Origin of the sequence: Bacillus sp. HNG (assembly GCF_003400205.1) — a bacterium.
GTDB lineage: Bacteria > Bacillota > Bacilli > Bacillales > Bacillaceae_L > Ferdinandcohnia.
In genome coordinates, this window is the sequence record NZ_QUQV01000008.1 from 111535 (window position 1) to 224126 (window position 112592).

Below are 112592 nucleotides of genomic sequence, written 5' to 3' on the forward strand. Positions count from 1 at the left end.
GGCTGGACACTGGTTCATGTTTGCGATAGCGATGCTTGTTGCGATCGTTATTCCATTTATCTTAACTGTGATCTTCGCAAAAGCGAATGTTGGTAAAATTTCATTTGGTAAAAAATAATACTGGTGGGAGGGGAAAATTCCCCTCCCCTTTTTTGCGTTAATGCGGTAAAATAGGTATAAATATATATACAGGATTGGAGATTCTTTATGAATAACAAGTATCTAACAATCTATAGCGATATAGTTGAAGAAATTAAAAACGGTAACATTAAGATGAATAGTCTTTTACCTTCTGAAAATGAGCTAAAAGACACGTACAATACCTCTCGCGAAACAATCAGAAAAGCGCTTAACCTTCTTTCGCAAAATGGGTATATTCAAAAGATGAAGGGCAAAGGTTCAATTGTCATTGATGTGAATAAGTTTGATTTTCCTGTTTCCGGGCTTGTGAGTTTTAAAGAGCTTGCAGAGAAGATGGGGGATAAGCCGAAGACAATTGTGCATGAGTTAACGGTTGGTAAGCCAGATACGTTCATTAAGCAGCAGCTTCAGCTTTCTAGTAAGGAACAAATATGGAAGGTCGTTCGCACAAGAGAAATGGGCGGAGAGAAAATTATTTTGGACAAGGATTTTATTTCACGTAAATACGTCCCAGAGCTCACCAAGGAGATTTGTGAGGATTCGATTTATGCCTATTTGGAAAACGAATTGGAGCTAACCATTAGCTTTGCAAAGAAAGAAATTACGGTTGTGGAGCCAACGGAAGAAGACCTAGAGCTTCTTGATTTGGATGGTTTTCATAATGTTGTAGTCATTAAAAACTATGTATATTTAGATAATGCTAGTTTGTTTCAATACACCGAGTCCCGCCACCGCCCGGACAAATTCCGGTTTGTCGATTTTGCGCGGCGAGCACATGTGTAGAAGGGATTGGGGATATTTATCTAGTTCTCGGATGGATATTTTTAGGGAATGTTAGACTAGTTAACGCGGTTTGCTGGTGCGCACTTGGATATTTTTAGGTGATTGCGGGCTAGATAACGCTGTTTCCGAGTTTGCACTTGGATATTCTTAGGTGATTACGGACTAGATAAGGCTTTTTGCGAGTTCGCAGTTGGATACTTCTAGGAGATCGCGAGCTAGATAACGCTGTTTACCGGTTCGTAATTGGATACTTCTAGGAGACTACGGACTAGATAAGGCTGTTTGCGGGTTCGCAGTTGGATACTTCTAGGAGATCGCGAGCTAGATAACGCTGTTTACCGGTTCGTAATTGGATACTTCTAGGAGACTACGAACCAGATAAACCATCTATTGGTACTCACTTGGATATTTCCAGGAGATTACGAACTAGGTAAACCATCTATCCAGTACTCACTTGTTTTAAAGTAATTTATAAGTTCACATAAAAACAGGATGGCCAATTAAAGGCTCATCCTGTTTATTTCGTTATTAGCGAACTGTTTTTAATGCTCCGCTCCAAGCTACTACTTGGTCTAACATTAAGTTTACGTTGTCTAAGTGTAGATCTTGAGGTTTGAACTCAGAACCGTTTTCGAAGTCAGTGAATAATGAAAGTGTTGGATGTGTACGAACGTCCGCGATCATTAATTCACCCATGATTCCACGTAGGTGTTCAGCAGCACGTGCACCACCAGTTGAACCGTAACTTACGATACCAGCAGCTTTGTTGTTCCAAGCTTCACGAGCTAGGTCTAACGCATTTTTCAATGCTCCAGTGATAGAGTGGTTATATTCTTGAACGATGAATACGAATCCATCAAGATTAGCTAGTTTTTCGTTCCAAGCAGCAATTCCAGGTGCATCTGCTTCACCTAAGAATGGTAATTTGAAGTCTGCGATGTCTACGATTTCGTAGTTAGCATCTCCACGCTTATCAGCGATTTCCTTTACCCATGCTCCTACTTGAGGACTTACGCGTCCTTCACGAGTACTACCTAAAATAATACCAATGTTTAATTTTTCGTTTGACATTACTTCTTCCTCCTTTTGTTGGTTACCAAAAAGTTTATCTAATAAACCCATGATGTCTCTCCTTTTTTATATTAAAGGATATTTTTTAAAAATACCTTTAATTATTTTATCTCAGAAGTATTTATCTTAACTTCAAGATAAATGTTATATTAAAAAAAGGATCTTGTCAACCAAAAGACCTAAAAAACATATAAATAAAAAACGCCTAGTTAAACTAAGCGTTATATTGTTATTCCTTATAGTTTTCTTCTAGTGGTATATTTTCAAATATTTTTTATAATAATGACCAAATCAAGGATGATTTGGTCTGAAATATGCCTTATTGAATTGGATTTCCAGCACGTATATTTTCTGGTATATGCCTTCTAATCGCAAACAGGAGTTCACCAAGAAAATAGAGTGCTACAGTTGGCCATATCCATGCCCAATAGCTTCCTACAACCTCATAAAAATCCTTAAGTGCTGGTTGAACATAGGCTAAGCACACGAACGATAGCGCAATCCAACAAACCGAATAGGAAAAACAAATATGCCCCTGCAGCTGCCACTTATGCCCTGAATAGTCCCACCATTTCCGGCCAAAAAACCACTCTAGAAGGAAGCCACTGCAGTACTCTACGATTGTTGGAATTAGAAAACATAGTAACAACACCACGGACCAATGCATATCTCTTCCTATTAAAAAGATGAGCAGAAGGGGTGCAAGTCCGTACATTGGCTTAAATGGCCCGAAGAAAAAGTTGTCCTTAAAAAACACTCGTTTCCTAGCATAGTTATAACAGTTCTCTAGGAGCCATCCCAAAAACGAATAGATGGTAAAGAAAAAAACGACAGCCATTGCACCATCCCAGGATAGAAGCACTGGCATCTCAAAATCAAAACCAGTCACTAAACTCTGAAACACCGACAAATCACCTCAAGCATAATATTCTTGATTAGGATTTGCCCATTTTTGGTTAATTATACCTTTTTGACTTCAATTTTTTGACCTACAGCTCGATAGTTTAATAGAATCTGAATGAATTATTCTGTAATCTTCTTTTCAATGGCTTTTACTACCGAATCCATATCTGCATAGCCATTATACCGAACAAAAATGACATTTTTTCCTTTGGAAGCGAAAACTTCTTTAAACTCCTGATCCTCATGAACAATTAACTGATCAAAGCTTGGATGCTTTGTTTCGACGTAATTTTCAACTGGATCGGTATATCTATACCATTCTATTAAATCCGCAACAAAATTATCTGCCATTGAAGGGATACTTAGTTGATAAAAACTTGATGTGATACTTGGTGAATATTCACCGCTTCCATCTTCCCACCTTTTTCCCGGAACTCTCCCATTTTCATCTGCTTCATATTGCACCGGTGCAAACGGACTCCAATTAATTGTATATCGGTTGGACCAATCAACATTGTCATTCATATATTCAGATTCCCCACGAACCAATGCAGGATTCTGTTCTACATCCGCCAATCTGACAATCGGTAAGCCTGTATTTCCCTCGGGCAATGTTTTTGTATCCATTTTCGCTAGTTGCATAAATGGAATGATGGCGCTCAATCCAACCACGATAGTAAAAATAAAGGCCATAATCGAATTTAATCGATGGCGCTTTTTCCAAGGGGCATGATGATTAATTGATTTTCCCTCAATCAGGTCTTTTTTCAAGGCACGAATCGCAAGAGCTGCTTGCAGGGAAGTATAGGCCAAATAAGCAATGAAGATGGATAAAATCGTTTGTTGAATGGCTACCCCGTCAATCATTACATAGATTGGCGTTCCATCAAGAAACCATATGGATGCCAACATACCAAGCATTAATAGGAATGCCACAACAACGATACCTGCATTTAAGGCTAATTTTTTGTCTAGTTCCGTTAGTGTAAAAGACTGCTCTGCAGGATCGGTATGGATCTCTGGTGCATCAAGCTCTTCAGGTGATGAATATACTTGAAAATATTGATAGCCTGTCACATAATCCCAGCCACTTTCCGTATACATCTCAATTTGCTCTGGTGAAATCTTCTTTTTCATCGATACATCTATTCTGTACCTCATTTTTTTAGGTTCGCCTTTATCAAAGTGTGCAAAAAATTTACCCATTTTTTTAAGATGTAGCCCTTGTGCGGCCATGTCTTGAAACCAGCTTTCATGTTCTCCGATTCGCCAATAATCACTAGGTCTGATTTTTCGAACAGTCTTATTCATTCCCCTCACCACCCTCTACTATATTCCCATCTTGGATCATGGATTTGAGTCGATCATACTCTACCCTTAATGCATGTTCTCCCTCAGGTGTAATTTCATAAGTCTTTCTTCTACCGTCATCTTCTGCTAATGAAATGAGACCGTCTTTTTGCATCCTTGAAAGCACCCCGTAGAGTGTCCCCGGACCCATTTTCACCCTACCTTTTGAGACATCTGTAATTGCATGCATAAGCTGATATCCATGGTTTGGGTGCATTAAGGCTAGTAGCACATAATACATCGCTTCCGTCATCGGTCCCCCATTGTACGCCATACTCATATCCCTTCTTTCATTGGGACAAGGAACCTGTCCCCGCGTCCCTTATTTATTATGTATCTCGTTATTACGCATCACGATATATCGCATAACATAATAATACTTTATGAGATATTGAAAGTAAATAAGAAATGAACATTACTATGATAAAAATTTAGCAAAATAAAAAGACTAGGATTAGATTTTCCACTAGTCTTTCTGCTGCGTTTTAAATATTGTATTTTCAACTAAACTACACGTTACTTATGTAAAAGTTTTCACATTAACGATACTATCAAATTTTTGGTACTAAACTTCAATCAACACCCACCATAGAACTTCTAACCTTTTCATATGCCTTTTCAATATTCACCAATAAATCTTTCCGGAATATATCACTACATATAAAAACATTCATAATTTCATTTTTTACCGATGAATAGGCAAATTCTAAACTATTACTAATAGTCAAATTCTGCAATTTTTCAGTAGACATTTGGTCAACTATTTCCTTTTCGAAATATTCAACAGTTCCAAATAACACGGTCATGATAAACATCCCCTTTTCAAATGAAAATTATAGCTTGAACAGCCAATATCTTGTTAAGTTAACTACCCAACTAATTTATATTTACAGACGTTAGATATGAATTTAAGATTACTCTTAAACATATTGTCTTGTTTGCTTCTCTTTATTTATTAATACTTCAAACGACTTTTTTCTATTGTATCTAGCCCTTCGACATTCTGAACAATTCATAAAGCGATTTCCTTTATCATAAAAGTCATTAACTGGTTTTGGTTCTTTACACTTAAAACAAACTTGTTCTTTAGTGATCGTCTTCATCTTAATTCAACCTTCTTTCGTTTTAATCAAGATCCTTTTAATAGCCATTTATAGAAGCTCATTTGTTTTAAAATAAAAAAATCCACCAAAAAGATGGTGGATAAATTTGATTACATGATTATTTTTATAACCGAAATATTTATTCACAAGCTTTTTGGCAACTCGGCTATCATAGTTATCAGAACCTTAGACCCGCAGCTTTGCGTCCTTACCTTTCGATAAGTTTGCCTTTTTCAATTTTTGTCAATAGTTTAAATAAACTATTTTTATCATAATACGAAAGTAGAGGTTTTTCAACAAATTTCAACAAAATACTATAAATTCACCCAGAATAATAGATAATTATGCCTATATTACAAGTTAGGTCTTTTGGTGAACCTGCCAAAAACTGCTTCAGAATAAACCTCCACTACACGTGTATTAAAATGAAGCGAACATTAGGTCACAAGACTTTGATTGTTAAAATTCAAAAAACTAACATAGTCCCAAGTTACTCAAGCTATTAAAATTAGAGAGTTAAGATTGCCTCAGATAATAAAAAAGCCCCGTCTACTAGGAGACGGAGCTTACTCGGGAAAATTCTTGCTTTAATATATTTGTCCTTACGTAAATAAGTGTATTTAATAATTCAATACTTAAGCAAGCTGTATATTCAAGCGTTTTCTTTAGTAAAAGTTGTCTAAGTCAACCGAACCTGTTCATTATTTTGATAATCTATACTTCACTTCTTATATTCCGCCATATCTTCTCTTTCGATTCCGATATTCTTCAAGTGCTTGAAGAAATTCCTTTTCGGTGAAATCTGGCCACAGTACATCAGAAAACCAAAACTCCGTATAGGCGAGTTGCCAAAGGAGAAAATTGCTCAGGCGTTTTTCGCCACCGGTGCGAATCAGCAGGTCTGGGTCTGGCAAACCGTCTGTATACAGATACCTTGAAAACTGCTGTTCATCCAATTCATCCAGCGACAATTTTTCATCGTTGATATCCAAGAACATTTTTTTCATGGCGTTCAAAATCTCAGTTCTGCCTCCATAGTTAAGCGCAAAATTTAGCTGAAGACCGTCATTGTCTCGGGTACGTTGGATTGCATATTGGATGGCTTCACGGGTATAGGACGGAAGATTGTCCATATCCCCAATTGCCTCAATTCGAACATTATTTGCTATAAGGTCAGGAAGATAAATATGTAGAAACTCCTTAGGAAGTCTCAATATCGTTTCAACCTCAGATTTTGGACGTTTCCAGTTTTCTGTAGAAAAAGTATAAAGTGTCAGTACCTTCACATTACATTTTGCCGCAGCCTTGACAATTTTAAAAACAGTAGATACCCCTTCTTTATGTCCTGCCACTCTGGGCAAGCCACGCTTCTTAGCCCAGCGTCCGTTTCCATCCATTACAATTGCCACATGATCCGGTGTATCATGGTCTGAATACTGTAGTGAAGTATTCAATTGTTTTTGATTAAAAAATGGAATTTTCATTGACATTGTTTTTCTCCTCCATTGTGACGAGTAGTGAGTCCTGAGTGTCCCATTATTCATCGTTTCGGTATTCTAGTAAATCCCCTGGTTGACAGTCTAAAGCTTTGCAGATGGCTTCTAATGTGGAGAGCCGAATCGCTTTTGCCTTTCCATTTTTCAATATAGAAAGGTTTGCCATTGTGATACCCACTCTTTCTGAGAGTTCTGTTACGCTCATTTTTCGTTTTGCCAACATCACATCAATATTGATTATAATTGCCAATGTTTTCACCTCAGACCGTTAAATCATTTTCTGTTTTTATACGAATAGCTTCCTGTAAAAGTTTTTTTAGAACCGCTGCAAAGACTGCAATCACCATTGAAGCCCCAACAACAACCATTCCGATTAAGACAAGACCTGGTGCGTCGTCCCATTCCGCGATGATAAAGACGAATGGTAAGGCAGCTAGATACAGACAACTGATAGTGATGGCACAGTTTCTAATTTTCTTAAGAGCATGTACAGATAAATCAGAGAAAGCTATGTTCTTGTCAATATAATTCAAAAGCTTAAACGCTTGAAACAATGCAATATAAAACGGTACCGCCGAAATATACATAAGTGTTAAAATGCCAAGTACCATATACCCTAATGTGGCACCATCTGTCGCTTCCCCAAATGCTACCTTCGCTATCTTAGGTAATAAAAATAGGCACAGAGCCAAAACGGGAATTCCCATTATAATAACAGCTAGTTTTAAAAAAAGTGTTGAACTTCTTTTCATAAAAAGCACCTCATTCATTTATTGTCAATTTAATTTATCATAGTTTTTATTGATTTACAATAAAATATTATTGTTTTTTGTTTTATTTTTATTGTAATTTTGGTTTTAAAACAATAAAAGTGCGTTAATTCTTCTCAGATTAACGCACAGTTCTAATTTTATTTATGATCATTCTCCTTCTTAGGTAAACATTCTTCTTCTGGATTTATGTGAACCTGAGTCCATAGTCCATTCTCTACTTTGCGAAATTGTGCAATTTCTACGTCGGTTCCATTTGTTAATGTAAAAAAAACGATACAATAATCCGCTCCATCATGACCATGAAAACAGATATTTTTTGTGTATCCATTTTTCATTGTGGGGTACTTATGTTGAATCATTTTGCACCATTCCCCAAATTTAATGTCTACTACCGATTCCCCATCATGGCTCCAGCCATGGTACGGCGCACATAGAAAGTCTTCTTTAACCTTACTCACTTCGGAAATTCGAAAGCCATCCTTTTCGTGTTCAAGCTGGATGAATCCATACGAATAGCCAAAGTACTCAACCATCAGATCTTCCCGCAATTCTATTGTTTCAATTTCATAAAAAAATTTAATTTCCCGCTCTCCAGCTGGTACTCGGCAAAGCTTTAGCAAACTCGTATGTCCGATTCCTGCAAACGAATCAACATATTTTTCAAAGCTTAGTTTTTCTTGGTATTGTTTGGACAAAAAATTATAGGCAATCGGAAATGGAAGATCGCCATGGCCTATGGAACCGCAAGCCCTCACGCCTAGAGTTGCGGCCTCCCGTAGTATACTGAAATAGTTGATTAGTGTATCCTCAGGTGTTTTCGTTAATTCGCGTGGTAGCTGGATTTGATCATACGTTTTATCATAATAAGGATCGTAAAATTTCCAATCATTAAATCTTACATTTAAAGCTTTCAAACAAGATGGACGAAAATATTTTTGATGATAGGCAGTAAATTCTTTTTGATTCTGTTTTCGCATAGTTAATCACCCTAGATTCAATTTATGGGTGTGCGAGGGAAAGGTGTGCGTCCTATTGAAAACAAAAAAAGCGCCCGTTTGAGCACTTCATTTTCACACATACATCTTTATATAGATTCCAACTGCAATCAAAGAGAGCAGTATGACAACTGCATAAATGACGGTTAGGTTGATGCTGTTTCTCTTCGTTTTTTCACGGTAGTTCGCATCGCCTTTCCCTGCTATTAGCATGGTTCCGATCAGTGCGATAATACCAATCACGATAACAAGTATAATGGCTATTTTCATTTATTTATTTTCACCTCGATTATAGAGTTGTCTCTTTTTCAACCAAAGACTTTTTCGGAAGCCTTTCACTCTTTTCTTGAACGATGATTACGGCGGCAATCACCATGATAATCCCAACATATTGCCACGCTTGCAATGTTTCCTGGAAGATAAAAAAACCGATAATGGCAGCAACGACAGGTTCAATGGTTGCAATGATGGAAGCCCTACTTGATTCAATATGTTGTAATCCTTTTGTATATAGAATAAATGCCAGCATCGTTGATAGAAAGCCAAGTCCTATGATATACATCCATGATTTAATATCTGCAAACAAGTTCAGCGAGGACCAGATTCCGCTAAACGGCGTCACGGCAACTGCTGCAAAAATAAACGTATATACCGTGACAGTAAGAGAATCATATTTTTCAAGAGCAAACTTGCCAAAAATGCTATATAGCGCGTAAAAGAAACCAGAACCGATTCCTACTATCAGTCCGAACAGGGAGATTGTACCTGTAAAGTTCGGAAAGACTCCAACTACAAACGCACAGCCTACTATGGTTACAGCAAGGGCCAACATTTTTCGAATGGTGAGTTTCTCTTTAAATAGGAATCTTGCAAAAATCGTGACAAATGCAGGTGCAGTATAAAGCAGTATGGCGGCAACGGATATCGATGTTTCCTCAATTGCCACAAACATGCACCAGTTAAACAGGACAATACTAATGATTCCAGTTCCAATAAAATATTTGCTGTCGGACATCTTGATTTTAAAGGCATGGGGGTTTTTTAATAATGCATATGTAATCAGAAAAATGGAAGCAGCAATTGCTCGTACTGCCACAACCTGTAATGGCGTAAAACCAATTGCGTACAGATTGCTTACAAATAAGCCGATAATCCCCCATAATGATGCACCTGCTGCAATTGAAAGCCCCGCCATTTTTTTGTTCATTAGCGCTTCCCCCGATTTACGTATTGCCAATATGTTACCAAATTTCGAAAGACTTGAAAAGAATAATCCTTTGCATACAAAAAAGCCAAGCAAACCATTTGCTCAGCTTTTCTTATTATCTTATAGGTATTTCAAACTCTTCTTCACCTAAGAGCACTTTCAGAATTAACGGTTTATCGGTTTCAGATACCGGTGTCGGAACTTGGAAATAAATATGTACATTCCCCTTCGTTAACGGATCTACACTAGCCCCACCAAATTTTGTACCATTCTCTTCCTCGGTTGCAGCTAAGCTTTCAAACTCATGTTTACCATCATATAGTAAAAAGAATTTTACCGGTGCCAGCTTGTGACCATAGTGAAATATATCTGTTGTATCATTGTTAATCGTTCCTGTTATATGAAAATAGATTTGGGAATCCGTATTTGTACTACGACTTGCCCAAGTATCATTCGGGTCTGCATTGGAAGTTGAAAATTCTTTGACAAAAGACGCATTCGTAAGAGTAATTTCGACAGAGTCATTATCATAATAAAATACCTTATCGGAATCAAATACATTTTCAGCTGGTTCTACTGATTTTTTCTCATCATCACTAGAAGATCTAAAAACCTCTGCATCTTTGTTTTTATCTTCTTTATTATTTTCTTCTGTTTCTTTCGCTTCTGAGTCCTTTTTCTGATCATCTGTCTCAGTTTCTGCTCCATTCGTAGTAGACGAATCAGACTGGTTGTCACTGTCCTTTGCTGCTTCATTTGAACTACCACAGGCTGCTAAAAACACAGCTAATACCAATGTTATAAGTATACTTCCCCATTTTTTCTCCATATTGATCCTCCCATCTTTTCTCCAAAATTCATTATAGTATCCAAATTTTGGGTAAACAACAGGAAAGAGAATAATTAAGGAAAAATAAGAAAAAACTCCCTTTTTCACAAAGAGAGACACAAGACTTTTTCACTATATTACAATTAAAAACCAGACTTTATACTCATTCGTAACTTTTACCTTTTATAAAAATGATACTGATTTTTTCCTTTTCGCTTCGCTTCAAACATGGCCATATCAGCATGTTTCATAAGAGCATTTACTGCGCCTCCGTGCTCCGGGAAAAAGGCAATTCCTATACTAGAGGTCACAAAAACGGAAAACTCCCCGATAATGACGGCCTTCTGAACCGATTGAATAATCGTTTCAGCTAATCGCTTTGTTTCCTCAACGTTTGTGTCGGGAAGGAAAATATTAAACTCATCCCCTGCCATCCTCGATAACACGGCCTTTTCTGGTACAATTTCTTTCAATCTTGTTGAAATATGCTGAATAAGAGTATCACCCACATCATGTCCATACGTATCATTAATCGCTTTGAATCCGTCTAAATCAAGGAATAATACCGAAAGTGGTTCTCCCTTATCAATTTCTTTTTCTAGTTCTTTGGCAAAGTACCTCCGATTCGGCAGACCTGATAATGCATCATAGAAGGCGAGCTGGTACATCATCCTTTCTGCTTCTTTACGTGCGGTGATATCCGCAAAAAACACTTGGACAAATGTCTCTCCATCCATTTCGTACGGAGAACCAGAAACCTCAGCATAAATCGGGTGCTTATCCAGCCGAATCATGACTTCTTCGATTGCCTCAACAGGTTTATCATTACGAATGGATTTCCAGCGACTTTTAATAATTTGATGATAGTCTGGGTGAATAAAGTCGAGAAAATGTTTTCCAATCATTTGCTTAACATCCGTTCCCCCTAAGATTTTGATACCTGTTGAATTGATAAAATGAACGACTCCAAACTTATGAATGATAATCCCAATTGGTGCTAGTTCGACCAATCGCTTATAATGCTCCTCGCTCACTAATAAACGAGTTTGCATTGTTTGATCCCTGCTTGCTTGAAAAAGGAGGAGAACAAACATGATAAGAAGGAAGATTGTAATTGTCGTCGCAATGGTAGACCCCGATAAAACATATCCCCCAAGACTCTCATTATGCTGATGGGAATCTAATTTTTCAAAGGTTGTCGCACTCATTCCAATGTAGTGCATACCTGCAATTCCACAACCTAAAGTGATAGAGCCGACTATTCCAAACCAAGTTGCATCACGATATTGAGAAAACAGCCAAAATGTCACCCATGATCCGATGATTGCTGCAAGTAACGACAGAAGCAGCAACAAAGTTGCATAGGTAAGATTGGCCTCCATCTGCATCGAACGCATGCTTAAATAATGCATGCTAAAAATACCAAATCCCATTAAAAAGCTACTTATCACTACCGTTTTACGATTTTGAGAATGTAAGATTAATGAAAAAGCAAGAATGGAAAAGAGTACAATCAAACATAAGGAAGCAAGGACGAGCCAAATATTATAGGTTACGGTAACCTTAATATGGACAGCTAGCATTCCGATGAAGTGAACGGCCCACACACCGCCACCCATCACGAGTGAGGCTGAAATCAACCAAAATTTATCATTTCTTGTGCTTGTTGCATCTCGATTGATTAAATGAAGCGCAACATACGAGGTAAAAATGCCAATTAAAATAGACAGCATAACCATCCCTATATGATACTCAGTCATATAGCTTTCTGGGTTAGAAAACAACATAAAAATAACACCTTTTCTGCGAATTTGCTTCGGTCCAATTACTTATCATTAGGATGGGTTATTTAGGAAAAACCATTCATTTTGATTAAAAAACCACGAAACGTTTGTCTCGTGGTTTGATTCATTATTTCTTAACCTTAGTCGCACTGCCTCGTACGATGAGCTTTGTGTGAATGGTTATTTTTTTACAGATTTCACGCTTGGTGGCGATACGCTCAAGCAGTAGGTCCACCGCAGCTTCACCCATAATCTCCGTGTACAATTTAACTGTGGTGAGTGGTGGCACCATGTATTGTGCAGAGGAAACGTCGTTAAAACCAACGATGCTGAGGTCCTCTGGAATTTTCACACCTAATTCATAGGCGGCCTTGTAGCAACCAACTGCAATTGTGTCGTTCGCTACAAATAAGGCCGTTGGCTTTTCTTTTTCACTTAGCATTTCCTTCAGAATCTGGTAACCGTCTTTTGGATTATATCCGCCAATTTTAACGAAATCCTCATTAAAAATTCCTTTTTCCATTAGATATGATTCAAAAACGTCCTGTCGCAAATCCTTGAAACGGTTGCCGTACATATCGGTTTCGACACCGCCGATAAACCCGATATTTTTATGACCTAATTCCACCAAATAATTGAGGGCTTTTTTTGTTGCAGAGTTAAAATCGATCACCACGGCATCGAAATGGTCCTCATCTGGGTTTGCATCGATAAAGACTGAGGGCTTATCAAAACTCTTGATCAATTCAATATCTGCTTTTTTAAAGGTTCCAAGACAGATGATACCATCCACTTTAGAAAGACTTCTTTTTGTGTCGTCTTTGGTTATTTTTATGATTTCCATGCCAAGGCTTTCAAGTTTCTTTTCTAGGGCCACCCGAATCGAAAGATAGTAGGTGTCGACTAATTCTTCTTCAAGCGAATAAGAATAATAGAGCCCCACGACCCCTTTCTTTTTCGTTTTTTTCTTTTTCGGGGTGATGACATAGTTAAGTTCCTCTGCTGCTTCGAAAATCCGCTTTTTTGTTTCAGGTGTTACATTTAACGTTTCATCATAGTTTAACACCCGAGAGACCGTTGCCATGGAAACCTGTGCTAAATCCGCTATATCTTTAATCGTCGCCATTTTTCATACCCATCCCTTTTTGAGAAAACTCGCTATATCGCTTCTTTGTAGCTCTTTTTCTTCAAAAACTTTAGTTTTGTTTCGGAAATGATGATTGCTGCAAGGATAATGATTGCTCCGATGATCATTCGTACGGTTAATACCTCACTTAGAATGATGATTGAGAATACCATACCCCATAATGCTTCTGTTGATAATATGATCGCTGCATTCGTTTCGGTTGTGAATTTCTGCGCGACGGTTTGTAATAGAAACGCAATCGTTGTTGAAAATACACCTAAGTATAGAACTGCCGATACGCCTTCAATGCTAGCAGCAAAATCCGTTTCACCTTTGAAAAGGACTACGATAAAGCCTAAAACAGTAGCCGCCGCCATTTGGATGACCGTTAGCAACACAGGATCTTCATCCTTCACAAATTGGGCCGTGTAAAAAATATGAAATGCAAATCCAACCGCACATAATAACGTCAGAAAATCACCAAAGTTCACGCCTCCAGAGAGTTGCAAAGACATCACACCCACACCGGTTATCGCAAACACTGCACCTAGGAGTTCAAATTTATTCATTTTTCGTTTAAAGACGAAAAACGCAATTATCGGCACAATCACCACATTCACCGCCGTTAAAAAGGCATTTTTCGATGGTGTGGTGTATACTAACCCAACTGTTTGCAAGGCAAATGCTAGGTATAGAAAGATTCCAATGATTGAACCTTTGATAATCGTACTTTTTTTAATATGTTTTAGTTTCTTAAAAAAGACAAGGCTTAACAAAATGACACCAATCAGGAAACGGATCGCAAGGATTTGATACGGTGTGAAATGGTCAAGCGACACCGCACTTGCGACAAACCCACTTCCCCAAATGATGGCAACAATCGTAAGACCTAGTTCCCCAATATATTTACGCATGAAAACCTCCGCCTATTTATTTTTAAGAAATTGAAGAAAAACACTTGATGTCCATGTGAAGGAGGTATCGACGAGTCCCTTTCCATTATGAGGATCGAAGTTTTCTGCCATACCGCCGACAAGTGTAAGTTTTAAATATTTCTCTTGAATTCTCTCTCCAATTTCACTGTAGCCAAAACTTTTTAATGAATCAACAAAAAGATAGGTGACAGGGGCCCATATTGGTCCAAGCCAGTAACCATTTTCTTTATAAAATGGGCTTGTTGGCATTTCGGTTGCAAATCCGTACTTCGTTTCAAAGTTTTCCACAAGGTCATCCACAAGCTGAGCCATTACCTTTTTATCGAGGCGGTATCCAATTAAAACAGGCAAACGTAAAATTAAGCTTGTGCGGATATCGATTTTTTCAGCATCCTTACCAACTCTACCAAAGAATCCATCCTTATCATGAAGTCGCTCCATTAGTAAAGCAAACATTGTATCCGCTTTTTCTGTGAATTGCTTTACTTCTGCTTCTTCCCCAAGAATTCCTGCAAATTTCGCTAAAATATCATAGGTTCGAATTAAAAAGCTAGCAAGATCTGGTGCTTCAACTGGCATCCCTCTGTGGAACAAGGATGCATTATCCCAGCCGGAATCATTGCCATGCTTATAATGTGGTAGTCTACCTTCATACGTTCGATATAAATCAAAATACTGTATGACTTTTTTGGTAGATTCATAAACCTCTCGTAGGCGGCTTTCTTCCTTAAAATAGTCATTCTCATCCATGAGTTTTTCATAAACATATGCAAAGATTGGTGGTTTAATACAGTTATAAGATATAAATTTATCGTTCACAAAATCCGGATAGGCCCCAGATTCATCCTGAGTTTCGATAAAGATTTTCAACTGGGAATAGGCAAGCTCTGGATACTTGGCGCCAAGGTTCAACGCGTTAAAACAATTGTCCCAAGACCAAATGTTATACATCCAGAGCTTTGACATATACATCGCATAGTCTGTTAGGAGACCATGTGGATGAACTACACTTGACCAGGTGATGTATGCCGCGCGGTCGATGGAAGGTTGGTAGACTTCATTTTTCTCAGTGAGATTCTCCACCCACTCTTGATAGAGTTTCTCCACTTTTTCTTTGCCCGCGTCAAAGCTTGCATTTTTCTTTGGCTTATACACAGTACGATAGCTTTCGATGACAAAGTGACCATTGCCCATGCGAATATCGATAAAATCATTACCGATCACATTCCATGGTGCTTCAACGGACATTTCACCAGAAAGCTTGCTAATCATCAACTTTAATTCCTTTGGATAGATGTGGTATTCGTACATCCCTTCCTCATATTCGTGTAGAGTGTCGTACTTCACTTTACTTGCCTGTAAGCGCACCTCAACACCGTTTGCGGCAATATGAAGCTCATCCTCTTCTGGAATGATGATTTCTGCATATTTCCCTAAATCCTCCACTAAATAGAATCGTAACGAACTTTGCGTTGCAAGGATGTCAAATTCTCTTTCAACTCCATTTAGCAATAAATCCATTTTAAAAAGCTTCGACGGTGCATCATCACCACCATGAACATCTCGTATATATATCTCTTTAGAATCCTTTTCCTGTGATACACAAAAATAAGAACCAAATCGTGAAAAAGGAATTTCTCGAATATCTAATTTCATCTATAATTCTCCTTTATGAAATAAGCAGGGTTGCCCCTGCTTATCCTTAAATCAAATACGCCTTGGCGTATTTGCGCCCGATTTTTAGGCCCACACGAGGTGGGTCACAAAGACGTTGCCACAGGATTTGGCGTTGTTAGTCTTTGATCTTATACTCGAATAAATTCATTTAAAAAATCGTAGCATCCGCCGAAGTCTGTTAACTTAATTCAGGGGGAACCCCGCCTGAATTAAGTTAACGTGCTGTAAAGAATTTACTTTCTTCTACTAGACGATCCTTATCAATCTTTCTTATTTCAAATTGAAGACGGAAGTCCTCGATGATTGTACGATATGGAGGTAGCTGCTCTTCACCACAGCTATTGCTTCCGACACCGCTTTGCTTGTAATCAATCGTCAACACATTGAATGGTGACTTTTTAATTTTACCACGGTGCTTTGCCTCTTCAAGAGCACTTGTTTCATAGTCATGAATCGTGAAGTCATGCTCTTCTTTAAAATTGATGAGATACGCGTTCTCACCTTTTGCTACTGCTAAGAAAGATGTGTCGCATCTAGATCCATTCTCCTGCGGGTACACGTAATCAGTATGCATTTCCTGAACAGTCTTGTTATATAGTCCAATCGGCTGACTACGTTTCGTATCTTGATAGGATTCGGAATCCCCACGTCCATACCAAGTGACATTGTTGTAATCTTGGTTAAGATGCATCGTTACCCCAATTCGTGGCAGCATTTCTGGAATTTCGATACCTCGTAAGACCTTTTCACCTTTTAGGTCAATGTTTAATGCACCATCTTTCGTGATGCGGTAATTGTACGTTAAGTGGAAGCCCCATGCTTGGTTAACAGTTGATAAATACTTCGTGATGACAACATCCACATAGTCATCAGTCACTTCATAAGAAACTTCGCCAAGCTGTTCCTTTGTATTTTTCAGGAAGTACTTGTTAATCCAGTCATCCTTTTTATACATATCATTATCGATAATCGCTCTCCAAAGGGTTACTTCCGGTCCTTTGTTAATGATTGCTTCCCCTTCGGATTCGAACGATTCTAGCGTTCCATAGACGTTTGAGAAAACAGCCTTGACCTTATCGTTTTCAATGATAAGCTGTGCTGCATCTTCTTCAATCATGAAATTTGAACCAGTTGATGTGACTACCTTCACTACTTTTTCAATCTTAGTCGATTCTAATAGGAAGCTTTCTTTTGTAATCTCATGACCTTTTTCGGTGTAAAGCGTATCTTCTGCTTCACGATAGCTTAAGTAGATGCGAACATCATCGTGTTGAGCAGCTTTTGCTAGATTGACTGGTAAAACAATTTCTGCTGCTTCATGTGCTTGGATGCTCGGTAATTTCATTTCGACTTCCTCAATAATGCTACCGAACGATTGAACTTCAATGTGAAGAACGATCCCGCTTAAATTTCTAAAATCGTATAGGTTCTTAACGCGAACTTTTCCTTCAGCAAGTTTTACTTCTTCTGTTACAATTGGCTCGATCACCTTTTTATATTCGATAAGACCTGGTGAAGGAGTTCGGTCTGGGAACACAAGACCATCGATACAGAAGTTTCCGTTAGTCGGGAAGTCTCCGTAATCGCCACCATATAAATAGTAGGTTTCACCATTGTCGTTCGTCACTTCAATTCCATGGTCACACCATTCCCAAATGAAGCCACCTTGCAATCGAGGATATTTTCGCATCACTTGTTGGTACTCAGTCAACCCACCAGGGCCGTTCCCCATTGCATGACCATACTCACAAAGAATATGTGGCTTCTTGCCTTCAGCATCTTTACCGATTTCTTCAAGTGGCTTTAAGCGAGTATACATCGTTGTATACACATCACTGTATGCAGCAACTCTGTCACCCTCGTAATGTACTAATCTTGTGGCATCAATTGCTTTAATTGCATTGTACATCGCCGTGAAGTTGCGTCCAGCACCTGACTCATTTCCTAGTGACCACATAATGACACTTGGGTGGTTGCGATCTCTCTTTACCATTCTTACAGCACGATCGACATATTGTTTTTCCCATAGCTCGTTGTCAGAAATCCAATTGTAGTTGCCAGTGTTTTCAAAGCCATGGCATTCAAGGTCTGCTTCATCAATGACGTAGAGTCCGTACTCATCACATAGGTCATAAAACACATCATTATTTGGATAGTGCGCTGTACGAACCGCGTTGATATTGTACTGCTTCATCATCTTAATGTCCTGAAGCATGTCTTCATAGGTTACCGTTCTACCTGTCTTCGGATGTGAATCGTGGCGGTTCACCCCGTTAAAGAAAACACGTTTACCGTTGACTCGAATTTCATTGTTTATCACTTCAATTGCACGGAACCCAATACGTAACGGAACGACTTCCTGATCACCATTCGGTAAGCAATATTCAAATAGAAGGTGATAAAGATTTGGTTCCTCTGCATTCCATAAAAGTGGATTTTCAACTAATCTACTTGTCTCGAATTCGCCATCAACTACTTCTATTTCAAATCTATCTACTTTTTCACCGCCGTGGTAAAGAGTAGCGAATAAGCCATTTACACGGTTTGTTAGAAATGCCCCAGCGATTTTCAACGTGAAATTTTCATAGTTCTCATCTGGAAGTGTTTCTACATATACATCCTGAAGTGTATTCTTGTTGATTTTAAAGAGCTCCACACTTCTAAAAATTCCAGATAGCCACCACATATCCTGGTCCTCAAGATATGTTCCATCTGAGAATTGATAAACTCGTACGGTTAAACGGTTGCTTCCTTGTTTCACATATTCTGTGATGTCAAATTCAGAAGGAACTCGTGACACCTTGCTATAGCCGACATGCTTTCCGTTCACATATAAATCAAATGCAGAGTCGACCCCATTAAATTTTAAAATGAGGGCTTCGTTGTCTGCTAGGTCGGTAACCTCTAACTCTCTAAAATAAATCCCGGTTGGATTTTCCTGTGGTACAAATGGTGGATTAATCGCAAATGGATACAATACATCTGTGTAATGCATGTTTCCATAGCCCTTGATTTGCCAGCTAGATGGAACCTCGATATCGTCTAACCCTTCAATCGCAAAGTTCTCAGATTCAAATCCCTTCGGTGAAAGTTCTGGTGCATCAACAAATAAGAACTTCCACACGCCATCAAGCAATGTATATCCAATACTTTTTTCTCTATTAAAAGTGATTGCATTCTCTTTCGTTTTATATCTATAAAAATCAGTATGAGCTGGGAGTCTGTTGATCCCAGTTAGATGAATGTTCTCCCATCTCTTCATTTCTCGTCGCATGTTATCTTCCTCCGCATAAATCTATGTTGATCTTACTTGATTGAACCACTGATTCCTTCGACAATATACTTCTGTGCAAATAGGAATACGAGTACTGGTGGAATAATCATGACTAAAGTGATTGACATAATCGGTAAAATTTGAAGGTCATGTATTCCTTTAAATGCTGCAAGTCCTAGTGCCAATGTATATTTTGATTGATCTTGAAGGTAAATTAATGGGCCGAGGTAGTCGTTCCAAACTAATAAAATATTTAAAACCGCGATTAAGATAAGTGGTGCTTTCATAATCGGTAGGAATATTTTAAAGAAAATCTGGAATTCGTTTGCTCCATCAATTCTCGCTGCATTTTCAAGATCCTTCGGGATATTCATTAAGAACTGTCTTAATAAAAAGATGTAGTAGGCTGATCCAAAAAACGCTGGGACAATTAATGGCTTTAATGTGTTAATCCAACCGAATAAATTGAATTCCATATATAACGGAATCATGGTTACGTCCCATGGAATCATCATTGTTGCAAGCAACAGGATGAACAATCCATTTTTATATTTGAAATCATATCTTGCAAATCCATATGCAACTAAGGAACACGAAATCAATTGACCTAGAGTTGTCATTACAGTAACGATTACTGAGTTTTTAAAATAAGTACCGAATGGCTGGCTGTTCCATGCATCCATAAAGTTTCCCCACTGAGGTACATCTGGAAAAATCTTTGGTGGGAAACTAAACACCTCAGCCTCTGTTTTTAACGCTGACAGGATTACCCACACGAAAGGCAATAAGAAATAAAGTGAAAATAATCCAAGAAGGCTGTACATGATGATTTTATATTTCTTTGACATTCTCATTTTTTCTTCTTCCCTTCTTTTTTCACTTCATTTTCGTAGAACACCCATGTCGATGATGATTTAAAAATTAACATCGTTAGAATTAAAATGATGATGAACATAAACCATGCATTCGCACTTGCATAACCTAATTCATGGTGTTTGAACGCATTGTTATACACATAGAGCCCGTAGAAATAGGTTGATTTTAACGGACCGCCACCAGTTAAGAGTAAGACGAGTGTTAATTGCTGCAATGCGGCGATTACTGATGTAATCACGTTGAATAAAATAGTTGGCGTAATACTCGGGATGGTAATGCTAAAAAACTGACGGAATGGTCCTGCGCCATCAATTGCTGCGGCTTCATATAATTCTGGTGGAATTCCTTTGATATCTGTATAAAAGATCAGCATCATAGTTCCGACACCCCAAGCACTTGCAATTACAATTGTAAGGATGGCCCACTTCGGATCCACAAGCCATCTCGGTCCTTCAATGCCAACAAGCGATAAAAGATAGTTGAAAATCCCATATTCAGAGTTAAATATCCAGCCCCAAATAATTGAAATCGCAACTCCGGAAACCACCGCAGGTAAATAGAAAATGGTACGGAAAATTTTCATTCCTTTTAATGGCTGAGTAATGAGGAGTGCAAGAATTAGGGCAGTAACTAAGTTTAACGGCACAAAAATCGCGGCAAATTTAAATGTAATGGCTAAAGATTTATAAAATTGCGGGTCAGCCGTAAACATAGTCTTATAGTTTTCGATTCCCACAAAGCTTGGTGCACTTGTTATCGGCCAATCAAAAAAGCTCATAATTAATGAGAAAGCAAGTGGCCCTAAGGTAAACACCAAAAACCCAATAATCCACGGTAGTATAAATAAATAGGGTACTTTCCTACTTACTAGCTGATAGCTATTCGCTTTCTTCGATTTATTTAACATAAGATGACCCCTTAAATCAGATTAGAAAATAGGGTAAAGCGCCTTGCGAACGCTTTACCACACTAGAAAAGCACAAGGAGCTTTGCTTTAGGCGACAAGCATAAGACGAGCGCTGACAGAAGGTGCATTTTACCTTCCGAAGCGATTGGCTTATAACTCGAGCCGATGGCTCCTGGAGCTAGACAGCAAAGAATTTTTTTACTCAGCAGCACTCTTTAATGCTTCTTTTGGATCCATTAGTGTGCTTGGGTTAAAGATAGATTCGAACACATAGTTTAGATTGTCAGATACTTGGCTCCAGTCCTCAACGATAAAGGAAGCAGGAGTATAGCCTTCACTCTTTTCTAACATGGAATAGAAAACACTCTTCATTTCGTCTTCCTCAAGCTTTTCGCTTTCAACTACAGATTTTAAAACAGGTAGTTCGAAATCAATTCTTGCTTTGTTTGCCTCTTCACCAGTCCAGAATTTAATGAACTCAAATGCTTCTTCTTTGTGCTTTGAATTTTTTGAAATGGAAATACCTGAAGAACTTAAAATACTTACACTTTGTCCATTTTTAAACTTCGGTAATTCAACTACACCGTAATCAATACCAGCCTCTTTTAACGGGTTAAGTCCCCATGCACCGTAGACGAACATTGCAACTTTACCAGATTTCATTTCAGTTGCACCTGAACCTTCAGTTGTGATGGCATAACCATCTTTCGCCATGTTCTGGAACATTTCAAATACCTCAACTGATTCTTTTGAATCTAGGTTTCCTTTTAAGTTACCTTCTTCATCAACATAAGATGCGTTGTTACCCCATAGGAACATTTCGAAATCATATGGGTCAGGCTTTCCTGAGAAAGCAAATCCTGATACTTTTGTTTCTTTGTTTGCTAGTTTTTTAGCTGTTGCTTGAAGATCTTCCCAAGTCCAGCCTGCTTGTGGATATTCAACACCCGCTTCATCAAATAAGGCTTTGTTGTAGTAAACAACATGTGTTGTGTATCCAACTGGCAACCCAAGAATTTGATCATCTGCTGAGTTATAATTCCAAAGAGTTTCATAAAAATTATCTTTATACTCAGCGCCTTCTTTTTCAATATAGGAATCAAGTGGTTCTAAAGCATCCTTGTATGTCGGGTAGTTCCACATATACATAATATCTGGAGCATCCTTTGCACCCATACCAGCTGTAATTTTTGTATCATATTCACTTCCATACGCCTCTAAAACAACTTCAATATTTTCGTGAGATTCATTGAACTTATCAATCATTCCTTGCTGCAGATCAACATCATCTCCAACATCCCAGGTAGCAAAGCGAAGTTTTACTTTACCATCCTTGGTAGTATCGGTACCGCTTTCATTTGATGACAAGCTACAACCTGCTAAAAGTAACATTGCTGCGATAAATAATAAGAAAATAGATTTCATTTTTACGAGCTTCATAGTATGCCCTCCTTTTTATATGACATCCTCATTATATTCTGAATTTTACTAAATGTAAACGGTTTTATTTATATTTTTACTAAAATATTTAATAGTTAAAAATTGGTTAATTGTTGTTTTGGTAGGGTTTTACAGCTTTTACAGAGGTTTAGTAAAACATAGTTTAATTATAGGGAAAGGTGTATTTTCGCTTGGGATTTTTAGTAAATTTTTTTTGAGTTCCCTGCAAGTGTGTCCAGGATGGTTCGTGGGGGGCCTGTTCGGTTGGGTTCGATGGAATGGGGATGGCTTATGAACGGGATTTCGAGTGTGAATTACGCTTCAAGTGCTCTTCATCTGGCTTATGAAGGACTTTTTGAGCGCGACTTTCGCTCGGAATGGTCTTCATCGACATTATGAAGGACTTTTTGAACGTGGCTTTCGCTCGAAATGGTCTTCATCGACCTTGTGAAGGACTTTTTGAACGCGGCTTTCGCTCGAAATGGTCTTCATCGACCTTATGAAGGACTTTTTGAACGTGGCTTCCACTCGGAATGGTCTTCATCGACCTTATGAAGGACTTTTTGAGCGCGACTTTCGCTCGGAATGGTCTTCATCAACCTTATGAAGGACTTTTTGAACGTGGCTTTCGCTCGAAATGGTCTTCATCGACCTTGTGAAGGACTTTTTGAACGTGGCTTCCACTCGGAATGGTCTTCATCGACCTTATGAAGGACTTTTTGAACGTGACTTTCGCTCGGAATGGTCTTCATCGACCTTATGAAGGACTTTTTGAGCGCGACTTTCGCTCGGAATGGTCTTCATCAACCTTATGAAGGACTTTTTGAACGTGGCTTTCGCTCGTAATGGTCTTCATCAACCTTATGAAGGACTTTTTGAACGTGGCTTCCACTCGGAATGGTCTTCATGCTTACAAAAACAACCACTAAACTCATTTAAAAAGCCGAACCCTTGTTAACAGGAATCGGCTCTTTCTTATAATACATGGCTCTATGTTCCAAATCCCTTAACCCTAAATCCTATTCGTTAAAAAAGCATCCAATTTTCTTATGACGGCACTGCTAATATGTGATTCTATTTTTTTAACTTCCTTTTCAATTTCCTCATCTTCGACTTTAATTAATTGAAAGAAACGGGAAAGGACTTCATGGTTTAAGGCTAATTCCTTAGCCAATTGATTTCCTCTTTCTGTGAGTGTAAGGATTCCATATCGCTGAAATTCAAGAAGGCCATCCTCCTTTAGCTTCTTTGCCATTTTTGATGCAGAGGGAACGGAAACATTCAATGACTTCGCTAATTGAGATACACGCGTAAAACCTTCTTCATTTAAATTTGCATATATCTCTAAAAGGTACGTTTCCCGCTTAGCGGAAATCACATTTCAACACCACCTTTAATCATTCATCTGATTCCAGAAATTCATTCGAGCAGCTACCCACGATTTGTTGAAAGTCGTCTCTGTCAATGATTCCTAAAGCCTTTAATATTATGGAGTATTTAATGATTTTGGAGTTGATCCTTGAACTTCTTTGCATGTTTCCACCATCCTTTCTACCATTCTAGTAAGGGGGCACAACAGGGACAGCTCCCTTACGAACGCGGTTAATCGGGACGAGGAACCTGTCCCTTTGTCCCAGGGCGTAACCAATTTGAAAGCATTCCATGTCGCGGCGAGAGGACAAAGCTTATTAAAAAGATAAGCCCTGTGGCAAAAGCCATGGAACCGGAGATAGACGAGTCAATCCAGAGTGCAAAATAATATCCCAGAACAGCTGACATAACCCCAAAGGCAGCACTTAGAAAGAGCATCACATGAAGTTTGTCGGTCCAAAGATAAGCAGCCGCTGCTGGAGCAATTAGCATTGCAACCACCATAATGGCACCAACTGCATCGAATGAAGCAACTGTTGTAATAGAAACGAGTGTCATAAATAAATAATGCAACCCAAGTACTGGGATTCCGATACTCGCTGCAAGTGCTGGATCAAAGGTGGTAAGTTTCCACTCCTTATAAAAGAGCCCGATAACCACAACGACGATGAATAAGACAATGATAAGCATGAGTGTAGCTAAAGGGATGCTTCCAAGCATAGGTACAGTAACCGTGTTCCAAGGAACAAATGAGATTTCCCCCATTAATGCATGTTGAACATCCAGATGGGCATTTCCTACTTTTGTCGCAATCAGTATCACCCCGATAGCAAAGAGTGTTGTAAATACCACTCCAATCGAAGCATCCTGCCCGACTCCTCTCGAATGAAACCATTGCACAAAATACGTTGTTAGAATACCGGCAACGGCAGCACCAATTACCATGTGTATTCCACTTAAGCTCTGGGTAAGCAGATAAGCTACGACAATACCAAGTAGGACTGTATGGCTAATGGCATCAGCCATCATCGCCATTTTGCGGAGGATTAAGAATACCCCCACAACTCCACAAGAAATTCCAACTAGGGACGCTGTTAGTAAAATCCACGCTGTGTAACTCATTGATTTCCCTCCTTTAAAACAGAATTGGAAATCGCTAAGTCTTGGACTTCCTTCTTTTTATCTCGCAGCATGATATATTCGACGACCAAGCCTTTTTTCATTCCAAAAAATAAGGATAATAGAAAAATAGAACCTGATGTGACGACAATGAATGGGCCTGTTGGTAAACTGACACCTAGCGCACTTATCGTCGTACCTACAGCACCCGAGATTCCTCCAAAAATTCCTGATAACCACATCATCGTCTTAAAGGAATGTGTCCAGTATCTCGCACTAACAGGCGGAATGATGAGTAGAGCGGACATTAGAATCACGCCAACAGCCTGTATGCCTATCACAACTGTTAGGACTAGTAACATTAAATAAATGAAATTCATTCCTTTTATTGATAGGTTTAGACCTTTCGCAAAGTCAGGGTCAAAGAGGAATAATTTCCATTCTTTAAAGCCGATGATAACAGTCAAAATGACGGCTACTGCAAGGATAGACATTGTCATAACATCTGACGAAACCATTGAGGCCGCCTGACCGAATATAAAATGATTCAACCCCGCTTGATTTCCTTCACTACTCTGATTGACAAGTGTAAGCAGGACAATTCCGCCGCCAAAAAATACCGCTAAAATCATTCCCATTGCTGTATCTTCTGTAATCCGAGTGTTTGATTTTATGAACATGATGCATACTGCTCCAACAAGAGCACTTAGAGCAGCTCCTATAATCAATACATGCAAATCCTTTACTTGGAAGATAAGAAACGCGATTACAACACCAGGAAGAGCTGCATGAGATAAAGCATCACTCATGAGACTTTGTTTTTTCCAATAAGCCAAGCAACCAACTAAACCAGAGGCAATTCCAAGAAGCAGTGTGCTAAATAATACCCATTGAAAGTTACTTGAAAGTAGGATGGACAATTTCGCTTCCCCCTTTTAACCAACGAACAGCTCCACCGTAAGCTTTTTCAATATTATTTATGGTGAAAGTTGAAGGGACATCCCCATGTGCAATAACGGTACGATTTAAAAATAAAACTTGATCAAAGTAATCTTCCACGGTCTGAAGGTCATGGTGGACAACGAGTACGGTTCTTCCCTCATTTTTTAATTCCTTTAAAATGGTCATAATGGCTCGCTCTGTAGCCGCATCGACACCTGCAAGTGGTTCATCCATAAAATACAAATCAGCTTCTTGAATCAGGGCTCTTGCTAAGAAGACCCGTTGCTGCTGCCCGCCTGATAATTCACTAATTTGGCGGTTGGCATAATCAGCCATCCCCACTTTATCCAATGCCTCAAGAGCCTTTTCTTTATGGCGCTTATTTGGCCACTTCACCCATCCTATTTGTCCGTACATTCCCATCATCACCACATCTAATGCGTCTGTAGGAAAGTCCCAATCCACAGATCCCCGTTGTGGTACGTATCCAACCTTTGCTTTTACCTTTTTTAAAGCTGTGCCGAAAAAGGAAGTTGCACCTGATAATCGGGGATGTAGGTCTAGCAATACTTTGATTAAGGTTGATTTTCCAGCACCATTTGGTCCAACGATACTTGTAAGTGAGCCTTGCTTGATTGCAAATGAAACATCATGAAGAACTGTATTTTTACGATAAGCTGCACTAAGCCCATCCACATGAAGAACATCCATTATTTAACACTCCTTGTAAGTCCATCGTATACCGTATTTACATTGTGACGATACATTCCTAAATAGGTACCTTCCTCAGTTCCAGCTTTGCCCATTGCATCTGAGAAAAGCTCACCACCCAACTTCACATCTAAGCCCTTTTTGGCCGCACCTTCAATGACTGCCTTGATTGAGTTTTGGTTGATGCTGCTCTCTACAAATACGGAAGGTACCTTTTTTTCAAATAACAAATCTACTGTCGATTGAATATCGGATAACCCAACCTCATCCTCTGTACTCAATCCTTGTAGGCCCACAACCTCGATGTCATACATGCGACCGAAGTAACCAAATGCGTCATGTGCTGTTACAAGGACACGTTGTTCTTTTGGAATACTCGACATTTTGCTTATCGCTTCTGCCTTCAATTCATCTATTTTTGTGAAATATGTTTGCTTGTTTTGTTCAAAATAGTCAGCATCCTCGGGTGAATACTGTTTTAATTCTTCGGTTGCACTTTCTAATGCATCCTTCCATAGGTCTAAGTCAAACCAAATATGCGGGTCAATTGCACCCCCTGCATCCTTCAATAAGCGGTCCTTATCAACTGACTCACCTATTGCAAGTATCCGTTTTGATTCTTTTAATTTCTCGAATATTTCTCCCATTCTTCCTTCAAGGTTTAGGCCACTGTATAAAATCATGTCTGCATTTTGAAGTTTCGAAATATCACCTTGTGTCGCTTGGTACAAATGTGGGTCGACTCCTGGTCCCATTAGGCTAATTACCTCCACTCGATCACCACCGATTATTTGCATTGGCTGACCAATCTGCGCGATTGTCGTGACGATTTGAATCGCTTCATTTGTTGACTCTTCATTCGTTTGAGTTTCTGAACTAGCACAACCCATTAAAGACACGATTATGGCTAATCCTAAGATAAATAGACTGAAACCTGTTTTTCGTTTTTTCATTTTTATAGTTCCTCCTTGCATTAATGAAGAAATGTTGCATTAAGGAAACTTTTTGATTAAAAAAATTTAGTATGTTTTTATGGGCGCTAAATTGTTTCCTTAAGGAAAGATTAATTCCTATAGGCAAGTCTTGTCAAGTACTTTTTGAAAAATACTACGTTTTCTTTATGGTGTTGGACTAGGGGGGATGATTGTGATTTTGTTGCAAATGTTTTTAGCTGGGTATGAAGGACTTTCGGACGCTACTTCCGCTCGCAATTGTCTTCATGTTTACAAAAACAAAAAACAAAAACGACCAAACACAAAAAGCCGATTTCCCACATAGAAGGAAATCGGCCAAATCTTACAACGCTTCTCTAATCAATTTTTTATAGTACATCACGGACAGAATTCCGAAGATAGAGTACAGCAATGTATAGAAGACCATGACGATAATCATCGGTGTCCATAGCTCGGTTCCGAAGAAGAACCAGCCTGATTTTACTGCGAAGTAGCTATGACATAGCCCAACGATTAATGGGATGCCAAAGTTGAACAATTGTTTCGCCTTGATTCCGTTTAATAAATCCGTTCTTGTAAACCCTAGTTTACGTAAAATCGTGTAGCTGCCTTTTTCCTCTTCACCTTCATCCATTTGCTTAAAGTACAGGATGCAACCCGATGTAATTAAGAAGGTTAATCCGAGAAATCCAACGATAAACATCATAAAGCCCATGTTTTGTTTTTGCATTGTTAAAATATCGAGCTGTGACTGATGTCCTGCCCATTGTCCTAATTCAAGGTCATTGAAAAGTTGATTAGCTTCTTGTAGCTCAGACCTTTTGTCAATATCAATTCCGACATACACAGGAAACTCATTAAACACTTCCGGATCAACATCTGCGGCTAATTGCTGGTATACCTTGTCATCGACAACAGCAACTGGGAATCCTCCGCCTGTTAATCGCAATGGAAGCAACCGTATATCCTCATACTTAAGATAATTCAACTCGAAGGTTTTGGTTTTTCCGGACATGGTAAAAGTTCCAGTCTTAAAGGTCATGAATGCTTGTATGGCTGAGTTGCTATTTACGAACACCGATTCATTTTCAGCAACATCAATATTCTCGACAAAACGATCCGATACAACTGTCATTGGAGCTGTGAGATCCAATAACTCTGTGTCTTCAATCTCTAGGACATTCGATAGATCCGTTTTTACATTCATCAAATCAATCTCAGTTTTTGTATAGCTAATGTGCGCATCATCCAAAATATCCGTAAATTGGTTCGCGCGCTCCTCATTCGGAATCGAAAAGTCATTCACGACAGACTCTCCCGCTGCTTTTTCAGCCGAATAATACGAAATGTAAGTGAGCGATAACAACCCGAGTGCCAATGCAGAAACGGTTGTTATCACGGTTAGCAATACCGAATTCGATCTCATCCGGAACATAATTGATGATAATGACAACACTTTATTAACCGAGAGATATCCGTTATCCTTTTTACGAATCAGATTAAAAATAAATCGAATCGAGCCCTTGTAAAAGAAATACGTTCCGATAATCACGGACCCAAGAATCACCAACATCACCATAAACATTTGCTCCATCATCTTAAACTGACCATCAAATAATTTAGTAGATAAATAATAGCCAAAGATGATAAGTGCAAGTCCGAGAATCCCCATAATAACTTCAAGGACAGAGACCTTTCGTTTTCGCTCTTCAGATGTTGATGTGCTATGGAACAATGATAAAATCTGTTGTCTTTTAATAAACAAAGCATTCAACAACATAATCACAATATAAATAGCTGCAAATACAATCACCGTTTGTACGAGGGCTTCTGTTGAAAATCGCAATTTTGCGACCTCATCAATCCCAATGATTTTTAAAAGAATCATCATCACGAGTTTCGATGAAACAAAACCGAGGAAAATTCCAATGATCATTGACCCGAAATACAGAATCATATTTTCAGCACTCAAGATCCAAAACGTCTTTCTTTTTGAAATTCCGACAAGCTGGAACAAGCCAATTTCCTTCCCACGACGCTTAATAAATAATGTATTGGCATAGACAAGAAAGACCGTGACGATGCCAATTAGCATGACGGACGCAGCTTTCATTGCGGCAGCCCCTTTAACCGACCCCTCTGTTACATCCATCGATGGGTCATACTGCAGTGTCACAAAGGCAAAATACAAAGCCACACTAAAGATTAGAGCAAACACATACAAGTAATAGTTTTTGATGTTCTTTACTAAATTTCGAAAGATGAGGCTTTTAAAGCTCATGCTCCCACCCCACCCAACACGGCTTGCGTCTTAATGATATCGTTGAAGAAGTCTTGCCTGCTCTCCTCGCCACGATTTAATTTCGTAAAGATTTGACCATCCCTGATAAAAATAACGCGGCTGCAATAGCTTGCTGCTTGAGGGTCATGAGTAACCATGACAATCGTCGCTTCTCGTTTTTCGTTTAAGTCACTTAATTTATTCAGTAAGTCTGAGGCAGATTTCGAATCAAGCGCACCCGTTGGTTCATCCGCAAAAATAATGCTAGGCTCGTGAACGAAAGCTCGTGCTGCTGAAGTCCGTTGCTTCTGCCCACCTGAAATTTCATTTGGATACTTATCCCTCACCTCAAAAATACCTAATTCCTTTGCTACATCTTCAAACATGATTTGTGCAGCCTTCGGAGAAATTTTGTTAACCGTCAATGGTAACATAATATTTTCTTTGACTGTTAATGTATCTAAAAGATGGTATTCCTGAAAAATAAACCCAAGATGACGTTTTCGAAACTCAGCTAGTTCTTTATCCTTCATACTCGTGAATTCCTTGCCTTCAACACGAATTGAACCAGAACTCACACGGTCAATCGATGAAAGCACGTTTAGCAAAGTCGTTTTACCAGAGCCTGATGGACCCATGATCCCAACAAACTCCCCCTTTTTTACCTCTATATCAATTCCTTTTAAAACCTCTTGGCGGTTCCACTTGTTTCCGTACGTTTTAATTATTTTATTTGCCTCTAAAATATTCAATCTTATCCACTCCTTATCTCTATCATAGACAGGATTCGGCACTTTTTCCTTCGAATCAGCGAACAAAACATGAAAGCATGTGACATTTTCGTCACATGCTTGTTAGCTTAAGAAAATCATTTTTCCTTGGAAAGGTTAACGTAAAAATCGTACCTTCTCCATATGTAGTCTGGACATTTATATGTATTTTTAACGGCTTGGCCGCATTTTTTGTAAGATAGAGACCCATGCCAGTTGCGGCATGATCCTGATGATCGGTTGTAGACGTGAAGCCTTTTTCAAAAATGCGTGACAGGTCTTTCTCTTTTATTCCACGGCCGTAATCCTGGATTTCCAGAATGACAGTTTCATTTTTTCGATAACTACGAATTTCTATTTCTGCGTTTTCACTGTATTTCACCGCATTTGTTAGGATTTGACGCAAAATAAATTGGAGCCATTTTCCGTCAGAGTACACCTCTGAAACCTCAAACGACATGTCAAACCCGATTCCCTTTTGGAAGCACCATGATTTTAATGATTGGATTTCTGGAATCAGTAGTTTCTCCAAATCAACCTTTTCGATAAAAAGGTCATTTTCCATGAATGGGATTCGGCGCTGATGCAGTTGTTGATCGAGCAACAAGTGAACCCGAAGCCATTCTGACATCAATTGCTCTTTTAACTTGTTATCTTCAACTCTTTCAATCATTAATTTCAAAGTTGTAAGTGGCGTCTTCACTTCATGAATCCAAGATAATAACTCATCTTTTTCCTGCTCAACACTTGTTGCATGATGGCTTATCTCACATAAATAAAAATGATGTTGCTGTTTGAGAGTGGATTCTACCATTTTTTCAAATGGAGTCTTTCCTTCTTGAAGACTATCAACACCGACAATCGGGTCCCAATCATGAAGGTTTTGATAAAAGGAAACTTCCCGGTTGTAACGAATGATAAGAAATAATGTAAAAATGACAAAAAAGACAAAGACAATATAGAGCATAGAACGAAATGACAGAGATGAGTCGAGGTAGCCAATCAATAGAATGAAGACCTGAAAAAGACAGAAAAATAGAATCCAACTGCGCCTTTCGATGAGAAACTTCTTGATCATTCCATGCCTACCTCTTCCCTTGCCAAATACCCTTGTCCAACTTTGGTTTCAATATGTTGACCAAGACCAATTTCTTCTAGTCGCTTTCTCAGACGGTTGACGTTTACAGTTAGCGTGTTGTCACTCACAAAACGTTCGTCATCCCATAAGCTTTTAATGAGTTCCTCACGACTGACAATTTGGTTCACGTTCTCGATTAGAATTTTTAATATAAACATTTCATTTTTCGTTAATTCAATTCCTCCGGCCTCATTTTGCACGGTGTTTTTTACGTAATCAATAGAAGCCCCGTTCCAGATTTTTAAATGGATTTGCTGTTCAAGGCTATAGTTGTAGACTCTTCTAAGAACGGCTTGAATTTTCGCAATCAGGACGTCGAAATGAAACGGTTTTTGAACAAAATCATCGGCACCCAGTTGCATCGACATCACCATGTCGGTTGGATGATCCCTTGATGACAGAAAAATAATCGGGACCTTGGAGTGGGTTCGAATCATCCGGCACCAGTGAAAGCCATCAAACTTCGGTAATTGAATATCAATAATAACCAAGTCAGGCTGGATACTGGTAAACTCCTTCATCACATTGCCGAAATCCTTGATTCCGTACACATCATATGACCATTGGGACAGACGCTCCCGGATCTCGTTATACAGTGTCACATCATCTTCAATCAACAATATCTTAAACACACTACCACCAATTCCTTCTGGGTCAAAGGGACAGGTTCCGTGACCCACTATTTTATGGAGAGAACTCCATCACGTCTAGGGTTAGACTCCTACATAAATAATACCATAAACTACCACAAGAGGCCTGAACCCAATTATAGTTCAGGCTATGATATTTGGTGGGATTTGTGCGGTGGAGCCACGGTGAATCGTCCTTGTGGCGCTGGAGATTGTCCCGCGGGAGCTTCTAGAACTTGTCCCTATTGCACCTGTCCCAGGTGGAGCCATGAGATCCGTCCCTCTGGTGCCTTTCCCCTGGTGGAGCCACAAGAACCGTCCCTCTGGCACCCTGTCCCAGGTGGAGCCACAAGAACCGTCCCTCTGGCACCCTGCCCCTGGTGGAGCCACAAGAACCGTCCCTGTGGTTACTTGCTGGTTTCGTTGACGGTGCCCATGCCTTTGATTTCGACTTCGACGGTTACGTTGATGTCGGCCTGTGATAGGGCTTCTCCCCAATTTTCTTGGACTTTCTTGAAATGTTCGTATTCATAGGCTCTGGCGTAGATGCCAAATCCAATTGGGTCGATTTTATGACTTTGAATTTTTTTAAACAATTTCTCATATTCCGTTTTCAACCGTTCCTCAATGATTTCCTTGATTTTCGCTTCATTTGTTTTCATATCCATAGATAATAGGCTTTCGAGAATAAGAATGGACATGGAGACTTTGACATCAAATTTAAACTTTTCCTTTTCGTGCGATGTTTTAATTTTGGACTTCACATTTGTTACCTCAAAACTCAGATCATGCTTATGAAAAATTCCGTCCTCATTATCAGTCGGTATTGTGATGGTTGTGTAACTAATTGGATGTTTCTGATTATGCTTTAAAAAAAGGAATAATGTTGATTCTGATAAATCTAGAGAATCTGCATATTTCCCACGATTATCAAGCAACACGTTTCCAATTACTTCAACCCTTTCACCCTTTTTCACGTTGGATAAAGCTGGTGTCACTCCCTTATCATAAAACTCAGAATGGAGCTGTTGAAGGGTCCCTTTTTCCGTCCGCGTTCGTTTATGATTTTTATCAATGACATTCTTTAAATACATGACAAGATAGGCATTGCTTTTCGGTTGATAGTAGATAACATCCGATACCTGACCGTCCACAACAACAACTCTTGTATTAAGCGAAAAAGTACTGTTCCTGTACAACGTATCTAATATTGGAAACCAATTTTCATGTTCCAAAACCTTTTTTCCCAATAAGAGGATCTGGATTTTCGCACCTGTAACCTCGCCACTTTCTACTGCATCAAAATACTTCTTAGAATCTCGTATCGTATCCGCTTTTGTGCGATATGTCTCGGTTTGAACCTTTGCTCCCTTATTAAATACAGGGCTGGACTCATAGAAAACGAGATTATTGTCTTCATCAAGATCAATCCCTAAGATGAAGACAATCGTCGTATCTTCTAAAGGAACTTGGTATCCACAGCTAGTAAGCATCATTAAAAGTGGAAGGATCATAAAAGTATGGAAATAACGTTTCATTTCATGCTCCTCCTTTTAAAAAGGCCATGTACGAGGACATATCCCCATAAACAAACGGGGAATGCGTACGTAAAGAAGTAACTTAGTGTCTGTAATTCCTTATGCCATGTCAAACTAATATTTGCGGAAGGAGGAAACAAAATAACAAAAATCACACTAAATACGAGTAACCAAAATAACGGTTTTGTGTGTTCCTCTTTACCAAATAACCAACTTGTACTAAAGACAGATACAAACATAAGTGGGAGGACTTTTGTAGACATGACAAATATATATAAAGCGAACAAAACAATCTCTAATCGTTCGATAAATTTAAGCTCAATGACCTTCAAAATGGTGATAGTTGGTTCATTATATTTTGCAATTTCATCAGGACTAAAAATGACAAATGCAACAAGCGTAATCATCAAGTAGGCAAACATTGTAATTGTATTCGCAATAACAACACCCATTGAAGCGTATTCCTTCTTTTGTAAATATGGATAAAGGAAAAAGGTAATCTCAAGGCCAACAAATGTGATGATGGTTATTTTTACAGTTTTAATGACTGGATGCCAGCCTTCCTTTAGTAGGGGAAGTAGATTCAAAAATTCGGCTTCTTTTAAAGAAAGCATATAAAAGAAAATGATCCAAATCGTCATAAAAAAAACAACCACAGAATACCTTCCTATAATTTGAATATTGTTACGGACCAATAAATACGAAGGGATTGCTAATAATATCACGAGTAAAGATATGGATGCTCGAGGCAAGACCCAAGCTTGGATAAACATCGCTTCTGTAATAAACGAGTAAAGGGCTAAAAGAGCAAAATACAATCCCATAATCACCCCACCCACTTTACCTACCCACTTGCCAAAGTAAAATGTCAAAAGGTCAAGAATTGTTCCATTCGGGTGTTTTTTCATAATTTGAATAATAATTAAACTTGTGACTGTCGCAATGAACCACCCTAAAATAATGCCGATCCAACCATCAGTCCCCGCCTTTTCTGCTAAATCTCGAGGTAAGGTAAGAACGCCAACCCCAATTTGAACACCATGAATTAATAAGATGAACTGCAACAATGTGATTTGTTTTCCTTGAACATTCATCATTTTTTGTCACCCTTTGGACGACTGGAATCGGCCCTTCTCAATTGAATGGCCATAGAACTAACTGGACGTTTGAGAATTGACCACTGTGGGAAGCGAATAAACAAATCCTTCCAGCCCTGTATTCGTAAGGGGGATACAGGACTAGCATAGGAGATACCCAGTGATTTTAACTCAATAAGATGGATAATTAATATCATTAAACCTACACTTAATCCCACAAAACCAAATAAAGAGGCCATAATCATCATTGGGAAACGGATAAGCCTGATGGAGGCTCCCATTTGATAATTTGGGATAATAAACGAAGCGACGGCTGTTAATGCTACAACAATGACCATAATATTACTGACAATCCCAGCCTGTACGGCAGCCTGTCCAATGACAATACCACCGACGATTCCAACGGTTTGTCCAATCTTTGCGGGGAGTCGAATTCCGGCCTCACGTAGCATCTCCAGAGCAATCTCCATAATTAATGCTTCAATGAATGGCGGAAATGGCACTTTTTCCCGTGACACCCCAATGGACATAAGCAATTTCAATGGAATTACTTCGAAATGAAACGCAATCACCGCAATATAAGTCGCCGGTAAAAAGATAGCCATAAAAAAGCCAACATACCTTAATAGGCGGATAAAGGATGCGACCATCCAACGTGAGGTATAATCGTCCATGCTTTTAAAAAACGAAAAAAAAGTCGCTGGAGCCACTAAGACATTTGGTGCTCCATCCACCACAGTTACTATTCTTCCAACTAAAATTTCCGAAGCTGCAAAATCAGTTCGCTCCGTTATTAGAAATTGTGGAAATGGCGAATAGGGATTATCCTCAATGTATTCTTCTAACATTACACAATTTGAAATACTATCAACCTTTATTTTATTAATCCGGGTATCAAGTTCCTTAATCAACTCGGGGTTGGAAACATCGTCTAAATATAAAATGGAGACCTTTGTTTTCCCTCTTTCACCAATAATGTATTCTTTTATTTTTAAATTTTGATTTTGGATATGCTTGCGTATGAGTGCAATATTTTTACTTCCCGATTCTGTAAACCCGATATGTTCTGCATAAATGGAAGATTCAATCGGAGTATCTTCGATTGATCGTTCCGGCCATTTTCCAGTATCTAAAAGGAATGCCACCGCGGATTGTTCAACAAACAAGACACTCTTTCCCTGCAAAATTCCATCTGTAATTTGTGACCATGTGTTTACTTCCTTAATTGGGGCAATCGATACCTTTGGTGTGGGATTCTCATTATTCATATCAACCTGAAATAACAATGGTTGTAATACATGCTCATTGACCACTGTAGAATCAGTAAGTTCACTTAAATAGACGAGTGAAGCTTTCGCCTTTGTTTGTTTAATCACAAGGTTTGTCACAACTAAATCAGGCGTTTTACTGAAAATACTTTGTATTTCAGCAAGATTCTCTTCTAGTTGCGAGCTAATCAATTCCTCGTTTAGTACTGAGTTTTCGTTAGAATTTGATTGTTGCTGCTGAGGTTCCTTTTTATTCTTTTTGAAAAAAGACATACGAATACCCACCTATGATATGATGGTTTAGTTTGCTTCATAGATTGGAAAAACATGCATATAAAGCTAAAAAGAACCGCGCATATATGCATGGTTCTTCGGTTTGGCAAGACCAATATTTCTACCCTAACGCCACATCCAAAATCATCATCACGACAAATCCAATCATGAGGCTCATCGAAGCTAGATCTTTATTTCCTTTTTCCTGTGAACTTGGAATCACTTCTTCCGCGACAACGAAAATCATTGCGCCTGCTGCAAAACTTAAGGCATACGGAAGCAAAGGTTCAAAGAACGAAACAGCAAATGCTCCAATAACAGCAGCGATGGGTTCAACCATTCCTGAAAACTGCCCGTAGAAGAAGCTTTTTCTACGCGACATACCATCCCCTCTTAATGGCATTGACACCGCAATTCCTTCTGGAAAGTTTTGAATTCCAATTCCAATTGCCAATGTCAACGCACCTGCTAAAGAAGCTTCTGTACCCCCATTTGCAAGGGCACCAAATGCAATTCCGACCGCAAGTCCCTCTGGAATATTATGTAGCGTGATTGCAAGCACTAGAAGTGTACTTCTTTTTTGACCTTTCGAATGTAGTCCTTCTGCATCTTTAATTGGTGCGTTTGGATGCAGATGAGGCAAAATCTTATCTATTCCCCATAGAAAAATGCCTCCTAATAAGAATCCGAAAGCAGCCGGAAACCATGCTCCGATTGGGTTGTCGCTTGACATGTCGATCGCCGGTCCCAATAGCGACCAATAACTAGCGGCAATCATCACGCCTCCAGCGAAACCTAACATACTATCCAAAAGTCGTTGATTGATGGTCTTCGTTGCAAAAACAAGCGTGGCCCCTAGCGCGGTCATCCCCCACGTAAACAACGTAGCAAGTAAGGCTTGCATAACCGGATGAAAATTTTCGAAAAATGCAACCATGTGAAAGAACTCCTTTTCGTTCAACTAAATTAAAGTTTAGCATAACCAACTCATAGGTAAAATATGGAGTAGTCTGTGGGTATCGGTCCCAGTACGAATTATTTAAAATACAATGGCTCTGCTATAATTATAGGTAAGAGAGGTGAGCACATGCAAAGACTAGTATTAGAAGAAGCGTGGGATCGGACGATTTCGCAGAAGGATCGAGAGGAAATTGAACGGATTTTTCAAGATGTGGTTTTGAACCTAAATATGGGAGTTACATTTACAACCGTCCGAATTGCAGTAAACCATAAGGACGAACGTCTAGTAACATCTATCATTCATAATAGAACCGAGCAAACTCTCATTTTTGAAAATACAACACTAGAAATTTGGGTCGGGGATAATCGGTTAGCGAAGCACACATTTACCTATCCAACACTTCAAGTACCACCTAAAACCAGCGTGCCGTGGACGTTTATTTTTCCTGAGACCATTGAGCTTCCCACTAATCACGCCACATTAAAACTAAAAAAAGAGAAGTAGACTCTCTTTAGAATCCACTTCTCCTGTTTCATTTTACCGGACCATTCGTGATTTCAGTTAGTTTTGAATTAATGGCAAAGATTTTTCCGTTTACTCCATTTATTCCAAACCCACCTAATCGCTTCGTATGCATCTCTTGATATTTTTCGGCGGTTTCTTTTGTCTCGAACAAATAAATCCCACCCGCTTCTTTTGCTTCGGGATTCTCTGTCCAGATTTTCCAGACGAACCCTGGTTCCTCCGTAATGCTTTTTGCTAAATCTGCAAATGCATTTGCCATTTCATCTCCAAATGGTCCATCCATTTTAAAATCTACTTGTAATACATATGGCATGGTGATTTCTCCTTTTTATGAATCTTATACTAAGACGCCTTCTCTAATTCCTTTCAATGCAGTCGACCAAGCAACAACATCATCCAATGTATTGTTTAAGGAATCCTCGTGGTATGGTGCTGGATTTAATTTACTCATATCTTGAAAATCCGTAAATAGGCTCATTGCTACCGAAGGACCAACAGTTGCTACCTTTGGTACCGTTAAAATGAGACGTAAATTGTTTGCAGCTGTTACCCCTAAAGTTGAGCCGTAGCTTACGATCCCCGCTGCTTTATGGTTCCACTCTACGTATAAATAATCAATGGCATCCTTTAAGCCAGACGTAATAGCCTTATTATACTCTGGTGTGACAAAAATAAATCCGTCGAGACTATTGATTTTTTTAGACCAAGCATGTGCTTCTGGTGCTTGATAATCCTGAGACATAATTGCTGGAATCGGCTCATTAAATTTTGGTAGATTGTAATCCTTAATATCAACCAATTCAAATTCTGCGTCTGTTCGTTTGTCCGCGATGGATTTCACCCATTCTGCCACTTGTAGATTTACCCTTGAATCTCTTGTACTTCCTGTAATAATACCGATTTTAACCATTCTTATTTCCTCCTATTGTGTATGATGTATCTTAAGTATAACAAGGTCAAAAACAGGAAGACACCAACAGTAAATTGGATTTGTTGCTTATCCAACACTTTTGAAAAAGTGTATAAAAAGACGACCCTTGTCTGAAATTTAACCGTGCTCATTCATTGTGAGTACTTGCCCGCGATTCTATGATGAAATTCCTTTTCAGTCTGTATTATTACAGTAAGTGGATAGAAAACAATTGGTAACTTTGGAAACCGGTTGGTGACTTACATTCCGAAGATGGAATTCGTTCTTTTTCTTGTTTTTCCAAAACAGGATTTAAGAAATTGGGTAGAGGGATACAAAAGAAATAACTATGATTATAATAAGAGATAAAAAAGAAGGAGAAAACAATATGGAAATTAAACAACAAACCATTATACCGAAATCAATTGATGAATACATTTTACAATATCCTCAAGAGATTCAAGAAACACTGAATACAATTAGAAAAGTTATAAAGGAATCAGCCCCAAATGCTCAGGAAAAAATAAGTTATGGAATGCCCACTTTTGTTTCAAATGGAAATCTAGTGCATTTTGCCGCATTCAAAAACCATATCGGATTTTATCCAACACCAAGCGGAATTAATACATTTAAACAGGAATTATCGGGTTATAAGACCTCGAAAGGTGCGGTGCAATTTCCTTTAGGAAAACCCATCCCATATGAATTAATTAGTAAAATCGTAAAATTTAGAGTTGATGAAAACAAAAATAAGGCTGATGAGAAAATAAAAAGGAAGAAATAATTTCAATGCTCTTCTTTCTATGCGAGTCGCTGTCTATTAAGAAAAACGGAAACTATTGGGGTGCTTTACTTTACAGGAGTAAAGCCTTTTTCTTATTCAAGTAATAGGAAAGGATTGTGGAAGAAGGAGGAAATTTTATAAAAATATCGGGTAGCTTATCCTCGTGCTAATTCACTTACTATCATTTTCATAGACTCCATTAAATCAACAAAATAGAAGAGTGAATTACTAACGGGTTCCGTTGTCTTTCGCAAAACCAGAAAATACAATTGAAAATGTAGCCCAATTTGTACTGCCTTTGTCTCTGTTTTTGTAAATAGAAAATAAACCGACTCAGTTCACTTACTGAGACGGTTTTTAATATCCATATTTGGTAGCTTGTTGAAGTATCGCTACCTTACCTTATAGTTTAAGCATATATTCACAATTCTTTGCTTAATGTGTCATTACTTTTTGAATAGATCTTGGTTTTATGTCTAAATTCTAAGCACAGATTGTTTTTTAAAGGTTCTATAAAGTGTATAACTGCCTATAACATAGATAGTAAAAGTAATAATGAACTGAACAGCAAATCCATCTATTCCAGCTACTTGTTTTAGCAATTGCATTGGGCTGAAAAGTATATCCCAACTATTGAATCGTAAGAATCTTCCAATATAAACACCTAATCCTGTTAACAAAGCTACTACTAAAATTGCTAAATAACAAATAATCATTGAATATTTCTCTCTTATGTTCTGTTCAAAAATATAGAAGGACTCTAGACCAACTAATATGGCAAAAAAGAAACCAATTCCAATAACTAACAACTTTACCCAAACCATAATTTCATTACTGTATACAACACCTGTATCTGCAGAGTACATTTCAACCTCTATTAACCACATGAATTTATCGTTTGATATATGAATGAAATCAGTTACCATATAAACTGAATTTGGAAAGAACAATAACCAAAGAATCACCCAAAAAATAGACCACCCAATCTTCCTCTGCTCCAGAGTCATTTCTGCTTTTTCAACAAAAAATAATGGTAATACAGCTAACAAAACATTCCACGATAGCATTACATACAGGAAACTAGCTTCCTTAAAAAGCATTACAAAACAGATACACCAATACACAAACATGAACAATAATATTCCTTTATATTTCTCGAAAAATTTCCCCATTGTACCTCCAACTAATCTGAATTCTCTTAACTGAACATTATACTACGAATGTGATCTAACTAATGAAAATTCTTGTTGAATTAACCTGCCCCATTACTTGAATAAGAAAGAAGCATTAACGTTCTTTCGGTAATCCAATCCCGTTAACTTAAGTATTGATTCTAATTCTTTGCTATCAAAAAATGAGCGCGTTTCCCATAGAATTTTGATCCTATGAAACCTACGCGCTCAGTAAATCTTATAAAGCAGTTTTTATCTGCTTCGTATAGAAAAGGCGGACGATGAAAAAGTAGATAATCTGAATAATTGAGAAAACGCCTAGCACCATTACTGATTCCTTAAATAGATTAAAGGCAAATAGATTTGATAACGCCGTTAACGCAACTGCTCCATGGATAAGTGCCACGATGATTGGCGCAAAGAAGAGAACGGCTGTTTGTCTGGCTAATACCTTATTCAATTCCTTTGCTGTTAGTCCCATTTTCGCAATCGATGAGAATTTTTGCTTATCTTCATCTAAATCCATATATAATCGGAAGTAAAGGAAACTTCCGGCTGAGACAAAAAAGACAATGCCAATAAATAATCCAACAAATAAAATCGGTCCGTAAAATTTCATAATATTATAGATTTCGTAATCGACAGACGTGATTTTATAACGTTCGATATTATCATATAGCTTTTCCGATGCAGTCATCACTGCAGCCTCACCATCTTTCACTTGCCAAGCATAATAGCTCTGAACTTCGACTGGCTTAGGAAGCTGTTCGTAATCATGATCTGACACGATATAATATGAACCTGTTGCAGGTAACGCTTTTGAGGAGATAACTCCATTTTTATTTGGCTTTAAGCTAGCGCCTGACTCCAATTTTATCGATTTATCTAAAAGCTGACCCGGCTCACCAAAATTCGTTCCTTCAAACTCTACAACTATTACTTGGCCATCCCTCACCTCTACTAGCACTTCATCAATTAAAGAGGCAAAACGATTAAAATCAGATTTATTAGTTATTAATATCCTGTCTCCAGCGATTTCAAAGTAGCTCATGACCATTTGCTCAGAGTCTGCCTCAATCTTTTCTTCCTTTAATGTTTTGTTAATAAACTCAACATCTTGCTTTTCTGTTTCCTGCTCATTGGTTTTATATGAAAGCGTGGTGGCATTCACATTTTTTATGCTTGATGTAAGTACTGATTGAAATCCAAATAAAGAACCAATTGCACAAAATGCTACTGTAGAAACCATAGCGACCATAAAAAATGTGCGAGCATTATCCTTCATTCGAAATGCCAAATCGGAAAAAAGAAGCATATTTGTTTTAAACCAAAAAATAGATTCGTTCTTTTTTAATTTTCGAATGATGTAAACACTTAATTGGGTAAATAATAAATAGGTTCCGATAGTGACCACGATAATTACAGGAAGCATAACAGCAACAACCATCACTCCCTTTACAAGTAATGCCGTTGCATAGCCAGTTCCAAGTAACAAAACTGCTAATAAGGTTAAAAATAGGTTAGCTTTTGGTTCGCCCTTGGCAATTTTATTTCCTTTAATGAGCACAATGAGCTTTTTACTGCGTAGAACATATGTAACAAATAAAGAGATACAGAAAAATAAGACAATAAATGAAACTAAGGTCGTAAAAATTGCCCGTGTTGGGAAGTAGAATGGTAATGCACTTTCAATAATTAACACGTTCTCCGCAAGAAGCAGGATTCCTTTAGCAAACACAATACCAAGTAATATCCCTCCAACTGTCGCAAAGAACCCTATTAACATATTTTCTAAAAAAACCATCAGCCGGATTTGCTTCATCGACATCCCTTGGATCATCAACACTCCAAACTCTCTTTTACGAGATTGCAAAAACGAACTCATTGAATAAAGAATGAAGAAAAAGGAGAAGACGTAAATGATTCCGGCAGATATGTTCATCCCTTGTGCCACACTTGAATTCATATCATCCCCGCTTAAAGCAGGATGATTAGCAAAAATAGAGAATGTAAAGAACACCATCACAGTAAATAAACTGCTTAGAAAGTATGCAACATATAACCGTTTATTACGTATCACATTATTAAACGCGAATTGACGAAAGGTCATGAGCATCCCCTCCCAATAAAGAAAGTGTATCGATAATCTTTTGGAAAAAGGCTTGGCGGTTATCACCACGATTGATTTCGGAATAGAACCTTCCATCGCGAATAAATACGACCCTATTACAATAGCTCGCAGCCTGTGCGTCATGAGTAACAAGCATCATCGTCGTTCGTTCTCTATTATTAATTGCTTCAAGCAATTCCATCACATCTTTTGAAGACTTTGAATCAAGATTTCCCGTCGGTTCATCTGCTAATAATAGCTTCGGCCCATGAATCATTGCTCTTGCAACCGCAGCTCGCTGTGCTTGTCCTCCCGATATTTCGTAGGTGCGTTTTTTCATAATGGAGCTAATTCCTAGCTTTTCAGCAATTTCATTTGCTTTCTGTTTCATTTCCTTCACTTTTTTCCCATCTAGTGTTAACGGTAGGACGATATTTTCTTCAACAGTTAATGTATGAAGTAAGTTAAAGTCTTGAAAAACAAAACCTAGCTCACGACGTCTAAATTTGGCTAACTTTTCTTTTTTTAATTTATGAGGATTATTCCCATTAATGAGGATTTCTCCTGTTGTCGGCTCATCAATCGTGGCAATCATATTTAACAATGTTGTTTTTCCACTTCCAGACGGCCCCATAATGCCTACAAATTCACCCTCATCTATTGTTAAATCGATATCCGTTAAAGCACGATAAGCAATATTACCTTCGTAAATTTTACTTACTTGTCTTACATTCAGCATCACAAGTTCTCCTTTCGATTCCTATCAATTTTTATTAACTTGTGATTATTATATCCTCTGGTTATCTTTCAAAAAATCGATTTTTCTTTCACTTTCCTTACACGGTTGTAAGGTTTTGGGTCACACTAAAAATGATTCTAAATGTTGAGCCTTCTCCAGCCTTTGAATCGAACTCAATGCGGTGTCCTAGCTGCTCAGCGGCCTCCCTCGTTAAATACAGTCCCATTCCTGTAGATTCCCTAAATTTCCGACCATTTTCTCCAGTATAAAACGGTTCAAACACACGACGCTTGTCCGTCTCAGGGATCCCGACGCCATAGTCCTTTACCTCTAATACCGCTTCTCCATCCCTATTATAAATCGATATAGCGATTTTCTTACTTTTTCCTATTGAATATTTAACTGCATTATTAATAAGCTGGGAAAACATGAAGAACAACCATTTTTCATCTGTTTCGACCGTAATTCCGTCTTTTTCCTGGGTGAAATTTGGATATACCTCATTTCTTATATAGAAACGCCTATTTTCTTGATTCACTTCACTTACAAGCTTCGCAAGTTCTACAGGTTTTATATGAAAATCTTGTTCTATAGTCCGTAATCTCGCCATATAAAGAATTGTATTTAACCCCGTTTTCATCCGGTCTGTTTCCTCACGGATATTTGAGGAATCTGGCTCATCTAGGTTTTGAGCAACTAACTCAATCACTGATAACGGCGTTTTCATTTGATGAACCCATTGATCCATAAACTTCAAATGCTGTTCTTGCCTCGACTCTAAACTTTTTATTTGCTCCTGATAATGCTTATATTGATTCTTTAATAATCGGTCAAGTGCTTCGGAAATAGGCGTTTGTTCTGTTTTTTGCAAAGAATGATCCAAATTCTCCAGCTCGCTGCTAAGCCGTTTGTAAAAGAGTCGACGACTATAATAATGATAGATTAAATATCCCCCAAGAAAAAAAAGCCCTAAAAAAACCGCATAAAGTGCGGGCAATAAATGATGATAGCCATCTAAAAAATAAATTGCCGTTATTATAAAAAATTGAATGATTTGTACAACAATTAGTAGAGCATGCTCTTTTAAAAATAGCTTCATAGATTCTCAGCCTTTAACCTAAAAATATTTAATCGATACCCTGCCCCTCTAACTGTTTCGACTGCTCCTTTAAGACCAACACCCTCGAATTTTTTACGGACTCGTGTAATGTTTACATTCAATGTATTTTCATCTACATACATTTGGTCATCCCATAATTTTTCAAGTAAATCCTCGCGTCCAGCTACACGAGGATATCGCTCTATTAAGCTTTCTATAAGATCAGCTTCTTTTCTTGAAAGGGAAACTGTTTCATTTTTATAAGTTAACTCTAGCCTCTCGGGAAAAAGCTTTAATCCTTCTATTTCCAACACACGCTCCTCGGCCTGATTCGCATATTCTCCATAAGCTCGGCGAAGCTGACTGCGAATTTTAGCAATGACAATTTCCGGATGAAACGGTTTTGTAATAAAATCGTCGCCTCCATTTTCTAATGCCATTACCTGGTCCATTTCACCAACCCGTGCAGAAATGAAAATAACAGGACAAATTGAATGCTTCCGTATTTGGCGACACCAAAAATAGCCATCATAGCTTGGTAAATTAATATCTAATAAAACAAGATCCGGTTTATGCTTCTGAAAGTCATCCATCACGTTATCGAAATCAGCCACGATGAACGATTCATACCCGTATTTATTTATGTAAAATTGCAGATACTCAGCAATTTTAGGGTCATCCTCAATAATCAAAATCTTTTGCATGAAGCTACTCCTTTCCTTGTGAATGATTCCAAATTATTCATCCTTAACAAGGCAAATAAAACCTTACATGAACGTAAGATAACTGTAAATCTATTCAATATCTACTTTTATATACAACATCAGTATAATCTATGAAAAAAAGGAGTTCAAAAAATTACCCCCTTTTTCAAGAAACCTGCTTCGTAAGCGTAAGTACATCTTTTCACAAACTTTATTTCATCTTCACATATATACAATTATAACTTCCATTTTGAACATTATTTGTAAGACAATTTGTATATTAAATCGAGGGTGAAATTTGGGGTGCATTTTCCATACAAATTTTCATATACTTTCCGCACAATTGGCTTTATACCAATAAAAAATGAGTGTCAATTTCATATGCAAATCGGCACCCATTTTAAATTACTTTTTTAATGTTTGCGATAAAAAACGGAACCCGTTAGTGAATGACTCAACTATTTTAGATGTTTTTATAGCAAAAGTGAATGCTTGTTTGGGTTCTTGGGGATGAGTTCCTCGTCTTTTTTGTGTAGGACTTAATCTTTCATACTTTTTTGCAAAGAGAGCATTTCTTCTGCCAGTTTGTTTATCCGTTTTAGTAGTCCTTTATTCGAAATTTCGTTGTCGTCATCGAAAGAGTCATTGTGAATAAAAACTTGATGAACAGGTACCGTCCCTTTTAAATACGAAAGGATGGGCTTTAGATGGTATTCTGAAACAAGGAAATGTTTTTCTGTTCCACCAGTTGTAATGATGCCGGTCACTTTGTTTTTGAAGGAATCGACCGGAAAAAAGTCTAAGAGATTTTTTAAGACACCTGAAATGGATGCCTGATATATCGGTGATCCGAAGACAAGCATGTCCGCTTCTAACATTTTATTGACCACTTTAATGGTATCGTCATTGTAAAAGCTTAGTGGGCTTCCATTTACGAATTCCATTTCGAAATCCTTTAGGTCAAGTAATTCTATTTGAACGGAGAAGTCTTGTGATTTAATTGCCGCTAATACTTCATAGACAGCTTTGGATGTTTTGGCACCAATTAGTGAACCCGATATTCCAACAACTTTCATTACGCTAACCTCCTAAGATACGTTATCCAAATATAGCGTTTGCTCCTATTTGTTTATTTATGTGAGATTTGGTTCGCTCCGAAACATTTCGATTTAGAATACGAAAAAAAAACGAGGGAAAAGAAACCCCTCGTTACTTTTTTACAATAGGAATAGCACAAATGTTAAAGGTAAAATCAGTACAGGCAACCATGAAATCGACAGAAATGCGTTCTTTTTATATCCGACTTCTGGGAACGGAATCGAAACCGGATTAAAAAACCAGTTCGCTATACGGTTAAGTCGTGATTTTTTCATCGGGAAGTCAGGTACTTCAACAGTGAATTGATCGAGCTTTTCTTTTAATTCTTTTTCAAATTGGTCGTGATTCAATCCTCATTCACCTCTAATTCTTCTTTTAGTTTTTTCAACGCACGATGCAGCTTGGATTTTACCGTTCCGACTGGTATGTGTAGAATCATGGAGATTTCTTTTTGTGTAAGATCATGGTAGTAGGTCAGCAACACAATCGCCCGTAAATCTTCAGGAAGTGAGTGAATGGCAGATTGCACGGATATTTTTTCGTCGGGGTTTTCATGATGTGGATGTCGGTCCGCTAGAATCGGTAATAAAGTACGAAATAAGTTTTGTCGCCTCAGCCTCGTCATCATCGTATTATAAGCAATCTGATAGAGATAAGTTTTAAATTTTCCTTTTTCCTGATCAAATTGATGAAAGTTGCGTTGTAGTTTTTCAAATGTGTCTTGAACAAGGTCAATGCTGAGCTGCTCGTTGTTCGTATACCGAAAAATAAACTGATACAAAGGGGCTTTATAGACATTGTAAATAACCTCGAGTGCTTCCTTATCCCCTTTTTGAAATTTCAGGATTGCTTCCTCCGCCCTACTGTAACTCATCAGACCACCGCTCTTTTATTCCTTTATATACATAAGCAAGCTTCGTAATAAACCATAAAAATGTAATCAAGCTAAAAACAAAAGTTTGATGAATGAAAAACTGGATGATTGGACTGTTGATGTTGTCCCCCCGTAAAAGGAAAACCAAAAGCCCCGTGATACATAAAAAGGTATACACAGCCGCTATTGTAATAATCGTATCCCATCTTGACCAATAAAAATAGATGTTTGATTTCGTAAAGTCAATTTTCCCGTTATGATCACGGACAACCTTCTTATTCATTGAACCAATCACCATCGCAAAAATCGTTCCAAGAATTGCAACAACAATAGAACTCACAACCATCCCCGTGATTGTCGTCATCTTTAACACTCCCTCATTTTTGTTCTTACTTCTTATACTAATGAGGGGAGGGAAAGGTTCATTTTTTATTTTGAATTTTGGACTCCTAAATTGTGTACAACTTATAGAGATTATTTTATATGTACGTTGTGCTCTAATACCAGAAAAAAGAGTGCTACTCATTGGAAAGTAGCACTCTCAATACTAGACGTTATTAATTATCTGCCAAACCCTGGATAGAATCCGCCGTGGCCGTGGTGATAGCCATGTCCTGGATAGTATCCTCCGTGACCATGGTGGTAACCATAGCCTGGATAGAATCCGCCATGACCATGGTGAAAGCCATAGCCTGGGTAAAATCCGCCATGACCATAGCCATAACCTGGGTAAAAACCACCTTGACCATAGCCATAACCTGGCATTCCAAACATTTGTCTGTCCATATGATCTCTCCTCCTCAAATAGGCTGCACCATAGTGTATGTGTCCCTATTCAAGGTGGTGCCAATCCAAATGGTTTCCAATAAGTTGAGAAGTGGAATCACTGTCCCACTAAAAACAGTTCATTTTATCTTTCCCGCAATTTGTTTATTGTGGGTCTTGTCTTTTCCAAGGTTCTTCAATGCTTTCTAACCAATGAACCCACGCGCTAAAGCTACCATCAAATTGAAAATAGATTTGTTGTATTTCTGGGAATTTCTCAAAAGTTGCTGCATTCAGTGCGCTAAAAAAGGCTTGCGCTTCAGCACTTGCCGGACTACCCGCCAAGAAATCCTTAAAATCGATCACAACAGTCCCATGTTCATCGATCGCTACTCCATTCAATGATTCTTCATTCCCGTATTGGATATCGCCACTTTTTAATAGCCTGTTCATTTCCTCTTCTAGTTCCGGAAAAGGCTTTCCAAATGTTCGATAATCAAAGCCAATATTGACTTTTTCTACCTGCTCCTCGATAAAGCTCTCATACCTTTTTCCCAAGGTTAATTCATATAAAACTACATGCTCGTTTTCAGGAATAAGAAGGTAGATTTTATTTCGATCTGTTTTAATATAATTCTCCATTCGTTGAGGTTTATTGATAAAGGTTTCCTCTGGAATACGTACACCTCCGAGCGTAGCACCCTGCTTATCAAGCCCAAATACATGTGTCTCTGAAGTAGGAGTATTTACAGATGGAGTAACGGTCTGCATGTAAATAATTTGTTCATCCGTCACCTCTTGTAAAGCCACATTGCCAAGCCCTAAATCTGAGAACAACGAAAGCTCAGTTTGCTTTCCATCATCATTGAGTACTAATTTACGTTCCTTACGATTCACTACCTTAAAATGAAAAGGCATATTCTCTTCTTCTATGAAACTCATTGCTTTTAAGCTCGCAAATTTCTCTTGATTTTGACTGACCACAATTTCATTATTTTTAAATTCATATAAGGAGTCTGGGAAAAATAAGTCAAGTTGTGTTAAATCATAAATATGTGTTAGTTCGCCGTTCACTTTGTATTGATACACAAGCTCTTCTCCCGAGTTTAAAATGTAAATATCTCCATCTTTCGTGACCAATATATCTTCAAGAACACCGACCATATTTTGCTTTTTTTGGATAGGAAATGATGTTGTTTTTCCATCTCGATCTCTAATCACTACTTGATACTTCGCTTCATCTAAAAGATATAGGGTTCCATTCTCCATATCAAAACTACTAACCGGGTTCATACCTTGAGCAATATCAGACCCGATTTCTCCATCTCCATTTCCATATTCGATCGTATCCACCAATTGAATGTGGGAGGTTTCCTCAATCTCAAATGCTTTGGTTTTTTCTTTTTCAAACAGTGTAGATAAAATGAGTAATGGCAGAATCAGAATGACAGCTGTAGCTGCGAACAAGGGAAATACCCGGACTCTTGGGTTTTTCTTTGTTTCTTCCACCATGATTCGATCATGTAATTCCTTCACAAAATCTTGACTTGGTACTAGGTCTGGCCTATCTTTAATTGGATGAAGTAGCTGTTTAGCCTCTTGAGTTAGATTTTCGTTTTTCATCTTCATTCACTCCTTCCAATACCTGTAGTTCCTTTTTCAAAATCTTCACCGCACGAAAAAAATCAACCCGGACCTTTAATTCGGTACACTCCAATACTTCAGCTGTCTCCTTGATTGTCATTTCCTGAATTCCCCTTAAAATGAGTAAACTTCGATAATGAGGCTTTATTCGAAGTAGGGCACTTTGAATTTCCTGCCATAGCTCTTTGATCAGAAGATGGTCATCCAATGTATCCTTTTTGTCTTGGTGTGTCATTTTTTCTAGTAAGTCGGGTAATGCTGACTTCAGCTTCTTTTTTCGCAAATGATCGATTGCCGTGTGCCGAGCGATTGCTAGCAACCAATACTTGGCACGAGCATGATCCCTCAGCATGTGACGATTTCGTATTGCTTTTATAAACGTTTCCTGTGTAATGTCTTCTGCATCCTGTTTGTTACTGGAAAAATACAACGAAAAACGATAAATATCTAAATGAAATTCTCTATATAAGCTTTCTATATCTAACCCGCTACTCATTTACATCCCCCTTTCACTAACAAGTCGGGTATCAATGCAATTTGTTTCAAATCCATGTAGTGTAATTCTTCATTTTTTTATGATAATCCTTCTTAACCATTTGGACAGGGGGTTGATTCGTTTATTGTTTATATAAATAACAAAAGAGAAACAGCATATGCCGTTTCTCTTAATAGTCATTTTTGTAAATTATGAAAAAATGCGGCTACACCGCATTATGCTTCCATCTTTTGCCTTCGTTCACAAAAAGGATGCCGAGTTCGTGGTGTTCTCCTTCGTATAGGGCGCGTTGCACGTAACGGACCTCACCGTTGATGTCGAGTACATCAAGTTTACATAAGGCACGATTTTTTTGGAGTGCCGAGTAAAACTCTTGAACGGTTTTTACATGTATGCCATTGACTTTTGAAATCGTCTCACCGATTTTGATTTGCATTTTTTCAGCTGGTGATTGTGGAATAATCCCGAGAACGAGCAGACCTTGGTTTCGTTGTGAAAAAATCGATGGTTTCGATTCGTCCATAAAATAATGCTTCAGGTAGATGAGTTCACGTCCGGCTAATGCAAAACATGCCGCGATGATTGCTGCAACTGGAAGCCAGATACTCGCAACCGCTAAACCAGTAACGAAGATGCTTAATAGGATGACGCGTTTTCCAACGACCGGAATACTTTGGGTTGGAAGCATGCTTTTTACCTTATGATAAAAACCAATTCCGAAGGGTATTAAAATCAATGAGTACGCTTGTCCGGACACGGTGAATACCGGCCACCATTCATAATGTGTGGTGAGAGCTTCCCCTGGCATCAATAAAAATACTGGTGCGAGCCATAGCCTTTGTGAAATGTGCGCGCCGACTGGAAGCCCTCGTTTGCTTTTTAAAAGGTCTGGTGACGTACCGATATGACCTTTTTTCAGAATCAGTATTCCCTCTGCTAGTAAAAGGGAACCTAGTAAAATTGCAATCGATGCGAGGCTTGTGTTGCCCATGTCGTCTAACAATCTCGTAATAAATTTATTTTCGACTGAAAGATTTGAAAGCAAAATAATTCCGAAAAACGATACTCCTAAAATATATGCTGGAGAAAGTAAACGTGTTTTGATCGGCAAACTTAGTAATAATGTGACGATTGCGATTAACACGATACTACCGAATGGAATCACAACCCCAGCAGCGATGGTTAGGACCGAAATGAGCAGTCCCGCAAGCCAGCCACCTGGAAGGAGTGATCTTAGGTCGTAGAATCCGTCTTCTACTCTTATATGAAATGCGCGGCGCTCACGTTTAACGCGGAAATAGCCTAGGAGCACGCAATATCCTGCTAAATAGTAAAACAATGGGTGCAGAAAGAATCGTCCAATTCCTTTTGCAAATTCAAGTAACCATGCCTCAATCAATCTTTTCACCACCTATGGATTTGACTTTATATGTAAAAATTTTCGTTCGATATACTAACTTTTATTGTACCAAATACTTGACGTAAAGCATACGTCGATTTTATGGAAAAAGGAAGTTGGGGATTTAGGTTTGTCCTATATATCAATTTTTCACCGATATCCTAGTTTAGCGCAAATGTTCGAGCAATGATGCATATATGTGGGTTTTGCGCATTTCTGCGGGTTCAGACTAATATTCGTGAATTCAGACGCATATCTCCGTGTTCTAAACGCATTTTCGCGAGTTAACCCAGATCCCCATAAGTTAGTCGACCTTCCGGGTCAACCAGATGGCCGACGATGTTAACGGGACCACAAGAACCGTCCCTGTGGTTCCACCTGTGGTTCAAAAAAACACCTCTCCGGTCTGGGAGAGGTGCGCTTTGGTTTTATTTAAATAGGACTTCCATTGCTTTTTTGAGTTGTTGGTCGTTCTTTTGGTCACGGATGGATTCGATGACTTTCGCTTCGATGGCACCGGCAGTTTTTTCATCGATAGTGCCTGTTGCTGGTATATCATGTGCTTGTTGGAAGGCTTTTACTGCAATGACGGTTTCTCCACTGAAGTAGCCGTCTTCACGACCTGGGTCGAATCCTAATCCACTCAGCATGATTTGAGCATTCTTGATTTTTTCGTTGTTCATGTTTTGTGTAAGCTCTTTTTCAAATTGGATTGGGTTCGCATAGAAGTATTCTGGTTGCTTCACTTCTACGGTTGGTTCGATCCCTTTTTGATGAATCCAGTTTCCATCTGGTGTTAACCATTTGAACATCGTTAATTTAAGGTTACTTCCGTCACCCATGTCACGAGCCTGTTGAACAGTTCCTTTACCAAATGTTTTTTCTCCAACTAGATCATAGCCACCTGCTTCTTTTAACGCACCTGCTAAAATCTCAGACGCCGAAGCACTACCTCCATTAGTTAATACGACGATTGGGTAGTCCTTTGGTTTTTCAAGAGTCGAGAAGAAGCGCTGCTTTTCGCCGTTTCTATTTTCAATTTGAACATATGGCTTTTCTTTTGTAACAAACTGTTTTAAGATTTCCTCCACACTTTCAAGGAGTCCACCTGGATTTCCACGAACGTCGATGATCAGACCTTCAATGCCTTTGTCTTCTAGTTCATTTAGTCCCACAACAAAATCCTCTGCAGTGTCTTGTGCGAATGATGTGATTTCAATATAGCCAAGTTTTTTATTGTTGTATTCTTTTAAGTCTGTGTACACCGTCTCAATCGGAATGGTGTCACGGGTTACTTTGACGTCCATTAAATCTGTTACACCCGGTCTCATGACTTGTAGGGTAACAACCGTTCCTTTTTCACCTCGGATTTTTAAAACAGCCTCGTATAGATCAAGGCCCTCAATGCTTTCACCGTCAATCTTGATTATTTGGTCATTTGGCTTTAGCCCTGCTTTTTCAGCCGGAGAATCCTTGAATGGAGCGACAATTGTGACCTTGCCTTCCATCATGCTTACCTCTGCGCCAATTCCTTCAAACGATGATTCAAGTGATTCATTGAACTGGGCAGCAGTTTCTTCATCCATATATGCAGAATACGGGTCATTCAGCGTACTAACCATCCCCTGAATAGCGCCCTCAATTAATTTTTTTTCGTCAACCTTTTCAACATAGCTTGATAAAATCATGTTGTATGCTTGACCGATTTTAGATAAATTTTCTGTGTCTTCTTTAGTAGTGCCTTCTTTGTTTTGGTTTGGCTGTTGAACAAGTGGTTGTTCGTTTTGGTCGAGCAACTGAACCACTAAAAACGTAGCACTCGCCCCTAATAGTAAGGATAGTACCATATATAATGCGACAACTTTACGACTCACCTGTGTTCCTCCTCATCTCTAAATACAAATGCATACCGTTAATTTTTGTAGCTTTTATGTTCTTATTCATGCCTTCTCTCATGTATGATAGTCGAAAAGTCATGATTGTGCCGTAAGCATGGACTTTTTGACTATCTGGTTAGAGTTGCAGGAAAAGGCACCACACATGCGTTAGTGCGATGCCTTTGTATAAAAATATGTAATGCTTGTACACTTTATGACAAAAATGAGGCAACGCCTCGATGTGCATTGGTAAAATTTTCGTTCCTTTTTTATTATAAAAGTTTTTTAAGAGTGAAGTAAAGAAAAATGTAGTAACCGTTGGATTTCCGCAGTATGATAGAGGAAATATTTTGGAGGAGTGATTGAGTTGGAGCATGACATTCGTGAATTAAAAACGGTTGATGAGTGGAAGATAGCATATCCGGTTATGAAGCAATTACGAACACATTTGGAGCTCGAGGAATTTGTGGACTTAGTGACAGAGATGCAGCCTCATGGTTATCGGATATTTGCATTAATGGATAAGGGAAAGGTTGCTGCGGTTACTGGCGTCGCACAGCAACTCAATCTTTATTATGGCAATCATATGTATGTGTATGATTTGGTTACAGATGAAGCTGGGCGTTCGAAAGGTTATGGTGAAGCACTTCTTTCTTATATTCATGATCTTGCTCGGGAATTAGGCTGTGGGAAGGTGGCATTGACATCTGGTCTGCAGCGTGTAGATGCACACCGTTTTTATGAAGAAAAAATGGGGTATGAGCGGAAAAGTTATGCGTTTGTGAGGGAGTTGTTGGGTTGAAACGGGGATTTTGTCCTCGTTTTTTGCTAAAAACAGCAATTCTGAATTAACGAAAGTAAATAACGAATCGTCAATGGTCGTTAGCCCACCCTCTATGGCTATTATTTTATTTTTATGGGCGTTAGCATGCCCCTTATGGTCATTAGTGAGATTTCTATGGCTTTTAGCAAATTTCATACCTAAGAAAGCATCGGTCTGGAGTGACCGATGCTTTTATTTTAATAAGGATCAGATTTCTGTCCCATGTTTTTCGATTTTTCGACTGCCTCATTTGCTGCAGCAGAGCTTGTATTGGTGGTGTCTACAGCGTTGGCTATTCCCTCCCTTACACGTCTGCCGTAATCCTCGTCGGCCTGTGTGAAGTACTTAATCATCTTGTTTTGGATATCTGGGTGGCAAACTTTTAGGTTGTCCACTAGATTACGGATGAGCTCCTCCCTCTCTGCATCCGAAAAGGCGCGATAGGTCTCACCTGCTTGTCCAAAATCATTTGGACGGTCGATTTTTTCACGAACTAGCTTATCATTATAATGAGGTTCATGAACCTTGCCCTCTTGCGTCGCTTCCTTCAATCCACCAAGCATGGACGGTTCATAATTAATATGTGGATTACCGCTTGGGGGTACATCCACATGATAAGACATTTGGCCACCACGTTGATTTGTCGCAACACGTTTTTTCGGCGCATTAATCGGCAACTGTAAATAGTTCGAACCGACACGATAACGTTGCGTATCTGAATAGGAGAAAGTTCTTCCCTGAAGCATTTTATCATCCGAAAAATCGAGTCCATCAACGAGTACTCCTGTTCCAAATGCCGCTTGCTCGACTTCATTAAAATAATTCTCAGGGTTCTTATTTAATACCATTTTACCAACCTTTAAAAATGGAAATTTATCAGTTGGCCATAGCTTTGTATCATCGAGTGGATCGAAATCAAGTTCAGGATGATATTCGTCAGTCATGATTTGTACACAAAGCTCCCACTCGGGATAATCACCACGTTTAATTGCTTCATATAAATCCTGGGTTGCATGGCTAACATTTGTCGCTTGAATTTCATTGGCTTCCTTTTGCGTTAAGTTTTTAATTCCTTGTTTTAGCGGCTCCCAGTGGTATTTTACCAATACCGCCTCACCATCTTTATTCACCCATTTATATGTATTAACACCAGATCCCTGCATTTGTCGGTAGTTTGCCGGAATTCCCCATGGCGAAAACAAGAAGGTTACCATATGTGTGGCTTCTGGGGTTCCAGCTAAAAAGTCAAACATTCTTTCAGGGTTTGATAGATTGGAGACCGGGTCTGGCTTAAACGCATGAATCATGTCTGGAAATTTCATCGCATCACGGATGAAAAAGATTTTTAAATTATTGCCGACTAAATCCCAGTTCCCATCCTCTGTATAAAATTTGACTGCAAACCCACGTGGATCTCGTGCTGTTTCAGGAGATTCCATTGCACCTGCAACTGTTGAAAAACGCACAAAAACCGGAGTCTTTTTACCCGCTTCTTGAAAGAGCTTGGCTCTAGTGTACTTAGAAACCGGCTCGTCGCCAACCTTGCCGTACGCTTCAAAATACCCGTGAGCTCCTGCCCCTCTTGCATGAACCACCCGTTCTGGTACGCGTTCACGGTCAAAATGGGAGATTTTTTCAATAAAATCGTAATTCTCTAATGTAGAAGGTCCACGATTCCCAACGGTTCGGATATTTTGATTATCCGTAACCGGATGTCCCTGCCTATTTGTTAACGAATCAGCAGATTCCCCAGTACCTAAGCGGTCATCATGTGGTCCTCCCACTCCTTCCACGCTTCCATGATGCTTTTTATCCTTCATGTTTCATTGCCTCCTAAATTCAAAAGTCAACGTAATTATTTCCAATTGTTCCTTTTTCTATGTAATTAGTGAAAGACCGTAACTTTTGATACTCTCAACATTCTCAAATAAAGCTTAAAATCAGTTACAATTGAAAATTAATAGATTCCGCTAATTAAAATCCCATTTGTAAAAAAGCGTAATTCTCGAGCTAACTATCGTTATCAGACGCATAATTAACGTTAACTTAGGTAGTAAAATGAAAAATCCATTTCACCTAGATTATAATGATTATAAAAAAGTATTGATTTTTAATTTATACATGTTATTATAATATACATATTCAAAAATACTACCAAGAGGTGATCTAGTTGACTACTACTAAACTAACGACAAGTTGGGGAGCTCCGGTTGGAGATAACCAAAACTCAATCACAGCTGGTTCAAGAGGACCGGTACTAATCCAAGACGTACACCTTCTAGAAAAATTAGCGCATTTTAATAGAGAACGTGTACCTGAACGTGTTGTTCACGCGAAAGGCAGTGGAGCACACGGTTATTTTGAAGTAACGAATGATGTATCAACATATACAAAAGCAAAACTATTTAACGGAGTTGGCAAGCGGACTCCTCTATTCATCCGTTTCTCAACAGTTGCTGGGGAAAATGGCTCTGCTGATACAGCGCGTGACCCACGTGGTTTTGCGGTAAAATTCTATACAGAAGAAGGAAACTATGACATCGTTGGAAACAACACACCGATTTTCTTTATCCGTGATGCGATTAAGTTCCCTGATTTTATCCATACACAAAAGCGTCATCCCCAAACACACCTAAAGAATCCAACAGCAGTATGGGATTTCTGGTCTCATTCTCCAGAATCTTTACACCAAGTGACTTGGTTAATGGGTGATCGTGGAATTCCTGCAACATGGCGTCATATGCATGGATACGGAAGCCATACATTTAAGTGGACAAATGCGGAGGGTGAAGGCGTTTGGATTAAGTACCACTTCCGTACAGAACAAGGTGTGAAGTGCCTAACAAATGAAGTTGCAACAAAACTTGCTGGAGAAAATCCTGACTATCATACAGAGGATTTGTTCAATGCGATCGAAAAAGGGGACTTCCCTGCTTGGAAGCTTTACGTGCAAATCATGCCATTGGAGGATGCGAATACCTACCGCTTCGATCCATTCGATGTCACGAAAGTTTGGTCTCAAAAAGACTATCCGCTAATCGAAGTGGGCCGCATGGTATTAAACCGCAACCCTGAAAACTATTTTGCAGAGGTTGAGCAAGCGACATTCTCTCCTGGAACTTTAGTACCTGGTGTCGATGTATCACCTGACAAAATGCTTCAAGGTCGTCTCTTTGCATACCATGATGCACATCGTTACCGCGTTGGCGCGAACCATCAATCCTTACCAATCAACCGTGCAAGAGTGGACGTGAACAACTATCAACGCGACGGTCAAATGCGCTTTGATAACAACGGTGGTAACTCAGTATATTACGAGCCTAATAGTTTTAGCGGTCCAAAAGAAGCGCCAGAAGCGAAGCAGCACGCTTTCCCTGTTGAAGGCATTGCGGATAGTGTAGCTTACGATCAAGACGATCACTACACACAAGCTGGTGACCTTTACCGCCTAATGAGTGAGGAAGAGCGCACCCGTCTAGTTGACACAATAGTGGCATCAATGAAGCCAGTGGAGTTAGAGGAAATCAAACTTCGTCAGATCAGTCATTTCTACAAGGCTGACCCTGAATACGGAACTCGTATTGCAGAAGGTCTTGGACTAGCAGTACCTGGAGAAGTTGTAGCAAAGTAAAAAGAAATGCTGAAGCGCCTCGATCAGCCCCGACAAGCACAAGAAAAGCTGGCTAGAAGGTTGTTATTTGACCTTCTGGACAGATTGGCTTGTGACCTCGAGGGGCTAGGCGCTGAAGCTAGACATAGTTTCGTTTCATTTTATTCTCACATAGTATAGGTATCCGCTTCTCGGATACCTATTCTTTTAAAAATCAATAAAAGAGGTTGTTACTCATGCAAGAACTTGTACCCTTTTTAAAAGAACGCGGATTACGCATTACACCTCAACGAACATTAATCTTACAAACTATCCTTTCTTTAAAAGGCCATCCAACTGTGGAAGACATTCATTGTCAAATACCACATATTAGCCTTGCCACCATTTACAACAATGTCAAACTGTTTGTTTCACTACGGATTTTAAAAGAACTGCCATATGGCAATGGATTGAGCAAATATGAGCTTGCCAATCAACCAAATCACTACCATATTTTATGCGAAGCATGTGGGGACATTATTGATTTTAATTACCCGACTCTTACTCAAATCGAGGATGTTGTGAACAAGTTAACCAAGTTTAAAATAAACTCACATCAAATGGAAGTGTACGGACTTTGTCAATTGTGTCAGAGAAAAGAAGGTGATTTTTAAATGCCAAAACAAATCTGTCCAGTATGTAAAACTGAAATCAAAATCCTCAAACATAGCACAAGTTGCAAATGTGGGATGAAACTAAAGAAAACAAAAACCATTCTTGCGGGATAGAATGGGGTCAAAGCGCAAAAAAGCACACCTTATAGGTGTGCTTTTGCTTATACTTTTAAGAACTTTCGAACGGACATTAAGCTTCCCCATACTCCGATAAATGCACCAATTAGAAGCAGCAGCCCCGTTACTTGGAATGCAAATGGATTAAATGGCAGTAGCTCTAGGAATGTTCCACTTAATTGTGGTTGAATCAAATCATATAAGAAATTATAGAATCCGAGAATGATCCCAATTGGGATAATGGAACCCAGAATTCCAAGGAACAAGCCCTCTAGGAAAAATGGCCAGCGAATAAATGAATTTGTTGCCCCAACTAGCTTCATAATCTCAATTTCTCTTTGTCTTGCAAAAATCGTAATTTTAATTGTATTTGAAATTAAGAACATGGCGGTGAAAAGGAGACCGATGATTAGACCGATACCAATGTTGCGTGAAATACCAACGCTACTAAAAATCTTTTCAACTTTTCCTTTACCATAATTTACACTATAAACGTATTCCATTTTCTCAACCTGATCGGCAACCTTCATAATATCTTGTGGTTTCTTTGTTCTGACAACGAACACATCACGAAGTGGGTTACTTTGCTCGTATAATGCAAAAACTTTTCCATCTTCACCAAAGCTTTCAATCATTTCTTCAAGTTCTTGTTCTTTAGATGAAAATGTAACTTCTGAAACTTCTGGTATTTTTTGAATTTCTGCTTTTAAGGCATCCTGTTGTTCCTTAGTTGACGTTAAGTCCGTGAGTACACTGATACGGACGTCTTTTTCAAGTGAAGTCGCCATGCTGTTTAAGTTCATCATGATGACTAAAAATACACCTACAAGGAGTAGTGTGACGGTCACGGCGCTGACAGATGCGAATGTCATCCAGCCATTACGCCCGAGGTTTTTTGAACTTTCTCTAAAGTGACGGCGGAGTGTGTTAAGCTTCATAGCCGTAATCACCCCTTACTTCATCGCGCGCAATTTTTCCACTTTCAATTGCAATTACACGCTTTTTAACGGTATTTACAATTTCACGGTTGTGCGTTGCCATAATGATGGTCGTCCCGCGGAAATTAATTTCTTCAAAAATATTCATGATTTCCCATGATGTTTCTGGGTCAAGGTTACCCGTAGGCTCGTCCGCAATGAGCGCACCTGGAGAGTTTACAATGGATCGTGCAATAGACACACGTTGCTGTTCCCCACCGGATAATTCATCTGGTAAAAATCGTGCCTTATGCTTAAGACGAACAAGGTCAAGCACATCCATCACACGCTTCTTGATATTCTTCGGGTTTTCTTCAATTACTTCAAGTGCGAATGCTACGTTTTCGTATACAGTCAATCGTGGTAAAAGTTTGAAATCCTGGAACACAACCCCAATATTTCTCCGTAAAAGCGGAACCCTTTTTTCTTTTAATTTTGAAAGGTCAATTCCATTTATAATGATTGATCCTTTTGTCGGCTTCTCTTCGCGGTACATCATCTTAATAAACGTCGACTTCCCCGCTCCACTCGGGCCAACGACATACACGAACTCACCTTGTTCGATTTTTACATTTATACCATTAACGGCCATGACGCCGTTCGGATACTTTTTATAGACGTCCTTCATTTCTATCATACGAATCACCTATCATCGTTTTTTTATCACTCTTATTTGGGTATTAAGACCCGCCACCTATTATGTGGGCTAGTTAGTAATCTATCAAATGAAAATAGAAGCGCTCATGTCTCTTTGAACATACTTGCGCCCCTTTTAATCTATGCAACTTGAAATTATAAGACAAAATGAACTAGATTTCATTACATTTTTCATTATAACATCATTTTTCGTCAAAAAACGACCTAAAATTATTACATTTTCGTTTCATGGCAGTTAATGTTGTGCTGGGGATAGGGTTCAGGTGGTGGTGTGTAAATTTTGGTATTGGGGGAGGCGGTAGGGTAGTGCCTGACGTTATGCCTATTCTAACCAAATTAAAAGCCTTCCGGTTTACCCGGAAGGCCTACATACTAATTAAATTATTTTTTCTCAGCTAACCATGCAGCAACTGCGTCTTTTTCGTCACCTTTGATGATCCCTTTTGGCATTGCGCCACGGCCATTTTCAATGATGTCCGCAATTTCGTCTTGAGAGTATTTACCTCCGACTTGTTGTAGACTTGGGAAGCTTCCAGCACCTGCTAGATCTTTACCATGGCATGAAGCACAGTTTCCTTGGTAGATTTCCTCTGCATTTACAGCAGTAGCTCCGCCATTATCGCCTGCTGGCTCGTTGGCTGCATTGTCGTCGTCCCCACCACCACATGCTGCTAGAGCGAATACAAGCGCAGTTCCTAAAAGAAATCCAAATAGCTTACGTTTCACAGAATTTACCCCCTGTAATAAATTTTTCCATTATACAATCCTTATTATACCCCTTTTACGCCCTTTTAAAACCCTCTCCTAATACCTCTGCAGCGTCCATAACGACGACAAATGCAGATGTATCAATGCTTTGAACCACTTGTTTCAATTTTGTGAACTCTTTCTGGTCAACCACGCACATGAGCATTGGACGCTCATCGTCGGTGTAGCCCCCGTATCCAGAGAGCTTGGTTACACCTCGGTCCAATTTGTCAAAAATCTCCTGTCGCACTTCATCCTGATGGTTCGTAATAATGAGAGCCATTTTTGAATTACCTAGACCAACCTGTACCAAATCAATCGTTTTACTTGTGACAAAAAGTCCAATCAGTGCATAAAGTCCACTCTCAATATCGAATACAATTGCAGCTGTTACGACAATCAGACCATCAATAAAAGCGACGCATTTTCCAAGAGATATTCCTGTATACTTATGAACAATTTGAGCGGCAAGGTCTGTCCCACCTGTCGACGCATTGCCCCGGAATGTGATGCCAAGTCCCAAACCTATTCCGATCCCGCCAAATAACGCACCGAGCAATGGGTCAAGTGTTGCGGGTTCCAGATTTCTCGAAAGGTAAACAACAAATGGTAGAAAAAGAGTGCCGATTAATGTACGAGCACCATATACCTTTCCAAGAAAAATGACACCTGCAATGAATAATGGAATATTAAAAGCCCATTGAACATAGGCGGCTTCCCAACCAAAGAGGGAGTTCAAGATCGTACTAATCCCACTTACACCGCCAGAGGCTACCTTGTTCGGTAACAAAAACAGATTGAAAGCTAGAGCCACCGTGGCTGAACCGAGTAGTATGTATATGTATTCCTTTACCTTTTGAAGTGTTGGATGTACTTCGTGCTGACGTTTTCTTCTATTCATGAAAATACCTCCGTTTGCTAGCCTATGGCAGTATATCATGGGTTCAAAACCAAGTAAACGCCAACCAAATAACGTGGTAAAGCAACAAAATATACATCTACAGGATTAGTTTGTAACGAGATATGAATAATTATTACAATAATGTACATGAAAGTGAAAAAAGAGCCATCTCAGACTCTTTTTTCGGTGTGCTTATTTACGAAATGTCCAAATATCTGAAACGGTTCGACCCGTGTATTTATCCTCGGCTATCGTATACCATGAATAAGAACGGTTCTTTTTTAACCCTTTCCAAACAGTCTCTGCGATTTTTCCGCTTTTCGCCTTGTCAGTGCCGATTACATGGTCTGTGTAGACATTTACTGAAAAGTAATCGGTTGCGACTCGTTTGGTGACTGGTGCTAAATCCATTTCAATCACAAACTCATCTTTTTCCGGATACGCATCTGGGTTATAGTAATTGTAATCGTCTAAATAAGGAGAATACGTATTTACCACAATGCGATTATTGTCTTGATCAAAATGAAACAGTCTCATGTAACCTTGGCCACCCTCTGGTCCTGCCTGGTAATCAGCAAGCATTTGTGTCACAGTACGGTCAGGAACACCGTCTCCGTTATCGTCAATTTCATCTACTAATGTTTGTGCCTCATGGTAATGACCACTCAACACCATGATCACATTCTTATTTGGAACAACAATTTCGTTATAAAGTTTGTCACCTGTCGGATGCCTAGTACCTGTCGCAAGTAAGTATTCATGGAAGCTTAAAATGGCTTTGCGGTCCGGATGAGCAGCTAGCACATCATTTACCCACTGGATCCCTTCATCCGTTATACCCCAACCGAGGTACACCATAATATAATCATTGCCACCAGCTGAAATTAAATCATAATGACCGCGATTGTTTAGGTAGGAACCACCGTAATATGGCTTATCCTTAAAGCGATTTTCCCCAAAATACTTATAAAACTGGGAATAATCATTACTCACCTGATCCACATCATGGTTTCCTGCCAGAACTCCGTATGGAATGTTGTTGTCATCAAGCACTTTCATCGCTTTATCGGCGTTCTTCCATTGATACTCCTGTGATGATTTATTCACTAAATCACCTGTATGGAATACATATTTTATTTTGAGTTTCTCCTTCATTTCGGCAATCCACTCTGTTTGTCGGTCAAAAATATACGGGTAGCTCTCTGAGTAAAATTGGGTGTCTGACATCCAGACGAAGGTATAGTCATACTCATCTGGCGAGCTTGGAATTTCGTCTTGGACAATCACATTTATTTTTGACTCATGTACAAAGTCACCCACGCCAACTTCACCGGAGAGTTCAAAATCCTCTTTACCTGCTACTTTGTAATCAATTAATGTCCATTTTTCTGTATTGTGGTTCCATGCGTACATCGAAACCTTTCTACCTTCAAGGGAATTCCCTTTCCATAAAAGCTCGACACGATCCTTTTCATCAAGTGACGCATCTACTGTGACGTCAAATCGATGATAAGGAAATTGAGTATCCGAATCAGATACCAGATACTTGCCGTCTACTTTTGAAACTAGCGAAGTGTCCTCAGACGTAAACGCCTTCTCCCCTTCAGGTATCATTTCTTTTGGCGGCTCAAAATCACCTGCATTTTTAAAGCCTTTCACACCTGAGTTCACATCGTATTGATATGCCTCATAAAACGTGACATCTAACTGATCCTTCGTTGGGTCCTTCACCTTTACCTGTAAAACAGGGTCGCCATCAACCTGCGCATTTTCTTTAGGTGAGACCAACTCTGGCCTTAGTGGATTTTCATCAGCCACTTCAAATTGAAATCCCTCTTCTTGTTGATTTCCTACTTTGTCCGTTGCCACAACCTTAAGCTCATGTTTACCTGCCTCAAGCTTGGAGGACGCTGTTTCATACGGAACTTGAATTTCCTCTCCGTCTAAGGTGACAATTACTTGGTCAACCCCGGAAAGCTTATCCTTTACATCTACATCAATCGTAAAAGCACCCTTGTATGCTTTCTTTTTCAGGTTCGTTTTAATATCAGGTACGGTGTTGTCGACTAAAACCTCTGAGCTAACTTCTTCATCTGCATCCTGAACAAGGACCTTGTGCTTCTTATCCTCAACAGAGGTCGTATCCCATTTATAGGTTAAGGAATGTGCTTCCTCTTCCGTAACTGTAAACGTAAAATCAACGAATGGATTGTTATCATTCATTTTTAGAATACGTGATGGATCACTGTAGTCCGGGTCCTTGATCACTGTTCCATCCGCAAGAACTAAACGTACATTTCGTAAATCATAGTCGTCACGGTTTTCCGCGGATTCAAGATCAAATGGTGATGCTTTGTTACCGGAACGAACGGTTATCGTAGTGTCCCCAACCGGAAGTCGCTCAGGCTCAATTGGGATACTGAACGTTTTCCACTGCGTGAGCCAATCTTTATCCATCACATATAAAACTTCGTCACCCATCGTAACGGCGTTTTGGAAATACGTATTCAAGCCATTTACCTCAAACGCAAAATAGGCCGTGTGTTCAAGGGACGGATAGATGCCTTCCGTTACTTCTTTGCCATCAATCAATAGCTTCATTTTATCTGGAGAATCTACCGCAGATGTAGCCTTAATGATTTTTTCACCACGAAGCAATTCCCCTTCTTCCAGATTGAGACGGAGGCTTGAGCTGTCAAGGTCATTCGTAATGGTTACGCGATAATCCTCACTTTTCACTTCATTTCTTCCATCGGACACGACGAAGTAATAATCCACATACTTATGTCCAATTAAATCAGGTGAATAAATGGTGTGATGATAAAGGAGATCATCGTAATTCTCTTGTAAAATCGCTTCGCTATATTCATTATGATGGTCAATTTTATAGTACAAACGAACAGATTTAACTTCCTTGTCGTCTGTTACGTTTGCGACAATGTCGATATTATCCTTCTGGTTCACCTCGGTGGTTTTCGTTAGATTGTCAATCGTTGGTGGCACTGTGTCTTGTTCCATTTGGACAGGCTGACTTGGTACTTGGAAGCCTTCAACCTGACCCGGAGTCGCATCCAGGATGCCCACCTTTTTAGAAAGAGTGGATTTATCAGTTGGATAGAGATAGACAATCCCTTTATTCGCAAAAGTGTCATCTACGTTCGGCTCATCATTGTAATAAGCGACCGAAATCTCTTTATGTGTGTTCGTTCCAATTACTAGTCCACGCATGCTGCCATTTGCCATACCGTCACTGTAAATGCGAACGATATTCTTATTTTCAACCAAATTTGAGCCATAGTTCGCATTAAAATCAGCGACGGTTTTCTCACCGTTTTGTGTATTGATGATCCAAAAGACTAGCGTTTCCCCTGCTGGAATCACCACATCCTCTGGCACGGATGGCCAGACAACATCGGTTCCAGGGTCTGTTCCATATCTGTAGTACATTTTATAATCTTTAAAATTGATGTCTTCACTGCTGTTGTTGTAGATTTCGATAAACTCATAGCCATCAGCAGACCCTACATTTGAAGAATCAGGAACAAGCTCAGTTATAAGCAAATGAGGGACTTTTGAAAAATCAACCTCTGGCTGCACGACCTGAATCGTGAATTCGTCGGACTTTTCTGTATTTACACCATCACTCGCTTCGAGATAATAGGTGATTTCATCATATACATGAAAACTTGGGATTTCCGCTGTATAGGTTTGATTGTTTGGACTCATTGGCAACGCCGTGAATTCATTTGTGTCACCGATTTTATAAAAAAGCGTCACACTTGGAACGGCAAGATTATCCGTTACGTTTGCCTCGATCTGAATTGGTGCGAGAGGCTTGCTGCTTGTAACTGGTGTATGTGTAATCACAGGTGCTTCTGTGTCCTCAGGTACATCCGGAAGATTGACCGGAGTTTCCGGAACCTGTGCTTGCTGAATTTCACCTGGCGTTGGCTGCGCTAGCACTTGGTGCTTTACCATTTCCGTACCAGATGTTGGGTATTTATACTCGACTACAGCTCCTGTGTTATCCGTTTCCCCCGCTAGATAGCTAGCAGAAATGATGTCAGTTCCTTGGTGATTTTTAATGACGATTGCACGATTACCACCATTTGCAAAGCCAGGAAATACATCCGTAAACTGGATGACTTTTTCCTCAGGTAAATCTGTTCCAAAATTCTCGTTAAAATCGGCTAGCGTTTTATTGCCGTTGTTAAACCAAAAAACTAATGTTTCTTGCGGTTCAATCGTTGTTGCCGGGATTTGAAATACCAAGTCTTTCCCTGTGTCGGTATAACGATATGTAAAGGTGTAATTTGTTAATGTTTGCGGTTGATTGGTGTTGTTGTAAAGCTCAAAATACTCGTAATAATCGGTTCCAGCTCCCTTTGAGTTCGGTGATATTTCACTAATGAGAAGGTGTGGAAGCTGATCTGTGTTAACTTCGGTTGGTTGAGTTGCTTCACCAGTTGGTGCTGGCGGAGTTTCCTCCTCGATTGTTGTGTTTTCTTGGGTTGGTGGTTCTACTTCAGATGTTGCGTCGTCTTGAGTTGGTGGTGCCTCTTCGGTTGTTGATTCTTCTTCGGTTGGGGGCACCTCTTCAGTTGTTGATTCTTCTTCGGTTGGGGGCACCTCTTCAGTTGGCGATTCTTCCTCGGTTTCAGGCTGTTCCTGGGTTCCCGGCTCTGTCTGTGTTTCAGGTTCTTCGATTACCTCAGGTTCAGTCTGGTCGGTTGGTTCTTGTGGAGGCGATTCCTCCACATGTTCCTCAGTTGGTTGGTTCTGTGTCCCCAGTGCTGAATTGATAGACCCGTCTTCCTCTGCAAATACCATTTTCGGTCCTGTTGCAAGGCTTACATTGGACAGTAAAATGGTAAGCGTAAAACTGACAATCAATCCTTTTTTCAGCTTGTTTCTCACTCGTTTCCCTAAAATCATCTCGCGTTCCTCCCGCAATATTTATCCTTCATGTAAATCTTATCTGTACTCTGTTAATAGCTTGTAAACTTAAGGTAAAAATTATAATAAAATTGGAAGGATTAGGAATTAAGACTCATATTATGTTACATGAATAGTTCCTATTTACTACTAAATAAAAATAGACGACTGTAAAAGTCATCTTTGGTTTCGAGATATGATTTTATACCTTAACTGAAGCAGCCACTGCTCCAACGGCGTCTAGCAATTCGTTCCATTCTTCTACAGGTTAAGGCATGTTTTGCCTAAGAGGGCACGATTAATGACTTTGCTTACCCTAATTCCAATGGTTGCTTGCCTGTGAGGGTACGATTAACGCCTTTTCTTACCCTCACTCCTTCGGTTGCTTGAATGTGAGGGTATAATTACTGTTTTTTCTTACCATCGTTCGTATAGTTGCCTTCCAATGAGGGCACGATTACCTCTTTTCAAATATTCAACTACAAAAATATTGCACGCAGCGTCAATTTGATTATGTAGTATATAATCATGAACAGAGTCCCCATGCCAAGTGTAATGTACAAGCCATTAGAATTTACTTAGTTTTGTATAAATAAATGGACCTAGCCCAAATATTAATAGAGTGACAAATGTAAAGAATTTGAGAAATAGATTATTTGTATGTCTAAAAATCCCTAATTCTACGTAATCAATCATGATGGTTCCTAATAAGATGGTTAGAAAACTTAAGCCTACTTGAAGCGAGAACCACAATGCAATAATGAGTGTAACTGTTTCGATAATTTCACCAACATTGTTCATCATTTTACACCCTACCTAATTCTAGTAATCTACAAAAACACAGCCATGTAATAACGCCTACTGGATTGTTCACGATTATACATCCTTACTAAAAAGAAGGGCTGAATAAAGAACTTAATATAAAATAAACAATTAAACTTCCTAGAATCATTCCTAGTATTGCTAAAAGCATAAAAAGTTTTCTCTTAATTCAAGAGTACTTCAACAGCTTTTGATAAATGCATGGGCCTATACCGTACATAAAGGCTGCCAAAAAGTTCACGACTTTATGGAATATATTTTTAGGGGGGATCAACTCTTCCCAATGCGTAAAACTCTAACATTGGATTCCCTAAAAACAAAATGACAATGCTGAAGGATATCTGGACAACAAACCAAAAAGTGATTATATTCCCAATTAACTCAAGGCTTTCTTCTATATTTCCAAACATAATTTCACCCTAATTAACTTTAAAATTTATGACTATTTATTACAACCAACTTTTAATGGGACTTATGATTTTGTTGCCAGTTCTCCCTATACCCCCAGCTACCTTTTAAAAAACAGGCATCCGCCAAACAGCGAATGCCTGATGTCCACAAGATGTAGTCACAAAGACATTGCCAGGACGTGGCTCTAATCTTTGATCCTATGATCCAAGGTTACATATCCTTTGCGTCTCTTCTGCGGATGATGCTGCGACGAAGTGCGACAGCACCTGCTGCTGCAGCACCGACAAGTCCGACCATTGTGCCCGCAAATAACGTCTTATTCTCGTAAAACTTAACGAGTACGCTTTTTTCAACGATTTCGAATTCAACTGCTTCGTTATTTTCGTTCCCCGCTTCGTCAAAAGCTAACACTTCAACTTTGTATTTGTTGATATCAGAAAGTGTAACAGTAACCACTTTCGTACCGTCTACCTCTTTTACATCACCATTGAAGAGCTCTCCATTGATCATCACAGACTTAAGTGTGTCACTTGGATTATCAAGGCTGATGGAAAGAGTCACTGGGTCACGATATGTTTTGTTTTTCTTCACACCCTCGAAATTCACTTTCGGCGGTGTTTTATCAATAATAAACTCCACACTAAGCTGTTGAATATTACCTGCTTTATCCTTCACCTCGAAGAAGAGGACGTGCTTTCCTTCTTCCTCAATTGGATCGCCTAAGTTATAAGGCTGACCATTCAAGGTTAGGGAGATAATGTCATAAGCACTTAAGTCTTCAATCAACAACTCAGGAATTAAAGTTTCATTAAAAAACTTGTTAGAAATCGGTTCTTTAAATCGAATAACTGGTGATGTTTTATCAATTGTAAATACGATGGTTCGCGTTGATACATTGTTCGCTAGGTCAAAAATTTCCGCCTTTAATGTGTAGTCTCCCTCGTCACTTAATACCATACCGTTCACATATGGCCGACCATTTAATGTTACTTTTGAACGGCTAGTATCAAGGTATCGGTCGGAATAAGTTACACTTGGTGATTGATTTTGATTAAAGAACCCATCAATTACACCTGTAATATTCAGAGTTGGCTTAGTTGTATCAAGAATAAAACTAATATCAATCGTTGATTCATTTCCTGCCTTATCTCGTGCAAGAACACTGAATTTATACGTCATTTCAAGTGAAGCGGTTGGAATTCGACCTGTCACATTAGAACCATTCATCGTTACTGAAACAATGGTGTCGTCAGCTTGATCAAGCGCAAATTCAGGTGTGAATACTTCATTAATATATTCGCCATCCTTAATCACACGGCTTAGACCTTTAAACTTCGGTGTGATGACTGGTGGCGTTTTATCGATTGTAAAAGCAATCTGGTTGCTGAACTGGTTGCCCGCTTTATCAATTGCTTCAACATTGATGACATAGTCACCTTCCTGACTAAAATTATGGCTGAGACGTGCTGTCTGATTCGATACCGCAAATCCACCTGCATTATAGCCTCTACCATTACGTGTCACGGTAATACGGTTTACATCAAGGTTCACATCACGAATAGATACACTAACTGGCTTATCGACATTATAATGTGCTGCATTTTCAACACCAGTAATTTCGATTGTCGGCTTTGTTGTATCAATTGTAAATGTCTTGTTGGCAGCAATTGGACCGTTACCAGCTTTATCCTCTGCACTAATCGCAATTGTGTACAAGCCATCATCATTAAAATTGTATCCTAGGCTTGATAGCTTGTTGTTGTTTTGCCATGTTCCAATGTTAAACACCTTGCCATCCTTTGTTACGGAAAGCACAACATAATTAGTACCAAAATTCAATTCATCAACCGAAACTGTTACTCGCTTGCCAGTTGGATTAAATGATTGGTGGTCGACACCGTCAATTTTTACAACCGGATTGGTCTTGTCGATAATAAACGCAATTTCGTCATGTGTTGTTTTGTTGCCTGATTTGTCAGTAGCATTGAAGTTTAAGACATAGCTACCTTCTTCTTTGAAAGTATGAGTTAAACTTGCTTTTGTTCTAGACTGTGCAGGTGCACCAACCTCATACGCCTTTCCATTCTTCATCACGCGTATTGATGTTTTGTCGATGTTTGCATCATTTACTTCAAATGAAACTTGTTTATCCACATTGTAATTCGTCATATGATCGACGCCTGTGATATTAAGAGCAGGATAACTTTCGTCAATTGTGAATTTCTTTTCCTGTGCGTCCGCAATGTTTCCTGCAGCATCCTTGGCAGATACCTTAATCACATAGTCGCCATCCTCGTTGAATGGAATCTCTATACTCGATTCAACACCTTGGTTTTTCCACTCATAAGGTTTATTGTTAACTGTGACTTCAACATGATTATTTTTAAAATTCAGCTCGTTCACCTTGATGGTAGCTGTTCGTTTTTTGTCATAATACTTTCCATCTTCTACGTTTTCGATTGAGATTTTCGGTTTTACGTTATCCACTGTGAATTTGTGTTTTTTCTCAACTGCTTTATTACCGGCAAAGTCTTCAGAGCGAACAATTACTTCATATTCACCGTCGTCTGGGAAGCTTTGCTTGAACTGATAACCTGTTGCTGTTTTGTTCCACTTTGCATCCTTAACAGGTTTGCCATTTACAAGTACTTCATTTTTCGTTTCATCAAAATGAAGGTCGTTGATATTTACAATTAACTCATTGTTGCCTTGTACATAATCTTCATTGGCTATGCCACTAATATTAATTTCAGGTGGCGTATGATCAATAGTAAATGTAAGTTCTTTTGTGCTTTCAACCCCAAAGAAGTCTTTCGCTGTAACATTGACTGAATATATCCCTTCGTTCTGAAGGGTAATTGTTTTTTGCTGCGAAATCAGCCATATGACTTCTTCCATCCAGTCGCCTGTTTCAATTTCTTCTTTTTCTCCTTCGTGCTCACGTATGACCGTAATTTCAGGAAGGAATGGTGTGTAATCCAGGACAGAAACCGTTAGATCTACAACTGGATTATTAAAATATGCTCCGTCTTTAATAGAATATTGAATTTCCGGACCGTTTTTATCGATTGTAAAACGTAGTGTCTCTGAGTTTGGATTACCTGCTTTGTCCTTCGCCTCAACCTCTATTTTGTAAACCCCATCCTCTGTAAAGACATGCTCAGTACTTGCCGTTTGCCCATCTTTTGTTAGTGGAGCAATCTCATATGGGTTCCCATTCTGTGTAACCTTCACATTGGATTCAGCTAGATTTACATCATTGATTATAATGGTTACAGGTTGGTCCTCATTGTATCTCTCATGGTTTTCTACATTTTTAATCTCAATCTTCGGCTGGATTTTGTCAATTGTAAAACCAACTTTTTCCGCCAATGCTGCATTTCCTGCTTTATCGGTGGAAGTTAAAGTGATGATGTATTCACCATCGTCAGTAAATTTGTAACTAGCTTCTGCTGTGGTGTCTGATTTTCCTTTAAATTGAACATCTGCACTAAAAGCAAGGTCGCCAACCTCTTCAATCACTGCTTTTGTTTTGGTTAGATCAAGGTTTAGTTCATCAACTACTGTCATAACTACCTCTTGATCCGAATTATAGTATCCTTTATCGGAAACATTTGAGATACTAAGGACTGGTGCTTTTTGGTCTATTGTAAAAGTGATTGGCGAAAAATTATCCTCGTTTAATGCCCTGTCAACAGCTTTCACATCGACTTCGTAGACACCATCCTCTGAAATTTCTTGCTCTTTATATGCATCTTTTCCATTGACTTCAAGATATTTTTGACCATTTCTTTTTACGAATAGGACTGATTCATCTTGATTCTCATTTTCATCTAAAACGCTAATTTTAAATTTCTGCGGCTCCTTATAAATGCTTCCATTTGTAACATCGGACACCGACACAACAGGCTTTGTCTTATCGATTGTAAATTTGTAAGGTCCCATTTCGTATGGCGTATCTTGTTTTCTGTCGGTAAATTTCACTTTAACCTCATAGTAACCAGGGTCTGTTAGTTTTATGTGAGCCTTCTTCCAACCTTTTGAGAACTTCGGTGAATCTGCAGAAAGCTTTTCACCATTAATCTCGACTTCGAAGGTTTGCATTCTAATGTCGTTTTCAACATCAATTTCAACATCGTGATTATAAAAAGGAATGTCTCTTTTGTTTTTTATCTTGAACTCCGCAGCTCTTTTATAAATAGAGAACTCCTTAACAGCAGATAATGACGAATTTCCCGCTTTATCTGTGGTAGTAACAGTAACTTTGTAGTCACCAGCTTGGGTAAAGGTTATTGTCCCTTTTCCTGATGTCCAATCAGGCATATTTTCAACAACATAGTCGTTGTCATCCTGTTTGACATCTACAATAACTTGACTTGCATCAAAGTTTTTGTCATTAAATTCAACTTCTAATTGGGCATCTGCATATTCGATTAATTCGTTATCCGTAACACCGTTAAATGTTATTCCCGGTTTAGTCTTGTCTCTATCAATATTGAATGTTGCCCTTGTTTCAGTAGGGATATTCCAATCATTTTCTGCAAAGTCAAGAGTGACAGGGATTTCCTTATCTTTTAAATCAGATGGAAGGGTTACTACTACTTCATAAATACCATTGAATGGATCTCCCGTTTTATTCACCTGCACGGTTGCTTGATCCTGCTCCTCACCCACTGTTACTTTAAATGGTTGCTTAACCTCAGGAGGAGTTACGGGTTCTTCAGGTGTTGGTTCTGTTCCTTCTGTTGGAGTAGTTACCGGTTCCTCTTGTGTTGGTTCTGTTCCTTCTGTTGGAGTAGCTACTGCTTCAGGAGTTTCTCCGTTTTCCGGATTAGGATTTTCAGGTTCGCCTGGATCCGGTTCAGGGTCTGTTCCTGGGTCAGGATCTGGTTTAGGTTCTAAAGACTTTAGGTAATTTTCATAATCCTCGGTTAAATTGACTGTAAATGTGAGTCTGTCTTGATTTGTTAACCATGTGGGACCACTTTCTTCTGAAATGTCCCATTCGGTATCGTTAGAAAATGTTACGGTTCGCTTGATATCGCCTGCCGATAAAACATTTCCAGTGTACAATCCCGCCGACAACACCAACACAATCACGATCGGGATCCAGAAGACCGATTTGTTTTTTCGGTAGCTTTTTGAGATCATTGCTATCACTTTACTACGCTCCTTTGTTCAATCACTTTATTTGTATGAATAATCATTACATCCACTTCGATTGCGAAATCGGATTCTTCCTCTGGTTCTGTGAGGATGGCTGTTTCGCCATCGCCTTCAAGGAGAATCGATGTTTCGTCCTCATCCACTAGCAATGTTGTCTCAACGTCATCCTGTAAAAGTGCCGTTTCGTCTGATAAAAGCGAGGTTTCCTCCAATAGCGACGTCTCCTCTGCTGAATGGCTTTCTGCCAGCAACGCCGTGGGTGCGATGTTTGTTTCTTCAAGTAAGGAGGTTGGCTCGAGCTCCTGGCTCATGAGGGCTGTGTCCTCTACCGATGCCGCAACTGGAACCTCCTTTTTCCGAAGCTTGATTTCACTTGTTGTTTTTTTCGTTTCTTGAGCTTCAAGGGACATGCGGTCGTTTTTCTTCTTTTTCTTAAATCGATTTCCTGTAATGTCCGCAAAAACTTGAGAGATTTGTAGTTTCATATAGACTATAATCGAGATGATGAGCGTAACTAACGCGCCCGCTAATCCCCCATAAAACATGATTTGATATTCCAAACGAGAGCCCCCCTCCCTAACTTATATTTAAATTCGCCATGCGTCTGGCAAGCTTTTTGTAGGCTTCATTGTCTTTAGCACCTTCAAGTGCGCCTGCCTTATCAAAGACTTCCTTCGCCTTGCTATAGTTACGTTGATCCTCCAGTTTGCCTTGCTCAATATCAAGCAACAGATTGCCAAGCTTTACATACGCGTTCAGGCTCTTCGGATATTCTTTAATGATTCCTTCAAATTGCTCGACTGCTTGGGAATGTTCACCCATCTCCTGATAATTGACGCCGATATTGACCATAACCTCTTCCCTGTTCGGCACATTCAATTCGAGCAGTGTGTTGTAGTGCTCAATTGCCTGCTCGAAATCGTTACGAGCAGCAACCTTATCCTCCCCTGAATTTACACCGCGACTATAAAAAGCCTGTGCAAGCTTTTGCTCAAATTCAATCTCATATTTTAGTTGAAGCTGCTCGTCTGGAGCTAACTCGAGAACTCTCTGCGCTTTTTGCACGACTGTAATCGCCTTTGTATTGGCATCCGCGATTTGTCCCTTATACGAAATGTAAATATTCGCAAGTGAATTATAGTTATCTACCTTTTTGGCGTTGTTCGGGAGGTTGTCGTTATATGATTCAAACTCTAGGAGATTCGTAGAGAACTGGTCATAATCGATATTCATCCCGCCTAATGTTGTCGCTAGTGTAATATAATAGGACGCGTCCGGTATCTCTTTTTCATTCACCTGCTTAAAATATTTCAGCGCCACAGGGTAATCTCGTTTCCGGTCAAAATATGTCATCCCTAGTTTAAAAAGAACTTCACTATTTTTATGAATATTCCCGTATTCGTCATTCACATAGGACTCGATCTTTGAAAGGCCAGTGTCCACTTCATTTCGATTGATATACACATCGAGCAGGTTGTTATAGGCAGATGCACGTCCCTTGTCAACCTTGATTGCTTTTTCTAGCAACTTAATAGCCTCAGTATCATTACCCTCAATTAAAGCAATACTAGATTCATTGACCAGCCCCATGTAATCCTGGAATTGCTCATTTTTCATCCCTTGATAACCCAGTACAGATGTCGTTGAAAAACCAAGACACAAGACCGCTGGGATTAAAAAGAGATAGAGCCTCTTCAACATTTTTTTCCGGTAACCTGCAGTGAGCTTGTTGATGTTTTCGAGATCATATAGGAGCTCTTCACACGTTTGGTAACGATTTTCCGGTTCTGCTTGGGTGCATTTTAAAATGATATGTTCGAGCCCTTCTGGTAAAGTCGGATCCCACTGACGTATTGGTCGTACCTCATACGGCGGGTCTGCAAGACTTTTACCGGTGATAAGCTGGTAAAGCGTTAATCCTAAGCTATAAATATCGGTTCGGGCATCGGTGCGTTTTCCAGAAAGTTGTTCGGGTGCTGCATAGGTTTTCGTACCGAGATTCGTCGTATCTGTCAGGCTTTCATCCTTAAATTCCCGCGCAATCCCGAAGTCAATCAGCTTGATCTTTCCCTCCGGTGTAAGCATGATGTTATCCGGCTTCATATCGCGGTAGATAATCGGATGAGGCTTTCTCGTATGTAAATAATGAAGCACCTCAGCAAGCTGCTTCGCCCAGTTAATCACGAGCTTTGCGGATATCACTTTTTCCCGCTTCAGCTTTTGCTTGAGCGATTCACCTTCGACATAGTCCATCACGACATAAATGTCGCCCTCCGATTCGATGATGTCGTAAATCTTCGGAAGCGCGCCGTGATCGAGTTTTTTAAGCATATTCGCCTCGACAACTAAGCTATTGATGAGAAGCTCGTTATTACTATTGTCGCGTTTGCGGATATCCTTGACGACGAGAGACTTGTTAAGCCGGTTGTCCATCGCCAAATAGACAATACTCATCCCACCGCGGCCTATTTCCTTCAATATTTCGTATCTATCATCTATAAAACTTCCGATTTTAATCAACGTAATTCCTCCAAAATTGAAAAGCTCTAAGTGCCATGTGTTGCCACCATAGAAAAGACGCCACGAGGGGCTAGGCTGCTTGAGCTAGACACCGAATACTGCATTCGAAGTCAAATCTTTTAAGCCTTGAAAACTAGTCCTTCACACAACATGGGCGAGAACGATAGAGATATTGTCTACCTCTTTTCGTTCTTTTACGGCATCCACTAGTTTAATGGCCTTGTATTTTAACTGCTTTTCATTTAAAAACGGATTCGGTCGGAGTTCTTCGAGTAGCTCCGCATCTGAGATTTTATGGTAAAATCCATCTGTACACAGTAAGAACACGGTTCCTGGCTCGGTCTCTCCGGTCAGGATGACGACCTCTAGCTCCTTTGTTGCACCCACACATTGTAAAAGCACATTGCGTCTCGGGTCCTTTAAGGCTTGCTCGGGTGTAATGTTTCCGCGCTCCACCTCACGTGCTACTAAGGTTTGGTCATTCGTTAGTCTTGTCACCTGTTCCTGAATTTGATAAGCGCGACTGTCTCCAATATGTACTATATAGTAACGTGAATGAATAATGAGTAGCGCAGTCACTGTTGTTCCAACTTGGGTATTTGTTTCATCCCCGTACTCTAGTATTTTTTCATTTTGTTCCGTGATGCAGGCTTCGAGTGCTTCGTGGATGTCCTCATCTTGTTGACTTGAATGCAGCAGGTCTGGTAGCTCTTTCTCAAACCAATCGGATAGACCACGAACCACTGTGGCACTCGCCAGTTCTCCATGAGAGAGCCCGCCCATTCCATCACAAACAACGAACATCCCGACATACCCATTCGGTGTTTTTGCCGTCTTGACGAGCAAGGCATCCTGGTTTGTCTTTTTCTTAATTCCAACATCTGTGTGGTATGCATGTATGAACGCCACTTTTTTCACCTCTATCTTTAAAAAAGCCTAAATTCAAATTCCTCGTTTGCAAGCTTGATTTTATCCTCATGCTTGATTTTCACCTTGTTCTTCGGTACAAGCTTAACGCCATTTACATAACTTCCGTTTCGCGATTCCTTGTCGACAATAAAGTATTCTCCGTTTTCGGTAATCAACTCCGCGTGCACTCGCCCAACCACTTTATTCTTTGATGTGTAATCCGTTTGTTGTGGGTCACGCCCGATTTTAAACACTTTCTTCGACACCATGATTTTTTCTTGAGTGGCTGTAAGAAGGTATGGGCTCTGCTGGTGGAAGCTTGTGCCAACACCAAGTGCTGTTGTTCCTTCTTCCTCTTCCGGTTCCTTGTAGGCAGTGAGGACGGTTGTACCTTCTTCCTCCTCGGGCTCATATGTGTCAAATGAAATTGGGCTGCCAACATTCGGCTTAATATTAATAGAGGTGCCACCGGCTAACACAGAATTTCCTTCGCCAAGCTCGGTACGAGTGATCCGCTTGTACTGAACCTCTTCCTCAATCTCCAGCTTTTGACTTTTCTTTTTATCAGACCTCTTACTACTGTATTCGGATGTGATAACGCCATTTTCTTCAGACGCCTTAATTTCACTACCAGGGCTATAGTAGTTTGGAGTCCTAGGTTCCTCATCCTGGATCGGCAGTTTCTTAAAACTTTGAGGTGAAGCCGGCTTGTTCACCAACAGCTCATTCAGCTTTTTTTGTAGCGCATATAGGTTGATTTCCTCAGATGTCGCAAAATAATTATGTAATCGTACAAAAAAAGTGAGGTCATCATTTTCATCATAGGAGTGGGAGTGTAAGAAGCTGGTGAAGAATTCCCGGATTGATACCTTTTCAAAAATATTATTTTTAATTGGCATGTACAGTAGAATTAATCTGTTTGAAAAATTATCAATGAAGATGTAGTTCTCATCAAAAACAAAGTTGTTCACATTCAACCCAAGTCGCTCGGCCTCGATCAATGATTCGATAATGTTGGTAAAAAATGAGTGGAGCTGCTCTTTGGTGAGTTGGTTTGTTAAGCTTTGCGCAAGCGTTACTTCAGACACCAAGTCATAGCGAAAGTACGCCTCATCGCCCTTGTTAATCACAATACATGGCAAAAGGCCTGGAACCTTATTGTTTTTTAGCTTATCGGCTTCTGTAAAATCAACACGGATCTCAGATGGCACCTTGTAAAAGATGAATTTCGAAACACCGTAGTTTTCAATATGTAAATCAACATGTTTGATCATTTCTTGCACTCCCATTGTTTATCAAATGCGCCTTGGCGTATTTGCGCCCAGATTTTTTCGCGTCTACGCGAAAAGTTTCCTTTAAAAATCTGTGGCATCCGCCGAAGGCTTTAGGCCAACACGATGTTGGTCACTCAGACGTTACCACAGGATGTGGCGTTCTTAGTCTGAGTTCCTTAATATCAGTCAGGATTGAACCCAACTGAATTGAATAGTTTTGACATCCTCGATTAAGGACTTTGCTGAATAAAGATAGATGAGGACAACCGGCGAGGCCAATTGCCCTCCTCATGGATTATTTAAATGCGCTCGCGTTATTGTTAATTGCTGTTTCAGCTGCGTTGTAGTTTGTAACTGTGTTGTCTAGGAATTTTGCATAGCTATCAATGACTTGGCGATACTCCTCGAAGCGTGGAGCCAATGCATTGAAGTTTCCGCGAATTGTATTAGAAGCATCAGAGTTCCATGTAGCGGCTAAGCCGTTCATTTCCTTCTTGATGTCTTCTAATGCAGTCGAAAGCTGTTGGTTTAGGTTACGGATTTGGCCAGCGGTTTTACTAACCTCGCCAAGGGAAATCTTGATTCCATCAACTGCCATGGTGGCACCTCCTTTTTTAATAGATTAGTAGGTATCGAGATTAGTTTGTTAAGCGACGTGCTTGGTTTACTACCTCGTTTTGTGTTTCACGGTATGTTTTTGCGCTAAGCTTTAAGAATTCAGAGTATTGTCTCATCAAGTTCGTCATTTTTTGGAAGTCATCCATGAATCCCTTGATTTGAGAAACATATGCCATATTATCAGTACCTTGCCATGCTGCACCCATGCCTTCAACCTCTGTATAAAGAGCCTTGTAAAGTCTCTCATAATCAGCAGATTGTTGGTCAATGCGAGTAGCTGAAGTCTCTAATTTCGCTGGATCAACTGTAATTGAACGTGCCATTGTGTTTTCACCTCCTTTAAATGGGATATGTATGAGTTAACTCGGGTTGGGACCGAGAAAACTTTGGATTCGTGTTGGTACACGGGTTTTGGGTACGAACTTGGGTTTGTGGTATATTTTTCTTCTAGTTTGCTAGCCTGTTAGCTTCAAAACTCAAATCCTTCTAAGGTTATAGCCAACTCTTCGATATTTGTCGGCCGCACTCTGCAGGCTTGATGCACTTTTAGTTGAGCCAATCCCCTTGAACTCCCGATTGATGCCATTTGAGATCTCATCGAGTTCCCGGGAGATAGCGTTGATTTCAGCAATAATGCTATTAATCTTCCGTTGAACATGAGGTTTCATTGGGGTACCTCCTTTGATTTTCTCCTAGCGAATAATCCTTGCTTTACCAACTAACTTACTTTCGTTTGAATCGAGTAGCCGGGCAGCGGTATTTAGGTAGTTAATGTTTTGGTTGAGCCTGTATGAGAACGATGTTAAGATATCAGCGCTCAACACATGACGGATATCTAGAAGGTCAACCTCCCAATACAGGGAATCGATCCTATCATTAAGCACGCTTACTCTCCGTTTTATCGCTTCAAGCCTTTGTGCATAGTAGTAGAGCCTGTCGATATTGACCTTTAGATAAGGTTCTACTGGGAAGTAACCCCCTAGCTTTGCAACTACTTTTACAAAAAGTATGGCTGCTTTAATTGCTAAGTCATTAAAGAACTTGGTAACCTCCGCTTTGATTCTTTGTGACAATTCCTTCACATTTGCAATAAGCTTTGTGACTTGATCTCTTACAAATTCTACTGTTTTTCTAATCCCCCGAACGGCCGCTTCCAAAATTTGCATCGTAGCTTCCCGAATATAGGCAGAGACTTTATATATTTGCACCTTGGGTAAATTAGAAACTAAATAAAAGATAGTTGCTGCCCCTGCATTTGCGTAGGTTCTAGTATTCGATTGACCATCAAAATACTTTTCAAAATCTCCAGTCGATGTAAAATTCACACTATCTAACCCATGTGGATACATAAGTCCTTCATCTTGACTATTAATGTAAACCGTTTTATCTACATATTGGGCATATCCTAAGGATGAAACAAAATCACCTTCATGGACAATAAATGTGTTTCGGTCTCCTTTAAGTGCTTCTTGCTGTTCCTTTGTTAAATTCCACCAATACAATGGTGCACCGTTAACAATGAAAGAACTTAACCGTTCATCTAAATTATTGACAAGAACGTATGCAGCAAGATTTCCTCCCTTTGAATGACCGAATACAAAATGTTCCCCATCAAGACCTGCAAGATACCTTTGATAAAAGGCATTCGCTTCTCTTTGTTGGCGAATCTCCACACCAATTCCCGCATCCAAATTTGATACCCAATCCGTTGCGATATGGGACGGATTAGTTAAGTCCTCACTTCCCCTATATAAAGCAGTTCCATTGCCATTACCATCCGTAAAAGCATAGCCAACGAAACCACTATGGGACCTACCATCCGAGTTGTTTCCACCGTTGGGATTGTTATTTTGATAGCCTACCAATTTAACTTCCTTAAGCGGTGAAAATTTATGTTCGTCACTGTTCATATATGCCTTAACTGCATCAAACTTTTTCTGAGCACCTTCATCTAGGTTTTTCTTACTCAGTTCTTCAATAATTCGATCAATCGTCACTGGCTTTTTTTCACTAGGGCGAAGGTTATCTGGAATGTCTAAATAAGATAACTGCAACAAAATATACTTTTCTTCCTCAGTTAAATTAGTTAGTGACATTTAATCACTCCTCAAACGCTTCGTAGTTCTCAATTACATTTGCAGGACTATGAAGGATTACACTTGGATGAACACCATCACTAGGATTTTCAGGATCCAGCCTATCATCCACATTGACTTCCCCGTAAACCTTCGCTTTTAAGTTAGACCATGGAAGATTATTGACAAATGATGATCGGATGTATTCTGTAATATCCTCTGATTCATCAACAAATCCAACTGAAATCACATAAAGTTCAACATCTAAACCCTTTAGTAATTGAAACAGATTGTAGATTCCCTCACTGTATTGATTGATATCTGGTTCACCAGTTGTTTTTATCCCTGCAGTAAGAGAAACTTTAACATCCTTATTTTCACTGAGAAATTCATCGACTGACATGTCTGCCATGGTTTCGTCATATTGGTCATTACCCGCGGATAAATTCACCTTAAATTCGGTACCCTCTGGAAGCTCCTTCGCAATATCCGTTTCTAGTTTTTGGTGAAGCTCATAACCCCATTTTGCCGGTAAATAATCATCAATCCATTTACCCTCGTCGTTATATTCCTTCACAACGAAAACGATATTTGGTTCTCCCTTTGGATGAACAGTAATCATGTCCCCACCATATAAATCTTGGAAAAGCTTACTTCCCTCTTTTGACCACATGATCTCAAATTCTTTCCCATACTTCTCTTCCAAGTACTGAATTGCTTTGTCCTCTGTACTCGCACTACTTGAACTCATACACCCTGTTCCTCCTATTATGAGAATGAATAGAAGAAGGAATAAAACTACCCTCTTTTGTAACCTCATTTGGCACCTTCCTAACTTTATAAATGACTTTGATTGATATAAAAAGTGTCTGTTGCCACTTGGTTGCGATGTGGTTTGGCGGGACGCTCTTGGGATTTGGACCCTGCCCCCTTTTTCTGAATATCGGACATAACCGGAATTTCCACTCTTGCCTAATCGATCCGGTCCCAGCCCTAAGCCAATCCCTTAAACAGAGAAATATAAGATCGATAGAAACTTAACATCCGGAAATGAAGTTTGTTCCTTTTCGATTTATGTTTCATAACTGAGTTATATCTGACATTATTCTCTATCACCGACAGCATTTCCCGGGAAACGACAGCATCTATTGGTTAGTGACAGGAAATTTAAACAGCTTCAAAAATTTACTAGACCATAGGAATTATGCTTTGTACTACCTACACCAGCATCAATTTCTTCCCATTTAAAAATCCTAATTCTTCCACGGTTTGGTTGATGTCAAAGATCGTGCCGGTTTCGCGGTCGCAGACGACAGTTGTGTCGGTTGCGACGAAGTAGCCACCCGAGAGCTCTGTCATGGTGTTTGCGAGTAAAAATGTGACTTCATAGAGCTTGCTTTGGGCCGGGATGAAGACGTCATAGGATTCGCCAGAGGCTGGAATAAATACCTCGACCAGCACCTTATCCATGGTAAACCGCCTCCTCTTCACGAACTGCCGAACCCGTTAAAAGTTTGACTAACTTTGGTTTTCCTTTTCTCAGCACGTATCCGAAGTCCTCTGGAATTTCTTGATACATGCTGTTTGTGACTTTTGATACTTTCATTAAATACTGATCGGTAATGCCGTTTCCGACCCAAATTCCATCACTTAACGAAACCTGCTTTTTAAACCACGGCTCGAATGCGAATGAGTTCAAGGAATCAGCACGGTCGGAGATAACCATAAATACATTGAGTCCATCAATCCGTTCTAAAAATACCTTCAGCTTATCCTGACCATCCTCTGATAACAGCATCATCATGTCGTTAAACGAATGAATGATACAGTAAATCGGTTCGAATTCTGGTGGTGTTGCGCCCTCTTCAATCGCATCCTTCGTTGTGTTGTTACGGAACACTAATGTGTTAAACAAGTAAACGATGGTCTCTTCAAGTTCGGCTGCATTTGATACGTGTTTACCTCCGACTCGAGTGAGCTCCTCATTCGGGTCAAGCACCACAACTTCATTTTTCTCATTGGCATGAACGATTTCAGAAATCCCCTGCATCACGCCTGCGCATGCCTCACTACTGTTAGCTAACACAAGATTCACAAAGTATTGACCGAAATCGAAATAGGTAACGGCAAGCGATTCTTTTTCAACCCCAACAGGTAGTTTATGAGACTTGTTGTAACGAACTTCATCTTGCAGATACTCGATATCGACTTTTTCTGGCAAGACTGGAATTCGCTTCGCAGCACTTTTGCCCCAACTGTCGCGCAAACGACGGCAGTAATCGGTGATGTATTGGTACATGTCCTCGACACCCTCAGTAATCAAGGCAACCTGGAATTCATACACACCGCCAGCTTTGAAAATGCCTCGACCCTTATGCTTCGACGGGAAGACGCCATCGACATTTCCGAGAACCGCTGAATATTCAGATGTGTCATTAAGCTGGAGCACATACAGCTGCTTGAAGTTTTGCATCAAACGGTAGCGAATCGCACCCGTATGGGCAGCTGTGACGATAAAGTAAATCCCGTACTTTGTCCCTTCACGAGTGAGGTACGAAATCGTTTCTTCGTACGCCTCATACATTTCTGAAAACGCTGCGTAGTTGTGAATTACAATCACAATCGATGGCAGACCATCATCTGATAAACGGTTATATGTCTGCAAGTCACCGCCGTAATTAGACAACTGCTTTTTCCGTCTCTCAATCTCGCTATTCATCATTTTAAAGAGATTATCAATCTTCTCACTATCATGCGATAAAAGAACATCCCCAACATGTGGCGCTTCGCGGAACCAGCTTAATGTTTCCGAGCTAAAATCTAGTAAATACGCATTTAACTCATCAGGTGTATGAGATTCCATGAGTGAGTACATGATGGACGCAACAAATGTAGTTTTCCCGCTTCCCGCTACCCCATAGATGATAGTATTGCCATCCTGCGTGATTGGTAGTCTCATCACATTTTGGCGCTGGTTCGCCGGGTCATCATATTCCCCAATCACAGGGTTCAATTCAAAGCGATTCGTTGTTACTTCAGGATACTTTTCAACTAATTGATCTAAATAAATCTTCGCAGGTATCGGATCCAGCCATAGTTGCTTTACCGAGATATTTTCCTGTTTTGCTAGACTTTCTAAGTACTTGGTTACTTCATCAATTTGTTTCGGTGGGTTTTTCACCATTGTTCTACGGTCGATCTTCGCGCTCTTGATGACGCGACCTAAGTGGTCAATGACGCTTATGCTTTCATCCACGTGTTTTTCCACTTTTTCAGCTGGATAATACGGTGCCCCTGCCCATGCGGATTGACCAAGCTCGAACAATTCGTTATAGCCAACCTGTAGGTAAAAACGTCCGGTTTGTGATAGTTCAGCAGCATCTGGTCGCTTGATGACCTCCATACTGTCTGCTTTTTCCTGTACCTTCAGACTGATTCTAAATTTCGAGTTACTCCAAATTTGGTCATCCACAACACCAGACGGCTTCTGTGTAGCTAAAATCAAATGGACACCTAAGCTTCGTCCGATACGAGCCGCACTCACCAGCTGCTCCATGAACTCTGGCTGTTGGGTTTTAAGCTCGGCGAACTCGTCTGAAATCATAAACAAATGCTGGAGTGGCTCTGAAACTTGCCCCTCGCGATAGAGCTTTTGGTATTTATATATGTCAATATTACTTACATTCATCCGTCGACTCGTCTCACTAAAAATCGACTGACGACGCTTTAGCTCACTTTGAATCGAAATCAATGAGCGCTTAACGGCTGCCCCATCAAGGTTTGTAATGGTTCCAGCGAGGTGCGGTAGATTTAAAAAGGCATTCGCCATTCCGCCACCCTTGTAGTCGATTAAAATGAAGGCTACCTCATCTGGGTGATAGTTCACGGCAAGTGACAAAATAAACGTCATGATGAACTCAGACTTACCAGACCCTGTCATACCAGCAATTAGTCCGTGTGGACCATGGTATTTTTCATGAAGGTCTAGCTTGAACGACTCACCCATCGTGTCGACCCCAATCGGTGTTTCAATCGAGAGCACTGGGTTGTTTTCTTTCCAGCGAGTCAGTGCGTTCAAGTGCTCAATTTTACTGACCCCGAACATTTCAAGGAAGGTGATCATATCTGGTAGTGTGTATGCCTCAACAGAAGACGCAAGCTGGATATTTGCTAAGCGAATCGCAACCTCCTCGGCATCATCGCGCTCGTAAAATTCGGCATCAAACGCTGTGTATGAGCCAGAAATATCGTCCTTGTCGTAAATCTTGGACATGTCATCCGCAAGCTCGACAACCATCGTACATTCCTTCGGTAAATTTTTAAGCTCATCATATAGAGTGACGAGGCTAATCCCGATGTTCTTTTTCTCCTCTAAAAGGAGGTTGAACATCTCAGCCCTTGACGCAAGCGACTTGCTCATCGAGAAAATCAAATAATGCTGGTCAAGATCCTTTAATTGCTCCTCATCCATTGCCGCGCGATTTGTGATTTCTTTTTCAAAATATGCAGACAGCTCCTTCACCTCGGTCGCATCTGTTGCGATAAACCGAATCTGCATGCCTTCATCCCACACATGTGGCAGCCATTTCGTAAACTTCCAGTACTCTTCTTCATCCTTATCGTAAAGGAACACAAGCTTGAGCTCGTCATAGCTATGTAAGGCTGTTAATTGAAAAATAAGTCCCTTCACAAAGTCCTGTACACGACTGCGACGCCCAATGACACCACTGACATATTCCTCAACAAAGCTTAAAGTGACTGGCACCTGTTTTAAAATGTGCGGTGCTTCTACCATTTTATAAAGCTCATCCTGGAGATTGTCGTCCTCCAGTGTGAATTTTTTCTCAGGGTACTTCAGTTCAGCATTTAACGGGAGATCCCCAATTCCAAGGCGGACCTTAAGAAAATCGTCTTGCCCAAGCGCACGCTCCCAGAGATTTCTTTTTCGCATCGTAATTCGGGAGATGAGATTTTGCAGGGCCACATGGTTCTCATGAAGTATTTCACTTTGACGGACACATTCCTCTTCAATGACCTGTGCCATATCTTCAATGTATTTTGAGTATTTTTCCTGGCGCTTGCCTTCAAGCTTAATCCGTTGCTTTTTCTCATGACGCTTCATTAAAATCGGCCAAAGTACCGTTCCGATTAACATACTAAAAGACATCATTAGTGTCGGCATCGCGTACATGATGTTTCCGTTATTCGCCATTACGTTATTTAGTGTGAAAAGCCCGGTAAAAAGTGAAGCCATACCCATTGTGATCGATGGTCCGAGGATGTACATCAACGGTGTCTCATCAATATTCGGCTTTGATGGCGGCGGGTCAATCCTGATTTCCGTCCTCTTAATATCCCGCTTAAACCGTGGAGAACGATAAAACAAGTCGTCATTTATTTCTTCGGTTTCGAAATCGTCAAGCGGTTCCTCATCCTCAATGATCGGCTTCTGTACTTCAAACGGACGAAAAGCATTGCGGTCTAAAAATACCAATTGATGTGGGTTGTTCAGTGAAAGCAATTTGCCATTATAGATAATTTTTAGTCCCATGATGTAAATGACATCACCGGTTGATAGAACTTTTTCCTTCACACGTTCTCCGTTGACATACGTTCCGTTAGAGCTGTTGTTGTCACGGATAATGGCATGGCCCTGTGCATCGTACTGAATCACACAGTGGGAGCTGGATACGAGCTTATTCGAAAAACGGATGTGGCTGTCATTGCCACGACCGATACGAATGCTACTTCCCGTCACCTCGTGCTTTGTATACTCATTTCGATCACTTGTGGGTGGCTCAACGTATAAAAGCGCTGATGCGTCATGATTGCGGGAAATCGTGTATGTTTTAAATGGCTCAATTTCCTGTTTAACAAGGATCTCCTTGTTTTCATTCAACAGAAACGCAGATTTGTTGGACTTCAAAAACCATTTTCCGTCCTCCGCCTCAATCGCCATCATATCCGCTGCTTTTCCATGCGCATCCTCAGACGTTAAAATATAACGCCCTGTCACGCGCTCTGGCAGCACAAATGTAAAAGCCTTTTCCCGATCAAATAGAGTTAATATCAAAGCAAATCTCTCCCTTATAACAAATGCACAAGCGCCTTGCTCAGCCCCGGCAAGCACAGACAGAAGGCGTTTTTTTGCCTTCAGAAGCGATTGAATTGTGACCTCGAGCCGATGGCGCCTGAAGTTAGACATAAAAAACTGTTCATAAGTCTCCCAATCTGACCGAGGTTGACTTTTACAGCTAGTGACTATTAAACTATTTCTTCACCTTCACACTTTTTTTATGTATCTTATGCCTTTTCGGTTTCTTCCTTTTTATCTTTGGAATACAGAATGACTCAAACTGAAATTTACTAATGGTAAGTAATAAAAATTCCGGCCATGCTAACGCAATCGCAAATTGAAGGGCTGTACAAAGAACTAAGACAAACAGAACTTCGATCATATTTACAAAGATTATTTCTGGATCTGATAATAATTGAATGATTGCTCCAACTATCATGACTGAACCAAAAACAATCGGAATGCTTATTTCAGTTTTCGATTCTTTAAACTTGTAAAGTCCATTTCCGTCTTTTCGGAACTCTCCCCGTTTTACCCTTTTAAAAGCTCGTAATGTCGTGTATAGAGTTAGCACAAGCCCGCCAAGGAGAATGACCCATCCATAGATACTCATATAACTTGGAGCCACCCTATCTTCTGCAGCAAGGAAATAAAACGGAAAAAAATCCACGGAAAACTTTAATCCAAAGATACTTAGAAAAATAGCCTGCAAACGTTGATAACGATACGCATTTTTTTCAGGTGTAAAGAATAGGGCAACAACTGCATTTAGGACCAAAAATGCAATACTTATTTTTTGAATCGTTAGCCAGATAGGATTAGTAATCGCTATACCCGCATCCAAAGCCAACGAAGTAACAGCCGTTATTAATCCACTAAAAATGAGCGTTAGCCAGAAGAATCCAGTAATCTTATCTGGTCTGAGTCTATTTTGCCCAACTACTTTTATGTTGTATAAATCCTCTTCTTTTGCTCCTTTTAGCATTCTGTCATCTCCTACCAAAGTACTTCGTCTAAAGCCTTTTGATAGACTTCTAGCAGCCCGCCTGCCATATTTTGTCTCGATATTATCCGACTATCACTTGAGTACCAGAAACTAGATAGAACTGTTCTGAGGGACTAGAGCCTGGTAAGGCACTTGAAGTCCCATCCATCATCAGGTGTTGATTATGTAATGTTCACTCATGCTAGAATTTAAAAGGATTAAATGGGTTAAACGGATTATAAATTTTATAAAGTTCTTTAAACGTTTTAGCCAACAAAACCTTGATAAGTTGTTTAAAAAAAACAAAACTCAACCACATTAAAAATAAGGTTACTACTAAAAGCACCCATAATCCGAAGCTCATCTCTCCTCGATGATTGTAAATAAATAAAAAATTATCGATTGTAAAATAAATAGCCACACAAAAGGATATAAACAACAAAACTGAAGGGAAAATTTTTTCTTTATTTAATTTACCCATTTATATCCCTCATCAATTACGCTCGATTTCTGATAGGTTTGATAAAAGTTTCGTAACATCTAATCCCCACCAACTGTTTCGAACCTAACATCCTACTAATAATAGCGTGGATATGGTCCATTCATTTCAGCTCGTTTTCGCGCTTCCTCTTCAGCTTTCCTTCTAGCTTCCTCTGCCGCGCGAGCAGCTGCCTCTTCTTCACGTTTGATTTGGTTTGCAACCGAGATGATATCTGGTGCGACTGAATCAAGCTTCGAGGCAATCTGATTAAGTTCACGATTGATCTCCGCGATTGCTTGATTGATGTACTGGACCTCTGTCGCCTGCCAGGCCGAGTTGATATTTCCCTGAAACCCATTTAGAGAGCTTTTTAGATTACGAAGTTGTGAGGCATAGTTGCGAAGTTGGTTGGCTTGTGAAATGGCAGCAGAAACATTAATTCCCATAAAGATCACCTGCTTATCGTAAATAAGTTTTATATAGTGGAATGCCCATTTACAGGGCAAAAATTACATACTTCGTTCACATTTTTTCCAAATATATACTAAAAATTACCCGATATTTAGGTTTAGGTCAATTTGTACGGAATATTCCGATAATATCTCATTTCATACGAAAGACCTGTTTTGTCTACATTTTTCTACAAAATGTTGCCTGCGTCGGACTCGCTTACTACCTAAGGTGTACTGGTCCACTAGTACCTTTGGTAAATTCGTATAACAGAAGAACGTTGATAAACCTCGACATAATATTTCGAATTCAAGCCTCTTGAAGCACTTTATTACATTTAATAGGAAAATAGTCCTTTTATCATTAATTCTTGTAACATAAATGTAACTTGACAAAAATACATCGAATTTTTGTGCATGCAAGCACTTTCATCTCATAAGATAAGAAAAATCAGTCCCATAGAAAATTAGTAATAGATTTGTAAAAGAGGGTCCATTTTTTGTCATTTGGGCATTTCAAGAGTAAAAGGACTAAGATTACATTAGAAGAAGAATGAGAGGATTGGACTAAGGTTTCTCGGATTTTCGCGGTTCATGAAGGAATATTTATACTCTTTCTTTCCTATTAAATAGGACGAGAAAAACCTAGTCGTGGGACTAGGTTTTTCGTATCACTAATTTCGTGGTGATGAATATCTTTTTCGCGATTTGTCTTCCGGCGATCCGTTCAAGAATCGTGTCGACGGCGGTTTCACCCATGACTTCGGTGTGGACCTTAACCGTTGACAGTGGTGGAAAGACATATTTAGATACACTGATGTCATTTACGCCGATGAGGCTCACGCGGTTTGGCACATCAATCTTTTCTTCATTTATTGCGCGTAATGCACCGATGGCGATCAGGTCATTGGCAGCGAAGAAGGCTGTCGGAAGTGCGTCACCTTTTTCTTCAATTGCTTGCTTCATCAACTTGTAGCCATCATCAACCGTAAAATGACCTATATAAACATTGCTTTCATCTAGTAGATTCGCTTCGTTTAGATAGGATTTGAACGTTTTTTCCCGGATTTCTTCGATTTCCGCAGAGTGGTCTTTGTACTCCTCGCGGCCACCTAGATAACCGATGTTCGTATGGCCACTTTGAACAAAATGCTCCAGCACCATTCGCGTTGCTTTTTCAAAATCAATCACGACCGCATCGTAGACATCTTCGTTAGGGTTTGAATCGACAAACACGAGATGCTCGGCTATTTTTGATAGTTCGTTGACTTGAGTAGCGCTGAACTTCCCTACCGCGATAATCCCCTGAAGAGCCTCCTGCTTCATGCTCTCAATGCTATTATAAAAATTGACCACCTGGATGCCTTGCTGTTCACATCGTTGCTCGATTCCAAGCCGGATCGACATATAATAAAGGTCATTGAGCTCCTCTTTTTCGGTGTACCAAAGGAGAATCCCAATTCGAGCAGAAGGAGACTTTTTGGAGGGACGTTTTTTATACGACAGTGCCTCTGCAATCTCAAATATTCTCTTTTTCGTGTCGTCGCTGACGGACAAGCTGGCATCATAATTGAGAACCCTCGATACCGTCGCAATCGAAACACCCGCTTTTTCCGCGATATCTTTAATCGTCGCCATGGTTCACCTTCTTTCTGGGGAAATGTTAAATTTGCACTTTGTAATCACGTGCATCTTTTTGCTTTTGTGGAACCAGTGGAACCGTCCCTGTGGTCCCGGGAGCCTGAAGAACCGTCCCCTTGGTCCCTATTTTGCTAAAAACGTATATTTTGTTTCCCAGTGGTATTGTTCGCCTTTTTTGATGATGACGGATGGGAAGTTAGGGTGATGGATTGCGTCTGGCAACCCTTGTGTTTCTAAGCACACACCTAAGTATGGTCGAGCTTCGCCACCGCGCATGTTAAAGCCTTTTAGCGTGTTGCTCGTGTAAACAACGACTGCTGGTTGATTTGTTTCTACCACCAGTTGTCGGCCAGATGCTTCATCGTATAGTTGGACTACTTTTTCATCTAGTAAAAATGGGTGGTCGTAGCCTTGACCGACGAGCGCAATTTGCTCATCCTTTGATTTCGGACCGTCTCCAATTTTGCGACCATTTTGAAAATCAAACACCGTTCCAGTGACATTCAAAAGCTTACCTGTTGGAAGGAACTCTTCGTCCAGTTCAAGAAACTTACTGCTTTTTATCGTAAGCTCATGGTCAAGCACGTCATTTCTCACATCACCTGATAGATTAAAATACGCATGATTTGTAATGTTTAAAATGGTATCCGCATTCGGTGTCCCGTTCCCCGTAATCACAAATTCATTATCGTTGTTGAGTGTGTATGTTACAGTCATTTCGACAGTACCAGGGTAGCCCCCTTCACCGTCCTCGCTCACATACGTGAACTCGACTCCAACTTTATTTTCTTCATTAATAATAGTAGAATTCCACACTACCTTGCTGAACCCTTTTACCCCACCATGAATATGATTGTTGTTTTCATTTTGATCAAGGGAGTACGTTTTTCCGTTCAGTTCAAATTGTCCGCCTCTAATACGACCTGCGGTACGGCCAACAATCGCACCTTGGTAGCTAGTATCAGCAAGATACCCTTCAAGATCGTCAAATCCGAGTACGACATTCTCCAAATGACCTTTTCGGTCTGGCGCAACAATTTCCGTAATAATGCAGCCATAATCAATACAGGTCACACTTAGCCCGTGGTCATTTTTTAATGTAAAAGCCTTAACTTCTTGGTTATCGAACCTTCCGTACAGCTGTGTTTTGACTTCCATTTTCTTAATCTCCTATCTCGTAAAATGGTCTATAAATCTCTTAAACGCCGCTTGACCCGCTTCATCGCGCTTATAGACACCAGCATCCTCAAGGACGCGCATGAATTTTTTACCGACTTCACGCTTCACAAGCTTGTGAACGTTGTCTTTTGTTGGGTTGTACCTCTTTATTTCGTCCGCCCATTCCTGATGGATAGGGTTGATCGAGTTTGCTTCGCCAATTAAGTAGTTTTCGACCTCTTGTAGCTCCGTTTCGAGTCGAGCTGGAAGTACCGCTAATCCCATTACCTCGATGAGGCCGATGTTTTCCTTTTTAATATGATGTACATCAGCATGCGGATGAAAAATGCCGTGTGGATGCTCGGCGTTTGTGCGGTTGTTACGAAGCACAAGATCCAGTTCGTATTTTCCATTTCGCTTCCGAGCAATTGGTGTAATCGTGTTATGCGGTGTTTCACCTGTGAACGCGATGATTTCAACATCGGGGTCACTATACTGACGCCAAGCTTGTAAAATATGGTCTCCTGCTTCAATTAAGGATTTCATGTCGCTGCTTCTCAAACGAAGAACTGACATTGGCCATTTTACCGTTGAAAATTCGACATTGTCATAACGACCCCACGTAAATTGCATCTCATCTTCGGCTTTCGCCATTGCGAATTCATAATTTCCACCTTGGTAGTGATCATGGGTTAAAATGGAGCCCCCAACAATCGGGATGTCCGCATTGGAACCAAGGAAGTAGTGCGGAAACTTTTCAACAAATCCAAGTAGTCTTGCGAACGTATCCTTGCTGATTTTCATATCGCGATGGTCCTCGCATAGGACGATGCAATGCTCGTTGTAGTACACATATGGTGAGTACTGGAGATACCAGTTTTCGCCCTCAAGCGGAACCGGAATGATGCGGTGGTTGGAGCGAGCCGGATGACCGATGCGACCCGCATAGCCCTCATTCTCCACACAAAGTAAGCACTTTGGATACTTCTCTCCAGTCGCTTTTGCCTCTTTTTCAAGCGCAATTTGCTTTGGATCCTTTTCCGGCTTTGATAAATTAATCGTGATATCTAACTCCCCATACTCCGTTTCCACTTTATATTCAATGTTTTTTTCGATTCGCTTCATTTGAATATAGTTGCTATTTTTACTTAACTCATAAAAGTAGTTCGTCGCGGCTGCTGGGTCTTTTTCATGAAGTTCATAAAAATTACGTGTCACCGCGGACGGGAGTGGAATCATTTTGTTCATGATTTTACTCGCTAGAATTTCTTTTGCATCAAAATAATCCTCGATAACTCTATTTTCACACGCAAACTCCACTAAATCTTCAACCAAAGTTGGGATGTCTTTTTCAGGTGATACCTGTTCGATTGGCACGAAGTCCTCAAGACCTAGCAAAGAAAGCACCTGGTTGCGAACGTAAACCTTGTCCTCTTTTTCAATCAGTCTGACTTTGATCGCTTGCTCTGTTAGTTGCTGTACAGTGCCGTAAATCTTCATGTTGCTCCCCTCAGCTTTCATACCCATTTGGGTGGTTTACATGCCAGTTCCACGCATCCTTAATGATTTCGTTGATAGATGTACGTTTTGGCTCCCAACCAAGTACCTCTTTCGCTTTTCCAGATGAAGCGATAAGAATGCTTGGGTCGCCCGCGCGTCGGTCGCCTAACTTTACAGGAATATCGCGTTGTGTAACCTCTTTTGCTGCTTCAACCATTTCCTTTACAGAGAAGCCACTGTTGCTTCCAAGGTTAAAATAGTTGCTCTCGCCACCATTTTGTAGATATTTCAATGCTAAAATATGTGCGTTGATTAAGTCCTCAACATGGATGTAGTCCCGGATGCATGTGCCGTCCGGAGTGTCATAGTCCTCTCCAAAGATCGTGATAAACTCACGTGTTCCAAGAGCTGCTTGTAAAATGACCGGGATTAAATGTGTTTCCGGATCATGGTCCTCACCGATTTCACCAGTTGCACGCGCACCAGCCACATTGAAATAGCGTAGTGATACAAACTTGATGTCATGGGCCATTTCGGACCATTTCATCATTTTTTCCATTGCAAGTTTTGTTTCACCGTACGTATTTGTTGGAACAGTCGGCATATCCTCGGTGATTGGCACCTGTTTTGGCTCGCCATATGTTGCTGCAGTCGATGAGAAGACGATATATTTCACGTTATTGTTTTTCATGGTCTCAAGAACAATCTGTGTTCCGTACACATTGTTGTCGTAGTATTTTAACGGGTCAACCATTGATTCACCAACAAGTGAATTCGCCGCAAAGTGGATCACCGCGTCAATGCTTTCTTTTTCAAAAACAGATTGTAAAAAAGCACGATCACGAATGTCACCTTGATAAAACTTCGCCTTTGGATGAACAGCCTCTTTATGACCCGTTTGAAGATTATCAACAACCACCACATCTTCGTTCGCATCAATTAATTGGTAAACGGCATGTGAACCGATATAACCTGCTCCACCTAAAACTAAAATACTCATTATAAATTCGCTCCTTTTGTTGGGGCACTTGTGTCCCTCTTATAATTCTTTTGCGCCATCGCCGATGCTTACTTCATAGAAGGAAGCCTGGTAGCCTATGGTTTCTTCATAAATTTTTCCGATGTTTTCGATGATTTGCTGCGCTTTGCCTTTCTCGACAAGGGCGATTGCACAGCCACCGAAGCCAGCACCTGTCATGCGCGCACCAAGAACACCTTCCTGCGTCCATGCAGCTTCAGCAAGAGTATCAAGCTCTTTGCCTGTTACTTCATAATCATCTCGTAATGATGTGTGAGATGCATTAAGTAAGCGACCAAATTCTGTTAAATCACCAGCCTTGAGAGCTTTTAATGCATCTAATGTTCTTTCATTTTCATATACTGCATGTTTCGCGCGCTTTTGTAGTGTTTCGTTTTCAATTAGATGCTTGTTTTGTTCAAATTGATCGCTGGTAATATTCCCGAGTGCTTGAACATCAAGTTCTTTCTGAAGTTGGGCAAGTGCCTGTTCACACTCACTGCGACGCTCATTGTATTTGGAATCCGCAAGCTCACGTCGCTTGTTTGTGTTCATGATTAAAATAAGATGCTCGTCTAGTTCCAGTGGTGCGTATTCATACTTTAATGTATCACAATCTAGTAAAATTCCTGCATTCTTTTTACCCATTCCGATTGCAAATTGGTCCATAATGCCACTGTTGACACCAATGAACTTATTTTCCACAAGTTGACCAATTTTTACAAGCTCCACGCGGTCAATTTCAAGATCGAATAGTTTTTCAAACATCACACCTGATACGAGTTCGATGGATGCTGATGAAGAAAGGCCCGCGCCGTTTGGAATATTCCCGTAAAAAAGGACGTCTACACCAGTTGAAATGTCATAACCCTTTTCTTTGAGGTAACGAAGCATACCCTTTGGATAATTCGCCCAGTCATGCGCTTTGTTGTAGTCAAGATTATTGAGGTCAAACTCGATTACCCCAAGTTCTTCAAAGTTCAGCGAGTACATTCTAATTTTGTTATCTTCGCGTTTTCTTGCAAGGGCATACGTTCCCTTTGTGATGGATGCCGGGAACACATGACCACCGTTGTAATCAGTATGCTCACCAATGAGGTTAATGCGCCCTGGCGCAAAGAAGCTTCTGTAATCGTTTTCGTTAAAAATCGTAGTAAATTTATCTGAAAGTTGTTTGAGATCCATGATGGTTGCCTCCAATATTATGGTTTCTATTATCATTGTAAAAGATTAACTAAAATCGGTCAAATTATTTTAGTAAAAGTTTACTTAAAATTTATGTAATCATCAGGTACCACGAACAGATAACACAGCCCCTTTAATTACATACAATAATCCTTGTTAAGTCTTTTCATTTCTATTATATTTTTAAGTAAGAAAAACCTATCTTTGCAGATAGGCTTTTCTTGAAATTGTTATATGATTGAATTAAATTTTAGTGATCACAAACTCGAATTCGATGTCCTGTTCAGGATTAATTAAATGTTCTTTATGAACAGGCGCGCCCCAACTGTCATCTCCACCTATACCCATCTGCCTTCCCGCGACAGTAACAACTGTATAATGGACATTTGGTAGCTCATAATGATGTTGTGCATTTTCAAGTTCAAATGCAGTATACGGTGATACATTGCATTCAACCGGCTCAGTTATTGAAGCTATTTGAATACCCTCACCCACTGGATTTGCTATTTTCACCCAACGCACGCCTGTCCTGTTTCCAGACTCTTGTGGCTTTAGGTATGCAGACATATTTTCAGCAACTGTATTTTTAAAAATACCAAGCCTTGCCCCTTCTGCACGGTCAGAGTAATTTTCATCTGGGCCAAGAGCATACCATTCAATTTGATCGTAATCAGCAGAAACCTTAAATGTCAGTCCGAAGATAGGCATCTGTGGAAGACTATCTGTACCCTTGTATATTGATTTGACTCGTACACTTCCATCAGCAGCTACTGTATAAGCTACCTTCACTTCTATTTCTGTGTTAACAGAAAACTTATATGTGAACTCTATTACAGCTTGATTTTCACTTTCGATAACAGCAACATCTACACATTTACGAGCAAAGCTTGCTGCATACCAGATACCTGACTGATATCCCTGTGAAAAACCTCTATCGTTATCGGTTGTTGCTCTCCAAAACGTTGGTACCGGAGGTGAAGAAATCATCTCTTTATTTCCATACTTTAATGACACTACACTACCTACTGCTTTAGAGAAAATAACACTAAAATCTCGCCCATGGACACCGATATTTACATCACCTTTTACAATCCTTAGGTTTTCAGGTATTTCTTCGTGATTACTCTTATCAGGCTCACGTTCAACCCATATAAATTGTCCAAACGCAACTTCATGTCCCGCATCAGCCCAAATTGTATGATTGCTTAATCTTAATAAAGTTTGAATACAATATTCACCTTGTTTTTCAAATAAACCATCAGGAAATACGAACTGGACTCTGCCTTCTGATTGTGGTTTAACGATTACAGAAGGAAGAGATGCTTGATAAACTTTTTTCCCTTCATGGAGAACGATATATTCCAAATAATAATCTGAAGTGTCAATGAACAGATTATCATTAAAAATCGTTACTCCATGCCTATCAGCTTTCAGTTTGATATTTTGATATAAATATTTTACTTCTTGCATTTTTGGAGAAATTTCTCTGTTTGCATATACAATACCATTGGTCGAGAAACCGTAATCAGTTGGGCGATCCCCAAAATCTCCACCGGAAGCTAAATATTCTTTGCCATAACGATCTTTATTTATTAATGCCTGATCAATATAGTCCCAAATAAACCCGCCCTGATACATCGGGTACTTATCTTCTAATTCAGTATACTTGTACATTCCTCCAACTGAATTTCCCATTGCATGCATATATTCGCAGCTTATATACGGTTTTTCCGGATTATTATTTAAATATTCCTCTATTTCAGCAGGTTTTGCATACATTCTACTTTCCATATCGCTAGTGTCATTGTATTCCCTATTATGGAAAACTCCTTCATAATGAACAAGACGACTTGGATCAACTGTTCTAAAGTAATTTGAAACATTAAGAATAACTTCACCAGCATAAGATTCATTACCACAAGACCAGATTAAAATGGATGGATGATTTTTGTCCCTTTCATACATCGAAATAGCACGGTCCATTACGATGTCTTGCCATTCGGGTTTATTCCCAGGAATATTCCATGATGGTTCAACAACACCCATCTTCTGCCATGAACCATGTGTTTCCAGGTTCATTTCATCGATTACATAAATTCCATATTCATCACATAGTTCGTACCAATAACTTTGATTTGGATAATGAGATGTACGAACAGCGTTGATATTATTTTGTTTAAGTGTTTTAATATCCCAAAGCATATCTTCTTTTGTAATAGAACGTCCCCGTCTGCTATTGAATTCATGGCGATTTACTCCTTTAAACATGATACGTTCGCCATTAATCCGCATAATCTTGTCTACCATTTCAAATCTTCTAAACCCAATATTTTGAGGAATAACTTCTACTAAGTTTCCAGATTCATTGAAAAGTTTAATATATAATTTATATAAATAAGGCTGCTCAGCACTCCAAAGATGTGGCTTTTCAACTGTCATCGTAATAGAATTACCAGAAGTATCTGTTGTTTCAGCAATTAAGTTTTCTTTTGCATCGTATAACTCCAAGGTTATCTTTGCTTTGTCAGGTAATTCCTCTAACAACTTAAGATCTACACTAACAGTTCCAATAGAAAAACTTGAATCAAGTTCTGGACGAACTTTAACATCATAAGCATGAATCTCTGGAACTGTATAAATATAAACGTCTCTAAAAATTCCGGAAAATCTCCAGAAATCCTGATCCTCCAGCCAACTACCTGTACTACGCTGATATACTTCCACCGCTATCTTATTCTCACCGGTCGTTACATATGGAGTAAGATCAAATTCGGAAGGAGTAAATGAGTCTTCACTATACCCGACAAAGTGCCCATTTAGCCAAATATAAAATGCCGATTCTACTCCTTGAAAAGATATATAAAGTGGCTTATTCTCCATATTTTTAGGCACCGTAAAGTACTTCACATAGCTCCCAACCACATTTTGGTCCATTGGTATCTCTGGAGGGCGCACTTCAACAACACCATCCCATGGATACATTGTATTAACATATTGAGGACTACCGTAGCCTTGCAATTGAATATGACCTGGAACAGAAATATTCCCCCAATCTTTGCAATCAAAATCTTCTTTATAAAAATTTTCTGGTCTATTGTATGGGTTAGTAGAATAGTAGAATTTCCAATTACCATTTAAGGAATGTCGCATTTGCATTGGAGCCTTACGCTTTGCTTCTTCCATTGTGTTGTAATATACGTGATCGGAATGTGCTGGAAGACGATTCACAGCAAAAACTTGCAAATCTGATAGCCAGTTAAGACTAGGCATAGTTGTCATTATTAATTACCTTCCTTTTTATTCTCTTTTATTTACTATTTCTCTTCTAAAAAACAAAGGCTGTTTTCGTAAACTTATTACTACTAGAACACCTGTTGATCACCGCTTTAGGCACTCGCTTTCCTTAAGCTAATATCACCTCTACAGGACTTTGGAGAACTTTCATAAAACAACTTATGCCCTGTGAAAATGTACATGTATTTATAGGAGTCTAGTGCCCAGCGCTGCAATCAACAAATTCATCTTATAATTAAGTATTCAATAGACAATCTTTTTGAAATGAGCCAAAACCAATTATTTTACAGCACTTCCTAGCATTCCTGAAATGAAATGTCGTTGTAAAGATAGGAAGAATATAATAATTGGAATTGTTGCTAATGACACCCCTGCCATTACTTGTCCGTAATCAATTCTAGATAATCCAAAAAGGCTGGATAACGCAACTGGCAGTGTATACATATCCGTTGAACTTACAGCAATCAATGGCCATAAGAAATTATTCCATTGATACATAAATAGAAATATCGATGTAGCTGCAAGCGCCGGCTTCATTGAAGGAAGTACAATTTTCCAAAAAATCTTCCACTCCCCTGCTCCATCGATCCTTGACGCTTCAATTAAGGCTGTAGGGAATGCAAGCATGTTTTGTCTCATTAGGAAAATCGCAAAAGGATAAGCTAAGTTAGGTAATATTAACGCTTGGTAAGTATTTAACCATCCCCACCCAGCCATCATTTTAAATAACGGAATAACTGTTGCATGATATGGAACCATCATCGAAATTAAGAAGATCGAAAATATTATGTTTCTTCCTTTAAAATGAAACTTTGCAAACGCATATGCTGCCATTGTACAAATCAACAAAGCCAAAATAGTATATACACCTGATACAAAGAGGGAATTGAACATGACTCGTCCAATACCAATTGAATCATTTAAATTTACGATATTTTCTATTAGTTTATCTCCTGGCAACAATTTTGGAGGCTTTGAAAACATTTTTCCACTATCATTGGTAGCACCAATAAGTGCCCAATAAAATGGAAATAATGAGATAATTGCACCAACGGCTAACCCTATATAAAGGAGTACTTTTTTCATACCATTTCTTTTTTTCATTATTCATCACCTGTTACTTTAAATTGTATAAATGTCATAATCCCAATGAGTACGACGATTACATACGCAATTGTAGATGCATATCCAAAGTCGAAATAACGGAAACCAGTTTGATATAAATACATCCCAATTGTTAACGTAGCGTCACTAGGTCCACCTTTAGTCAACGTATATGGTTCATCAAACAATTGTAATGTACCAATTGTTGATAGAATTGCCGTAAATAAGATTACAGGCTTTAATTGTGGAATTGTAATAGAGAAGAATTGACGAATTTTAGATGCTCCATCTATACTAGCAGCTTCATACATGTCTTCTGGGATATTTTGCAAAGCAGCCAAATAGATTACCATGTTATATCCAACCCAACGCCATGTCATAGCTACTATTAACGCAGCTTTTGCCCATATAGGATGTGACAACCATGGGATTGATTCAAATCCAAGCCATGTTACTACTTGGTTAATGATCCCATCATCCATCAGCATTATTGAAAAGATAATTGAGTATGCAACTAACGAGGTGACAGCAGGTAGAAAGAACGATACCCGAAATAGCCCTTTAAGTTTAAGCAAAGCTGAGTTTAAAAGAGTAGCTACAATTATTGCTAAAAATAACATAACTGGAACTTGTATAATCAAAATAATAAATGTATTTTTTAATGCCGTTAAGAAAATGGAATCAGTAAATAATTTTTTATAGTTAGCTAACCCAATAAATTCATTTACTCCACCTTGAGTTGACTGAAAGCTCAAAATCAATGAAGAAATGATTGGGTAGACCATAAAAATAGCAAATAAGATTACTGCAGGTGCAATGAATAAATATGGTGCAGCTTTATGCGTGCTAAATTTCCTGACTTTTTTATTGTTTAGTACAGCAGTTGATTTCATTTGTATCTTCTCCTTTAAAGGAACCTTATTACGTTATAAAAATGAGAGACCTAGGGTACCTAAATCTCTCATTTTATATTTTTAGTGTTTGTTTACTTCACGTTCTGTACGGTCCTTCAGACGATTAGCCGCTTCCTCTAATGCTGTTTTTGCATCTTTACCATTAAATACATCAGCTTGAGCTTTTACTGCCTCGTCAAAACCGATTGAGTAGTCTTCTGTGTAATTTAGAGATGGAATATCTATCATTTCATCACCAAATAATTCCCAAATAGCTTGTCCTCCAAAAAACTCTACACCAGATGTAAATGCTTCAGAATCATAAACTGATGATAATGATGGGAATAATCCATATTCTTCCATAGCTACTAGCTGTGCATCAACATCGGTAGAAAAGTATTCCAAAAATCCATATGCTTCATCTTTATTTTTTGTTGAAGCTGGAATCATCCAGGCACCACCGCCAAGGTTAGCTGCTCTGTTTCCACCTTCTTCAAATGCTGGTAATGGGAATACACCCCAATTCCCATTAGAATCTGCAGCTTGATCAATAATAGTACCGTAATACCAAGCACCAAATGGAACAGTTGCTACAGATCCATCAACTGTTGCAGAAACAGTACCGTTCCAGCCGTCCACATTCTTTATTAAACCTGCATCGTCAAATTTCTTATGCATTTCCAACGCTTTCACAGCGGCTGGGTTAGTAAAGTCAATGTTTCCTTTTTCATCAAAGTAATAAACACCTTGTTGGTTTAACATCATACGGAATGTTGCATCATCTTTGAATTTATCGATTGGCAATGTTTGAGCGCCAGTAGCATCTTTAATTTTCTTTCCTGCTTCTAGGAATTGATCCCATGTTTCAATATCATCAGGGTTTACCCCAGCTTTTTCAAATAAATCACGACGGTAGAATACCCCAGTTGGACCTGAATCAAATGGCATAGCATAGAAAGAACCATCAATAGTTGCTAAGTCTTTCTTAAATTGTGGGAAAAGGTCTGCTTTTTCATCAAACCCCTGTTCAGAAAGATTTAAAAAACCTTTCGGAAACGCATTCACATAACCGCCAATTCGATCATCTTCTACTAACACGATATCAGGTAGACCTACACCACCTGCAGCAAGGCCAGTAGATAGCTTGTCATATACATCTAATCGACCAATATCTTCAACCTTTAACTCAACATTTGGATGGTCTTTTTTATATGTTTCAAACGCTGATTCAAGTGCGCCAACGTTAACGTTCCATGCCCAAGCAGTTAGCGTAACCTTACCATCCGAATCTTTTCCAGATGAATCCCCATTACTACATGCAGCTGCAAAAACTGTAAGTACAACAAGCATAATAAGAACTTTCCATTTTTTCTTCATCTTTAAACCCCCATTTGGATTTTTATATAACCATTCTGTTAAAAACGGTTACATTTTGAAATTTATAACAATGTTAATGCTATTATGTGGATTCGTGACCACACAGAACTTTTACTTTGTGGATTCGTGACCACATATGCGAAGCATTTTCAGTGCTAAGCAGATCACTAACTTTTTGTTTCGAACTCTAGATTGTAGACTCGTGACCACATTTGGTACAATCAGTCTTTTGCAGAATCCTATCAGAGTTTTTTAAAACAAATCTAGATGATATTATTTTGTGGATTCGAAACCATATTGCAAATAATATTGTCATAAATTTCAACTTGCATGTAAAGCTTATGTTTTTTAAATGAAAACGCTTTACATGCATTAGTATATTATTATACTAAAAGGTTGTCAATCTAGTTTTTATAATTTTCGCCAAATTTTCTTCTCTTTTTAACTGATTCTCTGACAAGTAACTTGGGAATATATTCAATTGATTTAGGTTCTGTATTTCCATTAAGTTGTTGAAGTAGTAATTCCATTAATGTTCTACCTGTTTGCTTTTTAGGAACCTGAATAGTCGTTAACGCAGGATTAATCATTCTTGCAATTTCTAAGTCATCGAACCCTGTTACAGAAATATCCTCAGGTACTCGATATCCATTTTCAGTCAATGCCCGAATTGCACCAATAGCCATTAAATCATTACAAGCCGCAATAGCTGTAAATGGGATATTCCGATTTAATAATTCAACTGTTTTATTGTATCCTGATGTTAGTGTGTCCTGCCAGTTGGGAACAAATAGTAAATATTCTGAGTTTATTTGGATACCCTGAGAAGTAAGTGTGTCAATATACCCATTGAATCTAGGGTTTTCTTTTACCCCATCTATACCATCCCTGGCATACCCGAGATAAACAATCTCTTCATGTCCATTTTGAATTAAGTAATCAATCACCTTTGTCATGGCATTATACAGGTTAACGCTTACATTAGGAACCGTTGTTTTATAACCTAAATCCCAATACACAGATATAGGAATATTTTTAATTACTTGTTCAAAATCAATAAGATCATTAAACTCAGATTCTGTTAAGATAATCAGACCATCATAAAACCCATCATAAACTAATTGTAAAAGTTTTTCTTTTTCTAAACTTGAACTGTAGATTGAAAAGGTGTATCCATTCTCAATTGCAACTTCCTCTATCCCTTGTACAATTTCCGCATAAAAGGAGTTAATTAATCCATGAGTGATACATGCAATTTGTCCAACTCTTTGAGTACGTAAACTCCTAGCAATTCGATTAGGAACATACTTAAGCTCTTTGATAGCCATTAGAACTCGTTCCCTTACCTCTTCAGATACATATCCATTATTATTTAATACTCTAGAAACAGTAGTTGGTGAAACCCCAGCTAGTTTTGCAACATCATGTCTTGTTGGTGCCATTCTCTCAAATCCTTCTATGAATTTATTACAATAAACTAACTCTAGTAACTTAATATAATAATAAGCGCTATCTTCATTAAATTGCAATCTGTTATTTAAAAAGGCATACATAAATTATGTATGACCTTCTTATACTTAAATTAAGGAACTAATTTTATAAATTCTAGATTTAAAATCTCCCTTTAGTCGATTTTCAGATCTTTCTGCGCCTGAATATTCCTTGTCCAGAAGCAAACCGACATTCAATAACTCATCTCCATAATAAGTTTCACTATGTCCCTCAATTGTATACTCTGTATCAGGGTCTAATCCTTTTAAAAGGACATGCCTATATCCTGGATTTGGTCTTGCTAACACTCTGTAATACCCGACGATAGCTTCTTTTTTATCTTCAGAAACTACCATCCAACACGTAAAATTGCCATCCCCTTCGAATGGATTTTGCAGTCGATAAAACGTACCAAACATGAGAATGTTTCTATGATTTTTATAAAATTCAATTTGTTCCTTCATTACTTCCTTTTCTTGGTTAGACAATTGAGTAACGTCTAACTCATACCCATAAACCCCAAAGAAGGCTACATTCGCCCTTGTTTGAATATCAGTGATTCTACCAACCTGATGATTTGGAACGGCTGAGACATGCGCCCCCATCGTACTTAAAGGATATATAAGTGATGTACCATATTGAATTTTTAATCGCTCTATTGCATCAGAGTTATCACTTGTCCATGCTTGTGGTGCGTAATACAACATCCCTGGATCAAACCGGTTTCCTCCCCCTGCACATGATTCGAATAATACATGTGGAAAATCCCTGGTTAATCTCTCGTATAAGTTGTAAACACCTAAAATATAACGATGACCAACTTCCATTTGGCGATCTGCTGGAAAATGTAATGAACCAATTTCTGTCATATTCCGGTTCATATCCCACTTCACATATGAGATTGGGCCATTTTTTAAAATCGTTGCCATTTTGTCATAGATATGATTCACAACCTCTTGTTTGGAGAAATCTAACACATATTGATTCCTCCCATGCGAAATCCTTCTGTCTGGTACTTGAATAATCCAGTCTGGATGTGTTTTATACAATTCACTTTCCTTTGACACCATTTCTGGTTCGAACCACAGACCAAACTGTAACCCTAATTGAGCTATTTTCTTCGCTAATCCCTCAACCCCATTTGGCAGCTTTCTTTTATCCGAAAACCAGTCACCAAGTGATGTAGTATCATCATCACGTTTACCAAACCATCCATCATCAAGGACAAATAATTCAACCCCTAGTTTTTTTGATTCTTCAGCAATCTGTATTATTTTACCCTCGTTAAAATCAAAATAGGTGGCTTCCCAATTGTTAATTAAAACAGGTCTTACTTTATCTCTCCACTCACCTCTAACAAGCCGCTTTCGAAATAAAGTGTGAAAAGTAGTACTCATACCATTTAATCCATCTGTAGAGTAAACCATAAGAACCTCTGGGGTTTGAAAGCTTTCACCACTCTCTAGCTTCCAATTAAAATCAAAAGGGTTAATTCCCATTGTCACCCTCGACACATCATAATGATCTACCTCAATCTGCGCGAGAAAATTGCCGCTATAGACTAAACTAAACCCATATACTTCACCACTATGTTCAGTCGTTTCGGGACGTTTTAATGCGAGAAATGGGTTATGTTGGCTACTGCTTGCCCCTCTTGTTGATGATATTCCTTGGAGTCCTCTTTCCAACTTTCTTACTTTCAGATGCCTTTCCCTTATCCACGCACCCGAAAGCTGCATCATTTCAAAATTGGAATCTCTTAGATCAACACTAGCACTTAAAGCCCGTGTTAACTGTAAGGTGTCTTTCCCTAGATTACTAAATTTTGCACTTCTTGTGATTACATCAAGATCCTCATAGATTGTATACAACAATGTGATTTTGGCCTGTATTACTTCATCCTCTAAATCTACTTCAACTGTAGTTGCCTCTTCGTCGCTTTCAACATATGTAGCTGGAAGACCATCTAACTTAGGTTTACCTTGATAAATTCTATGTGTTTTATATTCAAAATTTGTAATGCGACTTCCGTTTTCCTGTAGTATCTGAAAAACTGGTTCACGATAATCCGTAGTACCATAAGAAGGGAATTCCTGCATGATTAGATCCAGAGAAAATTCATGGTCACCTTCATATACTGCAGGTGTATATCCCCTCGCTTGTCTTCTTGCTAAATGTGAAAAGCTGTTCCGATGGCGTATCCTCTTTCCATAATATAGATGCCCTAGTTGATTATTTGATAGCACACTAAAGATATAACTAACATTTTTGGATTGTAAGTGAAACTCATTTGTTTCTGTATTAAAAAAAATCGGCATTCTGCAACCTCCCTACTTTTTCCTTTTTTCTCTTGAATGATAACAAATATTAGTACTCTTTCCAACTTTTATTACATTCCATCTCAGCCGTGGAGAATCTTGCAGACGGGACTGCGGGACAGGTTCCGGGTGCCATGGGGACGGTTCTCGTGGTCCCGCGCAAAAAAGAACCAAAGGGACCAATAGAACCGTCCCTTTGGTTCAGTGAAAATACATACGAAATCCAATAACGATTAATAAAAAGGATAGCATTTGCATAATGACTCGGCTAGGGATTTTTTGTGAGAGAAAGACGCCTATTTGTGAACCCATGATTATTCCAGCTCCTCCGAATGCAACGATAATCCAGTCGATGTTCCCGTGCCATACCTGAAGAAAAACACCAACAGAAGAATACAGGCATAGGGAAAAGATTGAGGTCGCGGTTGCGATATGGGTTGGAACACGAAATATGTATACCAAAATCGGGACAAGCATCCAACCTCCCCCAATCCCAAGATAGCTTGAGAGAATTCCCATGAAAAAACCGAGTGGAATCAGCCATTTAGCTTGTAATCTATTAGTTGCCTGGGGATTAAAGGTAATGTTATCTATAGATTCCCCAGTTGCCGCTGCTTCATTTTTCGCTTCATGACTCACATTTTTCTTTTTTAGCAGATTCGTATTTTTTATCACTAAAAAGAAGCCTAAAAAAACGAGTACACTCGCAAAGAAAAAATAAAAATAGGACGAAGAGAAGGATTGTAGAAGCTTTACGCCGATAAATGTTCCAGGGAACGCTCCTATCCCTAACAGAATTCCTGTTCGGTAATCAATCCGGTTTTGTTTGGAATATCCAAATACACCAGATAATGAGTTAATTAATACGATGACTAGTCCTGTTCCTGCTGCAATAATCGGCTCAACATGAAAGAGCAGCAGTAGTGCTGGTACAAATAAAAAGCCTCCTCCCGCCCCAACGATGGCTCCATAGCCACCGGCAAAGATCCCAATTACCACAAGTAAAACGCCTGTTACGATATCCATGATTACGTTCCCCCTATGTATACTCCCCTACTAACCTATCAAACTTTCTAGTTGTCGTAAAATAACAATGTATAATAGGTCATAACAAAACGTAATATCGCTGACAATATAGAATAATCCGTTCTCATTTTTATATAATGAAATTAATAGCTACTATTGAAAGGGAGATACCATGAACACTGAGAATCTCAAACTCTTTTGCCTTGTGGTTGAAGAGGGAAGTATCACAACTGCTGCCCGGATGAGTTATATCTCTCAACCAGCTGTCACTAAAAAAATAAGCCAACTTGAAAATGAGTATGGCACCCTGCTTTTTGAGAGAAACGGCGGGAGACTTGAACTCACAAAGGCCGGGGAAGTCCTCTACCCCTACGCAAAAGAAGTGATTGAAAATATCAAAAGATCATTTGATGCTGTTGGGAAAGTGACTGGAAATGAGGACGTGAACTTACATATAGGCGCAAGCTTAACGATTGGCGAATATCTATTACCCCAGATTCTTGGAGCGATAAAAAAAGGATATCCTCGAATAACGTTCAGTCTTACGATAGGAAATACCCCAAATATGATTGCAATGCTAGAAAACAATGAAATTGATATTGCTCTCGTGGAAAGTCATGTAGAAAATCCGATTTTAACCATTGAAAAATTTGCCGAAGATGAGCTTATTTTAGTCACCTCGAATGACCACCGCTGGAAGCAGCGCAAAACAATTGAAATTAGTGAATTGGTTGAGGAAAAAATGATTTGGCGGGAGCCCGAATCCGGTTCTCGTTTGATTGTTGAAAATTACCTTCGTGAATATGGAATCCTTGACGACATTGAGAGTGAAATGGAACTTGGTAGTATTCAATCAATCAAAAGTGCCGTTGAAGCTGGCCTTGGAATCAGCATTCTCCCAAGGATTACCGTTTTAAAGGAACTCGAACTAGGAACATTATGTCAGATCAATGTGACCGACTTTTCACTCACACGTGCACTATGGATGGTTCAAAAACCACATCGCTTCCCCAAAATAGGACTACAACATTTTGTTGATTTTATCCGGAATCAGTAGGAAATAGAGGGACGGTTCTCGTGGTCCCACACCCAAATGAAAGTGGGCCAAGGTACCTGTCCCCTTGACCCACTCTGGACCTATTTAATTCGTATATTGCTGATAAAATTCATCTAGTTGAATGGATTTTCCTTGATGCAATCTGGATTCCTCGGCGGCAAATGCCATGAGGTGGCTTCTTAACGAAATCGCAGCAGACGTTATGCTTTCTATTTGTGATGGGTATTGTACATCTTTTATAAATGAGCGGATAATCCCGAAATCACCGCCACCATGCCCTCCAACTGAATTCGGGAGGCGAATAATGGTTTCGTGTTTCGTAAGAAAATCATAGATGGAGAGGGTATTTTCATCCATCTTTCCACGGATCTCACCTTTCGTTCCCATGATCTGCACGATACGGGTTTGCTCGCGCGTGAACCCGCACATACTAAAGGTTGCTGTTGCACCACCCTCAAACTCCATGTTTACAACCTGATGATCCACAACATTATTATCCGATTGATATACGCATTTACCATAAGGAGTTTCTTTTAGTGCCTTAATGATCCCTTCCCGTGTGTGATCTTCTGTAAACTTCTTGGCCCAGCCTTTACCCTCACCTAGATAATACCTGCCCGCATGGTATGGACACTCAAGTTCAACCGGACACCCGTCCAAACATCTTTTTGGAGCGCCTTCTGGAGCATTTTCTTTCTTAAAATGCATCAAAGAGCCGAAGGAACTAATCCGTTCGCACTTTTTGTCCATGACATAGCTAATAATATCCATATCATGACATGACTTTTGTAAAATCATCGGGCTGGACTTCTCCTTATTGCTCCAGTTCCCCCTTACAAAGCTGTGAGACATATGCATAACTTCAACATTTTCATTTAACTGTAAGGAGACGACCTCACCTATTTTTCCTTCATCAATTATCCGTTTGATCGATGACCAAAATTCCGTATAACGTAAAACATGACAAATCGTCAATTTACGTTCATACTCCCGGGCAACCCGTTCCATTTCAATACATTCCCGTACATCCGGAGACATCGGTTTTTCCAAAAGTACATGGTATCCCTGCTTCAATGCATGGATCGTTGGTTCAAAATGAAATTGATCTTGTGTACAAATGATTGCAATATCCGCGATTTTTCCTTGCTCCATCAACTCTTCCCATGATGTAAAACCATAGGTATCTTTAATCTGATGCAATTCTTGAAAGTTCTTTCTTCTTTCTTCATTGGGTTCAGCCACACCCACAATTTTGAGTTCGTGTGGATGATCTAAAGCATATGGAGCATACGCCCTCGCCCCGCGGTCACCCGCCCCAATGACAACTGCTGTAACTGGCATTCTATCAACCTCCTAATTACATTGTTTTACTATTTACTTAATTTCCGTAGTTTTGTGATTACTTATCAACGAAAATACCATAATGCAAAGTACTTGTCACTACTGGGATTTTGGTCGAAGGGATATGGATGGAGGAAACATCGGGCGTTTCATTTGGAAAATTAAAGAGGACCAGAGGAACCGTCCCTGCGGTCCCAAAATAAAAGAGGAGTTACCCGTATTTCAGGCTACTCCCCTTCTATTATGCGCTTTACTAGTATGACTTGTTTTATTTTAAAATATCCTCAATTTTGGTTAATTCTTCTTCTGTGAAATCGAGGTTTTTTAAGGCTGCTACATTGTCCTCAACTTGGCTCACTTTGCTTGCGCCAACCAACGCCGATGTGACACGTCCTTCGCGGAGAACCCATGCTAGTGCCATTTGTGCAAGGCTTTGTCCTCTTTCTGAAGCGAGTTCATTCAGTTGTTGGATTTTTTGTAAGACATCCTCTGTAATTTGGTCTTTTTGAAGGAATGTGTTTTCCTTCGCCGCCCTTGAATCGTTCGGAATACCACCAAGATATTTATTCGTTAATAATCCTTGCGCCATTGGTGAAAAGACGATAGAGCCCACGCCATTTGCTATCAACACATCCTGCAGTCCATCTTCAATCCATCGGTCAAACATTGAATATCTTGGTTGATGAATGAGCAGTGGTGTACCTAACTCTTTTAAAATACGAATTGCTTCTAACGTTTGCGTTGGGCTATAGTTGGAAATCCCCACGTACAACGCTTTACCTTGTCTTACGATATGGTCAAGTGCGCCCATTGTTTCCTCAAGTGGCGTATTCGGGTCTGGACGGTGCGAATAAAAAATATCGACATACTCAAGGCCCATGCGTTTTAAACTTTGATCAAGACTTGAAACCAGATACTTTCTTGAGCCCCAATCTCCATACGGACCTTCCCACATGTGGTAGCCCGCCTTCGAAGAAATCACCATCTCATCACGATATGGTGCAAAATCCGCCTTTAGCATCTTTCCAAACATTTCTTCCGCGCTACCTGGAGGCGGACCATAATTGTTCGCTAAATCAAAATGGGTAATTCCAAGGTCAAAAGCCCTTCGTAAAATGTTCCGTCCATTTTCAAATGAGTCGATTCCCCCGAAATTATGCCACAATCCTAACGAAATTGCGGGCAACAACAAACCCGATTTCCCAACACGATTATACTTCATTTCACTATACCGATTTTCACTAGCTTGATAGACCATATGTATCTCTCCTTTATTAGGACGAAGGGACAGGTCCCTTGTACCGGTTTTATTTTGGGACAGTAAAACTGTCCCCGTTCCCCAGAAACCTATTTTTCTTTAAAAATCTCCATCAATTCTGCAGTGGCTTCGTCTGTGTTTTGAACATAAGAGACGAGATGCTGCATTTGGCCGTTTTGGTTTTCGATGGATGCTGTGATTTCCTCGAGTGATGCAGTTGTTTCCTCAATGATAGCCGCAAACTCGCTGACAGAGGTTTCCATAGAAACCGTTGATTTCCCGATTTCGTTCGTAATTTTTTCGAAATGCTTAACAGCTTCGTTCAGTTCGGAAACGGTGTCGTCGATGACTGTAAAGACACCTTTTGTATCCTTTGTTAGCTTCACACTCTCGTCCATTTTTTCAGCATTCTCTGTCATTTGTTTTTGCGTTAATGTCGTGCTTTCGTTTACCTCTTTTAGATTTTCAGCGATGAGGTTAGCTGTGTTAGATGTCACCTCAGAAAGCTTTCGTATTTCAGACGCAACGACGGCAAAGCCTTTGCCACTTTCCCCGGCACGAGCCGCTTCAATTGAGGCATTCAAAGCAAGTAAATTCGTTTGTGATGCAATTTCTTGAATACGGTCCGTAAATCCATTTGTCTCATTAATTTTTTCTACGAGTAGATTCATTGTTTCAGACATAGAAGATACAGATGCCTGGAAGTCCGTAATTTTTGTGAGTAAAAGGTCAATTGTTTCATTTCCATTGTCAGCTGCTTGATTGGCATTATCCGTCTGAGTGCTCAAATGGTTTGACCCTTTTACAAGCTCCTGAACAACCCTATTGAGATTCTCAATAGATTCAGTAATCGTTGACGCGGATTCATTTTGCGTATTCATACCAGCAGAAATTTCTGAAACAGCGATGGTCATTTCATTGAAGGTATGCATTTGCTCTTCACCTTGGCGACGAATGTTTGTAATGTTGTCGCTAATCGTTTGTGAGCTTCCCTCAAGCTGTGCCGCATGCTGCTTTCTCATTTGTAAAAGATGCTCCGTTTGTTCCTGCGTAGCCTGCATATCTTGAGTGAGCCGTCCAGTTACAAAACTCTGGAAAAACAGGGTTACGATGATAACTGTAAAAATTAAATAATAGATGACAAGTTCCTTCGGGGTATACCCAAATTCTTGCCCCTTTGTCACGAAAAATAAAACCGTGATCACAATCGCACAAACCACACCAAAGTATAAGGTTTTACGCTTGTTGTAGATTGCAACCGTTGTCAAGAGGTAAAACGGTAAAAGGACGATTGGCGCTGATTGCGAACTAGACATAATAACAAACAGGACTACCGATATCCCTATCACTGAAAAATAAGGGGTTTGTGTTAAAAATAGGTTCTTATAAATCAGTATATGTAAGATAGATAGAAAAATCGCCCCACCAATTCCGATCGTGAGAATCATTTGTAGGGGTTGTCCAATTGAAGCTTCAACAATAATGGCTAGAATGACAGAAATAAAGGAAACAAGACCGACCAATTTGTTTTTTCGAATCAGATCCTCTCGTTTTAGCTCTTCAATTGATAAAATCGTTTCATTCATAAGATTCTCCCCCAATTTATATTTCTCCCTCTATTTTACATTTTTTTCATAGTTTTGAATATAGATATGTTTGGGGATTTGGTTTCAATCAAACGTTTCTTACGTTTAGTCAAGTGGTTATTCCATAAAGTTTTATAATATATATTTTAGTGGCTGGGGGATTAAAAGAAAACATGACAAATAGACCTATCCATTTACATTTTTTTGAATAGGGCTAGATTT

The 112592-nt window shown here is 39.4% G+C and carries 94 protein-coding genes and 1 riboswitch (1 of these 95 running past the window's edge); of the genes, 8 read left to right on the forward strand and 86 right to left on the reverse strand.

Translation table 11 applies throughout. The features are described from left to right. Together treP and treR are read left to right on the forward strand one after the other, a co-directional pair. Positions 1 to 118, forward strand: partial view of a PTS system trehalose-specific EIIBC component gene (gene treP, locus DZB84_RS15535; RefSeq protein WP_116353181.1) — the end only. The gene continues 1310 nt to the left of window position 1, outside the view; the window shows 118 of its 1428 coding nt (coding positions 1311-1428); the start codon falls outside the window, past its left edge; it ends in the stop codon at positions 116 to 118. Positions 119 to 207: 89 nt separating this feature from the next. Next, complete coding sequence (treR, locus tag DZB84_RS15540) at positions 208 to 924, forward strand: trehalose operon repressor (RefSeq protein ID WP_116353182.1); 717 nt, start codon at positions 208 to 210, stop codon at positions 922 to 924. Between the two features lie 528 nt (positions 925 to 1452). On the opposite strand, the gene DZB84_RS15545 is transcribed toward treR, so the two are convergent. From DZB84_RS15545 to DZB84_RS15710, 33 genes are all read right to left on the reverse strand, one after another. Beyond that, positions 1453 to 2046 carry an NADPH-dependent FMN reductase gene (locus DZB84_RS15545; RefSeq protein WP_116353183.1) on the reverse strand — a complete coding sequence of 198 codons (594 nt, stop codon included), beginning with the start codon at positions 2044 to 2046 and terminating at the stop codon, positions 1453 to 1455. Between the two features lie 268 nt (positions 2047 to 2314). Then, positions 2315 to 2899: a putative ABC transporter permease gene (locus DZB84_RS15550; RefSeq protein WP_116353184.1), complete on the reverse strand. Its 585-nt coding sequence runs from the start codon at positions 2897 to 2899 to the stop codon at positions 2315 to 2317. Positions 2900 to 3018: 119 nt separating this feature from the next. Next, the gene (locus DZB84_RS15555; protein WP_116353185.1) at positions 3019 to 4209 is read right to left on the reverse strand and encodes a DUF2812 domain-containing protein; all 1191 of its coding nucleotides are present in this window, start codon (positions 4207 to 4209) and stop codon (positions 3019 to 3021) included. After that, on the reverse strand, positions 4202 to 4522 hold the full coding sequence (locus DZB84_RS15560) for a PadR family transcriptional regulator (RefSeq protein WP_116353186.1): 321 nt from the start codon (positions 4520 to 4522) through the stop codon (positions 4202 to 4204). Before DZB84_RS15560 ends, DZB84_RS15555 begins: the two co-directional genes overlap by 8 nt. Positions 4523 to 4820: 298 nt before the next feature. Further along, positions 4821 to 5054: a hypothetical protein gene (locus tag DZB84_RS15565; protein WP_116353187.1), complete on the reverse strand. Its 234-nt coding sequence runs from the start codon at positions 5052 to 5054 to the stop codon at positions 4821 to 4823. 450 nt (positions 5055 to 5504) lie between these two features. Then, positions 5505 to 5590, reverse strand: a riboswitch (cyclic di-GMP riboswitch). Positions 5591 to 6079: 489 nt separating this feature from the next. After that, the gene (uppS, locus tag DZB84_RS15575; RefSeq protein WP_116353189.1) at positions 6080 to 6841 is read right to left on the reverse strand and encodes an undecaprenyl pyrophosphate synthase; all 762 of its coding nucleotides are present in this window, start codon (positions 6839 to 6841) and stop codon (positions 6080 to 6082) included. Between the two features lie 46 nt (positions 6842 to 6887). Beyond that, positions 6888 to 7097 carry a helix-turn-helix domain-containing protein gene (locus tag DZB84_RS15580; protein ID WP_116353190.1) on the reverse strand — a complete coding sequence of 70 codons (210 nt, stop codon included), beginning with the start codon at positions 7095 to 7097 and terminating at the stop codon, positions 6888 to 6890. A 10-nt stretch (positions 7098 to 7107) separates the two neighbouring features. Further along, a complete protein-coding gene (locus DZB84_RS15585) occupies positions 7108 to 7599 on the reverse strand; it encodes a DUF2975 domain-containing protein (protein ID WP_116353191.1) in 492 nt (163 codons plus the stop codon). A gap of 158 nt (positions 7600 to 7757) precedes the next feature. Beyond that, positions 7758 to 8597 carry a hypothetical protein gene (locus DZB84_RS15590; protein ID WP_116353192.1) on the reverse strand — a complete coding sequence of 280 codons (840 nt, stop codon included), beginning with the start codon at positions 8595 to 8597 and terminating at the stop codon, positions 7758 to 7760. Between the two features lie 93 nt (positions 8598 to 8690). Further along, positions 8691 to 8885, reverse strand: a complete 195-nt coding sequence (locus DZB84_RS15595) for a hypothetical protein (RefSeq protein WP_116353193.1) — start codon at positions 8883 to 8885, stop codon at positions 8691 to 8693. A 19-nt stretch (positions 8886 to 8904) separates the two neighbouring features. Continuing rightward, complete coding sequence (locus DZB84_RS15600; RefSeq protein WP_116353194.1) at positions 8905 to 9822, reverse strand: DMT family transporter; 918 nt, start codon at positions 9820 to 9822, stop codon at positions 8905 to 8907. A 115-nt stretch (positions 9823 to 9937) separates the two neighbouring features. After that, complete coding sequence (locus DZB84_RS15605; RefSeq protein WP_116353195.1) at positions 9938 to 10651, reverse strand: hypothetical protein; 714 nt, start codon at positions 10649 to 10651, stop codon at positions 9938 to 9940. A 176-nt stretch (positions 10652 to 10827) separates the two neighbouring features. Next, positions 10828 to 12438, reverse strand: a complete 1611-nt coding sequence (locus DZB84_RS15610; protein ID WP_116353196.1) for a sensor domain-containing diguanylate cyclase — start codon at positions 12436 to 12438, stop codon at positions 10828 to 10830. A 124-nt stretch (positions 12439 to 12562) separates the two neighbouring features. Further along, positions 12563 to 13561 (reverse strand): LacI family DNA-binding transcriptional regulator, encoded by a 999-nt coding sequence (locus DZB84_RS15615; RefSeq protein ID WP_116353197.1) that lies wholly within the window; start codon positions 13559 to 13561, stop codon positions 12563 to 12565. 32 nt (positions 13562 to 13593) lie between these two features. Next, the gene (locus DZB84_RS15620; RefSeq protein WP_116353198.1) at positions 13594 to 14475 is read right to left on the reverse strand and encodes a DMT family transporter; all 882 of its coding nucleotides are present in this window, start codon (positions 14473 to 14475) and stop codon (positions 13594 to 13596) included. A 12-nt stretch (positions 14476 to 14487) separates the two neighbouring features. After that, a complete protein-coding gene (locus DZB84_RS15625; RefSeq protein WP_116353199.1) occupies positions 14488 to 16152 on the reverse strand; it encodes an amylo-alpha-1,6-glucosidase in 1665 nt (554 codons plus the stop codon). Between the two features lie 235 nt (positions 16153 to 16387). Next, positions 16388 to 19447, reverse strand: a complete 3060-nt coding sequence (locus DZB84_RS15630) for a glycoside hydrolase family 2 TIM barrel-domain containing protein (protein WP_116353200.1) — start codon at positions 19445 to 19447, stop codon at positions 16388 to 16390. Between the two features lie 32 nt (positions 19448 to 19479). Beyond that, complete coding sequence (locus DZB84_RS15635; protein WP_116353201.1) at positions 19480 to 20301, reverse strand: carbohydrate ABC transporter permease; 822 nt, start codon at positions 20299 to 20301, stop codon at positions 19480 to 19482. Further along, positions 20298 to 21230, reverse strand: a complete 933-nt coding sequence (locus DZB84_RS15640) for a carbohydrate ABC transporter permease (protein WP_116353202.1) — start codon at positions 21228 to 21230, stop codon at positions 20298 to 20300. The genes DZB84_RS15635 and DZB84_RS15640 overlap by 4 nt, the downstream gene beginning before the upstream one ends. A gap of 198 nt (positions 21231 to 21428) precedes the next feature. Further along, positions 21429 to 22670, reverse strand: a complete 1242-nt coding sequence (locus DZB84_RS15645) for an ABC transporter substrate-binding protein (protein ID WP_116353203.1) — start codon at positions 22668 to 22670, stop codon at positions 21429 to 21431. 1012 nt (positions 22671 to 23682) lie between these two features. Beyond that, positions 23683 to 24048 carry a metal-dependent transcriptional regulator gene (locus tag DZB84_RS15650; RefSeq protein ID WP_116353204.1) on the reverse strand — a complete coding sequence of 122 codons (366 nt, stop codon included), beginning with the start codon at positions 24046 to 24048 and terminating at the stop codon, positions 23683 to 23685. A 224-nt stretch (positions 24049 to 24272) separates the two neighbouring features. Further along, on the reverse strand, positions 24273 to 25163 hold the full coding sequence (locus DZB84_RS15655) for a metal ABC transporter permease (protein ID WP_116353205.1): 891 nt from the start codon (positions 25161 to 25163) through the stop codon (positions 24273 to 24275). Next, positions 25160 to 26080, reverse strand: a complete 921-nt coding sequence (locus tag DZB84_RS15660; RefSeq protein WP_116353206.1) for a metal ABC transporter permease — start codon at positions 26078 to 26080, stop codon at positions 25160 to 25162. Before DZB84_RS15660 ends, DZB84_RS15655 begins: the two co-directional genes overlap by 4 nt. After that, entirely contained in the window at positions 26058 to 26813 is a 756-nt protein-coding gene (locus tag DZB84_RS15665; protein WP_116353207.1) for a metal ABC transporter ATP-binding protein, read from the reverse strand. The genes DZB84_RS15660 and DZB84_RS15665 overlap by 23 nt, the downstream gene beginning before the upstream one ends. Beyond that, complete coding sequence (locus DZB84_RS15670) at positions 26813 to 27766, reverse strand: metal ABC transporter solute-binding protein, Zn/Mn family (protein ID WP_116353208.1); 954 nt, start codon at positions 27764 to 27766, stop codon at positions 26813 to 26815. The genes DZB84_RS15665 and DZB84_RS15670 overlap by 1 nt, the downstream gene beginning before the upstream one ends. A 343-nt stretch (positions 27767 to 28109) precedes the next feature. Next, a complete protein-coding gene (locus DZB84_RS15675; protein ID WP_116353209.1) occupies positions 28110 to 30047 on the reverse strand; it encodes an ABC transporter permease in 1938 nt (645 codons plus the stop codon). Beyond that, positions 30044 to 30799 (reverse strand): ABC transporter ATP-binding protein, encoded by a 756-nt coding sequence (locus DZB84_RS15680; protein WP_116353210.1) that lies wholly within the window; start codon positions 30797 to 30799, stop codon positions 30044 to 30046. Before DZB84_RS15680 ends, DZB84_RS15675 begins: the two co-directional genes overlap by 4 nt. 91 nt (positions 30800 to 30890) lie before the next feature. Beyond that, complete coding sequence (locus DZB84_RS15685; RefSeq protein ID WP_116353211.1) at positions 30891 to 31895, reverse strand: sensor histidine kinase; 1005 nt, start codon at positions 31893 to 31895, stop codon at positions 30891 to 30893. Beyond that, positions 31892 to 32587 carry a response regulator transcription factor gene (locus DZB84_RS15690; RefSeq protein WP_116353285.1) on the reverse strand — a complete coding sequence of 232 codons (696 nt, stop codon included), beginning with the start codon at positions 32585 to 32587 and terminating at the stop codon, positions 31892 to 31894. The genes DZB84_RS15685 and DZB84_RS15690 overlap by 4 nt, the downstream gene beginning before the upstream one ends. A 404-nt stretch (positions 32588 to 32991) precedes the next feature. Further along, a complete protein-coding gene (locus DZB84_RS15695) occupies positions 32992 to 34122 on the reverse strand; it encodes a Ger(x)C family spore germination protein (RefSeq protein WP_116353212.1) in 1131 nt (376 codons plus the stop codon). Then, the gene (locus DZB84_RS15700; protein WP_116353213.1) at positions 34119 to 35219 is read right to left on the reverse strand and encodes a GerAB/ArcD/ProY family transporter; all 1101 of its coding nucleotides are present in this window, start codon (positions 35217 to 35219) and stop codon (positions 34119 to 34121) included. Before DZB84_RS15700 ends, DZB84_RS15695 begins: the two co-directional genes overlap by 4 nt. Continuing rightward, the gene (locus tag DZB84_RS15705; RefSeq protein ID WP_116353214.1) at positions 35216 to 36760 is read right to left on the reverse strand and encodes a spore germination protein; all 1545 of its coding nucleotides are present in this window, start codon (positions 36758 to 36760) and stop codon (positions 35216 to 35218) included. The genes DZB84_RS15700 and DZB84_RS15705 overlap by 4 nt, the downstream gene beginning before the upstream one ends. A 121-nt stretch (positions 36761 to 36881) precedes the next feature. Next, complete coding sequence (locus DZB84_RS15710) at positions 36882 to 37697, reverse strand: ZIP family metal transporter (RefSeq protein ID WP_116353215.1); 816 nt, start codon at positions 37695 to 37697, stop codon at positions 36882 to 36884. Positions 37698 to 37847: 150 nt separating this feature from the next. Here DZB84_RS15710 and DZB84_RS15715 point away from each other — a divergent pair, with 150 nt between their 5' ends. After that, positions 37848 to 38225: an SLAP domain-containing protein gene (locus DZB84_RS15715; RefSeq protein WP_116353216.1), complete on the forward strand. Its 378-nt coding sequence runs from the start codon at positions 37848 to 37850 to the stop codon at positions 38223 to 38225. 28 nt (positions 38226 to 38253) lie between these two features. Here DZB84_RS15715 and DZB84_RS15720 read toward each other — a convergent pair whose 3' ends face one another. After that, the gene (locus tag DZB84_RS15720; protein ID WP_116353217.1) at positions 38254 to 38559 is read right to left on the reverse strand and encodes a monooxygenase; all 306 of its coding nucleotides are present in this window, start codon (positions 38557 to 38559) and stop codon (positions 38254 to 38256) included. A 24-nt stretch (positions 38560 to 38583) separates the two neighbouring features. Next, the gene (locus DZB84_RS15725; protein WP_116353218.1) at positions 38584 to 39156 is read right to left on the reverse strand and encodes an NADPH-dependent FMN reductase; all 573 of its coding nucleotides are present in this window, start codon (positions 39154 to 39156) and stop codon (positions 38584 to 38586) included. A 388-nt stretch (positions 39157 to 39544) separates the two neighbouring features. Between DZB84_RS15725 and DZB84_RS15730 the strand changes: the two genes are divergently transcribed. Further along, positions 39545 to 39940: an iron chaperone gene (locus DZB84_RS15730; RefSeq protein ID WP_116353219.1), complete on the forward strand. Its 396-nt coding sequence runs from the start codon at positions 39545 to 39547 to the stop codon at positions 39938 to 39940. A gap of 476 nt (positions 39941 to 40416) precedes the next feature. Here DZB84_RS15730 and DZB84_RS15735 read toward each other — a convergent pair whose 3' ends face one another. The 14 genes from DZB84_RS15735 to DZB84_RS15800 form a co-directional block, all read right to left on the reverse strand. Next, the gene (locus tag DZB84_RS15735) at positions 40417 to 41112 is read right to left on the reverse strand and encodes a DUF1361 domain-containing protein (protein ID WP_116353220.1); all 696 of its coding nucleotides are present in this window, start codon (positions 41110 to 41112) and stop codon (positions 40417 to 40419) included. A gap of 238 nt (positions 41113 to 41350) precedes the next feature. After that, a complete protein-coding gene (locus DZB84_RS15740) occupies positions 41351 to 43222 on the reverse strand; it encodes an ABC transporter permease (protein ID WP_116353221.1) in 1872 nt (623 codons plus the stop codon). Beyond that, positions 43197 to 43961, reverse strand: a complete 765-nt coding sequence (locus tag DZB84_RS15745) for an ABC transporter ATP-binding protein (RefSeq protein WP_116353222.1) — start codon at positions 43959 to 43961, stop codon at positions 43197 to 43199. Before DZB84_RS15745 ends, DZB84_RS15740 begins: the two co-directional genes overlap by 26 nt. Positions 43962 to 44058: 97 nt before the next feature. Then, positions 44059 to 45060 (reverse strand): sensor histidine kinase, encoded by a 1002-nt coding sequence (locus DZB84_RS15750; RefSeq protein ID WP_116353223.1) that lies wholly within the window; start codon positions 45058 to 45060, stop codon positions 44059 to 44061. After that, entirely contained in the window at positions 45057 to 45764 is a 708-nt protein-coding gene (locus DZB84_RS15755; protein WP_116353224.1) for a response regulator transcription factor, read from the reverse strand. Before DZB84_RS15755 ends, DZB84_RS15750 begins: the two co-directional genes overlap by 4 nt. A 539-nt stretch (positions 45765 to 46303) precedes the next feature. Further along, the gene (locus DZB84_RS15760; RefSeq protein WP_116353225.1) at positions 46304 to 46840 is read right to left on the reverse strand and encodes an NADPH-dependent FMN reductase; all 537 of its coding nucleotides are present in this window, start codon (positions 46838 to 46840) and stop codon (positions 46304 to 46306) included. Positions 46841 to 46981: 141 nt separating this feature from the next. Then, entirely contained in the window at positions 46982 to 47212 is a 231-nt protein-coding gene (locus DZB84_RS15765) for a hypothetical protein (RefSeq protein ID WP_116353226.1), read from the reverse strand. Beyond that, positions 47209 to 47736 carry an RNA polymerase sigma factor gene (locus DZB84_RS15770; RefSeq protein WP_116353227.1) on the reverse strand — a complete coding sequence of 176 codons (528 nt, stop codon included), beginning with the start codon at positions 47734 to 47736 and terminating at the stop codon, positions 47209 to 47211. Before DZB84_RS15770 ends, DZB84_RS15765 begins: the two co-directional genes overlap by 4 nt. After that, entirely contained in the window at positions 47723 to 48100 is a 378-nt protein-coding gene (locus DZB84_RS15775; RefSeq protein ID WP_116353228.1) for a hypothetical protein, read from the reverse strand. Before DZB84_RS15775 ends, DZB84_RS15770 begins: the two co-directional genes overlap by 14 nt. A 197-nt stretch (positions 48101 to 48297) precedes the next feature. After that, positions 48298 to 48522: a hypothetical protein gene (locus DZB84_RS15780; RefSeq protein ID WP_116353229.1), complete on the reverse strand. Its 225-nt coding sequence runs from the start codon at positions 48520 to 48522 to the stop codon at positions 48298 to 48300. 144 nt (positions 48523 to 48666) lie between these two features. Then, a complete protein-coding gene (locus tag DZB84_RS15785; RefSeq protein WP_116353230.1) occupies positions 48667 to 50124 on the reverse strand; it encodes a hypothetical protein in 1458 nt (485 codons plus the stop codon). Next, on the reverse strand, positions 50093 to 50641 hold the full coding sequence (locus DZB84_RS15790) for an RNA polymerase sigma factor (protein ID WP_116353231.1): 549 nt from the start codon (positions 50639 to 50641) through the stop codon (positions 50093 to 50095). Before DZB84_RS15790 ends, DZB84_RS15785 begins: the two co-directional genes overlap by 32 nt. A 205-nt stretch (positions 50642 to 50846) precedes the next feature. After that, positions 50847 to 52040 carry a PDZ domain-containing protein gene (locus DZB84_RS15795; RefSeq protein ID WP_116353232.1) on the reverse strand — a complete coding sequence of 398 codons (1194 nt, stop codon included), beginning with the start codon at positions 52038 to 52040 and terminating at the stop codon, positions 50847 to 50849. 428 nt (positions 52041 to 52468) lie between these two features. Then, positions 52469 to 53914, reverse strand: a complete 1446-nt coding sequence (locus tag DZB84_RS15800) for a S41 family peptidase (protein WP_116353233.1) — start codon at positions 53912 to 53914, stop codon at positions 52469 to 52471. 430 nt (positions 53915 to 54344) lie between these two features. On the opposite strand from DZB84_RS15800, the gene DZB84_RS15805 reads away from it, so the two are divergent. Next, positions 54345 to 54719, forward strand: a complete 375-nt coding sequence (locus tag DZB84_RS15805; protein ID WP_116353286.1) for a GNAT family N-acetyltransferase — start codon at positions 54345 to 54347, stop codon at positions 54717 to 54719. Positions 54720 to 54937: 218 nt separating this feature from the next. Here the strand turns inward: DZB84_RS15805 and DZB84_RS15810 are convergent, their stop codons facing one another. Continuing rightward, positions 54938 to 56560: a catalase gene (locus tag DZB84_RS15810; protein WP_116353234.1), complete on the reverse strand. Its 1623-nt coding sequence runs from the start codon at positions 56558 to 56560 to the stop codon at positions 54938 to 54940. Between the two features lie 350 nt (positions 56561 to 56910). On the opposite strand from DZB84_RS15810, the gene katA reads away from it, so the two are divergent. Together katA and DZB84_RS15820 are read left to right on the forward strand one after the other, a co-directional pair. Beyond that, complete coding sequence (gene katA, locus DZB84_RS15815) at positions 56911 to 58371, forward strand: catalase KatA (protein ID WP_116353235.1); 1461 nt, start codon at positions 56911 to 56913, stop codon at positions 58369 to 58371. 215 nt (positions 58372 to 58586) lie between these two features. Beyond that, a complete protein-coding gene (locus DZB84_RS15820; protein WP_116353236.1) occupies positions 58587 to 59003 on the forward strand; it encodes a Fur family transcriptional regulator in 417 nt (138 codons plus the stop codon). Positions 59004 to 59164: 161 nt separating this feature from the next. Here DZB84_RS15820 and ftsX read toward each other — a convergent pair whose 3' ends face one another. The 33 genes from ftsX to DZB84_RS15985 all read right to left on the reverse strand — a co-directional run bounded on the left by ftsX (position 59165) and on the right by DZB84_RS15985 (position 107128). Then, entirely contained in the window at positions 59165 to 60058 is an 894-nt protein-coding gene (ftsX, locus tag DZB84_RS15825; protein ID WP_116353237.1) for a permease-like cell division protein FtsX, read from the reverse strand. Continuing rightward, on the reverse strand, positions 60048 to 60734 hold the full coding sequence (gene ftsE / locus DZB84_RS15830) for a cell division ATP-binding protein FtsE (protein ID WP_116353238.1): 687 nt from the start codon (positions 60732 to 60734) through the stop codon (positions 60048 to 60050). The genes ftsX and ftsE overlap by 11 nt, the downstream gene beginning before the upstream one ends. A gap of 401 nt (positions 60735 to 61135) precedes the next feature. Further along, positions 61136 to 61480 carry a cytochrome c551 gene (gene cccB / locus DZB84_RS15835; RefSeq protein ID WP_116353239.1) on the reverse strand — a complete coding sequence of 115 codons (345 nt, stop codon included), beginning with the start codon at positions 61478 to 61480 and terminating at the stop codon, positions 61136 to 61138. 55 nt (positions 61481 to 61535) lie between these two features. After that, positions 61536 to 62402 (reverse strand): YitT family protein, encoded by an 867-nt coding sequence (locus DZB84_RS15840; protein WP_116353240.1) that lies wholly within the window; start codon positions 62400 to 62402, stop codon positions 61536 to 61538. A gap of 192 nt (positions 62403 to 62594) precedes the next feature. Next, on the reverse strand, positions 62595 to 67337 hold the full coding sequence (locus DZB84_RS15845) for a lamin tail domain-containing metallophosphoesterase family protein (protein WP_116353241.1): 4743 nt from the start codon (positions 67335 to 67337) through the stop codon (positions 62595 to 62597). Positions 67338 to 67904: 567 nt separating this feature from the next. Beyond that, positions 67905 to 68141, reverse strand: coding sequence for a hypothetical protein (locus DZB84_RS15850; protein WP_142759845.1), 237 nt, complete (start codon positions 68139 to 68141; stop codon positions 67905 to 67907). A 639-nt stretch (positions 68142 to 68780) separates the two neighbouring features. Continuing rightward, positions 68781 to 73721, reverse strand: coding sequence for an Ig-like domain-containing protein (locus tag DZB84_RS15855; protein WP_223254474.1), 4941 nt, complete (start codon positions 73719 to 73721; stop codon positions 68781 to 68783). Between the two features lie 5 nt (positions 73722 to 73726). Then, a complete protein-coding gene (locus DZB84_RS15860; RefSeq protein WP_116353244.1) occupies positions 73727 to 74296 on the reverse strand; it encodes a hypothetical protein in 570 nt (189 codons plus the stop codon). Positions 74297 to 74312: 16 nt separating this feature from the next. Then, the gene (locus tag DZB84_RS15865) at positions 74313 to 76256 is read right to left on the reverse strand and encodes a serine/threonine-protein kinase (RefSeq protein ID WP_116353245.1); all 1944 of its coding nucleotides are present in this window, start codon (positions 76254 to 76256) and stop codon (positions 74313 to 74315) included. A gap of 141 nt (positions 76257 to 76397) precedes the next feature. After that, positions 76398 to 77165, reverse strand: a complete 768-nt coding sequence (locus DZB84_RS15870) for a PP2C family protein-serine/threonine phosphatase (RefSeq protein ID WP_116353246.1) — start codon at positions 77163 to 77165, stop codon at positions 76398 to 76400. 17 nt (positions 77166 to 77182) lie between these two features. After that, positions 77183 to 78439 carry a DUF6382 and FHA domain-containing protein gene (locus tag DZB84_RS15875; RefSeq protein ID WP_116353247.1) on the reverse strand — a complete coding sequence of 419 codons (1257 nt, stop codon included), beginning with the start codon at positions 78437 to 78439 and terminating at the stop codon, positions 77183 to 77185. A 295-nt stretch (positions 78440 to 78734) separates the two neighbouring features. Continuing rightward, positions 78735 to 79037 carry a pore-forming ESAT-6 family protein gene (locus DZB84_RS15880; RefSeq protein WP_116353248.1) on the reverse strand — a complete coding sequence of 101 codons (303 nt, stop codon included), beginning with the start codon at positions 79035 to 79037 and terminating at the stop codon, positions 78735 to 78737. Between the two features lie 40 nt (positions 79038 to 79077). Continuing rightward, a complete protein-coding gene (locus tag DZB84_RS15885; protein ID WP_116353249.1) occupies positions 79078 to 79380 on the reverse strand; it encodes a WXG100 family type VII secretion target in 303 nt (100 codons plus the stop codon). Between the two features lie 153 nt (positions 79381 to 79533). Beyond that, on the reverse strand, positions 79534 to 79725 hold the full coding sequence (locus tag DZB84_RS15890) for a hypothetical protein (protein WP_116353250.1): 192 nt from the start codon (positions 79723 to 79725) through the stop codon (positions 79534 to 79536). Between the two features lie 24 nt (positions 79726 to 79749). Beyond that, positions 79750 to 81153, reverse strand: coding sequence for an Mbeg1-like protein (locus DZB84_RS15895; protein WP_116353251.1), 1404 nt, complete (start codon positions 81151 to 81153; stop codon positions 79750 to 79752). Positions 81154 to 81157: 4 nt separating this feature from the next. After that, a complete protein-coding gene (locus DZB84_RS15900) occupies positions 81158 to 81883 on the reverse strand; it encodes a hypothetical protein (protein WP_116353252.1) in 726 nt (241 codons plus the stop codon). A gap of 467 nt (positions 81884 to 82350) precedes the next feature. Beyond that, entirely contained in the window at positions 82351 to 82602 is a 252-nt protein-coding gene (locus DZB84_RS15905; protein WP_116353253.1) for a methyltransferase, read from the reverse strand. Beyond that, positions 82595 to 87205 (reverse strand): type VII secretion protein EssC, encoded by a 4611-nt coding sequence (gene essC, locus DZB84_RS15910; protein WP_116353254.1) that lies wholly within the window; start codon positions 87203 to 87205, stop codon positions 82595 to 82597. Before essC ends, DZB84_RS15905 begins: the two co-directional genes overlap by 8 nt. 196 nt (positions 87206 to 87401) lie before the next feature. After that, positions 87402 to 88193 (reverse strand): hypothetical protein, encoded by a 792-nt coding sequence (locus DZB84_RS15915; protein ID WP_116353255.1) that lies wholly within the window; start codon positions 88191 to 88193, stop codon positions 87402 to 87404. Between the two features lie 202 nt (positions 88194 to 88395). Further along, a complete protein-coding gene (locus DZB84_RS15920; protein WP_116353256.1) occupies positions 88396 to 88674 on the reverse strand; it encodes a hypothetical protein in 279 nt (92 codons plus the stop codon). 95 nt (positions 88675 to 88769) lie between these two features. Further along, complete coding sequence (locus tag DZB84_RS15925; protein WP_116353257.1) at positions 88770 to 89120, reverse strand: kinetochore Spc7 family protein; 351 nt, start codon at positions 89118 to 89120, stop codon at positions 88770 to 88772. Between the two features lie 660 nt (positions 89121 to 89780). After that, the gene (locus tag DZB84_RS15930) at positions 89781 to 90761 is read right to left on the reverse strand and encodes a LacI family DNA-binding transcriptional regulator (protein ID WP_116353258.1); all 981 of its coding nucleotides are present in this window, start codon (positions 90759 to 90761) and stop codon (positions 89781 to 89783) included. A 126-nt stretch (positions 90762 to 90887) separates the two neighbouring features. After that, on the reverse strand, positions 90888 to 91922 hold the full coding sequence (locus DZB84_RS15935; protein WP_116353259.1) for an aldose epimerase family protein: 1035 nt from the start codon (positions 91920 to 91922) through the stop codon (positions 90888 to 90890). 12 nt (positions 91923 to 91934) lie between these two features. Beyond that, the gene (gene galT / locus DZB84_RS15940) at positions 91935 to 93422 is read right to left on the reverse strand and encodes a UDP-glucose--hexose-1-phosphate uridylyltransferase (RefSeq protein ID WP_116353260.1); all 1488 of its coding nucleotides are present in this window, start codon (positions 93420 to 93422) and stop codon (positions 91935 to 91937) included. A gap of 10 nt (positions 93423 to 93432) precedes the next feature. Continuing rightward, entirely contained in the window at positions 93433 to 94422 is a 990-nt protein-coding gene (galE, locus tag DZB84_RS15945; RefSeq protein WP_116353261.1) for a UDP-glucose 4-epimerase GalE, read from the reverse strand. Between the two features lie 39 nt (positions 94423 to 94461). Further along, complete coding sequence (locus DZB84_RS15950; RefSeq protein WP_116353262.1) at positions 94462 to 95625, reverse strand: galactokinase; 1164 nt, start codon at positions 95623 to 95625, stop codon at positions 94462 to 94464. A gap of 243 nt (positions 95626 to 95868) precedes the next feature. After that, positions 95869 to 98904, reverse strand: coding sequence for a beta-galactosidase, LacZ type (gene lacZ / locus DZB84_RS15955; protein WP_116353263.1), 3036 nt, complete (start codon positions 98902 to 98904; stop codon positions 95869 to 95871). Between the two features lie 294 nt (positions 98905 to 99198). Then, positions 99199 to 100023 (reverse strand): carbohydrate ABC transporter permease, encoded by an 825-nt coding sequence (locus DZB84_RS15960; protein WP_223254471.1) that lies wholly within the window; start codon positions 100021 to 100023, stop codon positions 99199 to 99201. Then, on the reverse strand, positions 100023 to 100916 hold the full coding sequence (locus DZB84_RS15965; RefSeq protein WP_116353264.1) for a carbohydrate ABC transporter permease: 894 nt from the start codon (positions 100914 to 100916) through the stop codon (positions 100023 to 100025). The genes DZB84_RS15960 and DZB84_RS15965 overlap by 1 nt, the downstream gene beginning before the upstream one ends. Before the next feature lie 81 nt (positions 100917 to 100997). Further along, a complete protein-coding gene (locus DZB84_RS15970; RefSeq protein ID WP_116353265.1) occupies positions 100998 to 102293 on the reverse strand; it encodes an ABC transporter substrate-binding protein in 1296 nt (431 codons plus the stop codon). A gap of 404 nt (positions 102294 to 102697) precedes the next feature. Beyond that, complete coding sequence (locus tag DZB84_RS15975; protein WP_116353266.1) at positions 102698 to 103735, reverse strand: LacI family DNA-binding transcriptional regulator; 1038 nt, start codon at positions 103733 to 103735, stop codon at positions 102698 to 102700. 135 nt (positions 103736 to 103870) lie between these two features. Next, positions 103871 to 106102, reverse strand: a complete 2232-nt coding sequence (locus tag DZB84_RS15980) for an alpha-galactosidase (protein ID WP_116353267.1) — start codon at positions 106100 to 106102, stop codon at positions 103871 to 103873. Between the two features lie 201 nt (positions 106103 to 106303). Continuing rightward, a complete protein-coding gene (locus tag DZB84_RS15985; RefSeq protein WP_116353268.1) occupies positions 106304 to 107128 on the reverse strand; it encodes a sulfite exporter TauE/SafE family protein in 825 nt (274 codons plus the stop codon). 172 nt (positions 107129 to 107300) lie between these two features. Here DZB84_RS15985 and DZB84_RS15990 point away from each other — a divergent pair, with 172 nt between their 5' ends. Further along, a complete protein-coding gene (locus tag DZB84_RS15990; protein ID WP_116353269.1) occupies positions 107301 to 108185 on the forward strand; it encodes a LysR family transcriptional regulator in 885 nt (294 codons plus the stop codon). A gap of 84 nt (positions 108186 to 108269) precedes the next feature. Here the strand turns inward: DZB84_RS15990 and DZB84_RS15995 are convergent, their stop codons facing one another. The 3 genes from DZB84_RS15995 to DZB84_RS16005 form a co-directional block, all read right to left on the reverse strand. After that, complete coding sequence (locus DZB84_RS15995; protein WP_116353270.1) at positions 108270 to 109526, reverse strand: Gfo/Idh/MocA family protein; 1257 nt, start codon at positions 109524 to 109526, stop codon at positions 108270 to 108272. 268 nt (positions 109527 to 109794) lie between these two features. Further along, entirely contained in the window at positions 109795 to 110784 is a 990-nt protein-coding gene (gene mgrA, locus DZB84_RS16000) for an L-glyceraldehyde 3-phosphate reductase (RefSeq protein ID WP_116353271.1), read from the reverse strand. Between the two features lie 89 nt (positions 110785 to 110873). Next, positions 110874 to 112370 carry a methyl-accepting chemotaxis protein gene (locus DZB84_RS16005; protein ID WP_116353272.1) on the reverse strand — a complete coding sequence of 499 codons (1497 nt, stop codon included), beginning with the start codon at positions 112368 to 112370 and terminating at the stop codon, positions 110874 to 110876. Positions 112371 to 112592: the final 222 nt, after the last annotated feature.

Coding starts and splice junctions, on each gene's coding strand:
- DZB84_RS15615 (WP_116353197.1), bottom strand. CDS start 13,561: ATGGCGACGATTAAAGATATAGCGGATTTAGCACAGGTTTCCATGGCA.
- DZB84_RS15740 (WP_116353221.1), bottom strand. CDS start 43,222: ATGACCTTTCGTCAATTCGCGTTTAATAATGTGATACGTAATAAACGG.
- DZB84_RS15995 (WP_116353270.1), bottom strand. CDS start 109,526: ATGCCAGTTACAGCAGTTGTCATTGGGGCGGGTGACCGCGGGGCGAGG.
- mgrA (WP_116353271.1), bottom strand. CDS start 110,784: ATGGTCTATCAAGCTAGTGAAAATCGGTATAGTGAAATGAAGTATAAT.
- DZB84_RS15905 (WP_116353253.1), bottom strand. CDS start 82,602: ATGGATAAGGTGCTGGTCGAGGTATTTATTCCAGCCTCTGGCGAATCC.
- DZB84_RS15935 (WP_116353259.1), bottom strand. CDS start 91,922: ATGGAAGTCAAAACACAGCTGTACGGAAGGTTCGATAACCAAGAAGTT.
- DZB84_RS15725 (WP_116353218.1), bottom strand. CDS start 39,156: ATGGTTAAAATCGGTATTATTACAGGAAGTACAAGAGATTCAAGGGTA.
- DZB84_RS15880 (WP_116353248.1), bottom strand. CDS start 79,037: ATGGCAGTTGATGGAATCAAGATTTCCCTTGGCGAGGTTAGTAAAACC.
- DZB84_RS15670 (WP_116353208.1), bottom strand. CDS start 27,766: ATGAAAAAACGAAAAACAGGTTTCAGTCTATTTATCTTAGGATTAGCC.
- DZB84_RS15805 (WP_116353286.1), top strand. CDS start 54,345: ATGAAGCAATTACGAACACATTTGGAGCTCGAGGAATTTGTGGACTTA.
- galE (WP_116353261.1), bottom strand. CDS start 94,422: ATGAGTATTTTAGTTTTAGGTGGAGCAGGTTATATCGGTTCACATGCC.
- DZB84_RS15780 (WP_116353229.1), bottom strand. CDS start 48,522: ATGGACAGACAAATGTTTGGAATGCCAGGTTATGGCTATGGTCAAGGT.
- DZB84_RS15930 (WP_116353258.1), bottom strand. CDS start 90,761: ATGGCGACGATTAAAGATATCGCGGAAAAAGCGGGTGTTTCGATTGCG.
- DZB84_RS15975 (WP_116353266.1), bottom strand. CDS start 103,735: ATGGCACCAACAAGACATGATGTTGCAAAACTAGCTGGGGTTTCACCA.
- lacZ (WP_116353263.1), bottom strand. CDS start 98,904: ATGACAACTATGCCTAGTCTTAACTGGCTATCAGATTTGCAAGTTTTT.
- DZB84_RS15555 (WP_116353185.1), bottom strand. CDS start 4,209: ATGAATAAGACTGTTCGAAAAATCAGACCTAGTGATTATTGGCGAATC.
- DZB84_RS15730 (WP_116353219.1), top strand. CDS start 39,545: ATGGAAATTAAACAACAAACCATTATACCGAAATCAATTGATGAATAC.
- DZB84_RS15655 (WP_116353205.1), bottom strand. CDS start 25,163: ATGAGTTACACAGCGTGGATTTTACTAACAGCGTCCCTAGTTGGAATT.
- DZB84_RS15625 (WP_116353199.1), bottom strand. CDS start 16,152: ATGAAATTAGATATTCGAGAAATTCCTTTTTCACGATTTGGTTCTTAT.
- DZB84_RS15845 (WP_116353241.1), bottom strand. CDS start 67,337: ATGATTTTAGGGAAACGAGTGAGAAACAAGCTGAAAAAAGGATTGATT.
- ftsX (WP_116353237.1), bottom strand. CDS start 60,058: ATGAAGCTTAACACACTCCGCCGTCACTTTAGAGAAAGTTCAAAAAAC.
- DZB84_RS15980 (WP_116353267.1), bottom strand. CDS start 106,102: ATGCCGATTTTTTTTAATACAGAAACAAATGAGTTTCACTTACAATCC.
- DZB84_RS15720 (WP_116353217.1), bottom strand. CDS start 38,559: ATGCCATATGTATTACAAGTAGATTTTAAAATGGATGGACCATTTGGA.
- DZB84_RS15785 (WP_116353230.1), bottom strand. CDS start 50,124: ATGAAAAACGAAAATCTAACTCAAGAGGCTAAACAGCTACTTCATCCA.
- DZB84_RS15965 (WP_116353264.1), bottom strand. CDS start 100,916: ATGAAATCAACTGCTGTACTAAACAATAAAAAAGTCAGGAAATTTAGC.
- DZB84_RS15715 (WP_116353216.1), top strand. CDS start 37,848: ATGCAAAGACTAGTATTAGAAGAAGCGTGGGATCGGACGATTTCGCAG.
- DZB84_RS15820 (WP_116353236.1), top strand. CDS start 58,587: ATGCAAGAACTTGTACCCTTTTTAAAAGAACGCGGATTACGCATTACA.
- DZB84_RS15605 (WP_116353195.1), bottom strand. CDS start 10,651: ATGGAGAAAAAATGGGGAAGTATACTTATAACATTGGTATTAGCTGTG.
- DZB84_RS15890 (WP_116353250.1), bottom strand. CDS start 79,725: ATGAAACCTCATGTTCAACGGAAGATTAATAGCATTATTGCTGAAATC.
- DZB84_RS15750 (WP_116353223.1), bottom strand. CDS start 45,060: ATGAAGCTATTTTTAAAAGAGCATGCTCTACTAATTGTTGTACAAATC.
- DZB84_RS15675 (WP_116353209.1), bottom strand. CDS start 30,047: ATGAGCTTTAAAAGCCTCATCTTTCGAAATTTAGTAAAGAACATCAAA.
- DZB84_RS15630 (WP_116353200.1), bottom strand. CDS start 19,447: ATGCGACGAGAAATGAAGAGATGGGAGAACATTCATCTAACTGGGATC.
- DZB84_RS15600 (WP_116353194.1), bottom strand. CDS start 9,822: ATGAACAAAAAAATGGCGGGGCTTTCAATTGCAGCAGGTGCATCATTA.
- DZB84_RS15565 (WP_116353187.1), bottom strand. CDS start 5,054: ATGACCGTGTTATTTGGAACTGTTGAATATTTCGAAAAGGAAATAGTT.
- uppS (WP_116353189.1), bottom strand. CDS start 6,841: ATGTCAATGAAAATTCCATTTTTTAATCAAAAACAATTGAATACTTCA.
- DZB84_RS15635 (WP_116353201.1), bottom strand. CDS start 20,301: ATGAGAATGTCAAAGAAATATAAAATCATCATGTACAGCCTTCTTGGA.
- treR (WP_116353182.1), top strand. CDS start 208: ATGAATAACAAGTATCTAACAATCTATAGCGATATAGTTGAAGAAATT.
- DZB84_RS15990 (WP_116353269.1), top strand. CDS start 107,301: ATGAACACTGAGAATCTCAAACTCTTTTGCCTTGTGGTTGAAGAGGGA.
- ftsE (WP_116353238.1), bottom strand. CDS start 60,734: ATGATAGAAATGAAGGACGTCTATAAAAAGTATCCGAACGGCGTCATG.
- DZB84_RS15700 (WP_116353213.1), bottom strand. CDS start 35,219: ATGATGAATGTTCAAGGAAAACAAATCACATTGTTGCAGTTCATCTTA.
- DZB84_RS15985 (WP_116353268.1), bottom strand. CDS start 107,128: ATGGATATCGTAACAGGCGTTTTACTTGTGGTAATTGGGATCTTTGCC.
- DZB84_RS15885 (WP_116353249.1), bottom strand. CDS start 79,380: ATGGCACGTTCAATTACAGTTGATCCAGCGAAATTAGAGACTTCAGCT.
- DZB84_RS15900 (WP_116353252.1), bottom strand. CDS start 81,883: ATGAGTTCAAGTAGTGCGAGTACAGAGGACAAAGCAATTCAGTACTTG.
- DZB84_RS15620 (WP_116353198.1), bottom strand. CDS start 14,475: ATGCGTAAATATATTGGGGAACTAGGTCTTACGATTGTTGCCATCATT.
- DZB84_RS15850 (WP_142759845.1), bottom strand. CDS start 68,141: ATGATGAACAATGTTGGTGAAATTATCGAAACAGTTACACTCATTATT.
- DZB84_RS15775 (WP_116353228.1), bottom strand. CDS start 48,100: ATGACGACAATCACGGGGATGGTTGTGAGTTCTATTGTTGTTGCAATT.
- DZB84_RS15685 (WP_116353211.1), bottom strand. CDS start 31,895: ATGATCAAGAAGTTTCTCATCGAAAGGCGCAGTTGGATTCTATTTTTC.
- DZB84_RS15560 (WP_116353186.1), bottom strand. CDS start 4,522: ATGGCGTACAATGGGGGACCGATGACGGAAGCGATGTATTATGTGCTA.
- DZB84_RS15840 (WP_116353240.1), bottom strand. CDS start 62,402: ATGAATAGAAGAAAACGTCAGCACGAAGTACATCCAACACTTCAAAAG.
- DZB84_RS15855 (WP_223254474.1), bottom strand. CDS start 73,721: ATGATCTCAAAAAGCTACCGAAAAAACAAATCGGTCTTCTGGATCCCG.
- DZB84_RS15745 (WP_116353222.1), bottom strand. CDS start 43,961: ATGCTGAATGTAAGACAAGTAAGTAAAATTTACGAAGGTAATATTGCT.
- DZB84_RS15545 (WP_116353183.1), bottom strand. CDS start 2,046: ATGGGTTTATTAGATAAACTTTTTGGTAACCAACAAAAGGAGGAAGAA.
- galT (WP_116353260.1), bottom strand. CDS start 93,422: ATGAAGATTTACGGCACTGTACAGCAACTAACAGAGCAAGCGATCAAA.
- DZB84_RS15705 (WP_116353214.1), bottom strand. CDS start 36,760: ATGTCTTTTTTCAAAAAGAATAAAAAGGAACCTCAGCAGCAACAATCA.
- DZB84_RS15925 (WP_116353257.1), bottom strand. CDS start 89,120: ATGGGAATTAATGTTTCTGCTGCCATTTCACAAGCCAACCAACTTCGC.
- DZB84_RS15755 (WP_116353224.1), bottom strand. CDS start 45,764: ATGCAAAAGATTTTGATTATTGAGGATGACCCTAAAATTGCTGAGTAT.
- DZB84_RS15970 (WP_116353265.1), bottom strand. CDS start 102,293: ATGAAGAAAAAATGGAAAGTTCTTATTATGCTTGTTGTACTTACAGTT.
- DZB84_RS15645 (WP_116353203.1), bottom strand. CDS start 22,670: ATGAAGCTCGTAAAAATGAAATCTATTTTCTTATTATTTATCGCAGCA.
- DZB84_RS15695 (WP_116353212.1), bottom strand. CDS start 34,122: ATGAAACGTTATTTCCATACTTTTATGATCCTTCCACTTTTAATGATG.
- DZB84_RS15710 (WP_116353215.1), bottom strand. CDS start 37,697: ATGGTTGCATTTTTCGAAAATTTTCATCCGGTTATGCAAGCCTTACTT.
- DZB84_RS15920 (WP_116353256.1), bottom strand. CDS start 88,674: ATGGGTAAATTAAATAAAGAAAAAATTTTCCCTTCAGTTTTGTTGTTT.
- DZB84_RS15950 (WP_116353262.1), bottom strand. CDS start 95,625: ATGGATCTCAAACAACTTTCAGATAAATTTACTACGATTTTTAACGAA.
- DZB84_RS15585 (WP_116353191.1), bottom strand. CDS start 7,599: ATGAAAAGAAGTTCAACACTTTTTTTAAAACTAGCTGTTATTATAATG.
- DZB84_RS16005 (WP_116353272.1), bottom strand. CDS start 112,370: ATGAATGAAACGATTTTATCAATTGAAGAGCTAAAACGAGAGGATCTG.
- DZB84_RS15790 (WP_116353231.1), bottom strand. CDS start 50,641: ATGAGTAGCGGGTTAGATATAGAAAGCTTATATAGAGAATTTCATTTA.
- DZB84_RS15735 (WP_116353220.1), bottom strand. CDS start 41,112: ATGGGGAAATTTTTCGAGAAATATAAAGGAATATTATTGTTCATGTTT.
- DZB84_RS15640 (WP_116353202.1), bottom strand. CDS start 21,230: ATGTTAAATAAATCGAAGAAAGCGAATAGCTATCAGCTAGTAAGTAGG.
- DZB84_RS15810 (WP_116353234.1), bottom strand. CDS start 56,560: ATGAAGGATAAAAAGCATCATGGAAGCGTGGAAGGAGTGGGAGGACCA.
- DZB84_RS15875 (WP_116353247.1), bottom strand. CDS start 78,439: ATGATCAAACATGTTGATTTACATATTGAAAACTACGGTGTTTCGAAA.
- DZB84_RS15915 (WP_116353255.1), bottom strand. CDS start 88,193: ATGCTAAAAGGAGCAAAAGAAGAGGATTTATACAACATAAAAGTAGTT.
- DZB84_RS15895 (WP_116353251.1), bottom strand. CDS start 81,153: ATGTCACTAACTAATTTAACTGAGGAAGAAAAGTATATTTTGTTGCAG.
- DZB84_RS15665 (WP_116353207.1), bottom strand. CDS start 26,813: ATGGATGTTCTTCATGTGGATGGGCTTAGTGCAGCTTATCGTAAAAAT.
- DZB84_RS15760 (WP_116353225.1), bottom strand. CDS start 46,840: ATGAAAGTTGTTGGAATATCGGGTTCACTAATTGGTGCCAAAACATCC.
- DZB84_RS15960 (WP_223254471.1), bottom strand. CDS start 100,023: ATGAAAAAAAGAAATGGTATGAAAAAAGTACTCCTTTATATAGGGTTA.
- DZB84_RS15595 (WP_116353193.1), bottom strand. CDS start 8,885: ATGAAAATAGCCATTATACTTGTTATCGTGATTGGTATTATCGCACTG.
- DZB84_RS15590 (WP_116353192.1), bottom strand. CDS start 8,597: ATGCGAAAACAGAATCAAAAAGAATTTACTGCCTATCATCAAAAATAT.
- DZB84_RS15610 (WP_116353196.1), bottom strand. CDS start 12,438: ATGTTGTTTTCTAACCCAGAAAGCTATATGACTGAGTATCATATAGGG.
- DZB84_RS15770 (WP_116353227.1), bottom strand. CDS start 47,736: ATGAGTTACAGTAGGGCGGAGGAAGCAATCCTGAAATTTCAAAAAGGG.